The 115,343-nt window shown below is 68.7% G+C and carries 103 protein-coding genes and 1 pseudogene (1 of these 104 running past the window's edge); 53 read left to right on the forward strand and 51 right to left on the reverse strand.

The annotated features are described in order from the left end of the window. Positions 1-471 precede the first annotated feature (471 nt). From NM1_RS09890 to NM1_RS09900, 3 genes are all read left to right on the forward strand, one after another. Positions 472-651 (forward strand): hypothetical protein, encoded by a 180-nt coding sequence (locus NM1_RS09890; protein WP_068017050.1) that lies wholly within the window; start codon positions 472-474, stop codon positions 649-651. Positions 652-1,086: 435 nt separating this feature from the next. Next, positions 1,087-2,304 (forward strand): PucR family transcriptional regulator, encoded by a 1,218-nt coding sequence (locus tag NM1_RS09895; RefSeq protein ID WP_114699353.1) that lies wholly within the window; start codon positions 1,087-1,089, stop codon positions 2,302-2,304. 934 nt (positions 2,305-3,238) lie between these two features. Further along, positions 3,239-4,534 (forward strand): PucR family transcriptional regulator, encoded by a 1,296-nt coding sequence (locus NM1_RS09900; RefSeq protein WP_084519334.1) that lies wholly within the window; start codon positions 3,239-3,241, stop codon positions 4,532-4,534. 43 nt (positions 4,535-4,577) lie between these two features. Here NM1_RS09900 and NM1_RS42125 read toward each other — a convergent pair whose 3' ends face one another. After that, positions 4,578-4,838, reverse strand: a complete 261-nt coding sequence (locus tag NM1_RS42125) for a hypothetical protein (RefSeq protein ID WP_147288788.1) — start codon at positions 4,836-4,838, stop codon at positions 4,578-4,580. Positions 4,839-4,970: 132 nt separating this feature from the next. Here NM1_RS42125 and NM1_RS42975 point away from each other — a divergent pair, with 132 nt between their 5' ends. After that, a complete protein-coding gene (locus NM1_RS42975) occupies positions 4,971-5,135 on the forward strand; it encodes a hypothetical protein (RefSeq protein WP_169814227.1) in 165 nt (54 codons plus the stop codon). A gap of 46 nt (positions 5,136-5,181) precedes the next feature. Here NM1_RS42975 and NM1_RS09905 read toward each other — a convergent pair whose 3' ends face one another. The 5 genes from NM1_RS09905 to NM1_RS09930 all read right to left on the reverse strand — a co-directional run bounded on the left by NM1_RS09905 (position 5,182) and on the right by NM1_RS09930 (position 10,501). Then, entirely contained in the window at positions 5,182-5,397 is a 216-nt protein-coding gene (locus tag NM1_RS09905; protein WP_068017059.1) for an alpha/beta fold hydrolase, read from the reverse strand. A gap of 124 nt (positions 5,398-5,521) precedes the next feature. Then, positions 5,522-6,892, reverse strand: a complete 1,371-nt coding sequence (locus NM1_RS09910; RefSeq protein ID WP_084519335.1) for a nuclear transport factor 2 family protein — start codon at positions 6,890-6,892, stop codon at positions 5,522-5,524. 74 nt (positions 6,893-6,966) lie between these two features. After that, on the reverse strand, positions 6,967-8,115 hold the full coding sequence (locus NM1_RS42130; protein ID WP_147288789.1) for a hypothetical protein: 1,149 nt from the start codon (positions 8,113-8,115) through the stop codon (positions 6,967-6,969). Between the two features lie 159 nt (positions 8,116-8,274). Continuing rightward, positions 8,275-9,474: an FAD-dependent oxidoreductase gene (locus tag NM1_RS43870; RefSeq protein ID WP_068017071.1), complete on the reverse strand. Its 1,200-nt coding sequence runs from the start codon at positions 9,472-9,474 to the stop codon at positions 8,275-8,277. A gap of 442 nt (positions 9,475-9,916) precedes the next feature. After that, entirely contained in the window at positions 9,917-10,501 is a 585-nt protein-coding gene (locus NM1_RS09930) for a TetR/AcrR family transcriptional regulator (protein ID WP_246010630.1), read from the reverse strand. Between the two features lie 125 nt (positions 10,502-10,626). Here NM1_RS09930 and NM1_RS09935 point away from each other — a divergent pair, with 125 nt between their 5' ends. The 5 genes from NM1_RS09935 to NM1_RS09955 all read left to right on the forward strand — a co-directional run bounded on the left by NM1_RS09935 (position 10,627) and on the right by NM1_RS09955 (position 14,182). Then, positions 10,627-11,469, forward strand: a complete 843-nt coding sequence (locus tag NM1_RS09935; RefSeq protein WP_068017074.1) for an alpha/beta fold hydrolase — start codon at positions 10,627-10,629, stop codon at positions 11,467-11,469. A 135-nt stretch (positions 11,470-11,604) separates the two neighbouring features. After that, on the forward strand, positions 11,605-11,979 hold the full coding sequence (locus NM1_RS09940; RefSeq protein WP_068017077.1) for an ArsR/SmtB family transcription factor: 375 nt from the start codon (positions 11,605-11,607) through the stop codon (positions 11,977-11,979). Beyond that, entirely contained in the window at positions 11,976-13,049 is a 1,074-nt protein-coding gene (gene arsB / locus NM1_RS09945) for an ACR3 family arsenite efflux transporter (protein WP_068017080.1), read from the forward strand. The genes NM1_RS09940 and arsB overlap by 4 nt, the downstream gene beginning before the upstream one ends. A 16-nt stretch (positions 13,050-13,065) precedes the next feature. Further along, positions 13,066-13,737 carry an arsenate reductase ArsC gene (locus NM1_RS09950; RefSeq protein ID WP_068017083.1) on the forward strand — a complete coding sequence of 224 codons (672 nt, stop codon included), beginning with the start codon at positions 13,066-13,068 and terminating at the stop codon, positions 13,735-13,737. Between the two features lie 16 nt (positions 13,738-13,753). Then, positions 13,754-14,182: an arsenate reductase ArsC gene (locus NM1_RS09955; protein WP_068017085.1), complete on the forward strand. Its 429-nt coding sequence runs from the start codon at positions 13,754-13,756 to the stop codon at positions 14,180-14,182. A gap of 211 nt (positions 14,183-14,393) precedes the next feature. Here NM1_RS09955 and NM1_RS42135 read toward each other — a convergent pair whose 3' ends face one another. The 3 genes from NM1_RS42135 to NM1_RS09965 form a co-directional block, all read right to left on the reverse strand. After that, positions 14,394-14,540, reverse strand: a complete 147-nt coding sequence (locus NM1_RS42135; RefSeq protein ID WP_157123882.1) for a hypothetical protein — start codon at positions 14,538-14,540, stop codon at positions 14,394-14,396. A gap of 128 nt (positions 14,541-14,668) precedes the next feature. Continuing rightward, positions 14,669-15,754, reverse strand: a complete 1,086-nt coding sequence (locus NM1_RS09960) for a flavin-containing monooxygenase (RefSeq protein WP_068017088.1) — start codon at positions 15,752-15,754, stop codon at positions 14,669-14,671. 55 nt (positions 15,755-15,809) lie between these two features. Next, positions 15,810-17,186, reverse strand: a complete 1,377-nt coding sequence (locus NM1_RS09965) for an NAD(P)-binding domain-containing protein (RefSeq protein ID WP_068017455.1) — start codon at positions 17,184-17,186, stop codon at positions 15,810-15,812. 102 nt (positions 17,187-17,288) lie between these two features. On the opposite strand from NM1_RS09965, the gene NM1_RS09970 reads away from it, so the two are divergent. Next, a complete protein-coding gene (locus NM1_RS09970) occupies positions 17,289-18,146 on the forward strand; it encodes a helix-turn-helix domain-containing GNAT family N-acetyltransferase (RefSeq protein WP_068017091.1) in 858 nt (285 codons plus the stop codon). Positions 18,147-18,231: 85 nt separating this feature from the next. Here the strand turns inward: NM1_RS09970 and ppsA are convergent, their stop codons facing one another. Next, positions 18,232-20,604 carry a phosphoenolpyruvate synthase gene (ppsA, locus tag NM1_RS09975; RefSeq protein WP_068017094.1) on the reverse strand — a complete coding sequence of 791 codons (2,373 nt, stop codon included), beginning with the start codon at positions 20,602-20,604 and terminating at the stop codon, positions 18,232-18,234. 235 nt (positions 20,605-20,839) lie between these two features. Here ppsA and NM1_RS09980 point away from each other — a divergent pair, with 235 nt between their 5' ends. Further along, a complete protein-coding gene (locus NM1_RS09980; protein ID WP_068017097.1) occupies positions 20,840-21,769 on the forward strand; it encodes a universal stress protein in 930 nt (309 codons plus the stop codon). A 45-nt stretch (positions 21,770-21,814) separates the two neighbouring features. On the opposite strand, the gene narI is transcribed toward NM1_RS09980, so the two are convergent. The 5 genes from narI to NM1_RS10005 form a co-directional block, all read right to left on the reverse strand. After that, positions 21,815-22,597, reverse strand: a complete 783-nt coding sequence (gene narI / locus NM1_RS09985) for a respiratory nitrate reductase subunit gamma (RefSeq protein ID WP_068017100.1) — start codon at positions 22,595-22,597, stop codon at positions 21,815-21,817. Continuing rightward, the gene (gene narJ, locus NM1_RS09990; protein WP_084519338.1) at positions 22,594-23,301 is read right to left on the reverse strand and encodes a nitrate reductase molybdenum cofactor assembly chaperone; all 708 of its coding nucleotides are present in this window, start codon (positions 23,299-23,301) and stop codon (positions 22,594-22,596) included. The genes narI and narJ overlap by 4 nt, the downstream gene beginning before the upstream one ends. Then, positions 23,298-25,004, reverse strand: a complete 1,707-nt coding sequence (gene narH / locus NM1_RS09995; protein ID WP_068017103.1) for a nitrate reductase subunit beta — start codon at positions 25,002-25,004, stop codon at positions 23,298-23,300. Before narH ends, narJ begins: the two co-directional genes overlap by 4 nt. Before the next feature lie 28 nt (positions 25,005-25,032). After that, the gene (locus NM1_RS10000; protein ID WP_246010776.1) at positions 25,033-28,719 is read right to left on the reverse strand and encodes a nitrate reductase subunit alpha; all 3,687 of its coding nucleotides are present in this window, start codon (positions 28,717-28,719) and stop codon (positions 25,033-25,035) included. Between the two features lie 132 nt (positions 28,720-28,851). Next, a complete protein-coding gene (locus NM1_RS10005) occupies positions 28,852-30,120 on the reverse strand; it encodes an MFS transporter (RefSeq protein ID WP_246010632.1) in 1,269 nt (422 codons plus the stop codon). A gap of 325 nt (positions 30,121-30,445) precedes the next feature. Between NM1_RS10005 and NM1_RS10010 the strand changes: the two genes are divergently transcribed. Then, a complete protein-coding gene (locus tag NM1_RS10010) occupies positions 30,446-30,640 on the forward strand; it encodes a hypothetical protein (RefSeq protein ID WP_068017106.1) in 195 nt (64 codons plus the stop codon). A gap of 279 nt (positions 30,641-30,919) precedes the next feature. Here NM1_RS10010 and NM1_RS42140 read toward each other — a convergent pair whose 3' ends face one another. Further along, a complete protein-coding gene (locus NM1_RS42140) occupies positions 30,920-31,108 on the reverse strand; it encodes a hypothetical protein (RefSeq protein WP_147288790.1) in 189 nt (62 codons plus the stop codon). A 29-nt stretch (positions 31,109-31,137) separates the two neighbouring features. Then, positions 31,138-31,302: a hypothetical protein gene (locus NM1_RS42145; protein ID WP_157123884.1), complete on the reverse strand. Its 165-nt coding sequence runs from the start codon at positions 31,300-31,302 to the stop codon at positions 31,138-31,140. A gap of 388 nt (positions 31,303-31,690) precedes the next feature. Here NM1_RS42145 and NM1_RS10015 point away from each other — a divergent pair, with 388 nt between their 5' ends. The 4 genes from NM1_RS10015 (at position 31,691) to NM1_RS10030 (ending at position 34,226) form a co-directional block, all read left to right on the forward strand. Continuing rightward, complete coding sequence (locus tag NM1_RS10015) at positions 31,691-32,752, forward strand: glycosyltransferase family 4 protein (protein WP_068017110.1); 1,062 nt, start codon at positions 31,691-31,693, stop codon at positions 32,750-32,752. Positions 32,753-32,872: 120 nt separating this feature from the next. Continuing rightward, entirely contained in the window at positions 32,873-33,127 is a 255-nt protein-coding gene (locus NM1_RS10020) for a DUF1918 domain-containing protein (RefSeq protein WP_068017113.1), read from the forward strand. 136 nt (positions 33,128-33,263) lie between these two features. Beyond that, entirely contained in the window at positions 33,264-33,620 is a 357-nt protein-coding gene (locus NM1_RS10025; RefSeq protein ID WP_068017117.1) for a VOC family protein, read from the forward strand. Positions 33,621-33,641: 21 nt separating this feature from the next. Further along, entirely contained in the window at positions 33,642-34,226 is a 585-nt protein-coding gene (locus tag NM1_RS10030) for a hypothetical protein (protein ID WP_084519340.1), read from the forward strand. A gap of 115 nt (positions 34,227-34,341) precedes the next feature. Here NM1_RS10030 and NM1_RS10035 read toward each other — a convergent pair whose 3' ends face one another. Next, on the reverse strand, positions 34,342-34,779 hold the full coding sequence (locus NM1_RS10035; RefSeq protein WP_068017121.1) for an SRPBCC family protein: 438 nt from the start codon (positions 34,777-34,779) through the stop codon (positions 34,342-34,344). Positions 34,780-34,981: 202 nt separating this feature from the next. Between NM1_RS10035 and NM1_RS10040 the strand changes: the two are divergent. Further along, positions 34,982-35,638: pseudogene (locus NM1_RS10040) on the forward strand (DUF4389 domain-containing protein); the annotation flags it as partial. Here the strand turns inward: NM1_RS10040 and NM1_RS10045 are convergent. Then, positions 35,590-36,804, reverse strand: coding sequence for a 3-ketosteroid-9-alpha-monooxygenase, oxygenase component (locus NM1_RS10045; RefSeq protein WP_281278056.1), 1,215 nt, complete (start codon positions 36,802-36,804; stop codon positions 35,590-35,592). The pseudogene NM1_RS10040 and the gene NM1_RS10045 overlap by 49 nt on opposite strands. A 494-nt stretch (positions 36,805-37,298) precedes the next feature. Between NM1_RS10045 and NM1_RS10050 the strand changes: the two genes are divergently transcribed. Beyond that, the gene (locus tag NM1_RS10050) at positions 37,299-37,838 is read left to right on the forward strand and encodes a hypothetical protein (RefSeq protein ID WP_068017128.1); all 540 of its coding nucleotides are present in this window, start codon (positions 37,299-37,301) and stop codon (positions 37,836-37,838) included. Positions 37,839-38,128: 290 nt separating this feature from the next. Here NM1_RS10050 and NM1_RS10055 read toward each other — a convergent pair whose 3' ends face one another. Continuing rightward, positions 38,129-39,517, reverse strand: coding sequence for a wax ester/triacylglycerol synthase domain-containing protein (locus tag NM1_RS10055; protein ID WP_084519373.1), 1,389 nt, complete (start codon positions 39,515-39,517; stop codon positions 38,129-38,131). Between the two features lie 374 nt (positions 39,518-39,891). Between NM1_RS10055 and NM1_RS10060 the strand changes: the two genes are divergently transcribed. From NM1_RS10060 to NM1_RS10090, 7 genes are all read left to right on the forward strand, one after another. Continuing rightward, complete coding sequence (locus NM1_RS10060; protein WP_068017135.1) at positions 39,892-40,326, forward strand: hypothetical protein; 435 nt, start codon at positions 39,892-39,894, stop codon at positions 40,324-40,326. 107 nt (positions 40,327-40,433) lie between these two features. Continuing rightward, positions 40,434-40,709 (forward strand): hypothetical protein, encoded by a 276-nt coding sequence (locus tag NM1_RS10065; RefSeq protein ID WP_068017137.1) that lies wholly within the window; start codon positions 40,434-40,436, stop codon positions 40,707-40,709. A gap of 189 nt (positions 40,710-40,898) precedes the next feature. After that, the gene (locus NM1_RS10070; RefSeq protein ID WP_169814228.1) at positions 40,899-43,283 is read left to right on the forward strand and encodes an ATP-binding protein; all 2,385 of its coding nucleotides are present in this window, start codon (positions 40,899-40,901) and stop codon (positions 43,281-43,283) included. 152 nt (positions 43,284-43,435) lie between these two features. Next, positions 43,436-45,772 carry a heavy metal translocating P-type ATPase gene (locus NM1_RS10075; protein WP_068017143.1) on the forward strand — a complete coding sequence of 779 codons (2,337 nt, stop codon included), beginning with the start codon at positions 43,436-43,438 and terminating at the stop codon, positions 45,770-45,772. A 112-nt stretch (positions 45,773-45,884) separates the two neighbouring features. Beyond that, a complete protein-coding gene (locus tag NM1_RS10080) occupies positions 45,885-46,634 on the forward strand; it encodes an SDR family NAD(P)-dependent oxidoreductase (protein ID WP_068017147.1) in 750 nt (249 codons plus the stop codon). A 13-nt stretch (positions 46,635-46,647) separates the two neighbouring features. Further along, positions 46,648-47,265, forward strand: coding sequence for an Rv1733c family protein (locus NM1_RS10085; RefSeq protein ID WP_068017150.1), 618 nt, complete (start codon positions 46,648-46,650; stop codon positions 47,263-47,265). A 549-nt stretch (positions 47,266-47,814) separates the two neighbouring features. Beyond that, the gene (locus NM1_RS10090; protein ID WP_068017152.1) at positions 47,815-50,382 is read left to right on the forward strand and encodes a cation-translocating P-type ATPase; all 2,568 of its coding nucleotides are present in this window, start codon (positions 47,815-47,817) and stop codon (positions 50,380-50,382) included. A gap of 270 nt (positions 50,383-50,652) precedes the next feature. Here NM1_RS10090 and NM1_RS10095 read toward each other — a convergent pair whose 3' ends face one another. Both NM1_RS10095 and NM1_RS10100 read right to left on the reverse strand, forming a co-directional pair. Then, positions 50,653-53,046, reverse strand: coding sequence for a lysylphosphatidylglycerol synthase domain-containing protein (locus NM1_RS10095; RefSeq protein WP_068017155.1), 2,394 nt, complete (start codon positions 53,044-53,046; stop codon positions 50,653-50,655). Continuing rightward, positions 53,043-53,801, reverse strand: a complete 759-nt coding sequence (locus NM1_RS10100; protein ID WP_068017158.1) for a phosphatase PAP2 family protein — start codon at positions 53,799-53,801, stop codon at positions 53,043-53,045. Before NM1_RS10100 ends, NM1_RS10095 begins: the two co-directional genes overlap by 4 nt. Before the next feature lie 318 nt (positions 53,802-54,119). Between NM1_RS10100 and NM1_RS10105 the strand changes: the two genes are divergently transcribed. The 3 genes from NM1_RS10105 (at position 54,120) to NM1_RS10115 (ending at position 57,469) form a co-directional block, all read left to right on the forward strand. Then, the gene (locus NM1_RS10105) at positions 54,120-54,560 is read left to right on the forward strand and encodes a spore germination protein GerW family protein (protein ID WP_068017470.1); all 441 of its coding nucleotides are present in this window, start codon (positions 54,120-54,122) and stop codon (positions 54,558-54,560) included. A 105-nt stretch (positions 54,561-54,665) separates the two neighbouring features. Continuing rightward, complete coding sequence (locus NM1_RS10110; protein WP_169814229.1) at positions 54,666-56,786, forward strand: glycosyl hydrolase family 65 domain-containing protein; 2,121 nt, start codon at positions 54,666-54,668, stop codon at positions 56,784-56,786. Then, on the forward strand, positions 56,783-57,469 hold the full coding sequence (locus NM1_RS10115; RefSeq protein WP_147288791.1) for a universal stress protein: 687 nt from the start codon (positions 56,783-56,785) through the stop codon (positions 57,467-57,469). Before NM1_RS10110 ends, NM1_RS10115 begins: the two co-directional genes overlap by 4 nt. 11 nt (positions 57,470-57,480) lie before the next feature. Here NM1_RS10115 and NM1_RS10120 read toward each other — a convergent pair whose 3' ends face one another. Beyond that, a complete protein-coding gene (locus NM1_RS10120; RefSeq protein WP_068017167.1) occupies positions 57,481-58,437 on the reverse strand; it encodes an acyl-ACP desaturase in 957 nt (318 codons plus the stop codon). 353 nt (positions 58,438-58,790) lie between these two features. Here NM1_RS10120 and NM1_RS10125 point away from each other — a divergent pair, with 353 nt between their 5' ends. The 4 genes from NM1_RS10125 to NM1_RS10140 all read left to right on the forward strand — a co-directional run bounded on the left by NM1_RS10125 (position 58,791) and on the right by NM1_RS10140 (position 64,252). Further along, positions 58,791-59,120, forward strand: a complete 330-nt coding sequence (locus NM1_RS10125; RefSeq protein WP_068017170.1) for an ArsR/SmtB family transcription factor — start codon at positions 58,791-58,793, stop codon at positions 59,118-59,120. A gap of 92 nt (positions 59,121-59,212) precedes the next feature. Next, complete coding sequence (locus NM1_RS10130) at positions 59,213-61,042, forward strand: phosphoenolpyruvate carboxykinase (GTP) (RefSeq protein ID WP_068017173.1); 1,830 nt, start codon at positions 59,213-59,215, stop codon at positions 61,040-61,042. Between the two features lie 26 nt (positions 61,043-61,068). Beyond that, positions 61,069-62,712: a SulP family inorganic anion transporter gene (locus NM1_RS10135; RefSeq protein ID WP_084519343.1), complete on the forward strand. Its 1,644-nt coding sequence runs from the start codon at positions 61,069-61,071 to the stop codon at positions 62,710-62,712. Between the two features lie 301 nt (positions 62,713-63,013). Further along, on the forward strand, positions 63,014-64,252 hold the full coding sequence (locus NM1_RS10140) for a globin domain-containing protein (protein WP_068017473.1): 1,239 nt from the start codon (positions 63,014-63,016) through the stop codon (positions 64,250-64,252). A gap of 79 nt (positions 64,253-64,331) precedes the next feature. On the opposite strand, the gene NM1_RS10145 is transcribed toward NM1_RS10140, so the two are convergent. The 4 genes from NM1_RS10145 to NM1_RS44510 form a co-directional block, all read right to left on the reverse strand. After that, positions 64,332-66,056 (reverse strand): sensor histidine kinase, encoded by a 1,725-nt coding sequence (locus NM1_RS10145; protein ID WP_068017179.1) that lies wholly within the window; start codon positions 66,054-66,056, stop codon positions 64,332-64,334. Between the two features lie 93 nt (positions 66,057-66,149). Next, positions 66,150-66,734 carry a flavodoxin domain-containing protein gene (locus NM1_RS10150; protein WP_068017182.1) on the reverse strand — a complete coding sequence of 195 codons (585 nt, stop codon included), beginning with the start codon at positions 66,732-66,734 and terminating at the stop codon, positions 66,150-66,152. Positions 66,735-66,903: 169 nt separating this feature from the next. After that, positions 66,904-67,908, reverse strand: a complete 1,005-nt coding sequence (locus NM1_RS10155) for an Acg family FMN-binding oxidoreductase (RefSeq protein WP_068017188.1) — start codon at positions 67,906-67,908, stop codon at positions 66,904-66,906. A gap of 68 nt (positions 67,909-67,976) precedes the next feature. Next, positions 67,977-68,861 (reverse strand): DUF302 domain-containing protein, encoded by an 885-nt coding sequence (locus NM1_RS44510; RefSeq protein ID WP_169814230.1) that lies wholly within the window; start codon positions 68,859-68,861, stop codon positions 67,977-67,979. Between the two features lie 225 nt (positions 68,862-69,086). Between NM1_RS44510 and NM1_RS10165 the strand changes: the two genes are divergently transcribed. The 7 genes from NM1_RS10165 (at position 69,087) to NM1_RS10195 (ending at position 75,879) form a co-directional block, all read left to right on the forward strand. Next, a complete protein-coding gene (locus NM1_RS10165; RefSeq protein ID WP_147288792.1) occupies positions 69,087-69,794 on the forward strand; it encodes a hypothetical protein in 708 nt (235 codons plus the stop codon). A gap of 66 nt (positions 69,795-69,860) precedes the next feature. Then, entirely contained in the window at positions 69,861-70,121 is a 261-nt protein-coding gene (locus NM1_RS10170) for an SHOCT domain-containing protein (protein WP_114699356.1), read from the forward strand. Positions 70,122-70,318: 197 nt separating this feature from the next. Continuing rightward, on the forward strand, positions 70,319-71,245 hold the full coding sequence (locus NM1_RS10175; protein WP_068017194.1) for a universal stress protein: 927 nt from the start codon (positions 70,319-70,321) through the stop codon (positions 71,243-71,245). 131 nt (positions 71,246-71,376) lie between these two features. Then, entirely contained in the window at positions 71,377-72,198 is an 822-nt protein-coding gene (locus NM1_RS10180; protein WP_068017196.1) for a sigma 54 modulation/S30EA ribosomal C-terminal domain-containing protein, read from the forward strand. Beyond that, entirely contained in the window at positions 72,195-73,118 is a 924-nt protein-coding gene (locus NM1_RS10185) for an ABC transporter ATP-binding protein (protein WP_068017200.1), read from the forward strand. Before NM1_RS10180 ends, NM1_RS10185 begins: the two co-directional genes overlap by 4 nt. Beyond that, positions 73,115-74,737 (forward strand): ABC transporter permease, encoded by a 1,623-nt coding sequence (locus NM1_RS10190; RefSeq protein ID WP_307719306.1) that lies wholly within the window; start codon positions 73,115-73,117, stop codon positions 74,735-74,737. The genes NM1_RS10185 and NM1_RS10190 overlap by 4 nt, the downstream gene beginning before the upstream one ends. Positions 74,738-74,907: 170 nt before the next feature. Next, entirely contained in the window at positions 74,908-75,879 is a 972-nt protein-coding gene (locus NM1_RS10195) for an Acg family FMN-binding oxidoreductase (RefSeq protein ID WP_068017202.1), read from the forward strand. Between the two features lie 47 nt (positions 75,880-75,926). Here the strand turns inward: NM1_RS10195 and NM1_RS10200 are convergent, their stop codons facing one another. From NM1_RS10200 to NM1_RS10215, 4 genes are read right to left on the reverse strand one after another with little or no spacing between them, the layout of a single operon-like run. Further along, positions 75,927-77,942 (reverse strand): erythromycin esterase family protein, encoded by a 2,016-nt coding sequence (locus NM1_RS10200; RefSeq protein ID WP_114699357.1) that lies wholly within the window; start codon positions 77,940-77,942, stop codon positions 75,927-75,929. Beyond that, a complete protein-coding gene (locus tag NM1_RS10205; protein WP_068017205.1) occupies positions 77,939-79,120 on the reverse strand; it encodes a site-2 protease family protein in 1,182 nt (393 codons plus the stop codon). The genes NM1_RS10200 and NM1_RS10205 overlap by 4 nt, the downstream gene beginning before the upstream one ends. Positions 79,121-79,138: 18 nt before the next feature. Then, complete coding sequence (locus NM1_RS10210; RefSeq protein ID WP_068017208.1) at positions 79,139-79,780, reverse strand: DUF2267 domain-containing protein; 642 nt, start codon at positions 79,778-79,780, stop codon at positions 79,139-79,141. 14 nt (positions 79,781-79,794) lie between these two features. Next, positions 79,795-80,349 (reverse strand): flavodoxin domain-containing protein, encoded by a 555-nt coding sequence (locus tag NM1_RS10215; RefSeq protein WP_068017211.1) that lies wholly within the window; start codon positions 80,347-80,349, stop codon positions 79,795-79,797. Positions 80,350-80,559: 210 nt separating this feature from the next. Here NM1_RS10215 and NM1_RS10220 point away from each other — a divergent pair, with 210 nt between their 5' ends. The 6 genes from NM1_RS10220 to NM1_RS10245 are packed head-to-tail and all read left to right on the forward strand — an operon-like array spanning position 80,560 to position 86,568. Further along, positions 80,560-81,102, forward strand: coding sequence for a hypothetical protein (locus NM1_RS10220; protein WP_068017215.1), 543 nt, complete (start codon positions 80,560-80,562; stop codon positions 81,100-81,102). Positions 81,103-81,115: 13 nt separating this feature from the next. Next, a complete protein-coding gene (acsA, locus tag NM1_RS10225) occupies positions 81,116-82,918 on the forward strand; it encodes an acetate--CoA ligase (RefSeq protein WP_068017219.1) in 1,803 nt (600 codons plus the stop codon). Continuing rightward, complete coding sequence (gene pdhA / locus NM1_RS10230) at positions 82,915-83,880, forward strand: pyruvate dehydrogenase (acetyl-transferring) E1 component subunit alpha (RefSeq protein WP_174556860.1); 966 nt, start codon at positions 82,915-82,917, stop codon at positions 83,878-83,880. The genes acsA and pdhA overlap by 4 nt, the downstream gene beginning before the upstream one ends. Then, complete coding sequence (locus NM1_RS10235) at positions 83,877-84,845, forward strand: alpha-ketoacid dehydrogenase subunit beta (protein ID WP_068017222.1); 969 nt, start codon at positions 83,877-83,879, stop codon at positions 84,843-84,845. Before pdhA ends, NM1_RS10235 begins: the two co-directional genes overlap by 4 nt. A 1-nt stretch (position 84,846) precedes the next feature. Further along, complete coding sequence (locus NM1_RS10240; protein WP_068017227.1) at positions 84,847-86,307, forward strand: dihydrolipoamide acetyltransferase family protein; 1,461 nt, start codon at positions 84,847-84,849, stop codon at positions 86,305-86,307. 3 nt (positions 86,308-86,310) lie between these two features. Then, positions 86,311-86,568 (forward strand): phosphopantetheine-binding protein, encoded by a 258-nt coding sequence (locus NM1_RS10245; protein WP_068017229.1) that lies wholly within the window; start codon positions 86,311-86,313, stop codon positions 86,566-86,568. Between the two features lie 21 nt (positions 86,569-86,589). Here NM1_RS10245 and NM1_RS10250 read toward each other — a convergent pair whose 3' ends face one another. Next, positions 86,590-87,033 carry a hypothetical protein gene (locus NM1_RS10250; protein ID WP_068017232.1) on the reverse strand — a complete coding sequence of 148 codons (444 nt, stop codon included), beginning with the start codon at positions 87,031-87,033 and terminating at the stop codon, positions 86,590-86,592. A 177-nt stretch (positions 87,034-87,210) separates the two neighbouring features. Here NM1_RS10250 and NM1_RS10255 point away from each other — a divergent pair, with 177 nt between their 5' ends. The 3 genes from NM1_RS10255 (at position 87,211) to NM1_RS10265 (ending at position 91,120) form a co-directional block, all read left to right on the forward strand. Next, positions 87,211-88,113, forward strand: a complete 903-nt coding sequence (locus tag NM1_RS10255) for a universal stress protein (RefSeq protein ID WP_068017235.1) — start codon at positions 87,211-87,213, stop codon at positions 88,111-88,113. 47 nt (positions 88,114-88,160) lie between these two features. Further along, positions 88,161-89,579 carry a serine hydrolase domain-containing protein gene (locus tag NM1_RS10260; protein ID WP_246010634.1) on the forward strand — a complete coding sequence of 473 codons (1,419 nt, stop codon included), beginning with the start codon at positions 88,161-88,163 and terminating at the stop codon, positions 89,577-89,579. Positions 89,580-89,722: 143 nt separating this feature from the next. Then, entirely contained in the window at positions 89,723-91,120 is a 1,398-nt protein-coding gene (locus NM1_RS10265) for a wax ester/triacylglycerol synthase family O-acyltransferase (RefSeq protein ID WP_068017493.1), read from the forward strand. 77 nt (positions 91,121-91,197) lie between these two features. Here NM1_RS10265 and NM1_RS10270 read toward each other — a convergent pair whose 3' ends face one another. From NM1_RS10270 to NM1_RS10300, 7 genes are all read right to left on the reverse strand, one after another. Continuing rightward, positions 91,198-92,955: a sensor histidine kinase gene (locus NM1_RS10270; RefSeq protein ID WP_068017240.1), complete on the reverse strand. Its 1,758-nt coding sequence runs from the start codon at positions 92,953-92,955 to the stop codon at positions 91,198-91,200. Positions 92,956-93,097: 142 nt separating this feature from the next. Then, entirely contained in the window at positions 93,098-93,586 is a 489-nt protein-coding gene (locus NM1_RS10275) for a hydrogenase maturation protease (RefSeq protein ID WP_068017241.1), read from the reverse strand. Beyond that, positions 93,583-94,875, reverse strand: coding sequence for a Ni/Fe hydrogenase subunit alpha (locus tag NM1_RS10280; protein ID WP_068017243.1), 1,293 nt, complete (start codon positions 94,873-94,875; stop codon positions 93,583-93,585). Before NM1_RS10280 ends, NM1_RS10275 begins: the two co-directional genes overlap by 4 nt. Further along, positions 94,859-95,632 (reverse strand): NADH-quinone oxidoreductase subunit B family protein, encoded by a 774-nt coding sequence (locus tag NM1_RS10285; RefSeq protein ID WP_068017245.1) that lies wholly within the window; start codon positions 95,630-95,632, stop codon positions 94,859-94,861. Before NM1_RS10285 ends, NM1_RS10280 begins: the two co-directional genes overlap by 17 nt. Beyond that, on the reverse strand, positions 95,632-96,486 hold the full coding sequence (locus NM1_RS10290) for an FAD/NAD(P)-binding protein (protein WP_084519346.1): 855 nt from the start codon (positions 96,484-96,486) through the stop codon (positions 95,632-95,634). Before NM1_RS10290 ends, NM1_RS10285 begins: the two co-directional genes overlap by 1 nt. Further along, positions 96,483-96,980, reverse strand: coding sequence for a Crp/Fnr family transcriptional regulator (locus NM1_RS10295; protein WP_068017247.1), 498 nt, complete (start codon positions 96,978-96,980; stop codon positions 96,483-96,485). Before NM1_RS10295 ends, NM1_RS10290 begins: the two co-directional genes overlap by 4 nt. After that, on the reverse strand, positions 96,967-98,097 hold the full coding sequence (locus tag NM1_RS10300; protein WP_068017248.1) for a 4Fe-4S dicluster domain-containing protein: 1,131 nt from the start codon (positions 98,095-98,097) through the stop codon (positions 96,967-96,969). Before NM1_RS10300 ends, NM1_RS10295 begins: the two co-directional genes overlap by 14 nt. Before the next feature lie 194 nt (positions 98,098-98,291). On the opposite strand from NM1_RS10300, the gene NM1_RS10305 reads away from it, so the two are divergent. After that, entirely contained in the window at positions 98,292-99,158 is an 867-nt protein-coding gene (locus NM1_RS10305) for a glycosyltransferase family 2 protein (protein WP_068017252.1), read from the forward strand. A gap of 3 nt (positions 99,159-99,161) precedes the next feature. On the opposite strand, the gene NM1_RS10310 is transcribed toward NM1_RS10305, so the two are convergent. From NM1_RS10310 to NM1_RS42985, 5 genes are read right to left on the reverse strand one after another with little or no spacing between them, the layout of a single operon-like run. Further along, positions 99,162-99,947, reverse strand: a complete 786-nt coding sequence (locus NM1_RS10310; protein ID WP_169814231.1) for a class I SAM-dependent methyltransferase — start codon at positions 99,945-99,947, stop codon at positions 99,162-99,164. Next, a complete protein-coding gene (locus NM1_RS10315) occupies positions 99,944-100,888 on the reverse strand; it encodes a dTDP-glucose 4,6-dehydratase (RefSeq protein ID WP_068017257.1) in 945 nt (314 codons plus the stop codon). Before NM1_RS10315 ends, NM1_RS10310 begins: the two co-directional genes overlap by 4 nt. After that, on the reverse strand, positions 100,885-102,066 hold the full coding sequence (locus NM1_RS10320) for a radical SAM protein (protein WP_169814233.1): 1,182 nt from the start codon (positions 102,064-102,066) through the stop codon (positions 100,885-100,887). The genes NM1_RS10315 and NM1_RS10320 overlap by 4 nt, the downstream gene beginning before the upstream one ends. After that, positions 101,970-102,986, reverse strand: coding sequence for a sugar phosphate nucleotidyltransferase (locus tag NM1_RS40970; protein WP_084519348.1), 1,017 nt, complete (start codon positions 102,984-102,986; stop codon positions 101,970-101,972). The genes NM1_RS10320 and NM1_RS40970 overlap by 97 nt, the downstream gene beginning before the upstream one ends. Then, entirely contained in the window at positions 102,874-103,362 is a 489-nt protein-coding gene (locus NM1_RS42985; protein ID WP_169814235.1) for a DUF4254 domain-containing protein, read from the reverse strand. The genes NM1_RS40970 and NM1_RS42985 overlap by 113 nt, the downstream gene beginning before the upstream one ends. Before the next feature lie 201 nt (positions 103,363-103,563). On the opposite strand from NM1_RS42985, the gene NM1_RS10335 reads away from it, so the two are divergent. Beyond that, positions 103,564-104,820, forward strand: a complete 1,257-nt coding sequence (locus tag NM1_RS10335) for a helix-turn-helix transcriptional regulator (RefSeq protein WP_147288793.1) — start codon at positions 103,564-103,566, stop codon at positions 104,818-104,820. Positions 104,821-104,894: 74 nt separating this feature from the next. Here NM1_RS10335 and hypE read toward each other — a convergent pair whose 3' ends face one another. From hypE to NM1_RS10360, 5 genes are all read right to left on the reverse strand, one after another. Next, positions 104,895-105,947 carry a hydrogenase expression/formation protein HypE gene (gene hypE, locus NM1_RS10340; RefSeq protein WP_068017269.1) on the reverse strand — a complete coding sequence of 351 codons (1,053 nt, stop codon included), beginning with the start codon at positions 105,945-105,947 and terminating at the stop codon, positions 104,895-104,897. After that, positions 105,944-107,053, reverse strand: a complete 1,110-nt coding sequence (gene hypD, locus NM1_RS10345) for a hydrogenase formation protein HypD (RefSeq protein ID WP_068017272.1) — start codon at positions 107,051-107,053, stop codon at positions 105,944-105,946. Before hypD ends, hypE begins: the two co-directional genes overlap by 4 nt. Further along, positions 107,050-107,364 (reverse strand): HypC/HybG/HupF family hydrogenase formation chaperone, encoded by a 315-nt coding sequence (locus NM1_RS10350; RefSeq protein WP_068017276.1) that lies wholly within the window; start codon positions 107,362-107,364, stop codon positions 107,050-107,052. Before NM1_RS10350 ends, hypD begins: the two co-directional genes overlap by 4 nt. Positions 107,365-107,367: 3 nt before the next feature. Beyond that, complete coding sequence (gene hypF / locus NM1_RS10355) at positions 107,368-109,689, reverse strand: carbamoyltransferase HypF (RefSeq protein ID WP_307719307.1); 2,322 nt, start codon at positions 109,687-109,689, stop codon at positions 107,368-107,370. Between the two features lie 110 nt (positions 109,690-109,799). Then, positions 109,800-110,312 (reverse strand): flavodoxin domain-containing protein, encoded by a 513-nt coding sequence (locus NM1_RS10360; RefSeq protein WP_068017504.1) that lies wholly within the window; start codon positions 110,310-110,312, stop codon positions 109,800-109,802. Between the two features lie 237 nt (positions 110,313-110,549). Between NM1_RS10360 and NM1_RS10365 the strand changes: the two genes are divergently transcribed. Then, positions 110,550-110,972: an Hsp20/alpha crystallin family protein gene (locus NM1_RS10365; protein ID WP_068017506.1), complete on the forward strand. Its 423-nt coding sequence runs from the start codon at positions 110,550-110,552 to the stop codon at positions 110,970-110,972. A 52-nt stretch (positions 110,973-111,024) separates the two neighbouring features. Continuing rightward, complete coding sequence (locus NM1_RS10370) at positions 111,025-111,951, forward strand: 1-phosphofructokinase family hexose kinase (protein ID WP_068017279.1); 927 nt, start codon at positions 111,025-111,027, stop codon at positions 111,949-111,951. 19 nt (positions 111,952-111,970) lie between these two features. Here the strand turns inward: NM1_RS10370 and NM1_RS10375 are convergent, their stop codons facing one another. Next, positions 111,971-112,918: a universal stress protein gene (locus tag NM1_RS10375; protein ID WP_068017281.1), complete on the reverse strand. Its 948-nt coding sequence runs from the start codon at positions 112,916-112,918 to the stop codon at positions 111,971-111,973. Positions 112,919-113,040: 122 nt separating this feature from the next. Between NM1_RS10375 and NM1_RS40975 the strand changes: the two genes are divergently transcribed. Then, entirely contained in the window at positions 113,041-113,250 is a 210-nt protein-coding gene (locus tag NM1_RS40975) for a universal stress protein (RefSeq protein ID WP_342773672.1), read from the forward strand. Here the strand turns inward: NM1_RS40975 and NM1_RS10380 are convergent. Beyond that, positions 113,204-115,343 carry the 3' portion of an alkaline phosphatase D family protein gene (locus NM1_RS10380; protein ID WP_068017284.1) on the reverse strand. It continues 731 nt past the right edge of the window, so the window shows 2,140 of its 2,871 coding nt (coding positions 732-2,871); its start codon lies beyond the right edge, outside the window — the gene reads right to left on this strand; its stop codon occupies positions 113,204-113,206. The genes NM1_RS40975 and NM1_RS10380 overlap by 47 nt on opposite strands.

Genomic DNA, 115,343 nt, shown 5'->3' on the forward strand with positions numbered 1-115,343 from the left:
CCGGATCGCGATATCCGAGTATCGGGAGTTCGGCAGCTGACAGGCATGAGGAGTTGTGCAAGATCAACGTAACGGGCAATCGGGCAGCGAAAGTAGGACATAGCGGATGTTTGTGACGGCAACTATGCCGAACTCCGGCGTCTTGCTCGGTGTCATGACATGGCATCGCGATCGAATGACATGAGCCTGCGGATAAATATCGGAAGAAGACGTTCCGTCTTTGGTTCGGCGGGCCTCGGCTATTTGATCAGAAATGTGGTCACAATCCATCGGTGAGATTCTCGTGGATTATCATGACATGATCATCATAAGTGCTTCCGGATAATTGTGAATCGTCCCGACGGTGCGGAGGATAATCTTCTTCGGGGATACAAACTCTCGGAAATGTCTGGAGATTTTTCGTTGGGGCATGCTCAGATTGATCCGTCCCAGACCTGGGACATTTCACATGGCACTACCGAGGATGACTGTATGAAATCGAAGACTGTCCGCCCGCTCTCCGTCGTCGCGTTCGCGCTGTCCGCCACCGCTCTCGGCGCCGGTGCAGCCTCGGCGGATGCGCCCACGGCCACTCCGGTCGCAGGCTCTGTGGAAGTGTGTGTCCCCATTCCCGCGCCGACCGGCTCGGGTGAGCTGAGCTTCTGCCTGTAACCGGCTCGGCGAAGGTTGCCCGCGCGGCGGCGAGATCATTGATGGTGTGCAAGAGTCGGGGCTTCATTCCGGACTCGCCGCCGCGCGCAGCCAGGAATCGATAGTCGTTCAGGTCGCGCCAGGAGACAGCGGCTGTTGCTGGCAGAAGTCGCCCTATATGTGCGGTCTTGTACTTCGCTTTCATAGTTGTTGTGCCCGGTTGCGTTGATTTCGCTCTTGCTCAATTCATTGGCCGATTCCCTCGGGGTTGGGCGAAAACATCGTGGGAGCGTGGGGGTCCGTGTCGCCGCGGCCGTGAGTCCGGCGATTGGCAAGTTATCAGCGGGAAAGAAGGATTCGGCGATGTCAGGTGCCCGATCAATGCAATCCGGTTCGAACCCTTCGGATAGACGGTTGACCTCGTCTCTGAGTGATGTCCGTGCCGTTTCCCGGAAAATGGTGGGAGTATTCACCGAAAATATCGCCCCCTGCCGGACCTTGCCGGGGGAGCTGCTGCACGGTGACGTCACGTCGGTCACCCGCATGTGCCTTGAGTTGGCCCTGACCGTAGTCGACGGCGGTGACGTTCCCGCGAAGATCACCTGGCTGGAGGACGCCGCCGCGCAATGGGCACGCGAAGGTATCCCGCTCGACACCATCCATTCCGCGGTGCACGAAGGGTTCCGCCTCGGCACCGACCTCGTCCACGCCAGGGCCACCGCCGCCGACTTCGCGACGGTGAAGGGCCACGTCCGCCAGCTGCTGGATGTGCTCGACGTGATCACCAAGACGATGTCTCGCGCCTACGTGCGGGAACTGCGAGCCGTCGTCGCCGAGCACCACACCGCCGCCCACACCCTCACCTCCGCACTGCTGAGCGGACATACCGCCACCTCCAGCATGATCCGAGAATGCGGTATCGACGTCGTCGACGCCTACCACGTCCTCGCTGTAGCGCTTCCCCCGCATCCCGAGGAACAGCTCCCCGGCGTCGACGCCAAGGTAGTGGCCCGACGCAAGCTCCGCCGCGTGCAATCCGCCCTCGCCACCGGCCACCGCGGGCAGACACTGGCCCTGCTGAGCGTCACCGGCGGCACGGTACTCATCCCGGCCGCACTGCCCGACGGCGACCTCGACGACCTCGTCACCACACTCTCCCGGGCCGGGCAGATCCCGGTCACGGCCGCCACCGTGACCACCGACCGTGCCGACATCCCCGCCGCGGCGCATCACGCGCACGATCTGCTCGATACGGTTCAGCGCCTGCACCGCCGGCCCGGCCTGTATCGGCTCGGTGACCTCGCACTGGAGTATCAGCTCACCCGCCCCGGCCCCGGCCTGGACTCCCTCGTCGGCATGCTGAACCCGCTCGACGGACACCCGGAACTACTCCAGACCCTGGAAACCCACCTCGGCAACGGCCTCGACCGTCAAACCACCGCCCGCCAGCTGCACCTGCACGCCAACACCGTCGACTACCGCCTCAAACGCGTCACGAAACTCACCGGATACGACCCCAGCCGAGTATCCGATCAAGGACTGCTCCGCGCCGCGCTCATCGCCCGCGCCCACAACGGCGACACCGCCGCCGACCCCAGCGAATCCCCGACACGATCCACAGCACACGAAATACCACCACGTCGCCCGACACGGCCCAACCACACAGCGGTATGAACGCTAAGGGGTGACCCTAGGCCGCGCTCGGTGGGACGCGCTGTCCAGCAAGCGGTTCCAATCCGCATTCACGTCGGCTCCGACTGCTAGGTGGTGCGCGGTAGCCGCCTGACGGCTACCGGGCACCAGCTCGGATACGACCGGTGCCGACGGCAGGCGCACCATGAGCCGCTCCTGCTCGTCGGCACCGGGCCGCCGAGGTTGCCGCGCCTACGTCTTCGAGCAGCCGGGACGTCGCACCTGCGGAGGGCCGGGGCGGCGGATGTCCGTGCGCGCCGCCCCGGCCCGTATTCGATACTGTTGCCCGGCACCGCGCCGGGGCATCGGAGGGACCGCGCGGCGGCCGTATCCGACCCCGCGACCGTAGCGGCGGCGCTCTCGGTCGCGAGTCGAATAGTCAAGTGCGGCAGCAGTATTCGAATGGGCGGGAGAGCAGGATCCTTGCCTCCGCCCGTACGTCACGATAGTGCCACTGATGGTGCTTGTCCCAATCGGAACTGCGGTATTGTTGTGGGCCACAACAGATCTCGGAAAATTCTGCCCTGCCGAACATGATCTTGTTATTTGGAACATGGGACCACTCTCGCCCCCGACAACACGATGTCTCACAACCATCCAGGCAAGGCGCGTAAAACGCGCGCAGATGTCGAAACCGCACGCGGACTCACCTGCGCGCCTGGAATCCGCAGTGCTGCCACGAATGTGTGGGCCGAAGTATGGGCGCACCATCGCACCGGCAACGCGCTATGGCCGCCGAACATCACGAGACTGCGCGATTTCATAGTTCGCCGTTCGGCGAATTGGTTCCTGTCACAACGGTCCGCATGGTGTGTACCGACGGGGCCCCAAAGATCTTGTGGTGCGGGATGGAGACGCCGAGCTGCGGCTACGGTCGGCGCGAGTGAGGGATGCAGTCGGCGGGAAGGATGCGACGATGTCGGATACCTCATCGGTACGGCCCTATTCGGGAGCGCCGGGGCGTCGGCTGACCTCGCCCTTGAATGATATTCCGGCCCTGTCGCGAAAGATGGTCGGGCACTTCGTCGAAACGATCGCTCCGTGCCGCACCTTGCCGGGCGAGGCCCTCGACGGGGATGTCACCGTCGTCATCAGCCTGTGCTTGGAATTGGCGGTCACCGTTTTCGAAGGCGGTGACGTGCCCCCGACAATCACGCGGTTGGAGGAGGTGGCGGGGCAGTGGGCGCGGGAGGGAATCCCGTTGGATGCCATTCAGTCGGCGGTTTATGAGGGGATTCGACTCGGCGTCGATCTCGTCCATGCCGCGGCGACCTCCGCCGACGACTTCGAGGCGATGAAGGGTTTCGCTCGACGGCAACTCGATATCGTCGATGTGATCGCGCAGGCTATGTCACGCGCGTATGTGCGAGAACTGCGAGCAGTCGTGAGCGAACACCACACGGCGGTGCACACACTCACCTCGGCGTTGCTGAGCGGGCACACCAGCTACAGCTTGGCTCGCGAATGCGGCATCGAGGTGGCTGACTCATATCATGTTGTGGCCGTGTCGCTTCCACCTCATCCGGAGGAGCAGGCTCCCGGTATCGACGCCAAGGTGGTGGCGCGACGGAAGCTGCGGCGAGTGCAGTCCGCGCTCGCCGGTGCCAGCCGGCCGCCGGCGCTGGCGTTGTTGAGCGTCGACGGCGGCACCGTCCTCATTCCGGCGACACTGCCCGACGATGATCTCGACGCGCTCATCGTCAGGTTGTCGCGGGCGGGGCAGGTCCCGATCACCGCGACCGCAACGACAGCGGTCGTCGGCGAGATCCCCGCTGCCGCCCGGGAGGTGCACGGCCTACTGGCTACGGTCGAGCGTCTGCGGCGCCGCCCGGGGCTGTACCGGGTCGGCGACCTCGCCCTCGAACATCAGCTCACCCGCCCCGGCCCGGGGCTGAAGTGTCTGATCGATACGCTGGCGCCGCTTGACAGGTACCCGAACCTGCTGGAGACCCTGGAGCGATACATCGGCAATGACCTCGACCGCAAGTCCGCGGCCCGAGACCTTCATATACACGCCAACACATTCGATTACCGGCTCAAACGTATCGCGACGCTGACCGGCTACACCCCCAGCGTGCCATCGGATCTGGCGCGCCTGCGCGCAGCGCTGATAGCGCGCGGCCACACCGGGCGGGACACAGTCGATTACGGGCAATCCCTGAGCGGCCAGCACGTTCGGCCGGTCCGCCACGGCGACCGCGGCACCGGATGATCTGATACTTCAGCAAAGCCTGGCGTGTTGCCAATTTCGGCGTTCAGCTACGCAGACGTGCAAGTCCGCGGCCGCGTGCAAGTAATAGGATCGTGTCCGCGATCGTCATAGTGCTGCCATTTCTCGGCAATAATAATTTCCTGCAGACATTATAAGCAGAGGCGCTCGCAGTACAGGTGGCGCCAGCATTGGCAACTGCGTTCTTCGTGTTCGTCTTGTACGCCGTCAGGACAAATTCGCTAAAGCTATCATCAGGCATGATGACGGCCGCGATTTCCACGATGGAGTCTTTGTGACCGGCCACGGAACATTCGATAAGTTACTGTCGGGTAACCACAATATTCCGCGAAGAATGTAGTGCAGTTCGGGAGGACCGTGATTTTATGAGGACGTCCCGATCCTGGGATATCTCAAGTGGAAAATCGAGGTTTATTATATGAACTCCCGAATTGTTCGTCCGCTCGCCGTTGCCGCACTCGTGCTGTCCGCCGGCGCCCTGGGCGCCGGCACCGCTTCCGCGGCCGCCACCCCGGTCTCGGGCTCGGTGGAGGTGTGCGCCCCCATCCCGCTCGGCCCCGTCGAGTTCAGCCTGTGCCTGTGACCGGCCGACTCACGTGATAGACGGCGGTGGCGGGCCTCCCCACCCGTCACCGCCGGGTCGGCTGCCTCGGGCGTGGAGACAGCGTCTTGGTGCGCAGCCACGCCCGCAGGGCCTCGGTGACTTCCTTCGGCCGTTCCTCCATGACGTAATGGTCGGCTCCCCGGATCCGCACGAGGGTTGCCTGCGGAATCTTCCGTGCCAGGTCTTCGGCGATGCCGAGGGGGCACGGTTGGTCGCGATCGCCCCAGACGATGGTGACCACGCTAGGCCGAAGGCCGGATGCACTGCATCGGCGTGCGGTCGGACAGAGTCTTCACCCGTAGCAGGAGGGCTGTTGGTCACGCAGGCCGAGGATGTGGTCGCCGACTGCCGCGGCTATATCTACCTCACCGACAAGAATCAGGGCCTGTGGATCCTGCGCCGCACTCGGCCGGTCGCGCGTGGCCCCAGTACTCGTGCAGTGCGCTGATCCGGTCGCCGCGCACCTCGACGATGATCAACTCCCAATTGCGGTAGGCGGCAGTGGATTCCGAGATGCCGCGGGATTCGTACTCGTAGGACACGTGGTTACCGTCGGCCCGGACGCGCAGCCGCGTCCCCTGCACACGGTTGCCGTTGCGGCCGTGGAATCGTGTCCATTCTTCGATCGCGCGGCGCCCCTCGACGCCTTCGAATCGGCCCCGCGCGGGGTCGTCGGGGAACCAGAAGCTGAACTCGGGTGTCAGCATCTGGAGAAACGGCTGCCAGTCGCCGCTGCGCCAGCCCGTGTCGAACGCGTCCATGGCCCGGTCGGCGACGCGTGATGCGGCCGGTGTGGGCTCGGCGGTGCAGGCGGCCGCGGTGGCGGTGACAGCGCCGATGGTCAACAGCCGCAGCAATTCTCGCCGGGGGATGTGGCGGGATCGGCCGTCGACGGGGGCAGGGGTTGTCGGCGTCGTCTGTGCCCGGAGGCGGCTGTGCGCGGTCATGGCAGGGGGGCGTTCGGTGGAGTCGGTCGGCGTGCTGGTCTGGCCGGTCACGAAGTGGCTCCAGAGCCCGAAGGTGAGGGGTTGGCCTGGGAGAGAGAGGGATTCGAGGAAGCTGTGGGTTCCGGTGTGGTCGGTGTGGGTGGCGCCGAAGGTGACGCGGAAGCGGGTGGTGGCGCTGCGTTCGTGCGGCGGGAGCGGGGAGGGGAGCAGCTCGTCGAGTCCGGTGGCGTAGTCGGTGCGGTAACCGGTGTCGACGGGTTCGAGGGTGTTGGCCAGCACGGCGCCCGTTGCGGGGATGGTGATCAGGACGCCGCGTTCGCCGCTGCCGTAGCGGGTATTGAAGACCGCGACGTCGGCGATCGCGCCCGGATAGATCTCGGCGGTGCCGGAGCCGACCTGTGCGCCGGGAGGACACGCCGCGGGGCCGTTGCGGGTGAGTTCGGTGCGGTCGCAGGTGGGGAACCGGTCGGGGTGGAAACGGATGGACTTGTCGAACAGGAAGACGAACTGAGTTGCGGGTGCGGGCTTTTCGCCCGTTTCAGTGCGGCTCGTGCGATCGAATTCGACGGTGACGCCGGTGAGGTAGCCGTGGTCGGGTCGGACGGTGGCGGTGAGGGTGTCGAGGTTGGTCGGCCCGTCGACGGGATCTTCGGAAGGGGCCTCGGGGCCGCCGGGCGTGGGCGGGCCGACGGGGTGTGCGGCGGCGGGTGTGCCCGCGGCGATCAACGAGGCGAGGCTCGCGGCAACTGCGGTGAGTGCGCGCCGCGAGCGGGTGTGGCGGATTCTCATGCACGGCAACGGTATCGATTGTCGCGGAGCGGATTCAGGTCTGGACCGGACCTGGCGAAAATTCGGGCGGCCTGCTAGACGGGCGCTACGGCATCGGTCGGAGTGGAAGCAGGCGTTCCTGGAGGCCGGGACGAAGGCGCTGGACGAGGTGCCCTTCGCTCCGGCCGGGGAGCAGGGCACGCCGGAGCAGCGGCGGCTGCGGATGCAGAACGAGCAGCTGAAACTGGCTCTAGCGGAGGCGACAGTGCAATTGCGGGTGTGGCAGCACGGCGCCGCGTTGGTGGACCAAGTTCATTCGGTGACCTCGAAGCCCTGAGAGCGGCAGAAGGACGAGTGCGCCGAGGAGTGGCCGGCGTGGGGTATCGCAAGATCGCCGCCTTGATGCGCGCCGACGGCAAGGAGGTGCACCGGTCCCGGATGATTTGCAACACGATCGTCCGCTTGCGGCGGCGGAATCGCGCTGTCGGGCCTATTCGGGTGGGATCTCGGTGCGTGATCGGATATCGGTGATGTTGATGATGCGGAGTTCTGCGCCGTGTTCGGGGAGTAATTTCACGAAGCCGGGCGGGGTTCTCGAGGACGTAGCCCTGGAGTGTGCCGGTGTGGGTGTCGATGCGTTCCAGCGGAACCCAGGGAACCTGGATCGTGGCGGCCAGTGCCAGGGCGGCCAGGATCATGAGGACGCTGGTGTGGTCGAGCAGCCATTCGAAGCGGCGGGCTTTCGGATCTCGGCGCCACACCAGCAGCGGCGTGGCCAGGATAGCGCCGATGAGCACGGCCAGCGCCGGTACCCACCACATCCGGTAGGTGCCGACCAGGGCGATGGTGAAGACGGCGACCACGACCAGCGCGGCCATGGTGCCGAGGCTGTTCCAGTTGGGGCGGCCCAGGCTCGCCTGGTGGAGCACCGTCGCCGGTAGCAGGACGGCCAGTACCACGCCGACGAGGTGGGGGTCGGCCATCAGGGTGGCCACGATGATGCGCGGCACGTCACCGAGACCGATGGTGCCCGCGATCGAGAAGGCCAGCCGCCAGTCGTAGTGCGACACCGCCAGCAACCGCAGTGCCAGAAACAGCAGCGCGGCACCCGTGAGCGACAACCCTGCCCGCCAGCCCCCACCGCTGACCTCCGGATCGGGGTTCGGTGAAATATCCTGCGGCACAGTCAATTCAGCGGTGCCTGTATCCACTCGCGACGGTTTCGAGGGTGCGTTCTCGGTCAAGTGCCATGCCTTTCGATGTGGGGAATCGTCACGATGGGTGTCTGGCCGGTGTCGCGCGACGCGCCCCGCGGGCAGTGACCGACCGGCACAGCAATTATTCAGCACACGGGGGTCGGTGGTGGATGCATGGCCGATGCGGCGAGTCCGGCCCGCCGTAGCTCAGTTCGTCTGCAGCGTGGGCAGCGGATCCTGGCCGAAGTAGTCCTGGCCCCTGCGTGCGGACATGCGCACGGCCTCGAACCCGTAGGCACGCATCCGATCCTCGTAGCGGGCGATCGCGTCGCTGCCACCGGCGGCCAGGTCGGCGGCGAGCGCGGCGCCGTCGCGCAGCGCGGTGTTGGCGCCGGACGCGCCCGCCGAACTCATCGCGTGGATCGCGTCACCGACCAGGGTGATGGCGCTGGGTTCCCAGGCTTCGATGGGGACGCTGGTGCGTAGCGGGACGGCGAAGGTCGCCTCCGGGATCCAGTTCGCGACCATGGCCCGCAGACGCGGATGCCACTGCGCGACCTTGTCCAGCGCCAGCTCACCGATCTCCGCCCCCGACAGCGACCGCACGAGCTGTGCGCCGGGAAACCGCTCGGTGTGGATGAACAGGGCGTTGGTCATGTACGGCTCGCTGTCGCGCAAGCGCACCGTGGGCGCCAGCCGGGCGCACGCCGCGGCGACCGGTTCGGGATAGTCGACCGGTGCGATGCCCAGCACAGTCTTGTCCGGTGCGGCGAACATGCAGAACACCGAGTGCATCGGCGGGTCGAACAGTGCCCTGGTCCGCTCGGTGAGCGCAATCTTGCCGTAGATCTCCCACAGTCCGGTCTCACGAACCCGCATCTGAGGCAGATACTGCTGGCGCACAGCAGAATTCACGCCGTCGGCGCCGACCAGCATCCTGCCGCTGGCCTGCGTGCCGTCAGCGAAGTGCGCGCGCACACCGTTGCTGTCCTGGTCGTAACCGATGAACTGCTTGCCGAAATGCACCTCGATGCCCTCGAGCAGGATCTGACGCAGCGTGAACCTGTTGACGTTGAGATTGACCGGACTCGGTGCGGGCAGATCGACACTGGACACGAGTTGCTCGTCGTAGAGAATCGCCGCCGGCCGAGGATGACTCGAGGTCGTACGGAACAGCGCATGCAGATTCGCTGGCAGCACCGCCCGCAGCGCATCATCTCCCCGGGAATCGATAGCCAGCCGATAGCCCTGGCGACGGAACTCCGGGGACGGATCACGCTCATAGACCACACACGGGATGCCTGCCCGGCGCAGGCCCTGTGCCAGACACAACCCACCCAGTCCGGCACCGATCACGACGACCGGGGCTCCGGCCACATTGCCTCGAGAGAACGACAGATCAGCCATCACGAATGTCCCTTTCGTACCGACAGCGGTTCGACAGGGACGCACGGGCTGGCCCACGAACACCGGGGCGCTGGAGGGAGTTTCCGGCCTAACCCGTACCGGAACAAGGTCTTTCGCACGTCCGAAACCATCGTAACGAACCCGATATACCCAGGTCACCATGCCAATCATCACCAACCGGCACCCTTGACCAGCACCGAGAAAGCTGCACTCATCCCCGGCCCGCCGCCAGCTCTCACCTACCTGTTCCGGCCGCAACCGGCGCCCGCGATCTATCGTTGGCGGAAACGGCAGGCCGGGGTGTCCACCTCCACCAGCACATCTTCACCCGCCCACCGGTGCAGCACGAGATGTGCTGTGGCACAACGTCGATGTCCCCGGTCGTTGTAAAGTCCGACTGGACGAGGCCCTCGCCGATCTTGTACAGGGTAAGCGAACGCCGTCATCGAGGGGTTGCCGATGCGGTGTCCAGGAGCGCTTGTGCTGCGGCTCGGGCCTGGTGGGCGGATTCCGGGGTACCCGCGATTGCCGCGGTGGTTTGCGCGCCCTCGGCGAGGAGAGCGATCTGGGGTGCCAGCTCCGGCGGCGCGCCGATCTCGGTGACCAACCGGGCGACGTACTCGCCGAACGCCTGCTTGTGCGCCCGCACCGCGTCTTTCACCGCCGGCGAGCCCGAACTCAACTCGCCGTAGGCGTTGATGAACGCGCATCCCCGGAAGTCGGGTGACCGGAACCATTCGTCGAGGAAGTCGAAGATCGCCAGCAACCGCTCTCGGGCGGTCATCGTCGGCCGCACGGCCGAGGCCAGACCGTCGTCCCACATGGCGGACCGGTGCCGCAGCACCGCGACGATCAGGTCGTCCTTCGAACCGAACAGCGCGTAGATGCGTTTGAGCGAGACACCGGCCGCGGCCCGCACCGCGTCCATGCCGACCGCCTGAATCCCCCGCTCGTAGAACAGGGCGTCGGCGGCGGCGACGACCTGTTCACGCACGTCCGCGGCAGGTTGCCGCACCTGGTGATCCACCTCACACCTCCGGAGTGCTTGTGCCGAGAACGAGCGTTCTCTACGGTAGCAGATGTCGCGGAGAACGATCGTTCTCCGCGAGGTGGATCGAGGATCCACGCCATCCGAGTCGCGAGGAGTCAGTCATGGGGTTCATCACCGTCGGCACCGAGAACAGCACCGACATCGAGCTGTACTACGAGGATCACGGCACCGGGCAGCCGGTCGTGCTGATCCACGGCTACCCGCTGAGCGGTGACAGCTGGGAGTTGCAGGCGCGCGAGCTGCTGGACGCCGGGTATCGGGTCATCACCTACGACCGCCGCGGGTTCGGGCAGTCGTCGAAGGTCGGCGCGGGTTACGACTACGACACCTTCGCCGCCGACCTGAACGCGGTGCTGACGGCGCTGGACCTGCGCGAGGTCATCCTGGTCGGCTTCTCGATGGGCACGGGCGAACTGGCGCGCTACATCGGCAAGTACGGGCCGGGGCGAGTCGCCAAGCTGGCCTTCCTCGCATCACTGGAACCGTTCCTGGTACGGCGCGACGACAACCCCGAGGGCGTGCCGCAGGAGGTGTTCGACGGCATCGCCGCCGCCGCGCGGGCCGATCGCTATGCCTGGTACGCCCAGTTCTACAAGGACTTCTACAACCTCGAGGAGAACCTCGGCACACGCATCAGCGAGGAGGTCGTGCGGGCGAACTGGAACACCGCCACCGCCAGTGCACCGGTCGCCGCCTACGCGGTCGTCCCGGCGTGGCTCGAGGACTTCCGCGCGGATGTCGACGCGGTGCGCGCGGCGGGGCTGCCGACCCTGATCCTGCACGGGACGAAGGACAACATCCTGCCGATCGATGCGACGGGCCGCCGGTTCGCCGCACTCGTCCCCGACGCCGACTACGTCGAAATCGACGGCGCACCACACGGATTGCTGTGGACCCACGCCGACCAGGTCAACACGGCACTGCTGCGCTTCGTCGAAGCCTGACCGGGAATTCCGAGCGGCCGGATGGTCCACCCATCCGGCCGATCGCGGCCGGGATCTCGCCCGGGCCAGCACTCGGCAGGTGTGTTCATCGGATGTTCGTTTGCGTTCGATATCGATTACCGTCAATATCGACGTATGTCTAAGTCGGAGTTGCCGGTGGGTGTGCCCGGGTCGTCGTGTGAGGGGACGCCGCGGGTGCGTGAGCCGTTGGCCGCGGGGGACGCGGTGGAGATGGCACGGGTGTTCAAGGCGTTGTCGGATCCGGTGCGGTTGCGGCTGTTGTCGGCGATCGCGTCACGGGCGGGACAGGAAGCCTGCGTATGTGACATGTCCGACGGCTTCGACGTGACGCAGCCGACGATCTCCCATCACTTGAAGGTGCTGCGCGAGGCGGGGTTGCTGACCAGTGAGCGCCGCGCGTCGTGGGTGTACTACCGGGTGGTTCCCGAAGCGCTGCAACGGTTGTCGCGGATGCTGGCGGTCGAGGCCGGTCTGGAGGTGCTCGCGTGACCACCACGGCCGAACATCCTGCCGTTGTCGGCAAACTGTCCACCCTGGATCGATTCCTGCCGGTGTGGATCGGCGCCGCGATGGCCGCGGGTCTGCTGCTGGGGCGGCTGATTCCCGGGCTGGGTGATGCGTTGTCGGCGGTGGAACTCGACGGGATTTCGCTGCCGATCGCGGTCGGGCTGTTGGTGATGATGTACCCGGTGCTGGCGAAGGTGCGCTACGACCGCTTGGACTCGGTGACCGGCGACCGCGGCCTGCTGGTGGGGTCGCTGGTGCTGAACTGGGTGATCGGCCCGGCGTTGATGTTCGCGCTGGCGTGGCTGCTGCTGCCGGATCTGCCCGAATATCGGACGGGGCTGATCATCGTCGGCCTGGCCAGATGTATTGCGATGGTGATCATCTGGAACGATCTGGCCTGCGGTGACCGCGAGGCCGCGGCGGTGCTGGTGGCGTTGAATTCGGTGTTCCAGGTCGTGATGTTCGCGGTGCTGGGCTGGTTCTATCTGTCGGTGCTGCCGGGCTGGCTGGGCCTGGAGCAGACCACGATCGACACGTCGCCGTCGCAGATCGCGAAATCGGTGCTCATCTTCCTCGGAATCCCTTTGCTCGCCGGGTATCTCACCCGACGGTTCGGCGAACGCGCGAAGGGCCGCACCTGGTACGAATCCCGGCTGCTGCCTCGGTTGGGGCCGTGGGCGCTGTACGGGTTGCTGTTCACGATCGTGATCCTGTTCGCGCTGCAAGGCCGCCAGATCACCTCGCACCCGGTCGATGTCGTGCGGATCGCGGTACCGCTGCTCATCTACTTCGCGCTGATGTGGGGCGGCGGCTACCTACTCGGCGCGATGCTGCGGCTGGGGTATGAGCGGACGACGACGATGGCGTTCACCGCGGCGGGCAACAACTTCGAACTCGCCATCGCCGTCGCGATCGCCACCTACGGCGCGACCTCCGGACAGGCACTGGCCGGGGTCGTCGGACCGCTGATCGAGGTGCCCGTCCTCGTCGGACTGGTCTATGTGTCGCTGGCTTTCCGTAACCGTTTCTCTACCAATGCTGTTCGATCCTGAATCCGGGAGTCTCGTGATGTCCGACAATCCGCTCGCACACGCCGACCAAGTGCGCGACACCCTCACCATCGACCACCAGCTCGCCCTGAAGACCGCCGCGACCCGCCTGCAGCGCGAGTTCGCCGACGTGTTCGGGGTGGAGACGATCGAGAAGTTCCTGTATTCGTCGTTCAGCCAGTTCGCCTCCCGCGCAACGGTACTGAATTTCCTGCCGCTGCTGGCGGAACGGTTCGCACGCCAGCGACTGCAAGCCCTGGCGAAGGTGGAGGGCAAGGCACTGGTCGGCAAGCCGACGGTGTTGTTCCTGTGCACCCACAACGCCGGGCGCTCCCAGATGGCCCTCGGCTGGTTCACGCACCTGGCCGCCGATCGTGCCGTCGCCTGGTCCGGCGGCTCCGAGCCCGGTACGGAGGTGAACCCGGTCGCGGTCGAGGCGATGCGCGAGGCCGGGATCGATATCGCGCGGGAGTACCCGAAGCCGTGGACCGAGGAGATCCTGCAGGCGGCCGACGTGATCATCACCATGGGCTGCGGCGACGCCTGCCCGATCCATCCCGGCCGCCGATACGAGAACTGGGAACTGCCCGACCCGGACGGGCAGCCCCTCGACGTCGTGCGCGGCATCCGCGACCACATCGAGGGACAGGTACGGATCCTGCTCGCCGAACTCGACCTGCCCACCGCCTGAAAGGCTCCCCGCCGCAATGACTTCCACGACCGCCCCGAAACCGAAGCCGAGTGTGTTGTTCGTGTGCGTCCACAACGCCGGACGCTCGCAGATGGCACAGGGCTTCCTCACACACCTCGCCGGGGACGCGATCGAGGTCCGCTCCGCCGGGTCCGCGCCAGCGGAGTCGATCAACCCGGCCGCCGTCGAGGCCATGGCCGAGGCCGGGATCGACATCACCGCCCAGACCCCGAGAATCCTCGCGCCGGACGCGGTGCAGGCCTCGGATGTGGTGATCACCATGGGCTGCGGCGACGCCTGTCCGTACTTCCCGGGCGTGGACTACCGCGACTGGGTCCTCGACGACCCCGCCGGGAAGGGCGTGGACGCGGTCCGTCCGATCCGCGACCAGATCCGCAAACTCGTCGAAGAACTCGTCACCGAACTGCTTCCTTCCCGTTCCTGACCAGACGTCCGTCCTACCGGCTCGCGGGCGGCGGCCTCATGTCCTCCCCGTAACCCTGTCGGTCCGTGTTGGTCGGCTGCTGACCGAATGCGTGGGCGCGGCGCTTATCGCGGGCCTGGCACTGGCGGCGGCCGCCGCCCGGTTCGTGGTCTCCGCCGATCGTCAGGTGCTGGCTGCAGCGGTGATCGTCGCTGCCGGGTTCGCGACCCTGTCACTGCTGCCGGTTTTCGCTGGCGGCCGGACTGAGCGCGGAGGCCGCCACCGCCGCCACGACCGCGGCGGTGGCCCTCATGCTGCCCGGTACCAGGTACGGCAGACGGACCACCGCCGTGGTCGCGGGCGTCGTCCTCGGGGTCACCTCTGCCCTCACCGGGGCTCGCTACCTCGGCAATCCGGCGCTGGTGGCTGGTCACCTGATGCTCGGCACCGCTCCCGGGCTCACATTCCCGGTCGCGCTGGTCGTCGCCGCCGCGCACGAGCGGATGGTCACGCTCCGACATGACGCTCCCGCCCGGTGCGGGCTTCGGGGGCAAGGATTTTCGGGTGGCGGGCGAGGTGGGCGGCGTCGCGGCCGACGCCGCGTAGCGAGTTCGAGGCCGGGGTCCGCTGCCATTCCAGCCCGAGGTATCCCAGCCCCGCATGGGTGGTGGACACGCCTGCGCGGTGCCGCGGCAGCCCGCCGGGGGTGAGGGCGCCGAGGTCGGCCAGGTACGGCAGGTGTGGCCGGTAACCGGTGGCGGCGATGATCGTGTCGGCGCGGGTGCGGGTGCCGTCGGCCCAGACTGCGTTGTCGCCGTCCAGACGCGTGAACATGTCCCGTCGCGCGGGTTTCCCGGCGGTGAGGGCGGCGCGGTAGCGGCCGGTGTCGAGGACCGGCTGGGTCGGTGCCGTGCGCAGGAGGCGGCCAAGGGGTGCGCGGTCGAAGCCGGTGACGGTGAACCAGAAATGCACGTCCTTACCGAGGGGGCGTTGCGGTACGAACTTCACCGGGGCGCGGCTCGCCAGCGTCACGTCGGTGGTGGCGGCGAGTTCGGCGGCGATCTGTACGGCCGAGTTCCCGGCGCCGACCACGATCACCCGCTGTCCCTCGAACTCGTGCGGGTTCCGGTAATCGCTGGCGTGCACCAGTGTTCCGGTGTAGCCGTCGCGGCCGGGGAACTGCGGCAGGTGCGGGTTGTCGAAGGACCCGGTCGCGGCGACGAGCCGGGGCGCGGTGAACGAAACGTGGCCGGTGTGGGCGGTGAACCGGTGGCCGTCGTGGGTGACGGTGTCGACGCGATGACCGGTGCGGATGTCGGCGGCGAGGCGGGTGGCGTAGTCGCGCAGGTAGTCGGCGACCTCGTCGCGGTGCGGGTACCGGTCCGGGTCGCCGGGAAACGAAATCCCGGGCAGGGCACTGTATTTCGCGGGTGAGAACAGAGTCAGGGAGTCGTAGTAGCGGTGCCAGGACCCGGTCGGGTCCGGTCCGGCCTCCAGTACCAGCACAGACAGCCGATGGTGGGTGAGGTGATGGGCGGCGGCGAGCCCGGCCTGGCCGCCGCCGACGACGATCGCATCGTATTCGGTTGGCATGGTGAGCCTTTCACAGTCGGGCAGTGCTGTAGATGGCGGTGCCGGTCATCGCCGGTTACCGGGCGCCGCCCACCGGATCCAGCGTGATCAGCTGCGGTGCCGATGTCGGCGCCTGTGCGGCCGGTGCCGGGGCGCCGCAGCAGCCTCCGCCCGTGTCGCCCGATGCCGAGTCGGGGTCGTCGAACACCCCGGCACCGCCGCAGACCCCGGTCTCCGGCAGCGTGAGTTCCACCCGCGCCGCGGCGTCGTGATCCCCGGCGAGGGCGGCGGCGATGCTACGGACCTGCTCGTAACCGGTCATCGCCAGGAACGTCGGCGCGCGGCCGTAACTCTTCATCCCCGCCAGGAACAACCCCGGCTCCGGGTGCGCGAGCTCGTACACGCCGTGCGGGTAGACGGTGCCGCAGGAGTGCACGTTCGGGTCGATCAACGGCGCCAGCTGCACCGGCGCCTCCAACACCGGATCCAGGCCGAGGCGCAGCTGCGACAGCCACGACAACTGCGGCCGGAACCCGGTCGAGGCCACCACCCGATCCACCTCCTCGACCCGGGCGCCGGACTCCGACACCAGCACCACGCGGCCGTCGGCGGCGGGTTCGACGGCGGCGGTGCGGAACCCGGTCACCACCTGCAGCAGGCCGTCGTCGACGGCCTGCTTCGCCCGCGCACCGAGCGCGCCGCGCGCGGGCAGCTGATCGGCGTCGCCGCCGCCGAAGGTGTCGCCGACCTCGCCGCGGCGCAACACCCACGTCAATCTCGTGCCCGGCGCCTGTCGCGCCAGCCCGGCCAGCGCCACGATCGCGGTCAACGCCGAATGCCCACTCCCCGCGATCACGGTGTGCCGCCCCGTGTGCCGCGCGCGGACCGAGTCGTCACCGAGGTCCGGGACTCGATACGAGATCGACTGTGCCGCATCGGATTCCCCGAGTGCGGGCAGCCCGTCGGCGCCGAGAGGGTTCGGCAGCGACCAGGTCCCCGACGCGTCGATCACCGCCCGCGCCAGCACCCGCTCCTCCCGCCCCGCCACGGTACGGATGTGCACGGTGAACGGTTCGCCGTCGCGGCCGGTGTCGACCACGCGATCACGACCCCGCCGCCCGATGCCGACAACCTCGGTGCCCATCCGGATGACGTTGTCGCCCAGCGCATCCGCAAGCGGCAGCAGATATTCGCGTACCCAGTCCTGCCCGGTCGGATACGCCTGCGCGTCCGGCGCGACCCAGTCGGTGGTGGCGAGGAGGCGGCGGGCGGCCGGGGCGATCAGCTCACCCCACCGCGAGAACAACCGCACGTGATTCCACTCCGATACCGCCGCGCCCGCCGACGAACCGCGCTCGAACACCACAGGTGTCAGGCCCCGCTCCCGCAATTCGGCCGCCGCGGCCAGGCCGATCGGCCCGGCACCTACCACGACCACAGGCAATTCGTCCACCACACACTTCCTTTCATCGACGACCATCGATCGAATGACTCGAACTGTATCGACAGGCGTCGATGAATGCAACCATTGATGAGTGTCGATATAGTGGTGGGTATGACGTCGCTGGACATGCCGGTCGTACGTGACCCCTCCCGCGCCGAGGCGCTGCCGGTGGCCGACGCCACCACCTACGCGGCCTGGTTCGCCTGCCTCGCCGACCCCACCCGGGTCCGGCTGTTGCACGCCGTCGCCGGCCGCCCCGCCGGAATCGCGGTCGGTGAACTCGCCGACGCCCTCGGCGTCGGCCAACCCACCGTCTCCCACCACGTGCGCAAGCTCGCCGAGGTCGGATTCGTCACCGTGCACAAGGACCGCACCAGCACCATCGTCGCGATCAACCCGGCCTGCTGCACCGGGCTACCGCACGCCGCCGACGCCGTCATGGGCGTCCTCCCACCCCCGCAGTGCTGCCCCCAGGACGTCCCCGACGACGTCACCGTCCGTGCCCTCGACGACCGTGACTGGGACACGGTGCTGCGCATCTACGAACAGGGAATCGCCACCCGCAACGCCACCTTCGAGACCGAGGTGCCCACTCGTGACGACCTCGACGCCAGATGGCTGACCGGGCACCGGTGGGTCGCCGAGATCGATGGCGACGTGGTCGGCTGGGCCGCCGCCGGCCCGGTGTCGGCCCGCGACTGCTACCGCGGCGTCGCCGAAACCTCGGTCTACGTCGCCGAAGGCGTGCGCGGGCGCGGTGTCGGCAAGGCACTGCTCCGCGCCCAGGTCACCGCCGCCGACACCGCCGGACTCTGGACCCTGCAGACCTCGGTGTTCCCCGACAATCGCGCGGGCATCGCCCTGCACCACCAAGCCGGATACCGCACCATCGGACTCCGCGAACGCATCGCCCAACTCGACGGACACTGGCGCGACACCGTCTTCCTCGAGCGCCGCAGCCCGGGCTAGGTCGGCGTCGGGCCGACGGCGAGGTCGGCATCGGGACCGGTCCGCGAGTCGTCGGGTCGTTGCGGCCGTCGAGACGAAGAAGCGGTCAGTCACGATGCGATGGGTCGCTGTCTCCGGTTGACTTCTGCAATGCCCGGTCGAGCAGGATGCGCCGTTCGGCGGCCGCGACGGCCCGGCGGGCGGCGGGCAGGGCGTCGGGGGTCACCGAGACGGACGTGATGCCCATGCGCACGAGGTGTTCGGCGAACTCGGGCCGGGTCGAGGGCGCCTGCCCGCACAGCGACGAGGTGATGCCGAGGCGGCGGGCGGTGGTGACGATCTGCGCGATGGCGTGCAGGACCGCGGGATCGGATTCGTCGAACAGCTCGGCGCACTGCTCCGAGTCGCGGTCCACGCCGAGGATCAGCTGGGTGAGGTCGTTGCTGCCGATGGAGACGCCGTCGATGCCCAGGCCCACGTACTCGGGCAGCCAGTGCAGCACCGAGGGGACCTCGGCCATCACCCACCGGTGCATGCCGCGGTCGCGGCCCAGCGGTGAGGCGTCGACCAGTTCCAGGCACGCCTCGAGCTCCCAGCGGGTGCGGACGAACGGAATCATCAGGTGCAGATTGGGTGTCCGCTCGCGCACCCGGGCGAGCGCGGCGAGCTCCAGCCGGAACATCTCTGGTTCGCGGACGTACCGGTAGCAGCCGCGGTAACCGATCATGGGATTGTGCTCGACCGGCTCGTAGCGGGTGCCTCCGGTGAGCGCGCGGAACTCGTTGCTGCGCAAGTCCGTTGCGCGGTACACGACCGGCCGCGGCGCGAACGCGGAGGTGATGCGGTGGAGCGAGGACGACAGCTTCTCGATGAACGCGTGTTCCTCGCCGCGGGCGATCAGGTCGCGTGGGTGGCGGCCGTCGAGTGCCTGGGTGAGCAGGTTCTCCGCTCGGAGCAGGCCCACACCGTCCGCGTCGGTCGCCGCGACGCGCTCGGCGACCTGCGGGAGCGCCAGGTTGACATACACGCGAGTCGCCGTCGCCTCGGAGGGCGCCGAATTGCCTGCCGCACGGGCGGATTCGCCGATTCCCGCGGTCCGCGCGCCGCCTGACGCGCCTACTGTGGTGGCCGGGCCGCCGGCCGGTGCCGTATCCGCGCGGATCCGGCCGCTCGACCCGTCGACGATGACCCATTCACCGTCGTGCAGGTCGGTCGTGGCGGTGCGGGTGCCGACGACGCACGGCACGCCCAGTTCGCGCGCGACGATGGCGGCATGGCAGGTCATTCCGCCGCTGTCGGTGACCAGCGCCGCCGCGCGCGAGATCGTGGGCAGCCAGTCCGGATTGGTCATCGGCGCCACCAGCACCTCGCCGTCGCGCAGCGCGGAACTCTGTGCGGGCGAATACAGCACACGCGCCGCTCCGGCCGCGTGGCCCGGCGCCGCCGCCAGGCCACGCAGTATCACCTTCGCGGTATCCGGCTGGACCGCAACGGGTTTCGAGTCGGAGTTCTCGGGCAGCATGGTGATCGGCCGAGCCTGCACCAACCACAGCTGCCGGTCGTCGAAGGCCCATTCGATGTCCTGCGGAGTCCCGGAGTAGTGGCGCTGGACGTCGAGCGCCAGCCGCGCGACGGCGAGCACCTGCTCGGTGGTGAGCACCGGTGATTCGGATTCCGTGGCGGGCAGGTCGATGCGGCGGTCACCGTCGGGTCCCTGGACTATGGCGAAGGACTGCCGGCCCGGCCGAGATTCCAGCAGCGTCGGTCCGGCGGCGTCGAGTACATAGGTGTCCGGTTGTGCCGCCCCCGATACCACCACTTCGCCCTGCCCGCGGGCGGCGTCGATGACGACGCGGTCGCGGTTGCCGGTCGCCGGATCGGCGGTGAACGCCACCCCGGCGCACCGTGCGGTGACCATGCGCTGGACCACCACCGCCATCTCCGGACGGCGATGCATGTTCCGGCGGGCCCGATAGGTGAGGACGCGAGGGGTGAACAGTGATGCCCAGCAGGCGATCACGGCGTCCATCAGGGCGTCGTCGCCACGGATGTTGGTGCGGGAGAGATTCATGCCCGCGAAGGAGGCCGTGGCGCTGTCTTCACCGATCGCCGAGGAGCGGACGGCGACCTGGACCTGGTCGCCGAGAGCGCGATACGCCTCGACGACCGCATCGCGGACGGCCCTGTCTGGCTTGATGTCGAGCACGAGTTCCCGCATCCGGCGGCACAGTTCGTCCAGCCGGTTGCCGCTCTGCTCGGGCCCGGTGGCCGCCTGCAGCGCCTGTTCGTGCAGGGCGTCCAGTTCCGCACCGTGCGGTCCCTGCTCGACGACGCCCCGATACGCCGACCGCAACAGCACGAACCCCGGCGGCACCGGCAGCTGCGCGGCCACCATCTCGCCGAGATTCGCGCCCTTGCCACCGGCGCGATCGGCATCCGCCAACCGCAACTCCCGCAGGTCCGCCACATAGTCAGCCATCGCGGCTCCGATCGCTCGTCTGTCGTTCGGAGACAGCGTCGCGCGCGACGGGCGCCGGGTACTACGGCCGAAGGTCCCGGGCCGGGACGTCGATGGGCCCGGCGCGGCCGGTGGGCCGGACCAGTGGTCTTTCGGCGCGGGGCCGGTGACGATCGACCGCATTTCCGGGGAGCACTCGGCTCATACGGTTGAACCGGCTGCCGCTCGGCGACCAGGAGGGATTCGGAGGGCCGACATGACTTCTCAGCGCAGTGACGAGCAGAATCTTCTGGCCTCGGCGGCCGTGGTGGTCGGCGTGGACGGCTCGGAGGGCGCCGACCACGCGCTGCGGTGGGCGGCGCACTACGCGGCGCTGCGCGATCGCGAACTGCGCATAGTGCACGCGACAGATCTCCGTGGGATCCGCCGGGTCATCGGCACCTACAACGTCGTCGTGCCGCCCGTCGTCGAGGCCGTGGAAGCGCATGGGAAGGCGGTTGTCGGGCGGGCGGCCGACGCCGCGCGTTCCGTGTCGGCCGGGCTGCGGCTCACCACGATGGTTTCCGACGACCCGCCCGCCCGCCTGCTGATCGAACAGAGCAGCGGCGCCTTCGCGACTGTCGTGGGAGCGACCGGCTCGGCCGGAACCCTCGCACATCTGGGGTCCACCCTGCTCGCGGTGTCCGCCCACGGGCACGGTTCGATCGTGGTGGTCCGCCCGGATCCCGAGTCCGGCAACATCGTTCGCGACGGCGGCCCGGTTGTGGTCGGTGTGGACGGCAGCCGCGTGAGCGAAGCGGCGATCGCGGCCGCCTTCGCGGAGGCGGCCGAGCGGCGGGCCGATCTCGTGGCGGTGCACGTCTGGAGCGACTGGGATTACGGCCGATTCGCCGGGCAGGACGACCCGCTGCTACCCGGGGCCTGCCTCGAAGAAGCCGAGCGCGCCATCCTCGCGGAGCGGCTCGCCGGCTGGCAGGAGAAGTATCCCGATGTGCAGGTATGGCGCAAGGTCTACCTGTCGGCTCCGGTGCCGCACCTGCTCACCTGGTCGAAATCCGCACAACTGCTGATCGTCGGCAGCCGCGGCCGCGGCGGTCTCCGCGGCGCGCTGCTGGGTTCGACCTCGAATTCTCTTGTCCAGCATGCTGATTGCCCGGTAATGGTGGTTCATCCGGCGCACCGTTGAGCGGCGCACTGTGCGCCGCCCTGGATCGTGCCACGGGAGACTGCGTCACCGTGTGTCCGGCGTGGACCCTGTGGGCTCCCAGCCGCGCCGGGGTGCGTGGGTGCCGAGTCCGGTGTCGCGGCTGCGGTAGACGATGTAGGGGCGGGCGAGGTAGCCGAGCGGGAACGAGAAGACGTGGACCAGGCGGCTGAACGGCCAGAACGCGAACAGTGCCCAGGCCGCGAGAACGTGGAGCTGAAAACCTATGGGAGCCAAGGTCATCAGGGCCGGATCAGGTTGGAACGTGAAGATGGAGCGGAACCACGGGGAGACCGTCTCCCGATAGTCGTGGGGGTGGCCGGTCAGGTTGCCCAGGACCGTGGTGCCCAGCCCGAGGACGATGGTGCCGATCAACAGCACGTACATGATCTTGTCGTTGCGGGTGGTGGCGCTGAAGACCGGGCCGACGGTGCGGCGGCGGTAGACGAGGATCGCGGCGCCGGTCAGGGTCGCGGCGCCCGCGACGGCGCCGAGACCTACCGCGATTGCGTGATAGGCGTTTTCGCTGATTCCGACCGCCTCGGTCCACGTCTTGGGAATGAGCAGCCCGCCGACGTGGCCGAGGACGACCAGCAGGATGCCGTAGTGGAACAGCGGGCTGCCCAGGCGTAACAGGCGGTTCTCGTAGAGCTGGGAGGAGCGGGTGGTCCAACCGAACTTGTCGTAGCGGTAGCGCCAGACGTGACCGACGACGAAGGTGGCGATCGAGAGGTAGGGCACCGCGGCCCACAGCAGAATGTCGAGGGCACTGAGGGTTTCGGTCGCGGGTGCGGCGAGGTGGGTGGTCATCGGCGGAGATCTCCCTGCGATATGACTTCGGGTGGGGCGAACGGGTCGAGGCCGACGGCTTCGTCGGGCGGTCCCGCGGCGGCGAGGTGTGCGATTCGGTCGTGGTCGCGAGATCGCAAGGGCGGCAAGGTGGCCGTCACCGAGTCGACCACGTCGGTCCACGGGGAACCGGAGTCGCACAGGCCCCGGTGCAGCAGTTCCAGACCGGCGCGGTAGCGCGTCAGCAGCTGACGGCCCGGTTCGGGGTGGGCGGCGGCAAATTCCAGAATCACCGCCAGGTGGTCGGGGAGTTCGGCGTCGTCGAGTATCAGGCCGAATCGGCGGTAGGTGTGCTTGATGCCGAGCAGGGCCATGCCGCGGTTGCGAGTGTCGCCGTGGGTGAAGTAGGTGAGGTAGGGACTGAACCGTTTGTGGTGGTCGAAGGTGGCGACGTATTCGGCGGCGAGGGTGACCGGTGGTGTGGCCGAGGCGTAGGCGAGGAATCGGGCAAGCGGGTCACCGAGGGATTCCGGAAGCGCAGCGGATACGCCGCTGATCAGTGGAAGTCGCGGTGCCAGTTGCTCGTCCGGGTAGGAGATGAGCAGTGATTGGAGCTGCCACGCGGTGCGGCACTGAGCGTCGGTGACCGTCGTGCGGTCCTTCCGGCCGAAAGTTCGGGCCTGTGTGGTGCCGCTCGGCCGTCCGCTGCGGCCGTGGACGCTCATGCCGGACGCCCCTTGCCGTTGCCCGCGGAGCCGGGTCTCGGTGTGAACAGGCCGTCGGGTCTGCCCTTACCGTCCCAGTTGAGCAGGTTGACGCGGTTGCCCTTGTCGACGGGTGCCGCGACCGTGTCCGCGGTCTGGCGGGCGTGCAGCATGCGGAGGTTCTCCACCGCGATCGGCGATGCGCCGCCGGAACTTTCGCCGAAGGGACCGGACTCGCCCGTGGTCTCCGGGCCCGCGCCGCCCATGCCGGGACCGCCGTCGTAGTCGAGGCTGCAGCCGGTGGCGAGTTGTTCGAGTCCGTGCGCCTGTTCGGCGTGGGCGGCCGGAATGACGTAGCGCTCTTCGTATTTGGCGAGTGCGAGCAGTCGATACATATCGTAGAGCTGCTCGCCGGTCATGCCGACCCGCGCCGCGATCGACTCCTTCGGTTCGCGGCCGAGATTGATGTCGCGCAGGTAGCTGCGCATGGCGGCGAGCCTGCGCAGCACGGCCGTGACCGGTGCCGGATCACCGGCGGTGAACAGCCGGGCGAGGTAGTCGACAGGAATGCGCAGGGCCTCGATGGCGGCGAACAGGTTGCCGTGGTCCTCGGCGTCGTGACCGGTGTCGCGGACGATGTCGACCACCGGGGACAGCGGCGGGATGTACCAGACCATCGGCATGGTGCGGTATTCCGGATGCAGCGGCAGCGCCACCCGGTAGGTGTTGATCAGCGAGTAGACGGGGGAGCGTTGCGCGGCGTCGATCCAGTCGCGCGGGATGCCCTCCCGCTCGGCCGCCCGCACGACCTCGGGGTCGTTGGGGTCCAACAGGATCGAGCGCTGCGCATCGTAGAGATCGGTGTCGTCGGGCGTGGCCGCGGCCTCGAGGACCCGGTCGGCGTCGTAGAGGACCAGGCCGATGTAGCGCAGCCTGCCGACACAGGTTTCCGCGCAGATGGTGGGCATGCCGGTTTCGATGCGGGGGAAACAGAAGGTGCACTTCTCGGCCTTGCCGGTGCGGTGGTTGAAATACACCTTCTTGTACGGGCAGCCGGATACGCACATCCGCCAGCCGCGGCAGCGGTCCTGGTCGACCAGCACGATGCCGTCCTCGCTGCGTTTGTAGATCGCTCCGGACGGGCAGGAGGCGGCGCAGGAGGGGTTGAGGCAGTGCTCGCAGATGCGCGGCAGATAGAACATGAAGGTCTGCTCGAACTCGAACTTCACCCGGTCCTCGAGGCCCTTGCGCATCGGATCGCGGTGGCCGTGTTCGGGCGCGCCGCCGAGGTCGTCGTCCCAGTTCGCCGACCAGGTGATCTTGGTGGGTTTACCGCTGATCAGGGACCGGGGACGAGCCACGGGTGTGTGTTGCTGCAGTGGCGCGGTGGTGAGGTCGGCGTAGTCGTAGGTCCACGGCTCGTAGTAGTCGTCCAGGCGCGGCAGCTTGGGGTTGCTGAAGATCGTCGCCAGCTTGCGCCACCGGCCGCCGCCGCGCAGCCGGAGACGGCCGCGCCGGTTCAGCGTCCACCCGCCGCGCCACCTGGTCTGGTCTTCGTACCCGCGGGGATAGCCTTCGCCGGGACGGGTTTCGACGTTGTTGAACCACACGTATTCGACGCCGGAGCGGTTGGTCCATGCCTGTTTGCAGGTGACCGAGCAGGTGTGGCAGCCGATGCATTTGTCGAGGTTCATCACCATCGCCATCTGGGCCATCGGTTTCATCGGCGCTCCTTTCGGACTCGGGACGGCATCAGTAGGTCACCTCTTGGCTGCGGCGGCGGATCACGGTGACCTCGTCGCGCTGGTTTCCGGTCGGGCCGAGATAGTTGAAGGCGAACGACAATTGGGCATATCCACCGATGAGGTGGCTGGGCTTGATCAGTAGCCGGGTCAGCGAATTGTGGATGCCGCCGCGCTTGCCGGAGGTCTCCGCGCGGGGCACGTCCACCAGCCGGTCCTGCGCGTGGTGCATGTAGACGGTGCCCTCGGGCATGCGGTGCGAGACGACCGCGCGGGCGACCACGACACCGTTGCGGTTCACCGCCTCGATCCAGTCGTTGTCCGCGACACCGATTTTCGCGGCGTCGAGATCGGACATCCAGACCGTGGGGCCGCCGCGGGACAGGCTGAGCATGAACAGGTTGTCCTGGTACTCCGAGTGAATCGACCACTTGCTGTGCGGGGTGAGGTACCGGACGGTGATCTCGGTGCCGCGACCGTCGGCGGGCTCGCCGAGTTGCCCGATCGCCGGTTCGCTGAACAATGCGGTCATGTTCAGCGGCGGCCGGAACACCGGAAGCTGTTCGCCGAGTTCGGCGATCCAGTCGTGGTCGAGATAGAAGTGCTGGCGACCGGTCAGCGTATGCCAGGGCTTGAGTCGTTCGACGTTGATGGTGAACGGCGAATATCGGCGCCCGCCGGTCTCGCTGCCCGACCACTCGGGTGAGGTGATCACGGGAACCGGTGCGGATTGCGTGTCGGCGAAGGTGATTCGCTTGCCCTCGTGTTCGGCGGCGAGGTCGGCCAGCGGGGTTCCGGTGCGCTGCTCCAGTTTCCGGAAACCCTGCGTCGCCAGGTGGCCGTTGGTCGTTCCCGACAGCGCGAGGATCGCTTCGCAGGCGTCGATATCGCGGCGCAGTGACGGGCGTCCGCCTGCCGGTCCGCCGCGGACGGTGCCGTTCTTGTGGGCGAGATGGTCGATTTCGCGGTCGACGGTGAAGGTGACGCCCTTGGTGGTGGCGCCGAGGGTGTCCAGGAGTGGTCCCAGTGCGCCCATCTTCGCCGCGACGGCGCCGTAATCGCGTTCCACCACGGTCAGTTTCGGCATGGTGACGCCCGGAATCGGTTCGCACTCACCGGTTTTCCAGTCGCGCACGACGCCGTGCGGGGTGGCCAGCTCGTCGGGTGTGTCGTGCAGCAGGGGAGTGGCGACCACGTCGCGGCGGACGCCGAGGTGCTCGGCGGCGAGGCGGCTGAACGCCTCGCCGATCGCCTGGAACGCCTGCCAGTCGGTGCGGGTCTGCCACGGCGGCGGGATCGCGGGGTTGAACGAGTGCACGAACGGGTGCATGTCGGTGGTGTTCAGGTCGTGCTTTTCGTACCAGGTCGCCGCGGGCAGGACGACATCGGAGAAGATCGTGGTGCTGGTCATCCGGAAGTCCAGGGACAGCAGCAGATCCAGCTTCCCGACCGGAGCCTCGTCACGCCACACCACATCGCGCGGCCGCAGTCCGGGCGGTGCCGGTTCGGCGCGCAGCGAGGAATCGGTGCCGAGCAGATGCTTCAGGAAATACTCGTTGCCCTTGGCGGAGGAACCCAGCAGATTGGCCCGCCACACGGTGAGCACCCGCGGAAAGTTCTGGGGCGCATCGGGATCCTCGCACGCGAACCGCAGCCGCCCCGACTTCAGCTCGGACACCACGTGTTCGGCGACCGGTACACCCGACCGTTCCGCCTCGTCGGCGATGTCGAGCGGGTTGCGGTCGAAGGTGGGATACGACGGCATCCATCCCATTCGCGCGGACTGGGCGATGATATCGGCGGTCGACATGCCCGCCCAGCGACCACCGGGACCGGCCGCGGCGAGGGTGTCGACGCCGAACCGGTCGTAGCGGAACTGGTCGGTATGCAGGTACCAGTAGGCGGTCTGGATCATCTGGCGCGGCGGCCGCGACCAGTCCAGGCCGAACGCCAGCTGCGACCACCCGGTGATCGGACGGCATTTCTCCTGCCCGACGTAGTGGGCCCAGCCGCCGCCGTTGACGCCCTGGCACCCGGTGAGCGTGGTCAGCGCCAGAAATGCGCGATAGATGGTGTCGGAGTGGAACCAGTGGTTGGTGCCCGCGCCCATGAGGATCATCGAGCGGCCGCGCGATTGTTCGGCATTGGCGGCGAACTCGCGGGCGATGCGGGCCGCGGCCGCTGCGGGCACGCCGGTGATCGGTTCCTGCCAGGCCGGTGTGTACGGTGCCGTCGCGTCGTCGTAGCCGCTCGGCCAGTCACCGGGCAGGCGGTCGCGCCGGACGCCGTACTGGGCGAGCAGGAGATCGAACACCGTGGTGACCAGGTGCCCGCCGACACGACGAACGGGAACTCCGCGCCGCACGGCCTCGTCGGGCAGGTCGAAGCGCGGCAGCCGAACCTCGGCGACCTCGCCGCTGCCGACCGCCGACAGCAGCGGGTCGACCTCGCCGAGGTCGAGATTCCAGCGGCCCGCGCCGTCCTCGCCGTAGCGGAAGCCGAGGGAACCGTTGGGCGCCACCGGGTTTCCGTCGTCGCCGAGCAGCACGGTCTTGAACGCCGCGTTGGGCTCGGTGGCGAATTCGGCGAGATCGGCGGCGGTGAGGAACTTTCCGGGCCGGTACGCGTCGCGCGGGGTCGTCGTGTCGTTTCCGGCGCGGATCGGGCCGGGGTCTTCGGGCTCGAGCCGGACCAGGAAAGGCAGGTCGGTATAGCGCTTCACGTAGTCGGTGAAGTACGGCACCTGCCGGTCCACGAAGAATTCCCGCAGGATCACGTGGCCCATTGCCAGGGCGAGAGCGCCATCGGTACCGGGTTGCGCGGGCAGCCATTCGTCGGCGAATTTCACGTTGTCGGCGTAGTCGGGCGCGACGGCGATCACCTTCTGGCCGCGGTAGCGGGCCTCCGCCATCCAGTGCGCGTCGGGCGTGCGGGTGACCGGCACGTTCGACCCCCACATGATCAAATATCCGGCGTCCCACCAGTCCCCGGACTCCGGGACGTCGGTCTGGTCGCCGAACATCTGTGGCGAGGCCACGGGAAGGTCGGCGTACCAGTCGTAGAACGAGAGCATGGTGCCGCCCAGCAGCGAGACGAAGCGGGCGCCGGAGGCGTGCGACACCATCGACATCGCCGGGATGGGCGAGAAGCCCGCGATCCGGTCCGGGCCGTAGGTCTTGATCGTGTGCACGTGTGCGGCGGCGATCAGTTCGGTGGCTTCCTCCCAGGTCGCCCGCACCAGACCACCGTGCCCGCGCGCGGCTTTGTACTGCCGCGCGGTCTCGGGACTTTCGACGATGGACGCCCAGGCGTCGACCGGATTCCCGGTGCGCGCCTTCGCTTCTCGATACAGTTCGAGTAACACGCCGCGGATGTAGGGATAGCGCACCCGCGTGGGCGAATAGGTGTACCAGGAGAACGCCGCCCCGCGCGGGCAGCCCCGCGGCTCGTACTCCGGACGGTCCGGGCCCACCGAGGGATAGTCGGTCTGCTGAGTCTCCCAGGTGATGATGCCGTCCTTGACATACACCTTCCACGAACACGATCCGGTGCAGTTCACCCCGTGCGTCGAACGCACCACCTTGTCATGCGACCAGCGATCCCGATAGAACTCGTCCGCGTCCCGGCCGCCGACCTTGTGCACGGTGCGCAGATCATCGGAAACCTCTGCGTGAGTGAAGAATCGGCGGGTTCGCACGAGTGCGTCGGTGAACTCGTTGTCGAGCCCGGGACGATGGTCGGGCGGCTCGATGTCGGTACTCACGTACTCTCCTTCCACCGGACGCGGCCGGTGCATAAATCGCAGTGTGGCAGTCGAATTGGGGGAATCTCAGCGAGTTCGGGCCGATGCGGACGGCATCCGGCGACGCACCGCGGTCGCGGCGAACACGCCGGTTCCCGCGGCCACCACCGCCAATGCCGCCAGGCCCAGTGCATAGCTGTCGTACGCGCCGTACACCGCGCCCATGACCAGCGGCGGCACGAACCCGCCCAGCCCGCCGGCGGCGCCGACCATTCCGGTCACCGAACCCACCCGCGCCGCCGGGGCAAGCAGCGCGACGAGCGCGAACACGGCGCCGCTGGCGGCGCCCAGCGCGGCGGCCATGGACAGGAACGCGATCGTGGCGACCGGCAGCAACACCGGTGTGAACGCCTGCGCCGCCGCGGCGGCTGTCACGACCGCCATCGACACCGCGAGCACCCGCACCGGGTCGAACCGGTCCGACAGCCAGCCGCCGGTCGGACGCATGACCACGGCCAGCAGCACGAACCCGGCCATCCGGGCCGACGCATCCGATTGCGACAGGCCGTAGGCGGTCTTCAGATACGCGGGCAGGTAGACGGAGAAGGCGACGTACCCGCCGAAGGCGACGGCGTACAGCAACGCCGCCTGCCAGGTCACCACCATGCGCGCCGTCAGCGCCAACCGGTGCACCAGCGTCTCGGTGGGCACCGCGCGGCCCGGCGCATCGCGCAGGAAGGCGGCCGCCACCGCGGCGTAGATCGCCAGCGCCGCCGCGGTCACCAGGAACGGGGTGGCCACATCACCCGCGTCCACGAGCTGCACGGTCGTCAGCGCGCTGATGGCGGTGCCGCCCATCCCGGCCCCGAATACGCCGATCGCCAAGCCACGGCGCCGCGGCGGGAACCAGGCGTTGACGAACGGCACGCCGATCGCGAACGCGGTACCACCGATACCGAGGAAGAACCCGCCGATCAGCAGCGCGAGCAGCGAACCGTGGTCGACGAGGCCGATATACAGCACCGGCACGATCGTGGCGGCCGACACCAGCGGGAACATCACCCTGCCGCCGAACCGATCGGTCAACGCTCCCACCGGGATTCGGCCGAGCGACCCGACGACGACCGGCACGGCCACCAGCAGCGCCTGCTGAAAGGCCGTGAGCCCCAGCGAATCCTTGAACAACGGCCCCAGCGGGCTCAGCAATGCCCAGGCCCAGAAATTGATCGCGAACCCCAGCGTCGCCAGCGCCAGCATGATGCCGCGGGATCCCGGGCGGGGCGTCATGGCTCCGCGCCCGGGGTCCGGGAGCGGCTGTCCGGTAGGCATCTCGATGCTGTGGTCGGTCGTGCTCATGGCCACATCTCTCCACTCGTCCGAATGCCGCCTTGTCCGGCGGCACCCCGAGCATCCATCGGGGGAGTTACGAGCCAGTAGGGTCGACCGATTTCACCCGGAATGACCATCGGCCCTACGGCGCTCCTCGTACTTCCCACGCTTTCCGCCCTCAAACCCGCCTCGCCGCCGGGACCGGACACGGCACTGCCTGGTAACGGTCGGGCAAACCCGGCCCCGCGCGGTGCCGTTGGTACCGCGCGCCGGTGGCGATGGGCCCTGCTCCCGGAGGCCCCGACGAGAGCAACCTGAACGTGATGTCCGTTATCGAAAAGGAGGCCCGGCGATGAGAACGGACCCGAACCGCTCCCCACTGCGTGAGCGGGATCTGCTGATGGCCGTCGTCGGAATTGTCACGGTGCTGGTGGTGGGTGCGCTGGTTGCGCTGGGGCTGCTGCACTTCGGATTTCTCGTCGTGACTCTCGGCGCGGTGGCCGGTGTGATCCTGGTGCGGCTGGCGGAGTCCGGCCGCTGGTCGTGAGCGTCGGCCGCGGAGGTGCCGAGATGCTCTGACACGTCCACGCCTACGTGTGGGGCCCTGTCGTCAGCGCGCCCGTATTTCGTCCTCCCAGCTGTGGGCGGCCGCTATGAAGGTATCGGTCTGGTGCCCCAACGGCGGTGTCACGGAGCGTGAGGTAGTCGTCGGGGCCTGATCGGCGGGGTCGGATGTGACGAGCCGCCGCGGTACCTCGGACCGCGTGCCGTTCGCCATCGAATTGTTCGGCGACGAAACGCCGCCGTCGGCCGGCAACCTTCCCGGTCAGCTCCACCGCCCGTGTACGCGGGGCGCGGGGCGGTCGTCGGTGCGCATCGCGAACAGCAGCAGCACGACGCCGGCGGCGCCCATCAGGGCGCACAGCAGCACGGCAGGTAACGCCGCGATGAGCGCGAGTGCGGCGAGCAGGACCGTCAGTGCGATCACACAGAGCGGTGCGTAACGAATCATCATGGCCGAGAATCCCTTCCGCGCTGGTTCCGTCAGCTCCTGCCCGAACCGGGCAGCCCCTCGGGCCGCGGGATGCGATGGGCATGCTGAGCCGCGGATACCCAGCGAGCGGTGTCGCATTCGCCGCCCGGCAGCTCGCGGGTGGAGCCCTGGGCCGACGCGAAGATCACCGCGGTACGAGATGTGTTCGTCTCCATGCCCCGAGCCTCCGCCCGCCCTGCTCGGCTGGTGAGAGGCGACGTACCTGAGGGCGCCGGGACCAACGTCATCCGCAAGGGAGCGCGAGAGGTGCGGGCACGCGGCAGTTCCCGCCCCGCATGACCGCGCCCCCCACGAGCACAGCGGGCTGGGGAGCGGTATCGGGATGCGGTCGAAATCCCCTCGGCCATAGAGGCGTTCGGACATGCCCTCGGGAGTAGCGGATGTTTCGGCGGCGGTGACGAACGGCCCTGCCCAGGATGCCGCGGCCACGGTGTCATTGAGGCGCAACGTATCCCGCCGGTCGGTTTCCACGCGGCCGACGGTTGTGTCCGAGGTTTCGCGGCACGCCCGGAGGGCGCGCGCCGATGGAGTAGAGGAGAGCATATGCGCATCGGTTTGATCGCGCCGCCCTGGGTGCCGGTTCCACCGCCGGCGTACGGCGGCACCGAGGCGGTGGTCGACAACCTGGCCCGCGGGCTGGCCGCGCTCGGGCACGAGGTACGGCTGTTCACCGTGGGCGAGTCGACCTGCCCGGTGCGGCGGGAACACCTGTACGAGCGGCCCTTCACCCCGATCGGCGTGGCGGTGCCGGAGGCCGCGCACGTGCTGGCGGCCTACGACGCACTCGCCGATGTCGACATCATTCACGACCACACCGCGCTCGGCCCGCTGATCGGGCCGCGCGAGGACGGACCGCCGGTGGTGAGCACCTGCCACGGGCCGTTCGACGAGATGAACCACCGCAATATCGCGGCCTTCGCCGACCGAGTATGGGTGGTGGCGATCTCCCACGCGCAGAAGCGATTCGGAGCGCCGATCCCGATCTCGGCGGTGATCCACCACGGCATCGATCTCGACACCTACCGCTACGGCGACGGCGGTGGGGGATACCTGATGTGGATCGGGCGTATGTGCGCCGACAAGGGTCCGCATCGGGCGCTCGAGGTCGCGCGCGCGGCGGGCCGGAAGTTGGTGATGGTGAGCAAGATTCGAGAAGACGCGGAGCGCGCGTTCTACGAGCAGCAGGTCCGGCCGCTGCTGGGTTCCGGGGATCCCGAGCCGCTGGAACTGCCCGCGGCCGAGCGGGTTCGGCTGCTGCGCCGCGCGGATGCACTGCTCAATCCGATCGACTGGCCGGAACCGTTCGGTCTGGTGATGGCCGAGGCATTGGCCTGCGGCACACCGGTTCTCGCGTTCCCGCACGGCGCGGCACCGGAGATCGTCGACCATGGGCGGACCGGTTTCCTGTGCGCGGATCGCGCGGCAATGCGGGAGGCGGTCGAGCGGATCGCGTCGATCGACCGGCGTGCTTGCCGCGCCGCGGTCGAACGGCGATTCTCCCTGGCGCGCATGGCGCGCGATCACGTCGCCCTCTATCAGCGGATCCTGCACAGCACCCGTCGTCCTTCGATACGCGGCGTGGTGGCGGCGACCGGGGTGGCGTAACCGTGGCGGCGAGGGCACCGGTCCGATGCCCTTGCCGCCGTGGACCTATGGCCCTGTCCGGGCAAGCCGAGCGTCGAGATCATCGATTGATCACCGGATGACGATGAGGAGTGCGCGGTTATGCGAGCGAAAGCGGGGGACTGGCTGGTCGTGGAGGGTCGCGCGGTCGGTGGCACCGTGCGGCGCGGCCTGATCGAGGAGGTCCGGGGCGCCGGCGGCGGCCCGCCGTTCCTCGTGCACTGGTCGGATACCGGGCATCGCGCCCTGACCTTTCCGGGACCCGACGCCCACGTCCTGAGCGCCGAGGACCTGCGCGCCCAGGAGCGGGCCGCCGAGGCGCGCTTCCTGCCGGGACTCGGTGGGCAAACACGCTGAGGTGGAAGGGGTTTCGATGGACATCATGTGGATCATCCCGCTCATCGCGGTCGTCAGTTGCGTCATCATCGTGGTGGGATTCGTCATGGGCTTCCCCGACAAGTGATCTCTCGGCGAATCGAAGAAAGGCGAAACCATGAACCATCCCGTTGTGCATTGGGAGATCGGCGGGCCGGATGCGGCGGCTCTGCGCGAGTTCTACGGTAAGGCGTTCGGCTGGACCATGACCACCGCCGATCCCGCCTACACGCTGGTCGACGCGGTCGATCAGGGGTTGGGTGGTGGCATCATGCAGACCACGGAGGGTATACCGCCGTACGTGACGGTCTATATCCGTACCGGGGATCTGGAGGCCAAGCTCGCCGAGCTCGAGGAACTCGGCGGCACCGTGGTCGTGCCGCCGACCGTCATCGCCGACACGATGTCGTTCGCGTTGTTCACCGATCCCGGTGGCGCGGTCGTGGGCCTGTTGCAGGACGACGCGGCCCGCTGAGGGCGCGAACACGCGCGTGCCGTGAATTCGATGCTGCCGTATCTGGCCTTCATCGCGGTGGTATTCGCGGTGAATCTGATGCCGGCGTTCGGTCCTCCCACCGCCCTGGTGGTGGTGTTGCTGAAGCTGAACTGGCAGCTGGAGCCGGTCGCCGTCGTCATCCTCGGCGCGTTCGCCGCGGGCGCCGGTCGTTATCTGCTCGCGCGGGCCACATTCCGTCTTCGCGGCCGCCTCAGCGCGCGTCGCAAGGCGAGTTTGCAGGCCGCCGCCGATTACGTCACCGGACGCCGTTACCGTTCGCTGGCCGGGCTCGTACTGTTCCTGATTTCCCCGCTGCCGTCGGCGCAAATGTTCGAGGGGGCCGGGCTGATGGGCGTGCGCCTGCTTCCGATAACCGCCGCGCACATCGGCGGCAGGCTCGTCAGTTTCTCGTTCTACGTCAGTGTCACCGCCGTCGCCGAGCGAAATCTCGGCGACGCGTTCCTGGACTCGCTCACCTCGCCCGTCGGCGTCGCCGTGCAGGTCACGCTGCTCGCCGCCGTCGTCCTGCTCGCCCGGATCGATTGGACGAAGTACCTGCCGGGCGTGGCGAAGCCGCAGCAGTGACCATCGCGCCGCGGTTTGCGCGGGCGATCCCACATCTGCACGGCGGCGCCCTCGAACTCAGCGCCGATCCGGCCCGGGTGGGGTAGGCCGATCAGCGCACGCGGTGGTAGCCGAGCTACGGCGCTCCCTCGAGCACAGCCTTGATATCGGAAAGTCGTTGCAGGAGGCGGGGACGCATGCGTCGCTCGACGAACCGGCTCAGCCATCGGACGGGCTTTCGTGTCCGCACGGTTTCGCGATGGTGCAGGACGCTGCCCGCGGCGACCGGCTCGATTTCGTAGCTCAGCCTCCCGATAAGCCACCGGCTGTGGAAGGTCATGCCGAGCCGGTGCGGCGGATCGGCGGCGGTGACGACGCTCTCCACGTGGAACCAGCAGCCCGGCGCGACCTTCACCCATTCGTGCCAACGGGTACCGGTTGTCGTCGGGCCGGTGGGCTCCTTGATCATGCGTACCTCGGCGCTGCGAGGTATCGGTTCGAAGTCCTGGATATCGGCGAGCATCGCGTAGACCGCCGCCGGTGGGCGCCCGATGGCCACCGATAGATCGATCATGGGTGCATCGTGGGGCGATCGAGCGGGCGGGGACAGGGTCGAATGTCCGGTCGTATTGCGACTTTCAGTCCCGAAGAAGACTTCCCAGCACCCTTCGCACCCGCCGGGACGCGCGTGATCCTGGATCGACGGGGCTTGCAGCACCCGTTGTACCGCGATCCGCTGAGGAGTGTCGACCATGAATCCCGAAGGCTCACCCGGTTACCCGGTCGCCGTGCGCGGCGAACTGGACGAATCGTTGTCGCGCTGGCTGTGGCTGGTGAAATGGCTGCTGGCCATCCCGCACTTCATCGTGCTGTTCTTCCTGTGGATCGCGTTCGTCGTGCTCACGGTGGTCGCCGGCGTCGCGATCCTGTTCACCGGCCGCTATCCGCGTGCGCTCTTCGATTTCAATGTCGGGGTGATGCGTTGGTCGTGGCGGGTCCAGTTCTATTCGTACGCGGCCCTGGGCACCGACAGATACCCGCCGTTCACCTTGCGCCCCACCGACTATCCCGCCGATCTGCAGGTGGACTACCCGGAGCGGTTGTCGCGTGGCCTGGTACTGGTCAAGTGGTGGCTGCTGGCCATCCCGCACTACCTCGTCGTGGGCGCGATGATCGGGGGCGGGGTGTCGTTCGGCAAGGAGAACGACAACACCACCGTGCCCCTGTTGGGCGTCCTCGTTCTCATCGCGGCGGTGGCGCTGCTGTTCACGGCCCGGTACCCGCGGCGGCTCTTCGATTTCGTCGTCGGCATCAACCGCTGGCTGTACCGGGTGCTGGCCTACGCCGCCCTGATGCGTGACGAGTATCCGCCCTTCCGTCTCGATCAGGGGCCCTCCGAACCGGGCGAAGGGACACGGGCCGCAGCTTCGTGATCCGCTCGGCGCAGGTTCTCCGTCACCTCGGCCTCCCACACCTCGTTGGCCCGGGTGGTGTCGACCTCGAATTCGAACCGCCGGGTCATCATCGGGTCGATCGCGGCGACGTCGACGTAGAACTGCTCATACCAGCGGCGTAGCTGGTAGACCGGGCCGTCCTCGCTGCACAGCAGCGGATTGTCGATCTTGGACTTGTGTTTCCAGATCTCGACGTCCTGCAGAAAACCCTCGCCGATCCCCTCGGTCATCTTCGAGGCCAGCCGATCGGCGGCGCCGTCCGTGAGGCCGGTGGGTTTTTCGAGGGTGATGCCCCATTGCAGGACGAACGAGTCGTGCGTGACCGGGTAGTGGCAATTGACGAGAACGCTGTCGACCTCGAAGCCGCCGTAGCTGTTGCGGAGCGGGTTGATCATGTAGGACGGCCCGAAGTAGCTGGCCTCGGACCGGAGCAGGGTGTCGCCGCCGTACTTGGCGGCCATGCCGATGTCGGGGCGGCCCTTGGTCTTCAGGTATTGGGTGGCGACGTGGCCTTCGAAGACGTTCTTGAAGTAGGTCGGGAAGGCGTAGTGGATATAGAAGAAATGCGCCATATCCACGATGTTGTCGATGATCTCGCGGCAGTTGGAGCCCTCGATGAGAATCGAGTTCCAGGTCCACGGCGTCCACGCGCTGTCGTGGGTATCGGTGAAGTTGCCGACGTCGTCGGTGTAGGGCCCTTCGATGTAGGGGATCGTCACCTCCGGCGCGGGTGGATTTCCTTCGTGGTCGTGCCAGACGAACAGTTGCCCGTTGCGTTCCAAGGTCGGCCAGGTGTTCGTGCGCGCCAGCGGCGATACGCGCCGGGCGTAGGGAATGCCTTTGCAGAGGCCGTCGCCGCCCCACCGCCAATCGTGGAACGGGCAGGCGATGTCGTCGCCCCGAACTGTGCCCGCGGACAGGTCGCCGCCGAGGTGCCGGCAGTACGCGTCGAGCACGTTCAACCGGTTCCGGCTGTCTGCCCAGATGGCGAGCTTGGTGCCGAATGCGTTGACCGCGTGGGGGTTTCGGTCCCGGAAGGACTCGGCGAGCCCCAGGCAGTGCCAGCCCCTGGCGTAGCGGGTGGGCAGGGAGCCCACATCGATCTCACGGGTGTTCCCGCCGCGCGGCATGGGAGGTGTCACCATCAGCAACTCCTCGGAAGAATAGAAGAACAGGTTACAGTTTTGGATATCCTTGATCGGGAGCGGCTCCTGGAGAATGGTCTAAAGCCCCTAATGTTAATGATATTTCGCCTGCACAACGTCTTGCTTCGGGCGGCTTCCACTGAAGGAACGCGTTACATATCTGGTACCGGGGATGCCGTTCTGGGACCGGTGGGGTCTCAGGCGATCGCGCCGGTCAGCACCAGAACCCCCGCGGTAAGTAGCGCGACGGCCTTCACCAGTTCCAGGGCGACGTATGCGTGGTGGCTGCGGGACCGCGGACAACTATCGGCCATCCCAGGGGCGGTGACCCGATGCCGAAGACCTTCGAACGTGGGCCGACGGTCTACTGCGTGGGCGGGCATCGGCGTTTCCGATCCCGGGACCAATGCCACTGTGGCACAAGGGCTGTCGTCCCTCGTCGTGTGGTCGGCAGGCTCAGGCGCGGACCGGCCGATCCGTGCGACCGTTGGCTGGTGTATTTCACAGCGAGCTGGGGCGTCCTGGTAACGGGGGTGGTCGGGGTGGCAGGTGTCGCCGGGGCGATCGCGTCGGCGTGGATCACCCAGTACTTCGCGAACACCAGGTTTCGGCTCGAACGGCTGGATGCCCGTTATCAGGCGCAGCGGGAAGCGATCGCCGAAGTCGTCGCGGTCGCGGCCAGGATCGTGGCCAACAGCCGGGTGGTGACGACGTCCGCCCTGAGTCGAACCGACGAGGACGGAGTCGCCCTCGCGGTCGACGGTCTGCAGCACGACCGCGTGGCGATGTCGTTGGTCGTCGCCCGCGCCAAACTCACCGTCAGCGATGCCGATGTGCTGAACTGCCTGGCCGCCGTGGACGACGGTGCCGGGGACGCGACGCACAGCGCGCTGACGTTCGTCGAGGACCGCCGCCGGGGTTCCGGCATCGACGGCAGGGTGGCGCTGCACACGGCGAACGACCTGCACAAGCACTCCAACGAGCTGGTGATGACCGCGCGGGCGCGCCTGTCGGTTTCGGAGCATGCCGATTGACCTAGGCTCCGCTGACCGGTGCCCCCCCGGCCGTGTCGGGACGGTCGATTCGACGTTGTGGGGCCGAAGGACCCCTGGCGGCCTCGAAGTGGAGGACGGCGCGAGACCATGTGCCCTATCGATGCGCTCGAGCATGCGGCAGATTGAGAGGGGAGAACAGACGACAGCGTTGTCGTCCGGGAGTACCGCCGCAACGGTGCGGTGGCATTCCCGGCCTCGGACAAATGAATCATCTGTGGCTTCGGCGGCCACCGCGGTATCGGCAGGGGCACATCGTCTTTCGCCAGTTGTCAGTCTCGGCGGAGCAGGGGCGTTCGGGCCGGTTGAGCGTTCGAATCCGCGCCGTTGCCGTCGATGACGGTGCGGAATCCGGCGGCGATGCAGTCTGTCAGCACCGGGAGGTCGGGGACGGCGGCGGTGTCGGCGTTGATGCCAACGCAGCAGGTGCCGACGTGGGAGAGCAGGGTGACGTTGAACGCGGTTCCGGTCGTGGGGCCGAAGGGATAGATTCGTTCGATTCCGGCACCGGCGATGTACAGCGGCACCGGAGATCCGGGGACGTCGGAGGCGATGAAGTCGATATGCTTGAACATGGCGGTCAGCAGTCCGGCCGGCAGTCGATTGAAGGTCGCCGCAACGGAATTGGACCAGGGGATGGCGGGTTCGTGTCGCCAGTTGTCGACGGCGGTATCGAGTGCGCGCATGAGATCCGCGGTGGACTCGAGGTCGGCGGGGGCCACGAATCGGACGATCGTGATGCGGTTGCCGCCGAGCGGGTCGCCCTGTGTGCGCAGGCTGATGGGTACGGCGACGCGCAGGTGTTCGGCCTTGGTTCCGTGTTTGTCGTGGTAGATCTGCAGTCCCAGCAGCACGGCGGTGAGGAAGGCGTCGTTGGTGGTGCAGCCGGAACGGTGTGCCGCTCGGCGCAGTCCGGCCAGGGACGTTTCCAATACCGCCAGTTGCCGCCCGAGGCCGCGCCCGGTCATCACCGGTGACAACGTGCGAGTGATGGGCTGGGCGAGCCGGAACAGCGAGGCGGCCGTCGCGAAACCGGTGCGAAGGGTGCGGATCGGGGCGAGTGTCGAGCGTAATGACCTCGGCACCAAGGTGATTCCGGCGCGTGCCAGCTGGGATCCGACGGACCAGTTCCACGCCACGATGTCGGCCCATTCGCTGTTATCGGGTGCGGTGACATCCGGGGCGGGTTCGCGGGCGGTGCCCGATCGGTCGAAATCGAGGATCTCACCGGCGATCTGGATACCCCCGATGCCGTCGGTCAGGCTGTGGTGCACCTTCAGGACCAGCGCCGCCTTGCCGTCCTCCACTCCGTCCAGCAGCGTGAACTGCCAGAGTGGCCGGGCCGGATCGAAGGCGGTCATCGCCTCGGTCCGGGCGAACTCCAGTACCGCGGAAAAGGTTGCGGGAACCGGTACTGCGACGTGCCGGATATGCCACGACAGATCGAAATCCGGATCCGGCACCCATCGGGGTGGCGCCAGTCCGAACGGCGCGGCGACGAGGCGGTGGCGGAATCTCGGCACTACCCGCGTCGCCCGGTCGATCGTGTCGATCAGGCGGTCACGGTCCGGCGGGCCGTCCAGCAACAGCACGGAAACGATCGTCGAGCGGAGTATCGGATCGTGTTCCATGCTCCACGTGAAGAGGTCGGACTGGGTCATATGGGATCCGCTGGTTTCCATGTCGCTCGCCTCTGTCCAGGGCGCGTAGATCGCGGCCGTGAAGTCGGGGGCGCGGCATCGCCTTCGAACTCACCGGGCCGAGTTCACCCATAACCCAGTGTCGCCCGCGCCGAATACCATCAGCGACGGACCGTTGGCAACGGAGGCGAGGACCAAAGACTTCTGCCGGAGAAGGCGGCCGCTACGCAAGGCACTCGTGCACTCCCAAAAAATGTGTGAGCCAGTGCACCTGGGGATTTCGGGTCCCGTCGCGGGGACGTTCTGCCCTAGGTGCCGCCTGCTGGGTGACTCACGCTGATCGAGAGCAGACATCGATCTGACTCGGAACAACCGATCAATGAGAGGGCCGGACCATGAAGCCACTGTCGGAATCGCTGACCGATCTCGCGACTCGCGTCAAGCACATCGAAGAATCGTCCGCGGCGATGCGGGAGCGCAACCATGCCGCACTGCAATCGCGCCGTGCCGAGTTGGAAGAGGCGATCGAGCGCGAAGGCAAAGAGCTCGAACAGACGGCGAAAGAGGTTCGGGAAGCGACACATCGCTGGTGGTCCGACACCAAAGGCTCGGTAGAGCGCCAGATCGAAGCACTGCACGCCGACCTCGCCCACACGGACAAGGAGCGTACGGAACGAGCGGCCCAGATCACCGAGGACGCGGCCATGGCCGCGGTCATCCTGGCCCGCTATTGCATGGATGCCGCGGAGTGGGCGCTCGTTCGCGCCGGTCTGGCTCGTGGCGAAGCCGAGGCGCATGTGGCGGACCAAGAGAGTAAGCAGCAGGACTAGCTGTCGTCCTTGCCTGCCCCGCCGTTACGCCGACTCGTCGAAAGTCCCCGCGCGGGAGAGACCGACGGCTCTGGCTGTCGGCCCGGTCAGCGGCGAGGCTGCATGCCATGAGATCGACTTCCGCTACGGACGAAGAGTTCGCGCCGCTGGCCGTTCCCGCGATCACGGTGGGCGCGGTCATGATGGTCGCCGTCATCGTGACCGCTGACCGGATACCCGGCTGGGGGCGCGACTACGGCGAGTTTCTGGTGTTCCTCGCGTTGGCCGTCTATTTGGGCCTCGCGGCCGCGGTGGCCGGGTGGGGCGTCGGCATGCGGCGCGCCGTTGCCGCCCGCGAATCGGACGGTGTTCGCTCCGGTTCCCGTGGCACGGGCGTGGCCTGATATCGCAGGAGTGCCGCTGGGCCGGGACCACGCGGCGCGCGGGACTTTGTCTCGGCGGTGCCCGCCCGGTGCGTTCCGTCGGGGGTGCCGGGCGCACGTTCGGCCGGCCGGGCGCTGTCTCGGTGACAGGACAGTCGCGGGTGGGCAACAATGCTGGTAGGGCATGGTCGAGTGGAGGAGGGTGTGCGGGTGGGCGAAGAGGTCGATTTCCGGCGGGTGTTCGAGTCGTCGCCGGGGTTGTATCTGGTGCTCGACCCCTCGCTGCGGATCGTGGCAGTCACCGATGCCTACGCGCAGGCGACGATGACCGAGCGCGACCGGATCGTCGGACGCGGCATCTTCGAGGTCTTTCCCGACAACCCCGACGACGCCGATGCCGAGGGCGTGCGGAACCTGCGGGTCTCGCTGGAACGGGTGCTGCGGGACGAGAGCACCGACGCGATGCCGGTGCAGCGCTACGACATCCGCCGTCCGGAAGGCGGTTTCGAGCAACGATTCTGGAGCCCGTCGAACTCCCCGGTCCACGATGCCGACGGCACATTGCGCTATATCGTCCACCGGGTCGAAGACGTCACGGATTTCATGCGCCTGCAGGCCGCCGACGCCGCGCAGCAACGCGAAACCGAGCAGCTGCGTGCCACCTCCGAACGCATGGAACAGGAGGTCTTCACCCGGGCCCACGAGGTGGCCGAGGCCAGCCGTCGGCTCAAGGAGGCCAACGCCGAACTCGCCGAGCTGTACGCGCGCACGAAAGAACTCGACGAGTTGAAGAGCCAGTTCTTCGCCAATGTCAGCCATGAGCTGCGCACGCCGCTGACACTGATCCTCTCACCGGCGCAGAAGCTGCTCGACGCGGCATCCGAGCGGGATCCGGCGCGCACCGAGCTCGAGCTGATCATCCGTAACGCCAGAATGCTGCTGCGGCAGGTGAACAATCTCCTGGATGCCTCCCGGCTGGAAGCCGGTGCCGTCCGGCCGGACTACGCCCGGGTGGATGTCGCCGAGCAGGCGCGCCTCAGTTCCGCGTTCTTCGAATCACTGGCGGTCGACCGCGGTGTCGACCTGACCGTGGGGGTCGAGCCGGTCGTCGCCGAACTGGATCCCGAACACCTGCAACGGATCCTGGTCAATCTGCTGTCGAACGCGTTCAAACACACCGGCGCCGGTGGGGTCGTGCGCTGCACGGTCAGACCGGGTGCCGACCGCGTCGTGGTCGAGGTGGCCGACAGCGGTCCCGGCATCCCCGCCGAACACCGGGAGACGGTGTTCGACCGTTTCCGTCAGGTCGACGGCGGCGCGACGCGCACGGCACCGGGCACCGGCCTCGGCCTGAGCATCGTCCGCGATCTGGTCACGCTGCATCGCGGCACGATCGGCATCGCCGACGCCCCGGAAGGCGGCGCGCTGATCTCGGTCGAACTGCCCACCGCCGCGCCCGCGGGCATTCCCGTCCGCGCGGCAGCCGACCCCCTGGACGCCGCGATCCCGATCGGATCCGCCGATATACTCGCCGAATTCCCCACTGCCGCAACGGTATCGACGACATTCTCGAATGGGCAGGATACAACGAAGCCGGTCGTCGTGGTCATCGAGGACAACCGTGACCTGAACAACCTGCTGCGCCACGCGCTCTCGGCCCGCTACCGTGTCCTGACCGCCTCCGATGGCCGCGCCGGACTGGAGTTGGCCCGCACACATCAGCCCGACCTGCTGGTCTGCGACATCATGATGCCGCACATGAGCGGCGACGAACTTCTCGTCCACGTCCGCGCCGACCCCACCCTGACCAACACCCCGGTGCTGATCCTCAGCGCCCGTGCCGACGACCGATCCCGGCTCGCGCTCCTGCGTGCCGGCGCCAACGACTACCTCGCGAAACCGTTCGATATCACCGAACTGCACGCCCGGGTCGACAACCTGGTCAACCTCCGCCTGGCCGAATCCCGGCTGCGGACCCTGCGCATCGCCGGTGAACGCGAACGCATCGCCCTGGAATTGCATCGGACCGTCGTCCACCGCCTGTTCGGCCTCAGCCTGCAGCTCAGCGGGACCCGGCCCCTGGTCCGCGTTCCCGCCGTCGCCACCCGCCTCGACGAGGCGGTCGCCGAGCTCGACGCCGTCGCCAACGGGATCCGGCTGACCATCAACGAACTCGACGTCTCCTCCGACCGCGGCCCGGACCTCCGCACCCGGTTGTCGGAACTGATCGGCGACACCGCCGAGCACCTCGGCGCCCGCGCGAGCACGTCCTTCAGAGGCCCGCTCGACAGCCTCGACCCCATCCTCACCGAGCCGATCCACGATGCCGTGCACCACCTCATCACCGCCCTCGCTCGCCAGCGTCCCCGCGAGATCACCCTCACCGCGGATCTCGGCGACGACCTCACCCTCGTCATCACCGGGAAGGCTGCCACGGGCGCGAGCCCATGCCCATCGGGTGACGACTCCGGCCTGCTGCCCCCGGCGCTGGCCGAGCGTGGCGCCACGGTCGACATCGCGACATCGCCCACCGGCGATGCCACCACGTGGAGGTGGACGATACCGAACCACAACCGCCGACCGGCCGGTGAATAGTTCCTGGTCGCGGCGGCGTTGCCGAAGGGCAGCACGTCACCAGCGGGGGCGTCGAAGGACCTGAGGGGTGCGTACCAAGTCCACTGGCCGCCCGGGGTATCCGGTGGGCAGGATCGAAACCGCCTCCGAGGCCTCGAGCGAGGAGTGGTGCGATGGCCTGTGAACCCGGGCGCAGCGCGGCTGTGCTGGACGTCAGTGGACCGCGATGGGCCAGTCAGCAGAATGTCGTCTCCGCGGTGCTCGGCCGGCGGCCGGGTGTGGTGTCGGTGGAGGCGAATCCGGTCGCGCAGACCGCGACCGTGGTGTTCGACCCGACCCTGACGTCCGTGGCCGAATTGCGAGATTGGGTGCGCGACTGCGGCTTCCACTGCGCGGGGCAGTCGGTGCCCGCCCACCTGTGCGACCCCATGGCCGAGCCCGGCCGCGCGCCGACCGGGCAGGACCGTGCGGACACGGGACATACCGGGATGTCGACGGCGGAGATGGCGGCCGATATGCGCAACCGCTTCGCGGTGTCGCTGCTGTTCTCGCTGCTGGTCATGTTGTGGTCGCCGATGGCCGCCGACATGTTCGGGCTGCACGCGCCGACGCCGTTCGGTCTGCGCCAGGACCTCTGGGCGCTGATCCTGAGCCTGCCGGTGATCTGCTATTCGGCGACGATCTTCTTCACCGGCGCGGTGCGCGCGCTGCGGGCACGGACGCTGGACATGATGGTCCTCGTCGCGGTCGGGATCGGCGCGGGATGGCTGTACTCGCTGGCGATCACGCTGTCGGGTGGCGGCGAGGTGTTCTACGAGGCGTCCACCATGCTGGCGACATTCGTGCTGCTCGGGCACTGGTTCGAGATGCGCGCCCGCGGCGGTGCCAACGAGGCCGTTCGCACCCTGCTGGATCTGGCACCGCCGAAAGCGGTTGTCGTGCGGGGCGGTACGGAGGTCGAGATCCCGACGGCCGGGGTGCTGGTCGGCGACACGGTGCTGGTGCGGCCGGGTGCGAAGATCGCCGTCGACGGGGTGGTCACCGAGGGTGACAGCGAGGTCGACGAGTCGACGGTCACCGGCGAGAGCCTGCCGGTGCACAAGGAGCCCGGCTCCGAGGTGATCGGCGCGACCATGAACACCAACGGCACCCTGCGGGTGCGGGCCACGAAGGTAGGGTCGGATACTGCGCTGGCGCAGATCGTGAATCTCGTTCAGCAGGCACAGAATTCGAAGGCGCCGGGGCAGCGGCTGGCCGACCGGGCCGCGTTCTGGCTGGTACTGGTGGCGCTCCTCGGCGGCGGCGCGACACTGCTGGTGTGGCTGTCGGCCGGGGCGACATTCGCTAAGGCGATGTTGTTCGCGATCACGGTCGTCGTCATCACCTGCCCCGACGCCCTGGGTTTGGCGACCCCGACGGCGATCATGGTCGGCACGGGGCTGGGCGCGAAACGCGGTGTGCTGTTCAAGAACGCGGTGGCGCTGGAAACCTCGGCGCGGGTGCAGGTGGTGGTGATGGACAAGACCGGCACCCTGACCAAGGGGGAGCCGGAGGTCACCGAGGTCGCCACCGAGGGCCGTATCGCGAACGGTGAGCTGTTGTCGATGCTGGCCGCGGTGGAGTCGGAATCCGAGCATCCGCTCGCCCGGGCGATCGTCCGCTACGCCGCCGCGCACGAGGCGGCGCAGGTTCGCGCCGAGCGGTTCGAGAATATTCCGGGACACGGCGCGGTCGGTGTGGTGGACGGTCACCGGGTGGTGGTCGGCAACCGGCGTCTGCTCGACCGCGAGGACATCGACCTCGGCGAATTGGCCACGGTACGTGAACGGATCGCCGGCGGTGGCCGGACGGCGGTGCTGGTCGCGGTCGACGGGAAGGCGTCCGCGGTGATCGGCGTCGCCGACTCGCCCCGCGAGACCTCCGCGGCCGCCGTCGCCGAGTTGCACGATCTCGGCGTCGAGGTGGTCATGCTGACCGGCGATAACCAGGCCACCGCCGACCGTATCGCCCGGGCACTGGGTATCGACGCCGTCATCGCCGAGGTTCTGCCGGGCGACAAGGCCGCCAGGATCGCCGAACTGCAGTCCGGCGGAATGAAGGTCGCCATGGTCGGCGACGGCGTCAACGATGCCCCGGCGCTCGCGCAGGCCGATCTGGGCATCGCGATCGGCGCCGGGACCGATGTGGCGATCGAGACGGCGGATCTGGTGCTGATGCGCTCGGATCCGCTCGATGTGCCGACCGCGCTGCGGATCGGGCGCGGGACCCTGCGCAAGATGCACCAGAACCTGGCCTGGGCGGTCGGCTACAACGCCCTCGCCCTGCCGATCGCCGCCGGTGTGTTCGAACCCGCCTTCGGTCTCACCCTGCGCCCGGAGATCGCCGCGATGTCGATGTCGGGCTCCAGCATCATCGTCGCGGTGAACGCGTTGACGCTCAAACGGTTACGGCTGCCGGGCCCTGCCCGTGGGTACCAGGGAGTGGCGCCGGGTACGCGCTCCGGGTCCTGAGTCGATCGCTGTCCGACGGCCTGTCGGCTGATGACCTTCGGCCGTCTTGGCACGACGTACGGGGCGCGATGCTGAATGCGACACGGATCAACAGCCGGAGGAGGTCGCGGTCGTGAGCGAATTCAGTGGTAGAAGTGCGATAGTCACCGGTGGCGCCCGCGGGATCGGGGCAGCGGTGGCGGCCGAACTCGCGAAGGAGCAGTTCGGTGTGGTGATCGCGGACCTGCTCGAGCACGAGGGCACTCGGCTGGCCGAGTCGCTGGGCTCGAACGTGATATTCCGCAGGCTGGACGTCACCGACGAAAAGTCCTGGCGTGCGGTCGTTTCCGATGCCGAAGCGGTCTTCGGGCCGATGGCGGTGCTGGTCAACAACGCGGGCATCCTGGACTTCGGCGGCGTGGAATCCGAGACGCCGGCGATGTTCCGGCACGTGCTGGATGTGAACCTGTACGGTGCCTGGCTGGGCATGCATACGGCCGGGCCGCGGCTGCGCGCGGCCGGAGACGGGGTGATCGTCAACGTTTCCTCCGCCGCGGGGTTGATGGGCTACTCCGGGATCGGCGCGTATGTGGCGAGCAAGTGGGGGCTGCGGGGTCTCACGAAGGCCGCCGCGATCGAGTTCGGCCCGGCGAATGTGCGGGTGTGCTCGGTGCATCCGGGCCCCATCCACACCCCGATGACCGCCGCCATGGACGAATCCGTCGCCGCCGCACAGCCTTTGGCGCGGTTCGGAGAGCCGGAAGAGGTGGCGGCGATGGTGCGGTTCGTCGTCACCGAGGCGACCTTCTCCACCGGGTCGGAGTTCGTCTGCGACGGCGGCGCCACCGCCGGTCAAGCCCTGGCCGTCGCCGGGGATTCCTGAACGGGGGCCGGTGATGTCGAACGCGCATCCCGATCACGACACCGGCGGGCACCTGCTGCGGGCCTGGCGAGCCCAGCCGTGGAGCGGCAGCCGGTTGATGCGCCCGACGGATCGGCTGCATGGCCTGATCCGGATCCTGGCGATCGTGGTGGTGCTGGCCGCCGTCCCGTTGTGCGGGGCGGCGGGCACGGCGCGCTACACCGCCGCCCAGGAGGAGATCCGGACCGAGAACGCGGCGAAAGTCGAAGTGACAGGGACGATTACGAGCGATCCGGAGCGCATCACGACATCGACCGTCGACGGGGTGTACAGCGACCGTCACGAGGCCACCGTGCAGTGGAATCGGGAGGGTGCGGACGGCACCGCGACCGTCGAGGTCTCCGCCACCGCAGCGCCCGGCGACGAGATGGCGGTGTGGCTCGGGCCGGACGGGAGTTCGACTACGCCGCCGCTGCCCGCGCGGGCAGCGGCATGGCGTGGAATCGGCCTGGGCCTGGTCATCCTGATCGAGGTCTGGGCCGTCACCGGCTCGCTGCTCTGGTCGACCACATGGCTGCTGAGGCGCCGCCACGAGGCGGGCTGGGAGCGGGAATGGCGGCAGATGGACCGCCCGATAGGACAGGACCACTGATCAATCGGCCCGGGGAGGAGAGCAGGCGGATTCGCGGAATGCTGCTCGGTTCCACCAGCGCGGCCCTGGTCCAGTCGGTGGAATGCCCATCGTGCGGGAGTCCGCGAAGGACGCCTCGGGCAACGAGTAATCATCCAGTAGGGCCGAGTAATCATCCAGTAGGGCAAGGAATTTCACGGCGACCGAGACGGCTTGTGGGCCGTCTCGGTCGCGCGGTCGTCATTTACTGCTGCGGGACCCGATGTAGGTGGCCACGATCACCATGAACGTGATGAGCAGTGCGATGAGCACCGCTGCGGTAGGCCAGTCCATGTTCTTCCCCAATCGTCGGCGACGGTCTTCGACAACCGTCCATTGCGATTTCCAGCATGGGCTCGAACATGCCGCGCCGACAGGGTCGATCGGCCACAGTCCGATGCCGGATCCGGGGCCGCAGGGCCCGGCCGCGGAACGACTTCGGTCTCTGTGCGCGGGGCGCCGGGCGCGGGAGCCTCGGAGGGTGACGTCGGGAACGAGGGAGGGCACCATGACCGATATCGCGGGTGGCTGATGACATCCGGGAGTCGAACCGCGCCAACCGGATTCACCGGGCTGTCGGACGAGGACGTGGCCTTGCGCCTGGCACGTGACGGCGCGAACGTCCTCCCGCAACGGCGGCCCGTGCGCCTGTGGCGGCGCGTGGTGGCGCAACTGCGCGATCCTTTGATCGTGGTGCTGCTGGTGGCTGCGGCGCTCACCATGGCCACCGCCGACTGGACCGACATGACCGTGATCCTGCTGGTCGTCACGGTGAACACCGCCGTGGGAGTCGGGCAGGAGCTGCGGGCCGAGCGCGCGATATCGGCCCTGTCCCGATTGACCGCCCCGACCGCGCGGGTGATCCGGGCCGGAACGCAGCGGGAGGTGCCCGCCGCCGGTGTGGTGGTCGGTGATCTGCTCGTGGTCGCCGAGGGCGATATCGTCGCGGCCGACGCGACCCTCCGCGAGGCGGCGGCACTGACGGTGGACGAGTCGGCGTTGACGGGTGAGTCCGTGCCCGTGGACAAGTCGCTGACCGACGACCGCGCGCTGTCGGCGGGCACCGTCGTGGTGCGGGGCCGTGGCCGCGCGGTGGTGACCGCCACCGGCGCGGCGAGCGCCACGGGACGCATCGCGCAGCTGCTGGATCGCCACGCCGCGCGGACACCGCTGCAACGCCGATTGTCGGACGTCGGCAGACTGCTGGCCGGAGTCACGGTGGCGTTGTGCGCGGTCGTCCTGGCACTGGGCCTGGTTCGCGGCGAGCCGGTCGAACTGATGGTGGTGACCGCGATCAGCCTGGCGGTGGCGGCGGTGCCGGAGTCACTGCCCGCCGTGGTGACGCTGGGCCTGGCCCTGGGCGCGCGGCGAATGGCCGAGCGGCACGCCCTGATCCGGGAACTTCCGGCGGTGGAGGCGCTCGGCTCGGTGACTGTGCTGGCCACGGACAAGACCGGCACGCTCACCGAGGGGCGCATGGTGGTCCGCGAAATCTGGACTCCCGCAGGCGAAGCCGTCGTCACCGGCTCCGGCTACGGGCCCGGCGGTGAGGTCCGGGTGAACGGGTCGGGGCCCGCGGCCCTGCCCGCGGTGACCGAGCTGCTGTCGGCTGCCGCATTGTGCAACGACGCGCATGTGTCGTCCCCCGTCGCCGACGAGGACAGCTGGGCGGCGCTCGGCGACCCCACCGAAGCCGCGTTGCTCTCCGCCGCCGCCAAAGTCGGGGTCGATCGCGAGGAGCTGCACGCCCGTCTGCCCCGCATCGGCGAGCGCCCGTTCGACAGCGACCGCAAACGCATGACCACGATGCACCGGTTGCCCGGCGGCGGCCACCGGGTGATCTGCAAGGGCGCCCCGGAAGTTGTGCTGAATCCTGCTGTCCTTAGCGATGATCCGGGCCTCCTGCGGCAGGCGGCGGAACGCGCCGACAGGTTCGCGCACAACGGTTTCCGGGTGCTGGCAGTCGCGTCGGCCGACCGGGTGACCGGATCGGCGCCCGGCGACGATCCCGAGCACGATCTGCGGCTGCTGGGCCTGATCGCGATCCTCGACCCGCCGCGCGCCGCGGCCGCGGATACCGTCGCCGCGTGCCGGCGCGCGGGAATCCGTCCGGTCCTCATCACCGGTGACCACCCGGGCACCGCTCGCGCGATCGCGACCGACCTGGGCATCATCGAACCCGGCGATCCTGTGATCGACTGCCGCGGAACGGCGGACGGGCAATTCGCCACCGCGGCGGTGTTCGCCCGTGCCACCCCGGCGCAGAAGCTCGAGATCATCGAGGCGCTGCACGCCGACGGCCAGATCGTCGCGATGACGGGGGACGGAGTCAACGACGGACCGGCGCTGCGCCGCGCCGACATCGGGGTGGCCATGGGGCGGCGCGGCACCGAAGTCGCCCGCCAGGCGGCCGGTCTCGTACTGGCGGACGACAATCTGGACACCGTCGTCGCCGCGGTGGAAGAGGGGCGTCGCGTCTACTCGAACATTCGCCGGTTCCTGGTCTATGGGTTGTCGGGCGGTGCCGCCGAGATCGCGGTCATGTTGCTGGGACCGTTCCTCGGGTTGGCGCTGCCGCTGCTGCCGGCGCAGATACTCTGGATCAACCTGCTCACCCACGGCGTTCCCGGCGTCGCGCTCGGCGGCGAGCCCGCCGAACCCGAGTCGATGCGGCGAGCACCGCGGCCACCGGCACAGAGCATCCTGGGGGCCGGACTGTGGCAACGGGTTCCGCGCATCGCGATAGTGTTGACAGCGGTCACGCTCGGGGTCGCCGTGTGGGCGCACCACACCGACCGTCCCTGGCAGAGCATGGCCTTCTTCGCCTTGGGCGCAACACAACTCGGTGTCGCACTGGGTTCCCGCACTCGCCTGCGATCGCGGGACAACCCGATGCTGATCGTCGCGGTCGGCGTCGCCTTCGCCCTGCAACTGGCGGCGCTGTACCTGCCGCCGCTGCAACAGCTACTCGGTACCGAGGCCGTCGGATTCGCGGACCTGCTCATCGTGATCGTCCTGTCGCTGCTCGGCTTCGCCGCCGTGCGCCTGGACCGGATCGTGCACCCGAGCCCGACTGCCCGCGCCGCACCACAGCCGTGATCCCACGACTTCGGGCAGCACCGGTACCGGACAGGACGAGTGGAACAGCAGCTCGTGTCCGAGGTCGCTGAGCCCGGTGGTCGGGTGCTCGGTGCCGTCGTGGCCGACCACGACCAATTGCGCAGCCGCAGTGAGCTGTTCGACGGTCTCGACCGGGTAGTGACTCACGGTGACTGCCAGCGTGCTCGGTAATGTACTCCGTCGACAGGGTCGACGGCAGCCGATGAATGGACCGATGTCCCTGCGGCACTGAGGACTATGCTCCCGCTGTCACAGAATCCGGTGGCGCTGCAGGTATCTGAACGAGAAGAAGCCGACGGCGGCGGGGAGCCAGAACGTCGCGAGGCGGTAGGCGAGGACACCGGCGATGGCCGAGGGGCCGGGGACTCCGCCGACGGTGAGACCGGCGACGAGGGATGCCTCGACGACGCCGAGACCGGCCGGGGTGGGACTGGCGGCGCCGAGTGCCGCGCCGCCGAGGTAGACCGCGGCCAGCAGTGCGGGCGCCGGTGATCCACCGAAGGCGTGTACCGAAAAGCCCAGAGCCGCAACGTAGCAGAGGTTGGTGCCGAGCTGTCCGCCGAACAGCAGGGCGGCCTGCCGTGGCGAGCGGGTGATGGCCGCGATCGAGCGGGCCGTGCCGCGCAGCTGTTTGAGCCAGTCCGGCCGCTTGAACAACATCCAGACGGCCGCGCCGAGAACCGTCATGACGGCGACGAACCCGATCAACAGCCCCCAGCCGCTGGGCAGCGCCGAGGTGAGCAGCAACCGGGTCTGGCCGAGCCACAGTCCGGCGCCGATCAATTCGACGAAATGGAGAATGAATCCGGAGCTGACGATGAGCGCGATGGCGGCGACGGCGGTCGTGCGCGACAGCCCGGACCGCTCCAGGTACCGCTCGTTGACGGCGGTGGAGCCGATGCCGAAGGGGGCGAGCCGGTTGGCGAACGAGGACGCCAGCTGCACGTTGACGGTGCGGCCGAAGGCGAGTGGGCGCGGGGAGGCGCCCATCAGGGCGAGCGCGGCGGTGAGGTAGGTGGCGACCGCCATGACGAACGTGCCTGCGAGCCAGGCCCATTGGGCGTCATCGAGCACGGTGACGGTGGCGCCGAGCTGGTCGATCTGGGGGAGCAGGATGTAGGTGGCGAACAGGGTGGCGGCTATCCAGCCGAGGGTCTGCCACCGCACCCGGACCATCACCTCCGGCGGCGGGAGTTCGGCGCCCGTCGCGTCGGCGAGCACGGTGCGCAGTTCGCCGAGCAGCCCGTGCTGTCTGCGGGCGGCGCTGCGGGTGGCGGCCGCGAGCGCGAGGGGCTGCAGCTGCGGCGCGGCGCCGAGGAGGGCGTCGCGGCCGAGTACCCGCAGTGCGGTGGCGACGGCACGTCGCGTGCCGACGGCGAGGCTCATGGAGACCAGCAGTTCGGCCACATCGGCGTCGAGGCGGTGCCGGGTGGCGCTGGATTCGCCGAAGCCGAAGTCGACTATCCAGGCGTGTCCGTCCGCGTCGACGAGGACGTTGGCCAGGCGCAGGTCGCGGTGCGCGATGCGGGCATCGCGCAGCAGGGCGAGCTGGCCCCAGACGTCGCACAGTGTGTCGTCGGATATCGCCTCGGTCGTGCGCGCGAGATTCTGTGCGGATACACAGGCTTCGGCGAACCAGGCATCGCCTCGGTCGGTGACGCCGACGCCGACGATCTCCGGGGTGCGCACACCGGCCCGGCGCGCCAAGAGAGCGACGAACGCCTCGTGCTCGGCTTGCTGTTTCGGTGTGGCGAACGGGGATTCGTCCTCGACCTCGCGGAACACCGCGTGCCGGAACATCTTGAACAGCAGGTCGGCGTTGCGTTCGTGGTAGCCGATGATCTTCACGAACAGATCGGGTCCCGCCTCGGTGGTCACGATGAAGGGGCGGGAGCCGCGGGCGTCCTCCTGCACGGGGACGACACCGGCGGGCCGGAAACCGACCACGGCGAGTGCTCGCCACAGGTCGGGTGCCTCGGCGCGGTGCACCGGTGCACCCCACAACAGGTGCAGCGCCGCGGCGACGGTCCAGCCGAGGGCGGCGCCGCCGAAAACGTCCAGTACGAGGTGCGCGCCCATGAACACGCGTGCGAGACCGACGATCGCGGCCGCGGCCCACACGGTGCGCCGCCACGGCCGCGGTAGCCACGGACCGGCCGCGGCGGCCAGCGCCGCCGCCACCGCCGCATGGCCCGACACGAATCCCAGCCCGCCCTGCTCGCTGCGCAACACCAGATCGGGGAGCAGCACGTCCGGGCGCGCCCGCCCGACAACGTCTTTCACCACCAACGCCAGCAGGTAGGCCAGCGTCCCGGCGACGGCGACGTCTCGGGCGAGACCGAACCGCCGGAAAACGAGTGCCGCCAGCGCCGCCACCCCGACCGCGCCGATGGTGCCCAGCTGCATGATCGGCCACAGCGCCGGTTCCACCCACGTCGGCAGGTCGTTGATGAGGTGGAACAGGTCGGCTTCGAGCCGCGGCAGCCGGGTGTAATGCGCGACGATCGCGGAAATCGCGACGGCGGTGGTGCCGAGCAGCACCCGAATCGCGTCGCCGAGGTGCCGTTCGACCGGTCGTCGCGGCCGAGTTGCGGCCGCGGCGGCCGTCTGCGCCGGTGGCTTGGTCGTCGTTTCGGTCGTCATGCCGGGCCCTTTCTCGATCCATCGGCACGATGCCACCGGACCCGGCCGGCGGGCAGAGTCTTTCGCCTCGTCTCCGGATGACCGATGGGCGATTCCGCTTCGGTTCCCGTATCGGGCACGCCGACAACGAGATTCAGGACGGATCCCACGGTGATACCGGCGGCGGCTCCGCCGAGTACATCGAGCGGGGTGTGCGCGCCGAGGTAGACCCGCACCAGCACGGCGGCCGTGGCAGTGCCGAAAACGACTCTGCGCCAACGGTTCCCGAGATACGGGTGCAGCAGGGTCGCCATCCCGAAGAGGATGATCGCGTGCCCGGACGGGAATGCCGGGCCCGCCAGCGGAACATCGCGGAGAACCGCCCCGGGTATCGCGGCGCCCGGACGGGGATGCCACACCAGTTCTTTGAGGATGTCGTACTCCACCAGGAGTTTCACCGGAGGGAGCAGCAGCATCACCGCCGCCAGTCGGTGGCGGCCCACACTCGCCGCGCCGACCGCGACCACCAGCGGCGCGCCGAGCACGCCGATCAGCTGCGCTGCCCACAGCGGTCGATACAGTGCGTCCGGGGCGGAATTGATCCAGTGGAAGAAACGTCGATCGGCGTCATCGAGAACGCCGGTCCGGGTCACCCAGACGGCAGCTCCGGTCACGACGCCGCCGCCGAGCGCCAGCCACCCGTACCGCGACGGACGGAAGTACCGCACAGTGCCGGAATTCTTGGCGCCCAGGTGAGTTCGCACGATGATCGTCACCTCCGCGCTCTCTGCTCCGGGACGTCCGCTGTCCCCGGCTTACCCAGTCTGGCAGGGTGTGTGATTCGTCCCCGGAGGCGAAGTTCCCCGGTTGCGGGCCCGAAGGTCATTGCGCTGCCCGCGTGCCACTCGAGGCGCAATGCCCCCGGGCGAGTCGACTTTGGGCCCTGGCCGTCGCAGGTCCGAGCCGAGGAGGCTCGAAGGTGACGGATGCCGACGCCGGTTCGCCCGCGGTATCGCGCGGGGAGACGTCGGAGTTCTTCAGCCGCCGTGCGTATTCCGCGCCGCGGTAGTACTCGACCGAGGTGGGATGTGTACATGACGACTACGGATATTTCCGCCGCCGGCGACGTAGCTGTGCCCGCGGGTGCGGCCGAGGCCGCGGCCACGCTGTTGGAGCGGCTGGCGGCACGTCTCGGTGGAACGGCTTCGGTGACGAAGGTTTTCGGTGACCCGATAACCGTCGGCGGTGTGACCGTCGTGCCCGTGGCACGCGCCGGGTTCGGATTCGGCGGTGGCGCCGGGCGCGACTCGGCCGACGGGAAGGGCGGCGCGGGCGGCGGCGGTGGCGGCGGGGTCGACGTGCGGCCGGTCGGATTCATCGAGATCCGGGACGGCGGCGCGGTATATCGGCCGATCCGCGATCCCTGGGTTGATGTCGCTCTACCGCTGGCCGCGACCGTCGCGGGGTTGGCGATACCGCGCCTGTGGCGCGGGCGAATTCGACCACTGTATGCCCGCGGCAAGCGGGCCGCGTGAGTGCGGCGCCCAGGCGCGACGTAAGGCTGCCCGAGGGAATCGAGAACCGAGGAGATGAACGATGATGCACTCCGATCCGATGCAGATGATGCACAGGATGATGATGTGCCTGCAGATGTGCGGAATCCTGCCGCCGATGCCGATGCGCATGTAACCCTCCGGGCTCAACGGGGCGAATCCCTCGCGGACGGCGTGCGCGGCGATCCACGCTGGACGATTCGGGAAGGCGCGGGCCGCCACCCGGTCGCCGACGCGTCGGTGTTCGCCGTCGGCTCCGGCGGATTCGCGACCCGGGGTGTCCCGGAGGAATCCGGCGCCCAGGGCATCTTCGCGGCCGGGGTGTACACCGGTGCCGGTGCGGAGCAGCATCTGCTGGAGGGTCCGGCGTGGACACCCGTGGAGCTGGATCCGCCACCGGCCGTCGCCGAACTGCGCCTCGATCTCCGCGAGGGAGTGCTACACCGCGAGGAAGCGGCCGGTGGCACCTTTCGCAGTCTCCGATTCGCCTGCGCCGACAAACCCGGGGTGTTCGCCATGCGAGTGGACACGGACGCAGCCCAGCTACGCCCGGGGCCGCCTCTGCGTGCACCGGCCCCGGAGCCCGGCGTCCGGAGCGCGGACGTGCTTCCGCACGGATCGGACGATGAAACAAGCTGTCTGCGAATCGAATCCGAGACCGGGGCGCTGGTCGCGGCCGCCGCCCAGCGGGTCACGGATGCCCGGCTGGACCGGATCGTGGCCTGTGGCGCGGACACCCCGGATCGGACCGGTAGCGGTCGCGTTCTGCACGGCCTCCGGCACGCCTGGCAGGCGGGGGTCGACGGGCTGCTCGCCGCCCATCGCGAGACCTGGGCGCGGCGCTGGCAGGACGTGGGCATCGAGCTGCCCGATGACCCGGAAACCGAACTCGCCGTGCGTTTCGCGCTGTTTCAACTGTGGTGCAACACAGGCAGCGTCCACGGGGAGTCGGCGGTGGGCGCCCGCGGGATCTCCGGCCCCGGTTACCGCGGACATGTCTTCTGGGACTCCGACGTCTTCGTTCTGCCCGCACTGGTGAGTATCGACCCGGACGCCGCGGCCGCGATGGTCGCCTACCGTGTGAACCGTCTGGACGCGGCCCGGAAGCGGGCCCGGTCGGACGGTCGGCGGGGCGCCCGCTTCCCCTGGGAGTCGGCGGCCGACGGCACCGATGTGACCCCGCGCCGCGGATTCCTCGGCGGGGTTCCGGTGCCGATCCGGACCGGCGCCGAAGAGGAACACATCACTGCCGATATCGCTTGGGCGGCAAATCATTACGCGGAGTGGACCGGTACGACTCCGATTCGGGAACTGCTGACGGAGACGGCTCGGTACTGGGCATCGCGGGCGCGGACGGATGGCGACGGCCGCGTGCACATCGACGGCGTGATCGGCCCGGACGAGTATCACGAGTGCGTCGACGACAATGCCTACACCAACGTGATGGCGCGCTGGAATCTGCGCCGCGCCGCCCGGCTGGCACCCGGAAGCCCCTGGGATGCGGCGGAGTTCGAGCAGTGGACCGAACTGGCGGAGGGGATCGTGGATCAACTGCACTCCGACGGCCGCTACGAGCAGTTCACCGGGTATTTCGACCTGGAGCCGCTGACCGCCGCGGCGGTCGCGGGCCGCCCGGTCGCCGCGGACGTGCTGCTCGGCCAGGCGCGCGTCACCGGTTCCCAGCTGATCAAACAGCCGGACGTGCTGATGCTGCACCATCTCGTGCCCGCGGAGGTGGCTCCCGGCTCGCTGGTACCGAATCTGGAATTCTACGGACCGCGCACCACGCACGGGTCCTCGCTGTCGCCGGCGATCATGGCGGCCCTGCTGGCGCGCGCCGGTCGGGCCGACGACGCCCTCGAAATGCTGCGTCCCGCACTCCGGCTGGATCTGGACGACCGCACGGCCACCACCGCCGCCGGGCTGCACATGGCCACCCTCGGCGGCGTCTGGCAGGCGCTGCTCGCGGGGTTCGCCGGGGTCCGGGTGAGCGGGGGAGTGCTGTCGATCCGCCCGGTGCTGCCCGAGCGGTGGCGGCGTTTCGGCATCAGGTTCCGCTGCCTGGGGCGGCGGATATGCCTCGACATCAGCGCCGATGGCCTGATGCTTCGCACCGATGGTCCCATAGCGGCGGCGGTCGGAGCCCGGATCCCCGTGCGGGTCTCCGGTGAAATGTGGTGGCCCGCACGGGAAAAGGGGAGCGGATGACGACCATTGCGGTCCGCCCGTCGGAGCGCGCGCTCGAGGTGGCGCGGGCGCTGACCGATATCGCCGGGGCCGCCGTGCGGACCGAGCCCGGCGACGCCTCCGACGACGAATACCTGCGCGCGCTGTCCGCGCCGGACGTCGCGCTGGGCGTCATCGCCGTCGACGGCTCCGGCTGGGACATCGTGCGCCGCTCGGGCAAACCGGTCGTGCTGGTGTCCGAACGCGTATGCCCGGGCCGTGCGATCAAGCGCGTGCTGGTGCCGCTGGACGGTACCGACGAATCGGCGCACGCGGTGGCCGAGTCCGTGCGGCTGTTCCGGGCCGTCGGCGCCGAGATCATCGTGCTGCACGTGTTCGACGCCGGGACCGTTCCCGGGTACTGGGACCAGGCGGCCCACGCCCGCGAGGCGTGGGAGCACGAGTTCCTCGCCCGCTACTGCACGCCCCACTTTCCCGGCCCGGCCCCGGCACTGACGCTGCGGACGGGGCAGCCCGGCGAGAACGTGGTGGACGTGGCGGCCGAACATGCCGACATGATCATCCTCGGCTGGTCGCAGAACCTGGAGTCCGGCCGCGCGCGGACGGTCCGGAAAACCGTGGCCGAGGCCGCGGTCCCGGTGATGCTGGTGCCGCAGGCGCGGGGACTTCGGCCATCCCCGCCACTCGATGCCTCCTCGGCGTAGATCGACGAGGCTCAGCGGCGGGCGGCTTCGCGGGCCAGCGCGCGGTCGCGCTGTTCCTCGAAGCGCGGGACCTGAACCTTCTCCAGGTTGTCCAGGTAGGCGGCGAGGCGCTCTCGTGCCTGCTCGCCGCGTGGGCCGAAATCGTTGCGGCCGAAGAGGTCCCATTGCCGGATCACCGGCTGCAGCACCTCCTCCAGATGCTGGCGCAGGTCGTAGACGCCGTGTTTGGCCATGAGCACGCCGTTGCGCCGGAAGTTGGGCATGCCCGCGCCGGGCATGCGGAAGTTCTCCACGATGGTGTCGATGGCCGTGATCGCCTGGTCGGGAACCAGGTCCAGGGCGGCGCCGCACAGGGTGCGGTAGAAGATCATGTGCAGGTTCTCGTCGAGGGCGACGCGCTGCAGCATGCGGTCGGCGATCGGATCGCCGCAGACCTTCGCGGTATTGCGGTGGCTGACGCGGGTGGCGAGTTCCTGGAAGCTCACGTATGCCACCGAATACAGGAACCCCGCCTCACCGTCGGGGAGCCGGCTGGTCGGCGGAGTGAAGCCGTGGGTCATGTGGATCATCCGGGCGTCCTCGAGAGCGACCGGATCCACGCCCCGGGTGACGACCAGATAGTCGCGGAGGACGACGCTGTGGCGGTTCTCCTCGGCGGTCCAGCGGCCGACCCAGGTGCCCCAGGCGCCGTCCTGGGAGAAGTTCTCGGCGATCTCGCGATGATACGAGGGCAGGTTGTCCTCGGTGAGCAGATTCGTCACCAGCGCGGCCTTGGCGACCTCGCTGAGCGTGGATTGTTCGGGCTCCCAGTCGTTTCCGCCGAGCGCGGCGAAATTGCGACCCTCGTCCCAAGGCACGTAGTCGTGCGGATGCCACTCCTTGACCATGGACAGATGCCGGTCGAGGGCGGTCTCGGCGGTCGGTTCGAGTTCGACGAGGATTTCTCGCTGGGTCAGGTCACGCGTCAATGGGATGCCCCTTTCTCGGTCCGGACCTTCGGCACGGACCACATTTGCGCGACGGCCCGGCCCGGTTGAAGGGCCGAAGGTCCTTAGCGCAGGAAACTTTGGGATTCGACCTTCCGGAACGGGTCCGGGCCGCTGCCGCCGGTCTCCGAGACGTGGAAGTCCCTGTACGGCTGTGGCTTTGGCCGTCAACCGTCTCGGCGTCGCCGCTGTGCCGCGTCGCCGCGCCGACTACCGGCCCGGCTGTGGATTCACGGGGGCGGCCGGAGCGGGAGCTGAGCTGTTTGCTAAACTCCGCAAACAGCTGGCCGGCCATCCGCGCCGATACCCGCCACGAGCGGAAGGGAGGTTCGGGCATGCCTGGATTGCAGCGGCCGCTCTATCAGATGAAGGCCGACCTGTTCAAGACGCTCGGTCACCCCGTGCGTATCCGTGTGCTGGAGCTGCTCAGCGAGCGCGAGCATGCGGTCTCCGAGATGCTGCCCGAGGTCGGTGTGGAGCCGGCGAATCTCTCGCAGCAGCTGTCGATTCTGCGTCGCGCCGGGTTGGTGGCGGCACGGCGGGAGGGGTTGTCGGTGACGTATTCGCTGACCTCGCCGCAGGTCGCGGAGCTGCTCGCGGCCGCGCGAGCCCTTCTGACCGGGGTCGTCGCCGGTCAGGTCGAAGCGCTCGGGGAGACCGCCTGACGATCGCCGCCTGATCGGGCGGGGGTGCGCGTCGTTGCTGATTGCATATTTTCTAAACTAGATACCTTGTAGTTTCATGAAGGAGACTGGCTGTGACCGTTCATCCCGACACCTCCGTGACCGTGCAGGCGCCGACCGACCACGAGGGCATCCTGACCTGGGTTTCCGAGGTCATGGAGCTCGCCGCACCCGATCGGGTCGTGTTCTGCGACGGCTCTCGCGACGAGTGGGATCGGCTGACCGGGCTGCTGGTCGAGAAGGGCACCTTCGTGCCGCTCGACGCGAAGCCGAATTCGTTCTGGTGCGTCTCCGACCCGGACGACGTGGCGCGAGTCGAGGACCGCACCTACATCTGCTCGGAGAACCCGGCGGACGCGGGGCCGACGAACAACTGGGTGGATCCGGTGGACATGCGGACGCTGATGACCGAGCACTACCGCGGCGCGATGTCCGGACGGACGATGTACGTGATCGCGTTCTGCATGGGTCCCCTCGATGCGGAAGACCCGAAGTTCGGCGTGCAGGTGACAGATTCGGAGTATGTCGCGGTGTCGATGCAGATCATGACCCGCTCGGGCACGGCAGTGTGGGAGAAGCTCACCGGAGCGGCGGAGTTCGTGAAGTGCCTGCACTCGGTCGGCGCACCGCTGAGCGAGGGAGAGCGGGATGTCGCGTGGCCGTGCGACCACGCCAAGTACATCTCGCATTTCCCGGAGCGCCGCGAGATCTGGAGCTACGGCTCCGGGTACGGCGGGAACGCGCTGCTGGGCAAGAAGTGCTTCGCGCTACGGATCGCGTCGGTGCTGGGCCGCGACGAGGGCTGGCTGGCCGAGCACATGCTGATCCTGAAACTGACCTCCCCGCAAGGGAGAACCCACTATGTGGCGGCGGCGTTCCCGTCTTCGTGCGGCAAGACCAACCTGGCCATGCTCGAGCCCGCGCTGCCGGGATGGTCGGCGGAGACCATCGGCGACGATATCGCGTGGCTGCGGTTCGGCGCCGACGGCCGGCTGTACGCGGTGAACCCGGAGGCCGGATTCTTCGGCGTCGCACCGGGGACCGGGATGACGACGAATCCGAACGCGATGGCGACCATCGCGCGCGGCAATTCGATCTTCACCAATACCGCCCGTACCGACAGCGGTGATGTGTGGTGGGAGGGCATGACCGACATCCCGCCCGCGCACCTGGTCGACTGGCGCGGTGCGGCATGGACACCGGAATCGGAAACACCTGCCGCGCATCCGAATTCACGGTACTGCACGCCGATCGCTCAGTGTCCGTCGGTGGCGCCGGAGTGGGACGACCCGACCGGGGTGCCGATCTCGGCGATCTTCTTCGGCGGCCGCCGCGCCACCACCGTTCCCCTCATCGCGGAGTCGTTCGACTGGGCGCACGGCGTATTCGCCGCATCGGTGCTGTCGTCGGAGACCACCGCGGCCGCGGCCGGACAGGTCGGTGTGGTGCGGCGCGACCCGATGGCGATGCTGCCGTTCCTCGGCTATCACGTCGGCGACTACTTCGCGCACTGGCTGTCGATGGCCGATCGCGACGGTGCGCGGTTGCCGAAGATCTTCCAGGTCAACTGGTTCCGCCGTGGCGCCGACCGGAAGTTCCTGTGGCCCGGATTCGGCGACAACGTGCGGGTGCTGCAGTGGGCCCTGGACCGCCTCGACGGTACCGCCGACGCCGTCCGAACCCCGATCGGCTACGTGCCCACCATCGACGCCCTGGACCTGTCCGGCCTCGACGAGGCAGACCGGACGCTCGCAGAGCAGGCCCTCATCGTCGATACCGACGAATGGGTTGCCGAAACCGTCTCGATCGACGAGTGGTACGCCACCATCGGCGGCGACCGGCTCCCGGATGAGTTGCGTGCGCAACTCGCGGGGCTGAAGACCCGGCTGGCCGAAGCGCGGTGAGCGCGGGTTCTGGTGGCACTGGGCGGATGAGTGGGGCGGGCCTGCTGCCGCGCTGGTCGGAGTGGAAAGCCGCGGTCCGCGCCCCCGGCGCGGATCTGGTGTCGGGGGTGATCGTCGCGCTGGTGGCCCTACCGCTGGCGCTGGGGTTCGGCATCAGCTCCGGCCTCGGTGCCGCGGCCGGGCTGGCGACCGCGGTCGTCGCGGGCGCGGTCGCCGCGGTGTTCGGCGGATCGCGGTTCCAGGTGTCGGGGCCGACCGGTGCGATGACGGTGGTGCTGGTACCGATCTTCCACCAGCACGGTGGGAGCGGGGTGCTGGCCGTGGGGTTGATGGCGGGTCTCGTGCTGGTGGCGCTCGCGGTCGCGGGGGTCGGCCGGGCCGTGCGCTACATGCCCGCCCCGGTGATCGAGGGATTCACCGCCGGAATCGCGGTTGTCATTGCGCTGCAGCAGTTTCCGGCTGCCCTCGGGATCGGGTCCGCGGAGGGAGCGAAGGTGTGGCAGTCGGCCTTCGATGCTGTGCGGAAGTACGCCGTGCACCCGCACCATGTCACCCTGGCGACCGCGCTGGTGGTTGCCGCGGTGGTCCTGATCGGCAGCCGGTACCTGCCGAAGCTGCCGTTCGCGCTACTGGCCGTGGCCGGGGCGACGGTGGTCGCGCAGCTGTTCGATCTCGGGCTGACACCGATCGGGCAGATTCCGTCCGGACTGCGGGCCCCCACACTGGGATTCGTCCACTTCGGCGAACTCGGTGCACTGATCGTCCCCGCGCTGGCGGTCGCCGCGTTGGCCGCGCTGGAGTCGCTGCTGTCGGCGACGGCGGCCGATTCCATGGCCGTGGGCACGCGCCACGATCCCGACCGCGAACTGTTCGGGCAGGGCCTCGCCAATATCGCGGCACCGCTGTTCGGCGGTGTGCCCGCCACCGGTGCTATCGCCCGCACCGCGGTCAATGTCCGTTCCGGCGCCCGGACCCGGCTCTCCGCGCTCGTCCACGCGGCGGTGCTGGCGGCGATCATCTACCTCGCCGCGCCGTTGGTCGCCGATATCCCCCTCGCGGCTCTGGCCGGGGTGCTGCTGGCGACCACGGTGCGGATGGTCGAGACCGCCTCGCTGGCCGCGATCGCCCGCGCGTCCAAGGGGGACGCCGCCATCATGGCCGCCACGTTCGCCGTGACCGTCGCCCTGGATCTCGTCACCGCGGTCGCGGTCGGCGTCGGGACCGCGATCGTGCTGGCACTGCGGCAGGTCGCGAAAGAGGCCCGGCTGCACCGGATTCCGCTCGAACCCCCGGTCGACGACATCGACCACGTGGGCGAGGAGCGTGACCTGCTGCACGACCACATCGTGGCCTATCGCCTCGACGGCCCGCTGTTCTTCGCCGCCGCCCACCGGTTCCTGCTGGAGCTGGCGGAGATATCGGATGTGCACGTAGTGATCCTGCGCATGTCGCACGTCACCGCCCTCGACACCACCGGCGCGCTGGTGCTAAAGGACGCGATCGGCAAGCTCGAGCATCGGCACATCACGGTGCTGGTCTCGGGGCTGCGGGCCGACCACTACCGCCGTCTCGCCGCCATCGGCGCGCTACCCGCCGGCGGAACGGCCCACATCTTCGAGCACACCCCGGATGCCATCGCACATGCCCGGGGCGCCGTCGCGACCCGGTGAATGGCCCCATGGGCGCCCCTGAATTTCGCACCGCGAGGACGCGTCGCAGGCGAATTCCCGGCCGCGCCATGGGTCGCCGATAAAAAGGACTTTCGGCCCTGGCGGAGAATTTCTCGACCGGAATCCGAAAACGAAACTCCAGGTAGGCGTCGTTGCCGGGAATCGGTTCTGCTCGCAGATATTGCTCACGGAGACAGCGTGATTGAGCACACGCGCTTCGAATGTGCCACGGGGACAACGGAATAGTTAACGTGATCTTGTGCGGCGGTCAGCCGGAATTTCAGTGCGTGAGGAGATCACCATGACGATCGCGTCGACAACGGCTCCGGAGAATGCCGGGGAATTGGAACCACACCATGCGGCGGTGGTCCGCGACACGTTGCCTGTGATCGCGGCACGAATCGATGAGATCACCACGGCGTTCTATCGGAGAATGTTCGCCGCGCACCCGGAACTGCTCCGCGATCGGTTCAATCGCGGCAACCAGGCGCAGGGCGCGCAGCAGCGGGCACTCGCCGCGTCGATCGCCACTTTTGCCACGCATCTGGTGGATCCGGACCTGCCGCATCCGCGGGAACTGCTCTCGCGGATCGGTCACAAGCACGCCTCGCTCGGCGTGGTCGCCGAGGAATACCCGATCGTGCACGAGCACCTGTTCGCGGCGATCGTGGAGGTGCTCGGCGCGGGCGTGGTGACCGGCGAGGTCGCTGCGGCGTGGGATCGCGTCTACTGGCTGATGGCGGACGCGCTCATCGCCCTGGAACGCGAGTTGTACGCGGAGGCCGGTGTCGAACCGGGAGACGTGTTCCGCGAGACGACGGTGGTCGAACGCATCGAGGATTCCTCCGGTGTCGTCGGTTTCGTGATCGAGTCGGCCGACCCGACCCGGCCGCTTCCGGAATTCGTTCCCGGCCAGTACATTTCGGTCGGCGCAACACTGCCCGATGGTGCTCGGCAGCTGCGCCAGTACAGCCTGATCAACGAGCCGGGCGACGGACGACTGGCCTTCGCCGTGCGGCGCGTGCGCGGCGACGGCGCGCATCCCGACGGCGAGGTCTCGACCTGGCTGCACGAGAACATCCGGGCCGGAGACCGACTGCAGGTCACGATCCCGTTCGGGGATCTCACCATCGACACCGCGACCACCACGCCCCTGGTGCTGATCTCGGCGGGAATCGGAGTGACGCCCATGATCGGGATTCTCGACCATCTCGCCTCCCACTCGTCGCGCCGCCGGGTGCTGGTGCTGCACGCCGACCGCTCCGAACACACCCATCCACTGCGCCAGGTGCAGCAGGGGCTGGTCGAACAGCTGCCGCACGCCGAGATGGAGGTGTGGTACGAGCAACCATCGCCGTCGGCACATCCGGGCACGCTGGGCATCTCTCGACTCGACCTGCCCCCGGACGCGGATTTCTACCTGTGCGGCGGCACCGGTTTCCTCCAGTCGGTACGGGCACAACTGCGCGCGGCCGGGATCGCCGACGGGCGTGTGCATTTCGAGCTCTTCGCTCCCAACGATTGGTTGCTCGATCAGTGATCGTGCGGGGCAGGAAACTCGATCGAGCGCCTGGGCGACACCGCGGCCCACTCGGTGGTTCGGGAGGACGGCGAGCGGGTCAGCGCAGTGGTGCCGACCAGCGGAGACTGGCGCCCGGGGCGTCGCCGGACGCGGTTGCCGGGCCGGTCGTGAATTCGCCGCCGGCGGTTCGGGCGCGCTCCGCCAGGTTGGACAGGCCGCTGGGGGTGATGTTGTCGGGGATGCCGCGGCCGTCGTCGGTCACCGTGACCACGAGATTGTCGGCGACATCGATCTCGACGTCGATGGTGGTGGCGTCGGCGTAGCGTACGGCGTTGCTCACTCCCTCGCGCACAACGGCTTCCGCGTGATCGGCGAGGTCTGGTTCGACGACCGACAGCGGACCGGTCACGCGCAGCGACGTCCGGATCTCGGTGTCGGCGGACTGCTGGCGGATGGCCTGTTCGATGCGCTGCCGCAGCCGGGTGCTCTGGGTGTTGTCGCTGTGCAGGTCGAAGATGGCGGTGCGGATCTCCTGCACCACGTCCTGCAGGTCGTTGATGGTGTCGGTGAGCCGGACGCGGACGTCGGGAATCTTGGTGCGCGGCACGGTGCTCTGCAGCGCCAGGCCGATGGCGAACAGCCGCTGGATGACGTGGTCGTGCAGGTCGCGGGCGATGCGGTCGCGGTCGGTGAGGATGTCGAGGTCGCGCATGCGCCGCTGGGTTTCCGCCAGTTGCATGGCCAGCGCGGCCTGATCGGTGAAAGCGGCTGCGAGCTCCAGCATCTCGTCGTCGTAGGGCGCGGCCTCGGTGGGACGCACGGCAACCAGCACACCCAGCGGCGTATCCGGCGTGTGCAACGGCAGCACCAGTGCGGGGCCCGATTCGGGCAGCAGGTCGGCCAGGTCGGTCCGGCGCGAATCCTCGACCCGGAGCGGACTGCGTTCGGCGAAAGCCTTTCCGACGGTGGCGCCGTCGACCGACAACCTCCGCACGCGATCGTCACCGGCGCCGGAACGGTGGGTGATCGTCAGATCGGTGATCTCGTCGAGCGGAGTCCCCGGCTCGTCGACGGTGGCCAGCAGAACTCGGTCGGACCGGGTCAGTCGGCGGGCGTGGTCGACCAGGTGCGCGAGCACTTCCTCCGGGTCGGTACCGGCCAGGAACTCGGTGGTGAGATCGCGGGTCGCCTCGATCCACGCCTGCCGGGCCCGCGCCGATTCGTATAGCCGCGCGTTCTCGATGGCGATACCCGCTGCCGCCGCCAGCGCCTGCACGATCAGCTCGTCGTCCTCGGTGAACGGCTGCCCACCGGATTTCTCGGTCAGGTACAGGTTGCCGAAAATGGCGTCGCGGATGCGGACCGGTACGCCGAGAAAGGTGCGCATCGGCGGGTGGTTCGGGGGGAAGCCGATCGATGCGGGATGGTCGGCGAGGTTGTCGAGCCGGATGGGTTTGGGCTGGCTGAACAGCAGTCCGAGGACGCCGTGCCCGGTGGGTAGATCGCCGATCAGTGTGCGGGTGTCCTCGTCGATGCCCTCGTAGATGAACTGGGACAGCTGTTCCTCGTGGCCGCGCACGCCGAGAGCGCCGTACTCGGCGTCGACGAGGCTGGTGGCGGTGTGCACGATGGTGCGCAGTGTCTCGTCGAGATCGAGGCCCGAGGTGACGGCGAGCATGGCGTCGACCAGGCCGTCCATGCGATCACGCGAGTCGATGATCTGCTCGACACGATCCTTGACCTCGGTGAGCAGCTCCCGCAGCCGCAGCTGGGAGAGCGTGCCTCGCACCGAGTAGGGACCAGTTGGCGAATCCTCGGTCATCTCGGTGATCCTGTACTCCGCTGCTAGAAATTCGACTCGATCGATTTTATGCGGAGCGCACGAACGATGCCGGAATCGGGCCCGGATCGGTGCTCAGGAGCTGCGCTCGGATTCCTGCCGCGCCGGGAACAGGGTGCTCGGCAGGCGGGTATCGATCCACACGGTGATCGTGTCGGCCCACACGGCGATCGCCTGCCAGTCGCGAAGGTCGCCGAATCGGCAGCCGAGCAGGCGGACGATGATCCGGGTCCTGGCGTCATCGGGTCGCCGGAGCACCCCGGCGAACGGTTGGTAGCCCAAGGCGCACATCTTCCTTCCTACCGCGGCCACGGCGGGTGGCGTGTAGTGCCGCAGGGGGAAGCCCAGTGGGCCGCGCAGGGCCGGTCCCATGCCGACGCTGAACAGCCACGCCGGGCGCAGGCGCAGCGCGAGGCGGTGGCGTTCGGTGTACTCGGTGAATTCCGGCAGGAAGGCCCCGTTGTGGATGGCGCTGCCCAGGACCACCGCCTCGAAGAGCATGGGATCGAGATCCTCGGACACCGAGGCGACGCGCACGTGGGAGCCGTTGTCGCGCAGGCGTTTACCGATGGATTCCGCGATCTCGGCGGTGGAGCCGCGGGCAGTCGCGTAGGTGACGAGCACCGTGTGTTCGGTGCGGTCGGAGCTATCGGTGGTCATAGCCTTACGATCCGCCGGTCACCGCCCGCTGGGCAGGGACTTCGGTTGCGCTCCGCACCGACCTTCGTCGTCTGTCGCGGCTCGCCGCGGCACCGGCCGGCGCGGCCGTCGAGATCCGCACCGGGCAGCGCCGAGCCGATCGGTGACGGTTCGCAGCCATTCCGGTCTGTCAGTGATGGTGGACCGTGAGAATGTCGGTCAGCGGTCGGCGCGGAGTCGGCGGCGGCTCAGGGTCGCCCCCGGGCGCGGTGCCGATGCGGATCAGAACCTGGGGCACGGTCGGGTGGGGGAGCAGGCCGGCGATCGCGCGACGGCCCGCGGGGAGTTCGGTGACGTGGGTGATCGCGCAGGTCGCGAGCCCGGCGGCGGTGCATTCGAGCAGGACCGCGGACAGCGCCTCACCGGTGTGCAGCCACTGCGGTACCGATTCGCCGTACGAGCTGAGCGCCACCAGCCGAGCGTGGTCGGTGAGCTCGGCGCGGCGCATGGAGTGCGGCGCGGACGGGAACGCGCGGCCGACGTCGACGCGGGCCGATTCGGCATCCGAGATCAGTGCGCTGCGCGGCACTCCTTCCGGATCGCCGGAATGCCCGGCCCACCAGTGCAGCTCCATCTGATACATGTCGTCGTCTCGGCGTGCGGCGGCGGCCTGTTCCGATACTGCCGCCAGCCGGGCGCGGGCGCTGTCGTCGAGCACATCGAGTTCGACCTCGTGCGGTGAGGCAAGCTTCCGCAGAGCATGCACGATGTCGTTCCAGCCCGACGGCTCGAGCAACGGCAGCCGATCGGTGTGCCGCCGCTCCATCGCGGCCGCTCGCGCCGCGATGCCCGCCGGTGGATCCGGCCACGGCCGGAACTCCACGGCCGCGAGGTAGTCGCGGCGGTCGGGGTCGGGCATGCGGACGGTGTCGGTGTGCCAGCCGTGGGCGGCGAAGGCGGTGCGCACGTGATGCAGCATGGCGCCGCAGCTGATCACCTGCTGGCGGCCGTGCGGATCGGCAGCGAGGAGCTGCCGATCGTTATCGGTGTGCAGGTGTAGGCGGGTACCGTCGAACGCCCAGCGCCAGGGCTGGGTGTTGTGGATCGAGGGTGCACGCCGAGCCGACCGCATCACGGCGAGGATCGTCTCTGCGTCCGGTGTGATCCGCGTATCGGACGGGTTCGGTGAGGTCATGGTTCCAGCCTCCGGATGGAGTCGGTGACCCGATAGGGGTCCTTGCATCCTGGGTGGCGGGTCGATGGTCACGTTCCATGCTGGCTGTGTGCGGTCGGGGCGCGCAACGCCTCGATCGCGGCGACCAGCAGTCGGCGGGCTTCGTCGGCGACCGGGTACAGGCCGTGGTGGCCGGTCGCCCGCACCAGGACGTCCGGATCGGCGGCCTCCACCATCGTGCCGGAGTCGACGGTGCGCACCACGACGTTGCCGGGCAGCAGCAGCCCGGCCTGCCGATCCTCGGCGAGCGCCCGAGAGGCAAGCCGGGGGTTGCACACGCCGAGAATCAGGTATTCCTCGACCTGTTCGCCCAGTTCCTTCCGCAGCGTTGCCCGCATGTCTACCTCGGCGATTACGTCGAATCCCTGCTGCCGCAACGCTTCTCGTGTCAGGCTCACGGTCTCGGCGAACGGCGTGTCGAGCAGGACCGCGATCGCCGGCGACGGTTCCACCGGCACCCGGATCTCCGTGATCAGCCTGCGCGCCTCGCTCACCTCGTCGGGGCCGACGAGATAGACCTCGCTCGGTGGGCCGCTCACGCGGTATCCCGCCTCGGAGATCCAAGCCTCCAGGGCCCGATAGGCGGCGTCGAGCCCGGCGTAGCCGCCCCGATGACAGGTTCGCGCCACGAGCGTGCCGGGCGCGATCACCACCTCCGCGCCGGAACGCAGGCTCAGCGTGGGCGCCGGTTCGACGGGCACCCCGAAGTCCGCGATGACCACGCCCTCGGCCGAGTGGTCGGGAAACGTGATGGACGGCGCCCCCGTGGCGGTGAGACCGGCACGCTGCACGGTCGCCGTGAGTTCCCGCATTCCGGCGGCGATGTCTTCGCCGAGCCGGTCCGCACGGAGCTCGCGCGGTAGCCGCAGCAGCGCCTGCGGGGTGACCTCGCAGACATCGACCCGGTAGTCCATCGCATCCTCCTTCTCTCCTCCTGACCGAGCGTGCTCCCGGTACAGCGGGGCGTCGAGAGACGAAAGGCCCGCTTTGACGGGCGCAACGGGCCGGATCGCCCGAGCATCGCGGACATGGTCCGAAAGGCAGCGGCGCGCGGTGACTTTCGCTTCTGTGGGCGGCGTGCGGGGCGTCCGATCATCGGGTAGTTACTCGAATCGTTCGATGCCATCGCGGAGGTTGTGGTGACCACGAAATACCAGGCGCCGGGGCTCGGCTCGCTGCCGACAGCCCTGCATCTCCCGATCGGGCGGCGCACGAGGCGTCCCGAGGCACGCCTGTCACGCCGATGGTTCGCCGCCGTCACGCTCGGGGAGTTCCTCGGCTTCCTCGCTCCCGCGGCGGCGGGGGCCCTCACCGTCGACGCGGCACCGGCGGTGACGGCATCGGCATTGCTCGCCGCGGGTGCGATCGAGGGCTGCGTGCTGGGCCTGTTCCAGGGCAGGGTGCTGCGCTCGGTGCTGAAGGGTTTCTCGCCGCGCGAATGGGTCATGGTGACCGTGGTCGGCGCAGTGGCCGCATGGATCGTGGGGGCCCTGATCACGGTGTTCGGTGAGCAGCTGTCCGGTTGGCCGCCTGCCGCACAGGTCCCGGTCGTGGTCGCGGGCGCGCTGGTGATGGTCTTCTCGATCGGAGTCGCGCAATGGTTCGTGCTGCAGTACTGGACCAATCGCGCCGCGCTGTGGGTCTGGGCCAACGCCGCCGGATGGGTCGTCGGGCTGGGAGTGTTCGGCCTGGTCACAACGCCGCTGTGGCAGCCCGGCCAGTCGACGGCCGTGGTGGCCGCGGTCGGCGCGCTCGGCGGCCTGGCGATGGCGGCGACCATGGCGGCGATCACCGGTGGCTTCCTCGTCCGGATTCTGGCGCCCCGGCACCTGGTCTCGCCGGACTGATAGACCGGCTGGTGATGCGCGGTTGAGTCCGCGGCACCGCAGTTCGAATGAAGGAGATGAGACGTGATGGTCTGGTACGGCCACGAAATGTCCGGGTGGGGGTATGCCTGGATGGGACTCGGCATGGTCCTGTTCTGGGGCCTGCTGATCGCGGGTTTCGTCGTGCTGGTGCGATACGTGGCCGCGGCCGACCGCGGACCGCGGTATCGCTCCGAGAATCCTGGGCCCGAAGTCCTGCTCGCGGAGCGCTTCGCGAGGGGCGAGATCGACGAGCAGGAATACGCGAGTCGGCTTGCGGCCCTGCGCGATACCGGGATGCGGGGCTGAGATATCCGACGGCCGGAAGCTCGAGGCAGCGCGCCCCGCGCCCGGACTTCGGCTCGCTGCTCGACGATCCTGGGAAGCCCGGCCGGTCGCACCGTCGTGGGAGGTCCGGCGGTAGCGACCGTCCGCGCCGGAGGCCTATCCTGGGGTAGTCCTCAGGTACCGGTGTGTCGGATTCTCCCGGGTCGGAAGGATGCAGAATGTCGGAATATCAGCACACGGATGCGCACCACCTGGCGTCTGCGCCGGTCGTGGTCGGTGTGGACGGCTCCGAACCTGCGAATATCGCCTTGACCTGGGGGGCTCGGCTGGCAGTGCAGCGAGGCCGTGGGCTTCGCATCGTGCACGGGACCGGTGCGGGCGGTCTGCGTGCGTCCGTCGGCGGGCTGTGGACGGGGATGGCGCCGGCACTCGACAAGGTGCGTACGCACGGCACCGAACTGGTGGGACGGGCGGAGCAGGAGGTCCGGAGGGCCGAGCCGGCGGTTCGGATATCGACCGAGGTCTCGGAGTCGGCGCCGGCACCGCTGCTGATCCAGCACAGCAGCACCGCCTACGTCGTCGTCATCGGCGCCTCGGGGACCAATGCCGCGGCCGGGCACGTCGGGTCGGTGCTGCTGGCGGTGACGGCACATGCGCACGGCACGGTGGTGGTCGTGCGCACCGATCCCGAGACCGAGGACGTGACTCACGCCGACGGCCCGGTCGTGGTGGGTGTCGACGGCAGCCCGGCCAGCGAGGCCGCTATCGGGGCGGCGTTCGAGGAGGCGGCGGAGCGTGCCGCCCCGCTGGTGGCGGTGCACGTCTGGAGTGACCTCAGGCTCACGCGCTATGCCGGACTCGGCGACTTCTTCTCGCCGCTCGACAACGTGGAAGATGCCGAGACCGCGCTCCTGGCGGAACGCCTGGCGGGCTGGCAGGCGAAGTACCCGCAGGTCACCGTCGATCGCCAGGTGCATCTGGCCGACCCGGCGACGGCGCTGCAGCGCTGGTCCGCGACGGCGCAACTGCTGGTGGTCGGTACTCGAGGCCGCGGCAGGTTCGCCGGTGCGGTGCTGGGTTCGACATCGAATTCCCTTGTGCAGCACGCTCGTTGCCCGGTGATGGTCGTCCATCCATCCGAGTAGATGTCTCCCCGTGCGATGAAACGGGCTGCTCGCCGTTCGATGCGGGGGGGACCGATGTCGCGGTCGAACGGGTCGCGGTGAGGTGACCTAATCCCCTCTCGGCGTAGTCGCGGCGGTGGGACAGTCGGTTCATGCGGAAGAGTGCTTCGCCGACGGAGTCGATATTGCGGGTCTCCGCCGGTCACAATGTTTCGGCGGACGCCGTCGAGTATGCGCGCGAGAAGATCGGGCGCGCAGTGGATTACGCTTCGGAACCGGTCCTCTCGGCACGCGTGCGCCTCACCGGCGACGAGGGCTGGTCCACCGATTCCGTTGTCGCCCAGGCGAATGTGAACATCGCCGGGCGCGCGGTGCGGGTTCAGGTGACCGCCGCGAGCACACGAGAAGCCGTGGATCTGCTCCAGGCACGACTGCGAGCCCGGCTGGCGCGGCTCTCGCGCAACTGGGAAGCGCTACGCGGCAACAGGTCCGGTACGGCCGCGCACGAGTGGCGGCACGACGGGATTCCGCGTGCCCGGCTGCCGTACTTCCCCCGGCCCGCCGACGAGCGACAGGTGGTGCGGCACAAGTCGTACGCGCTGGCAGAGGAGACGGCCGACGAAGCGGCGTTCGATATGGAACTGATGGACTACGACTTCCACCTGTTCACCGAGTCCGGCAGCCACGTCGACAGTGTGCTCTACCGCGCCGGTCCCTCGGGGTATCGGATGGCGCAGGTCTATCCGAGCCCGGACGAGGTGACGCGCGGATCGGTGCCGATGTCGACGAGCCCGTGGTCGGCGCCCGCGCTGAGCGTCGAGGGCGCCATCGTGCGACTGGAGCTGACCGGGTGGCCGTTCGTCTTCTTCCGGCACCGTGCCCTCGATCGGGGATGCGTGCTCTACCACCGCTACGACGGCCACTACGGGCTCATCACGCCCTCGACCACCGGGAAGGACGGTGCGGGATCATGACAGCCGCGGCAGATTCTGCGATTTCGATTGCGGCCCTGACGAAAACGTTCGGGCGGACGAAGGCTCTGGACAACCTGGACCTGACCGTGCGGGCCGGGGAGGTACACGGTTTCCTCGGCCCGAACGGCTCGGGCAAGACGACTACGATCCGGATTCTGCTCGGCCTGCTCCGGGCCGATTCCGGCGCGATGCGCGTGCTGGGCCGCGATCCGTGGCTCGACGCCGTCGAACTGCACGCCCACCTGGCGTACGTGCCGGGGGAGGTCACGCTCTGGCCCGGTATCACAGGCGGCGAGATCATCGATCTGATGGGGCGGCTGCGTGGCGGTGTGGATCGCCGCCGCCGCGCCGAACTGCTGGAACGATTCGACCTCGATCCACATCAGAAGGCCCGCGCGTATTCGAAGGGCAACCGGCAGAAGGTGGCCCTGGTCGCGGCGCTGGCCTCGGACGCCGAGCTGTTGTTGCTGGACGAGCCCACGGTCGGCCTGGACCCGCTGAAGGAGGCCGAATTCCAGCGCTGCGTAAAGGAATTGACCTACGACGGCCGGACGGTGCTGCTGTCCAGCCATATCCTCGGCGAGGTCGAGGCGCTGTGCGACCGAGTGAGCATCATCCGGCACGGGCGCACCGTGGAAACCGGCACCCTCACCGAGCTGCGTCATCTCACTCGCACCACTATTACGGTGGAAACCGTCCGTCCCGCAACGAATCTGGGGGATATGGCGGGTGTGCACGACCTCGTCCAGGACGGCTTGCACGCCCGGTTCGACGCGGATACCGCCGCCCTGGACACGGTGTTGCGCACGATAGCCGCGCTCGGTGTGCGCAACCTCACCAGCACTCCGCCGACGCTGGAGGACATCTTCCTGCGTCACTACGGCCCCGAGGCGGTCGCGGCGGTGGGGGAGACATCGTGAGCGTCGGAGTCGCCGGTGCGCGAAAGGCGCTGGGCGACAACATGACGGGCGGGGGCGCGCTGCTGCGGTTCGCATTGCGGCGCGAACGGCTCACCCTGCCCTGGTGGTTGCTCGGAACGGCCCTGCTGCTGGGTTTTCAATCCGTCAGCAGTCAGGGCTTGTACGACACCCCGGCCAAGCTGGCGCGGCTGCGCGAGACCATGACCGGGAACGCGGCCGCCGTGGCGATGGGCGGACCGACTCGACTGCTGGAGACGATCGGTGGCGAGGTCCTGTTCGAGATCTTCGCCTACCTCGCGATCGTGGTGGCGCTGATGAACATGTTCGTCATCGGCAGGCACACCCGCACCGACGAGGAGACGGGGCGGGCGGAATTGATCCGCTCGGCGCGGGTCGGTCGCCGGGCCGCGGCGGTGGCCGCACTCGGCCTCGCCGGAATCGCCGACGTCGCCGTGGCCCTGGTGGTGTTCGCCACGGCCGTGGCAACCGGGCTGCCGGTGGGCGGGTCGGCGTTGCTCGGGGCGGCGGTCGCCGGTATCGGTATCACCTTCGCATCGCTCACGACGGTCGCGGCTCAGATATTCGAGAATCCGCGCAGCGTGTACGGTTCCGTAGCGCTCGCCCTCGCCGCCGCGTATGTGGTGCGTGCCGTGGGCGACGTCGGCAGCGGCGCGGTCTCGTGGCTGTCGCCGATGGGCTGGGGGCAGCGGACCTATCCGTATGTGGCCGACCGATGGTGGCCGCTCCTGCTGTTCGCCGGCGCCAGCGTGATACTCGTGGCGATCGCCTTCGCGCTGCTGGAACGCCGGGACTTCGGGGCGGGCCTGCTGGGATACCGTTCGGGGCGCGCCGACGCGTCGTGGGCGCTCGCTTCCCCGGCGGGCCTGGCGTGGCGGTTGCAGCGGGGCGCGCTGCTCGGCTGGGGGACAGGCGTTTTCGCGCTCGGAATCGCGTACGGTTCCTTCGCCGACAGCATCCAGGAGTATCTGGCCGACAATCCGGAGATCGCCCAGTACCTGCCGGGCGGTGCGGCACGCGCGGTCGATTCGTATCTGGCGCTGACGATTACGATCGCGGCACTGCTGGCGGCCGCCTGCGGGATCACCTGTGTGCTGCGGGCGCGCGCCGAGGAGACCGCGGGCCGCGCGGAATCCGTGCTGGCCGGTCCGGTCGGCCGTTCCGCCTGGCTCGCAAGCCATCTGGGCACGGCGCTGCTCGGCAGTGCGGCCGTCCTGGCGGTGGGCGGATTCGGTGAGGGGCTGTCGCACGGCCTGACGGTCGGCGATCCGGGGCAACTGCTGCGGGTGACGGGTGCGGCGCTGGTTTACCTTCCCGCGGTATGGGTCGTGGTCGCCGTTGCCGCCCTGGTGTTCGGCTGGCTCCCGGCGGCGGCAGCGCCGGTGGCATGGTCGGCGTTCGCCTACTGCGTCGTCGCGGTGCTGTTCGCCGACTCCTTCGATCTCCCCGCCTGGTTCGACGACGGCTCCCCGTTCGAGCACACCCCGCAGGCGCCGCTCGAAACCGTCACGGCCGCACCACTGCTCGTCCTGGTCGCGCTGGCGGCCGCGGGCCTGCTTGCGGGCGCGCTCGGGCTGCGCCGTCGCGACATCGGCTACTGACATCCGACGGCCTGCCGGGTGGTGACTTTCGGCCGTCTCGGGCGTGGCGGCGGCGCGCGATGCTGGATGTCATACGAACCGGAAAACGGAGGCGGTGGGAACCGAGGGCGACTGCGGGACCGCCGACGGACCCTGACCACGGCCGGGGGAATCGTGAAGGAGGACCGACGATGTCGAGCACGCATCCCGACCGCGGTACCGTGCACGCCGCGCTGGCTTCGGCGGTACGGGCGCCCTCGGTGCACAACACCCAGCCTTGGCTGTGGAGAGTGGGCGACACCACCGTGCACTTGTACGCCGACACCAGTCGGGGCTTGCCCTACACCGACCCCGACCAGCGGGATCTGGTGTTGAGCTGCGGAGCGGCACTGCATCACTTCCGGGCGGCGGCGCGGGTGTTCGGCTGGGAGACATCGGTGCATCGGCTGCCGAATCCGGCGGACCAGGACCACCTGGCGGCCATCGAATTTCGTGCGAGCGGACCGACGCCCGAGGCGGTTCGCCTGGCGCGGGCGATTACCCAGCGCCGGACGGATCGGCGCCGCTATACCTCGTGGGAAGTGGCCGACGCACACGTCGCGGCGATGGCCGCCGCCGGCGCCGCGAACGGCGCCCTGGTGCGGAGAGTGGCGGACGGCCGCGAGCGAGCACAATTGTTGCGCGCGTTCGAGCAGGCGGCCTGGGAACATGCCCGGGACTTTTCATACGGCGCCGAGTTGGCGCAATGGAGCGGGCGGCACGCGACGCCGGAGGGTGTACCCGCCCGCAGCACGGTCGCCGCCGAGGACGCGACGGTGCGGCCGTTCTCGAATCCCGGTCTGCCGCAGGCAGTCATCCATGACATCGACGCGGTCGACTGCCTGCTGATGGTGAGCACCACCGGCGACGATCGGATATCGCGGCTACGTGCGGGCGAGGCGGCGGGCGCGGTGCTGGTGACCGCGACCACCCTGGGCTTGGCGACCTGCCCGCTGACCGAACCGCTCGAGCTGCCCGCCACCCGGGACCGGATCCGCACCGGCGTCCTGGACGACAGCGCGTTCCCGCAGATGATCATCCGGGTCGGCTGGGCCGCAAGCAGTTCCGGACCTGTTCCGGAGACGCCGCGGCGCGCCCTCGCCGAGGTTGTCCGCCCACTGTGACCGCGGACCGGTGGCGCCGATCGGTCGTGCGGCCGCGACGCCCGGGTTCACAAGCCGGTGGGGTAGGTTTCCGGGGTCGTTCCCGCGCTCCAGTGGCTGGACGGCGCCAGCGGCTCCAGGGCCGTGGTGCGGTCGATGTGGATCACGGCGTCATAGCGCTCGGCCAGGCGGGAGTGGAAGTAGTGGCTCTGGCGTTCTGTGCCGGGCTGGTATATGACACCGATGGCCCGCTCCAACCGTGGCTGCCGCAGGATATCGCCGACGGCGCCCGCTGCGCCGGTCCGGATCAGGAACGAGTCGTGTCCCGTATCGTGCAGCAGTTCCTCGGAGCTGCTGGGCAGCGGTGCGCGGATGTGCTTGCGTTCGCTGTCACCGCCCCAGCTGCTCGCGGCGGTGACGGTGCCGTGGCCGGTACTGAATCCGATGATGCGGCAGTCGTCTCCGTGGCGTTCACGCACCAGCTGACCCAGCGAGAGCTGCCCCTCGGCGGCCATTTCGGTGGCGCGGGCGTCGCCCACGTGCGAGTTGTGCGCCCACACCACGATCCGTCCCGGTCGACCGTCGCGGGCGAGGTGTGAGGCGATGGCGTCGAGCGTGTCGGCCATATGCTCGTCGCGCAGATTCCAGGAGGTGACGCGGTCTCCGAACATGGCACGGTAATAGGCCTCGGCGTCACGAACGGTCCAGGCATTGCGCAGCGCGTCGAACTGCGCCTCGCCGTCGTAGGTCAGGATGTGCTGGGCGGCATTGCGCTGCAGATCGACCAGCTGGCGCACGACCTCCGCCTGACAGGATTCACCGGCACCGAACGCGGCGGCGAATCCGTATGCCTGCCCGTCGTTCTCGCTGGTGCGGTCGAAGCAGGCGTAGCGACGACGCGCGCGCTCGGCTGCGGCCGGATCGACCTCGTCGAGATACTCCACGACCCGCCGCATGGACTCGTGCATGCTGTACAGATCGAGTCCGTAGAATCCGGCGGTCTTCTCCCCGGAGCGGCGCTGCGCATCGTTGTGCAGGCGCAGCCAGGCGGCGAATTCGCGGACCACGGTGTTGCGCCACATCCAGGCGGGGAACCGTTCGAATCCCTGTAGGGCCCGTCCGGGTGAGCTGTCGTGGTCGTAGCCCCGCACGAAGCGATCGACTCGATAGGCGTCCGGCCAGTCCGCCTCGGCGGCAACGGCATCGAAGCCCTTCTCGGCGATCAGCCAGCGGGTGATGGCGGCTCGCGCGGCGTAGAACTCGTGAGTGCCGTGCGAACTCTCCCCGATGAGCACGAAGCGGGCGTCACCGATCAGGTCGTCGAGGGCCTGCTCCGGTGGGACACCGGAGGGGGCGTCGACGGCGGCCGCGCGGAGTACCGCGACGGGATCGAGTACCGCGGTGCGGGTCCCGGCTGTGGGCATCGCGAGTAGCCGCCGCACCTCATCGTCGGTGACCTGGGCGAAATTCCAGAATGCGGCGCCGACCGCGAGGAACGGCGACGGCATGGTCGCGCATACCATGTCGTCTACGAGGGCAGCGAATTCCCGGCAGGTCGACTCGGGCGCCGCCGGGACTGCGATCACGATGCGTTTCGGCTCGCCGGCGCGAATCGCCTCGACGGCGGCGAACATTGTTGCCCCCGTGGCTAGTCCGTCGTCGACGATGATCACCGTCCGCCCGGACACGTCGACCGGCGCCCGGCCGTCGCGGTAGGCCGTCTCGCGCCGGGACAGCTCCCGGGCCTCGTCGCGTGCGACCGTGCGCACCTGTTCCGCGGTGAGGTGCAGGCCGCGGATCATGTCGTCGTTCACCACGATCCGGCCGTCGGGTGCGAGGGCCCCGATAGCGAATTCGGGGTTTCCGGGCGCGCCCAGCTTGCGCACGACAAGAGTGTCGAGTGGGGCGCCGAGCGCGGCGGCTATCTCCCATGCCACGGGGACGCCGCCGCGCGCGAGCCCCAGTACCCGCACATCGGGGTCGCCGCGGTAGTGCTGCAGCAGTCCCGCGAGCACACGGCCGGCCTCGTTCCGATCGCGGAAGATCGGCTGGGGGGTGTCGCGAAGCACGGGTGTGGCCGTCATGATGTTCCTCGGTCGGCAGACGGGTGAATTGCGTTGGACGGATGCGCTTTCGGAACCGGAAGGCCCAGTGCCGATCGATCGCACGCCGTGGTGAGGTCGGTGGCGGTCACGATTCCGATGAGGCGGCGTGACGCATCGACGACGGTGAGAGCGTCGAGCTTGGGGCGCAGCACGACCCGCGTGGCGGCGTCGGCGAGCAGTTCGTCGGGGCCGACGATGGTGCCGGACGGCAGCCCCCGGGCCACCGCGCGTATCGGGGTGGTGGGGCGGGCGGATTTCGGTACCGCCGCGAGGTCCGACCACGCGAGGACCGCGACCGGGTGGCCGTGCGTGTCGATGACCGGGAAGACCCGGTGGCCGGTATCGAGCGCGTCGGAATCCAGCAGCTGCGCGACGAGCCAGTGGGCGGGTACGGCCATCGGGTGCGAAGTCATCACGTCGCGGACCCTGGTGCCGCCCAATCGATGTCGCATCCCGGCCACGGTGAGTTCGGCGTGCGCGGCGGTCTGCAGGAACCACCCGAGCAGCATCAGCCAGGCCCCGCCGAGGTGACCGAGGGCGATGATCTCGGCGATACCGAGAATGATCAGTGCCGTGCCGAGGACCTGCCCGCTCCGGGCGGCGACAGTCGCAGCCCGCAGCCGATCGCCGGTACGCCACCAGATCACCGCGCGCAACACCCGGCCGCCGTCCAGCGGTGCACCGGGAAGCAGATTGAACACGGCGAGAGCGATATTCGTGACCGCGAGCCACGTGAACGCACCGGCGATCGCCCCGCCCGGGGCGGCGGATTCGGCGATCAGGGCCGGACCGAAGGCGAGGACGCCGATGGCCAGGCTGGTCGAAGGCCCGGCGATCGCGATACGGAAATCGCTGCGCGCGTCGCGCGGTTCGTCGGACAGTTCGGAGACTCCGCCCAGCAGCCACAGCACAATACGTTCGACGCGAACCCCATGGCGGGTGGCGACGATCGAATGCGCGAGCTCGTGCGCCGCGAGCGACGCGAACAGGGCGAGCGCTCCGCCGATGGCCACGGTCCAGACGACGGCGGTGCTGTCGGTGCCGCGCAGATTCGTACCGAGGACCCAGGTGAACAGCGCTATGGTGGCCAGCACCGACCAGTGTGCGCCGATCCGGATCCCGGAAATGCAGCCCAGGGGGACCGTTTCGTGCAACATCGTTCGACGGCCTTCCACTCAGCTCCGGCCGGAGCCGGTCAGTCCTTCGGACAGCAGGATGTGATGGGCCTGCTGAGCGGCGAATACCCGGCGTGTGGTGTCGTATTCGCCGCCGGGCAGTTCCTCGAGCCCGCGGGCGAGTACGGCCACCGCCTCCGACAGCGCCCGTATCCGCGATTCGAGCGCGCGGTCCGGATCGTCCGCCGCCGTGGTGCCGTCATCGTGGTACTCGACGGGTTCCACGCCCAGCAGGACACCGCGCAACCGGCTCGGCAGCACCGTGAGGACGTGATCGAGCTGGCCGGGCGAGAACAGATCGGCCAGAGCGTCCGTCACCACGCCGATCACACCGACGGCTTCGTCGCGGGAAACTCCTGCCTCCCTGGCGAACTGGTCGATGAACGAGGCGACATCGTGGGGAACGGGCACGTGGCCCGGAACCCAGCCCTCGTAGAACGTTCCGCGTAGCAGTTCCGGCAGCTGCGCGCTGAGGTGGGCGGCCGATGCGACGCCGAGCCGGTCGCGCACGGCATGCAGCCAGGCGCGCAGTACCCGATGGGCGTAATGGCGATCGTAGGTGTCGAGCGCCTCGGTCACCGCACGCACCCACTCGTGCGCGGTGTGGACGGCCGGTGCGAGCGGATCATTGTGGTACGACATGGATTTCGTCTCCCTCACGGGTGGATCACGGACGTCCGCGGCTGCGGCAGCCGCAGGGCGCGGGCGATTGTCTCGGTCCAGGCGGTGATCGCGGCCCAGTCCCGCAGATCGCCGTACCGGCCGCCGCCCAGCAGCCGGTGCCGCAGCCGGGCGCCGAACGAGACACCGGCGCGTTCGTAATGCCCGGCGAACGCGTGGAAATCCTTGGCGCCGACCGAATCCCGCAGAGTGGCGATCTTCTGCGGCACCCGTCGCGCCATCCGGCGGCCGATCGGCCCGCGCAGGGCCGCGGACACTCCGACGCTGAACATCCAGACATCGCGGGCGGCGAGCGCATCCCGGTGGTCGCGGACGAATTGCCCGGCGGCGGGGAGATAGTCCATGCCGTGGACGGCGCTGCCCAGGACGACGGCGTCGAACCGCGACAGTTCGGGAGCGTGCTCCGCGTCGGCGACCTCGACGTCGGCGCCGCGGTTGGCGAGGTCCTCGGCGATGTATTCGGCGATTTCGCGCGTCGACCCCTGCGCTGTCGCGTAGATCACGGCGATTCGAGGCTTGTTCGTCTCCATGCCTTCGAGCCTGCGCGCGAGGAGCCGGACCGGTGAGAGGCGAGGTGCCTGATGGCGACGGGACCAACGTCATCTGCGGCCGCCGCGCCCCCGAGCGGGTGCACGGCCGTCCCCCGTTGGTCCCTGAGCTTTGGTGGCCATGTGCTCTGCCGTTCCCGGCCGCTGCTCCGCACAGTGGGGAGCGAACTCGCACCGAAGACGGAGAAATTCATGGACAGGCTGGAACGGCGGTTGCTCTCGCTACTGGACGCGTTGCGGCAGCAACCGACGACAGGCAACGCGCGCACGGTGCGCGACGCCGTGGCGGCACTGCGGCCGACGGCGGATGCGCTGGACGCCGGGAGTTCCCGGCAGCGGCCGGTACGCAAGCTCTACGCCTACATCGACGCCGCCAGCCGGGACGCGCTGGTGGATCCGGATGCCCGTTCGCACGCGGAGTGCTGCGACATCGAGAACGGCCTGCGCGCGGCACTGGTGGCGAGCAGACGGGACTCGTCGGTGTTCGACCTGTCCTGTGTCAGGGACGACCTCGACAGACTGTCGGATCGCATCGATGAGCTGCAGCCCGGCGAACGGGAACCGTTGCACTGCTTGCTGTCCTATGTCGACGCCCGCAACCGCGAGGCGCTGGAGCTGGCGATGCGACGCGACTGGAGCCCGCCGAATGTGGTGCGGCGCTTCGAGATGGACCGCACCCGCGTCCGGTCCGGAGCCCGGCCGGGCTCCGTGGCGGAACCAGCACCCCCTCGATAGCCGGAGACGAGACATGAGCACTGTCAGCCACGACCTGCGAACCGGACCCGCCCGGTGGGAGCCGATCGACAAATCCCCGGCGGAGCGGGCCGCCGCGAATCTGACCGACTACGAGCTGGCGCGGCGCGAATTCCGCTGGGACGCGGCGCGACTGGATCTGGCGGGGTTGCCGGGCGGGGGCGTCAACATCGCCTACGAAGCGGTGGACCGGCACTTGTACGAGAGCGGTGCGCAGGCACCGTCGCTGCGCTGGCTGGCCGCCGCCGGTGGCCGCACGACGTTGAGTTGTGCGGATCTGGTCATGCTGAGCAATCGCTTCGCGAACGTCCTGCGTCATCTCGGAGTGCGGCGCGGGGACCGGGTGTGCACGCTGCTCGGTCGCACCCCGGAGTTGTACGTCGCCGCGCTCGGCGCGTGGAAGGCGGGATGTGTCGTCTCGCCGTTGTTCTCGGCATTCGGTCCGGAGCCGGTCCGGCAGCGGCTGAGCCTTGCGAGCGCGACGACCCTGGTGACGACCGCGGCGTTCTACGAGCGGAAGGTCGCGCCGGTGCGGGACGAACTCCCCGCACTACGGCATGTGATCGTGACCGACGCGGAGACGAACCTGCCGGGAGTGATCGAACTTCCGTTCGCGATGGCGGCGGCCGAGACCGAATTCCCGATCGTGCGTACGAGTTTCGAGGATCCGGCGCTGCTGCACTTCACCAGCGGCACCACCGGGAAGCCGAAGGGCGCCGTGCACGCGCACGGCGCGATCGTCGCGCACCGGGCCACCGCTCGCTACGCGCTGGATCTGCGTGCGGGAGACGTGTTCTGGTGTACGGCCGATCCCGGCTGGGTGACCGGCATGTCCTACGGCGTGATCGCGCCGCTGAGCCTGGGCGCCACGGTGGTCAGCGACGAGGCGGAGTTCGATCCGCGCCGCTGGTACGACATACTCACGGCCGAGCGAGTGTCGGTGTGGTACACGGCACCGACCGCGCTGCGCATGCTCATGCGCCACGGCGACCGGTTGCCCGCGGGGACGGACCTGTCGTGCCTGCGATTCATCGCGAGCGTCGGCGAGCCGCTGAATCCGGAGGTGGTCGACTGGGGCTACCAGGTCCTCGGCCGCCCCGTGCACGACAACTGGTGGCAGACCGAGACGGGGGCGATCATGATCGCCAATCTCGCTGCCGCACAGGTGCGTCCGGGTTCGATGGGACGCCCGCTCCCGGGCATCGAGGCGACGGTGCTGCGGCGCGGGCCCGACGGCCGGGCGATGATCACCGACGGTGCGGTGACGCGGGCCGGTGTCGGAGAGGTGGGAGAGCTGGCGCTGCGGGCGGGGTGGCCCTCGATGTTCCGCGGCTATCTGAACGACCCGGTCCGGTACGCCAGGGCCTTCGCCGACGGGTGGTATCTCAGCGGCGATCTGGCCCGCTTCGATCGGGACGGCTACTACTGGTTCGTCGGCCGCGCCGACGATGTGATCAAATCCGCGGGCCACCTGGTCGGGCCGTTCGAGGTGGAGAGTGCGCTCATGGCACATCCGGCAGTTCTCGAGTCCGGGGTGATCGGCATACCGGACCGGGTGGCGGGCGAACTGGTGAAGGCGTTCGTGGTGCTGCGGCCCGGCTACACCCCGAGCGAGTCGCTGCGTGCCGAGATCAGCGCCTTCGGCCGCCGTGCGCTCGGGGCCGTGGCGCCCAAGCGGATCGACTTCGCCGACAGTCTCCCGCATACGCGCAGCGGCAAGGTGATGCGACGGCTGCTGAAGGCCCGTGAACTCGGCTTGCCCGAGGGCGATCTCTCCACTCTGGAGGGAGCCTCATGAGTGCCGCGGATACCCGCATCGAGCTGCTCCGGCAGATGATTCGGATCCGGCGGTTCGAGGAACGCTGCGTGCGGCTCTACAGCGCCGAGAAGATCCGCGGCTTCCTCCATCTCTACATCGGAGAGGAGGCGGTGGCGGCCGGACTGCTCGGGCAGATCGGGCCCGGTGACGCGGTGGTGTCGACCTATCGGGAGCACGGCCACGCCCTCGCCCGCGGCATGCCGATGGCCGCGCTGATGGCCGAAATGTACGGGCGCGCAACAGGGTGCAGCCGCGGTCGTGGCGGGTCGATGCACCTTTTCGATGCGGAACGCCGCTTCTACGGCGGGAACGCGATCGTCGCCGGGGGACTGCCGATCGCCGTCGGGCTCGCGCTGGCGGACGCTCAGGCCGGTCGCGACGCGGTCACCGTCTGCCTGTTCGGCGACGGCGCCGCCGCCGAGGGGGAGTTCCACGAATGCCTGAATCTTGCTGCGCTGTGGCGTCTTCCGGTGCTGTTCGCGTGCGAGAACAATCGCTATGCGATGGGCACCGCCCTGGCCCGCGAACACGCCGCCACCGATCTGGCCTTGCGTGCGGCCTCCTACGGTCTGGTGGCCTGGCCGGTCGACGGCATGGACGCCGTCGCGGTGGGCGAGGCGACCCGCCGTGCGGTCGAGTCGATCCGAGCGGGGAGCGGTCCGTGCTTCCTCGAGCTTCGCACCTACCGGTTCCGGGCGCATTCGCTGTACGACGCCGACCGCTACCGCGACAAGGCGGAGATCGCGGAATGGAAGGGCCGAGACCCGATTCCACGCCTGTCGGGCGCGCTGAAGGACGCCGGCGAGCTGAACGAGGAGGACCTGAAGGCGCTCGAGGCGGCGATCGAGTCGGAGATCGACGACGCCGTCGCCGCCGCCGAGAGCGCACCGGAGGAACCGGTCGCCGACCTGACCCGGCACGTCTACGCGGAGCGGCCATGATCACCTATCGGGACGCTGTGCGGGAGGCCCTGCGCGAGGCGATGATTCGAGACGAGCGGGTATTCCTGATGGGCGAGGACGTCGGCGCGTACGGCGGGTGCTTCGGCGTCAGCCGCGGCATGCTCGAGGAATTCGGACCCGAGCGGATTCGCGACACCCCGCTGAGCGAATCGGCGTTCGTCGGCGCGGGAATCGGTGCCGCACTGGGTGGTTCGCGCCCGATCGTCGAGATCATGACGGTCAACTTCAGCCTGCTGGCGCTGGACCAGATCCTCAACAATGCCGCGACGCTGCGGCACATGTCCGGCGGGCAGTTCGGGGTGCCGCTGGTGATCCGCATGGCCACCGGGGCCGGACGGCAACTGGCGGCACAGCATTCGCACAGCCTGGAGGCCTTTTACGCGCACATCCCCGGGCTCCGGGTGCTGGCCCCGGCCACCGTCGCCGACGCACGGGGGATGTTGTGGACCGCGCTGCAGGACCCCGACCCGGTGCTGATCTTCGAGCCGATCGCGCTCTACAACACCGAGGACGAGTTGCCCGACGATGCGGGTGCCGTCGATATCGACCGCGCCGCCGTGCGGCGTCCCGGTACCGACGTCACCCTCGTATCCTACGGCGGCGCGCTGCGCGTCGCGGAAGCGGCCGCGGAAAGCCTGGCGGCCCAGGGCATCTCGGCCGAGGTGATCGATCTGCGGACGCTGCGTCCGCTGGACGAGCGGACCGTACTGGAGTCGGTGGCGCGCACCCACCGGCTGGTGATCGTCGACGAAGGGTGGCGCAGCGTCGGCATCGCCGCCGAGATCGCCGCCCGTGCGAGCGAACACGCCTATTACGAGCTGGATGCTCCGATCGGCCGGGTGTGTACCGCCGAGGTCCCGATTCCGTACGCCCGGCAACTGGAAGCCGCCGCGCTGCCGCAGCCCGGCGCCGTCGTCGCCGCGGTCCGCGAGGTGGTGAGCTGACATGGTCGAATTCCGGATGCCGTCGCTCGGTGCCGACATGACGGAGGGCACGCTGCTGCAGTGGCTCGTACACCCGGGTGACGTCGTGCGCGCGGGTGACGTGGTGGCGGAGGTGGACACCACCAAGGCCGCCATCGAGGTGGAGTGCTTCGACGACGGCGTGATCGGCGAGCTCCTGGTGCGGGAGGGGGAGACGGTTCCGGTCGGAGCCCCGCTCGCCACGATCGAGCCGGTGGGGGAGGCCGGTGCGGCGACGAGTGGGAGCGCCGTATCCGATGTGCAACAGGAAATCGCGAGTACCGGCAGCGCCGAGGAGGAGGCGTCGCACTCGATGGCCGAGCCGCACGAGGTCCGGGCGACCCCTCTGGTCCGCCGGCTCGCCGAGAAGGCAGGACTCGACCTGGCGACGGTGCACGGGAGCGGGCCCAACGGGCGCGTGGTGCGGAGCGATGTCGAGAAGGCGACGGCCGTGGGGAGCGGGGAGCGCCGCGCCGACGCGGGCGACGACGATCGCGCTGCTTCCGATCGGACCAGGGAGAACGGCGGTGGCCACGGACCGACGGCGGCACACGGGCCGGAGCTACACGCCCGCGCTTCCGGCTACGCCCGGAAGCTGGCCGCCGATCTCGGCCTCGATATCACCGCGGTGACCGGGACCGGCCGCGACGGATCGGTGCGTGCGGACGATGTGCGTACCGCCGCATCATTCGCCCACCCGCGAGCCGATCTCGCTGCCGCCGAGATCGCGCCTCCGCCGCCGCCCGTACCGGCAGGCCGTCCGGCCGGGCCCGCACACGACCTCGCGGCCGTGCGCGCGCAGATCGCGGCCGCGATGACCAAGTCGAAACAGACTGTGCCGCACTACTATCTGTCGGCCACCGTCGACGTCGCCGCGGCAACCGACTGGGTGCGGAAGAGAAACCTCACCCTGCCGGTCGCGGACCGTATCCTGTTACCGGCGCTGCTGCTGCGCGCCGTATCGCTGGCCGCCCGGAACGCTCCGGACCTGAACGGGCATTGGGTCGACGACCGTTACCTGCCCGCGACCGCCGTGCATCTCGGCGTGGTCGTCTCGCTGCGCGGGGGCGGCATCATGCTGCCCACCATCCCCGACGCCGACACCCTCGACCCGGCCGCCATGATGGCGGCGCTGCGCGGCGTCGTATCCCGTGCGCGGAGCGGGCGTTTGCGTTCGTCGGATACCACCCCCGCCACCATCACGGTGACGAATCTGGGTGACCTGGGCGTGGATTCGGTCTTCGGCGTGATCGCCGTCCCGCAGGTCGCGATCGTCGGGCTGGGGGCGGCGGCCGACCGGCCCTACGTGGCCGGCGGGTTGCTCGGCGTGCGGCGCCAGCTCACGGCCACTCTGTCCGCGGATCACCGCGCGAGCGACGGCGCCACCGGCGCCCGCTTCCTGAACGCCGTCGACAACCTGCTACAACGTCCCGAGGAGTTGTGACCTATGTCCCATACCCTGTCTCGTGAGCTGGCCGCAGCCACCGTGCGCGGCGCGCTGCAGGGGTTCGCCACCGACGCCGACCTGGCCGCGCTCGACGATGCCGCACCTCTGCGCAGCACGCTGGAACTGGATTCGATCGACTTTCTGACCTTCGTCGAGCGCCTGTCGGTCGCGGCGGGCCGCCGCATCGAGGAGCAGGACTATCCACACCTGGAGACGATTCGCTCCTGCGTCGACTTCCTCACCGCGCCTACCGACTGACGTCGTTCGCGGGCGCGGCCGTCATCGTGCGGTGAACCGGCCCGCCGGCGGCGGGGTGCTCGGGAACCGGGACGGCAGCGTCATGGACAGCGAGATCACGACGAGTCCCGCCATGACGCAGACCGGCTGCAGCCAGCTGAACACCTCGATCGTGTAGATCTGCACGATAATCCAGCCGACGAGCAGTGCTCCGGCGATCATCGCCACCGCCGGTGCCCGCGGGTCGGTGCGGGCCACGAGCACGGTCGTGAACGTCATCGGTATCCCCACCATGAGCGCGAGGGCGACAGCGGCGAAGACCGGGCTGTCGAACGGAATTCGTTCCTCGACCGTCGCGCCGAGATCTATCGCGCCGCTGATCAGACCGGCGGCTCCGGCGAGCGCCCAGATCGCGACGAAACCGGAGAGCAGCGCCAGGGTGATCTGCCTGATGTCGATGCGGTGCGGGTTTCGGGTGGCCATCATGGCATCACGATCGCCCGGACGCCGCGGTGCCGGTAGAAGCGTTGGGCCCGCGAGCACGGTGACCTTCGGCTGCCGGCGGCCGCCGGAGCCGAAAGGACCGGTCAGGGGACGACCTAGTTCCCTGGGCGAGTTCGCCGATGCGCGGAATGCTCGAAACGACACCGACAAGGAGGCATCATGGTGGACTCCGAGACACCTCGCATCGACCCGGTCGACGCACCGATTCTGGTGGCCGTGGACGGCTCGGCCATCTCGTATCAGGCGGTCGCCTGGGCGGCGGTGGACGCCGAACTGCGGCGTTGCCCGCTGCACCTCATCACCTCGTCCGCGTTTCCGACCGGCTACGGTTTCGGGGCGGCACTGGGCGAGTCCGAGGTGGAGTGGCTGCGCGAGGACGCACGGCGGATACTCACCGAGGCGAGCCGGATCGCGCACGATGCGGTTCCCGGTGACACGATCTCGGTCACCACCGAGCTGACCTTCGACCTGATCATTCCGACCATGATCGATCGCTCCCGGACGGCGCGCATGATCGTGGTCGGAAATCGTGGCCGCGGCGCGATCGGCCGCGCCGTGCTCGGCTCGGTGAGCACGGCATTGAGTCGGCACGCGCGGTGCCCGGTCGCGGTCGTGCACGGCAGTTCGCAGGCGGACGCGGTATCGGCGCGGAAACCGATCGTCGTGGGCGTCGACGGCAGCAGCAACAGCATGCCGGCGGTCGAACTGGCTTTCGAGGAGGCGTCCCGCCGCAAGGTGGCGCTGATCGCTGTGCACGCCTGGAGCGACACCACGGGATACGACCTCCCCGTGCACGGCTGGGAGGAGATCCGGACATCCGAGGAGATCCAGCTGGCGGAAAGCCTGGCCGGATTCGGCGAACGGTACCCTGATGTGCCGGTCGAGCGGATCGTGGTGTGCGACAGGCCGGTTCGGTCGATCCTCGACTACGCCGACGGCGCTCAGCTGGTCGTGCTCGGCAGCCATGGGCGCGGCGGGTTCGCCGGTATGATGCTCGGCTCCACGAGTACGGCGGTGTTGCATGCGGCCGAGTGCCCTGTGATCGTGGTGCGTGAGCGATGAGCGCGAGCACCGGAACGGACCCGACGACGGGGTCCGAGCGAAATGCTGTGGCGGACAGTACCGATACGACCTTGGCGGGTCGGGTCGGGTCGCTGTTCAACCGCCGTCCGGTGGTGGGGGCCGTGGTCGCGGTCGTGCGCGACGGCGGCGTCGAGTTCGTGCGGCACGGGTGGGCCGATCTCGCCGACCGGCGCCCGGTCACCGAGGACACGGTGTTCCGGATCGCATCGATCACCAAGACCTTCACCGCGATTGCGGTGCTGCAGCTGTGGGAGCGCGGACTCGTCGACCTGGACGCACCCGCCGACAGCTACCTGCGCGGCTTCCGGTTGGTCGCGGCCGACCCGCGGTACGGCCCGGTGACGATCCGGCACCTGCTCACACACACCTCGGGTGTCGGTGAGACGGCCTACCCCTGGCAGGCACTGCAACCGGACTTCGGTGAGAGCGTCGCGGGGGGTACGCCGGTGCCGTCGCTGGGCGAGTACTACCGGCGCGGGCTGCGAGTTGGCGCCGAACCCGGCACCCGGTGGGCCTATACCGACCACGGCTTCGCAACGCTGGGTCAGATCGTCGCCGACGTCACGGGCGTACCGCTCGCGGAATACCTTCGCGCGCATGTGTTCCGGACACTGGGCATGTTCGACACCACTCTCGTCTCCGCCGAGGTTCCCCGGGCGGACCGGGCCACCGGGTACACCCTGGGCGCACACGGCCCGAAACCGGTCGTGCATCGCGAAATGATCACCGCGGCAGCGTCATCGGCCTGCTCGTCCGCTCGCGACATGGCGCGGTACCTGGCCGCGCTACTGGGCGGAGGGCGCAACGATCACGGCCGGGTGCTCGAATCGGACACGCTGGCAATGATGTTCGCGCCGCAGTACCAGCCCGACCCGCGCGTTCCGGGGATGGGCCTGGGCTTGTTCCGGGGCCTCGTGGGTGACCACAGAGTCGTCGAACACCAAGGCATCCTGCCGGGGTTCAACTCGCAGATGTGGGTCGCGCCGGACGACCGGACAGGTGCGCTCGTATTCGTCACCGGAGGTCACCGCGCCCTGCTGTGGCTGCCCGCCGAGACCTCGGCGCTGGTGCACGAACTGCTCGGTGCGCCGCAACCCGCGATCCGGACCGACATCCCGCACCATCCGGAGGTGTGGTCCGAGATCTGCGGCTACTATCGCCTGTCCGGCTCGCTCGCCGATGTTCGCGCGCGGGCGATGGTGGGCGCCGGTGCCGAGGTGCGCATCAGCGCCGGGCGGCCGGTGCTGCGGGTGCTGACCGCCGTGCCGTCGCTGCTGCGCGGGCTGCCCCTGCACCCGGATGATCCGGACGACCCGCGAGCGTTCCGTATCGACCTCACCAGGTTCGGCATCGGCACGGGGCGAATTCTCTTCGGCCGGGAGTCCGGAACCGGGACGCCCGCGATGTTCTTCGACCTGCACCCCCTGACCCTGCTGCGGCGATAACGGCGGCGGGGCGAACGTCACTTCCGTTGGTTACCTAGGCATCTCACGCCTGTGTACGGGTGGCGTGCAGACTGGAAGCAGAGCAGCGGCAGCTCTCCAGCCGCGGGCAGGGGCCGCGGCGGCTGCCCGGACAGGTGTTCACGATGACCGAATTGAGCCCGCTGGATACGGGATTCATGGAAATGGAGGACACCGACCGGCACGTCAGCCTGGGCATCGGTGCCGTGGCGATCGTCGACGGTCCGCCGCCGACCCGGGAGGAGTTCCGTGCGGGCCTCGACCGCGGCCTGCGCAGCCATCCGCGGCTGCGGCAGCGGGTACGCCGGTCGCTGTTCGACCTCGCCGCGCCGGAGTGGGAGGACGACCCGAATTTCGATCTGGCACACCATATCCGATGGGCCGGGCTGCCCGGGACCGGTGACGAGGCGGCGTTGCGCGAGCTGGTCGCCACCGAACTGACCGAACGGCTCGACCGCGATCACCCGCTGTGGGAGGTGATCGTCGTCGAACACCTGGCGGCCGGCCGCTGGGCGATGATCGTGAAGGCGCACCACGCCATGGTCGACGGGATCTCCGGCATCACTCTGTTCGAAAGCTTCTGCGATCCCGCCGCGACGGAACAGGGCGCCTCCCGGGAACCGGCCGCCGACCGTTCCGGCCCGAGCATGCTCGAGATGGCAACCAAGGCAATGCAATTGCCCTACACGGTGCCGCGCTTCGCCGTGCACGCCGTGCGCACGCTGATGCCGGTCGTACTGAGCGCGGTCGCGCCCGCGGCGGAAACGACGCTGAACGGTCCCATCGGACGACAGCGGCGCTACGCCGTCGCGCGGACCGCCCTGCCGGAGGTGCGTGAGATCGGTGCGGCATTCGGCGTGACCGTGAACGACGTCGCGGTCGCGGCCCTGGCGGCGGCGTACCGCCGGTTGCTGGTGAGCAGAGACGAAGACCCGGGACCCGGTCTGCTACGCATCGTCGTGCCGGTGTCGATGCGTGCGGCGGACGTGAAATATGTTCTGGACAATCGTGTTTCGGCGATGATCACACACCTGCCGATCGAGATCGGCGATCCGGTCGAGCGCCTCGAAGCCGTGCACCGCCGGATCGCCAGGCACCGCTCCCGCGGCGAGGCCGAGGCGGAGAAATCAATGCTGTCGCTCGCCGGGCGTCTGCCGTTCGGTCTGGTCGCCTTGGTTTTCCGGGCGGTATCGCGATTTCCGCAGCGCGGCGTCGGCGCGCTGGCAACCAATGTGCCGGGTCCCAGGCGCCCGTTGACGCTGCACGGCCGCGATGTCGTGGAGATCTGGCCGTGTGTCCCGATCGCTCTGCGGGTACGCACCACGGTCGCCATCCTCAGCTACGCGGACCGGCTGGTATTCGGCATCACCGGCGACTACGACACCACACCCGATATCGACGTGATCGCCGCGGGTGTCGAGGCCGAGATCGGCGTGCTGCTGGCTCGTGCTCGCGATCGGGAGATGCCCCGCAGGTCTCGCCCGAGGCGCCGCAGCGCGGCCCTTCGGCCCGTCGAAACGTAACTGTACCAATGATTTACATGATCGAACTCCGGTCATAGCGCCTGCCGGGATGTCCGCGCGGCGGGTGCGGCCGTGTGCTATGGCAGGGGCGCGGTCCATCGCAATCGGGTGCCACGGCCGCTGCTGGAGTCTGCGGGCCCGGTGTCGAAGTCGCCGCCGACTTGTTCGGCGCGGCGGGCGAGGTTGGTCAGTCCGCTGGGGGTGATGTCGGCGGGGATGCCGCGGCCGTCGTCCTCGATGAGCAGGGCGAGATCGTCCGCGACGGTGACCGTGACGGTGACGGTGGTGGCGCCGGAGTGCCGGACCGTGTTGGAGACCGCTTCGCGGACAACGGCTTCCGCATGATCGGCCAGGGCGGGATCGATGACCGACAGCGGCCCGGACACCCGCAGGTCGGCGGCGATCCCGGTGGCCGCCGTGGGCTGGTGGACGGCGTCGTGGAGGCGTTGACGGAGCCGGGTGATCTGGCTGTCGCCGCCGTGCAGGTCGAAGACGGAGGTGCGGACGTCGTGGATGACCTGCTGCAGGTCGTCGACGAGGGTCGACAGCCGTTGCCGGATGTCGGGGTTGCGGGCGCGGGCGAGGGTGCCCTGGGCGTGCAGGCCCAGGGTGAACAGCCGTTGGATGACGTGGTCGTGCAGGTCGCGGGCGATGCGGTCGCGGTCGGACAGCACGTCGAGTTCCCGCATGCGCTGCTGGGCGTCGGCCATCTGCATGGCGAGCGCGGCCTGGTCGGCGAACGCCGCGGCCAGTTCGGCCGTCTCCTCGCCGAAAGATCCGGTTTCGGCGGTGCCCGCGACGATCAAGACGCCGAGTATCGCGTCCGTGGTCCGCAGCGGCAGGATCATGGCGGGCCCGGCGCCGGGCAGGGTGGCGCCCAGAGGCGTTCCGTGACGGTCGTCGACCCGGACCGGACGGCCGTGGAGCAGGGCGCCCCCGACCTCGGTACCGGTCAACGACAGGGTCGGCGCCACCGATCGAGAGTCCGAGCCCGCGGTCTGCGTGACGGTGAGTTCGGTCAGGTCCTCGGCGGCGGTGTCGGGATCGGCCGGGATCGCCAGCAGCGCGAAGTCGGAGCGGGTCAGCGTGCGGGCGTGTTCGACGACGTCGCCGAGCACCTCATCGGGGTCGGTGCCGGAAAGGAATTCGGTCGCGATGTCGCGGGTGGCGGTGATCCACTGCTGCTGGGTGCGGGACGCCTGGTACAGGCGGGCGTTGTCGATCGCGACGCCCGCCGCGGCGGCCAGCGCCCGCACGACGATCTCGTCGTCCTCGGTGAACGGTTGCCCACCGGCCTTCTCGGTCAGATACAGGTTGCCGAAGATCTCGTCGCGGACCAGTACCGGGACGCCGAGGAAGGTGCGCATGGGCGGATGGTGCGCAGGGAAGCCGATCGAGGACGGGTGCGTGGCGAGATTGTCGAGCCGGATCGGCTTGGGCTGGCTGAACAACAATCCGAGCACGCCGAGTCCGTGCGGCAGATGGCCGATGCGGGCCCGGGTCGCGTCGTCGATGCCTTCGTGGACGAACTGCTCGAGCTTTTCGTCGCTGCCGCGAACGCCGAGCGCGCCGTAGCGGGCGTCGACCAGCTCGATGGCTGTGTGCACGATCGTCTGCAGGGTCCGCTCCAGGTCGAGGCCCGCGGTGATCGACAGCATCGCCTCGACCAGGCCGTCCATCCGCTCGCGGGTATCGATGACCTGCTCGATCCGGTCCCGGACCTCCGACAGCAGCTCTCGCACGCCCAGTTGCGACAGCGTCTCCCGCACCGAATGCGCACCCGGATACGTGGCGCGCGACGGCTTTGCGGCAGATCCCCCTGGATGATCTTGCAAAGGCACGCTGCACCTCCTGGGCCGGTGACGTGTCACCTTGGGCCGCGCTTCTGGACCCGGAAGGGTGTATTTCAGAATACGAAGACCAAGTTTATCGCACGGGAGTTTCGGGTACTTTTCGCCGACTTCCGGGGGGATACCCTCACTCGGCGGAGATCGAACCGGACGGGGTTTCCGGTCGGTCGACTTCGGCGCGGACCGCCTCCACTACTCGGGGCAGCGCCGCGGCGACCGGATCGGACAGCCCGGCGCCCAGGTCGAGGCAGGCCGCTTCCACGGCGATCACGACCAGCTCGCGGGGGACCCGGCCGAGGGCGCGGCCCAGCGGAACCGCGTCCGGTATGCCGAGGGCGTGGGAGCTGGTGGCGGTGGTGACACCGCGCAGTGCGTCGACGGTGGTGCGCCAGACGCGGCCGGGGGTGGAGGGGTCGCAGAGTACCGCGTCGACGACGACGGCGAGGTCGGCGTCCGCCCAGGCATCGAGCAGACCGGTCGGCTCGCCGTCGCAGACGGTGGCGAGAACGCCTGGCAGACCGAGCCTTTCGATTTGCGATGCCACCAGCGGGCCGATGCCGTCGTCGTGGCGGTATTCGTTGCCGACGCCGATGACGACCATGCGCGACCTCGTCATCGGCGCTCCAGATCCAGCTCGAGGAAGTGCGCGGAGCAGGAGATGCACGGGTCGTAGTTGCGAATCGTGCGTTCGCACAGCGTGGTGAGGGCGGCATCGTCGAGGTCGAGATGGGCGGCGACGACGCGCCGCAGATCAGCCTCGATGGCGGCCTGGTTCTGCGAGGTGGGTGGAATGATGGTGGCGGAGTGGATGATTCCGTCGTCTCCCGTTTCGTAGCTGTGATACAGCAGGCCCCGCGGCGCCTCGCTGACGCCGTGCCCGACGCCCGCACGGGGGACCACGGGCATCGACGGACGGGGCGGCCGTTCGTAGTCTCCGATCAGACGCACGGCTTCCTCGATGGCGTAGACGACCTCGACCGCGCGAACCAATATGCTGCGGAACGGGTTTCGGCATTCGGCTCCGAGTCCGATCTCGGCGGCAACCTGTCGAGCCAGGGGCGACAGGCGGGCGGAGTTGAGTGTGTACCGAGCGAGTGGGCCGGTGAGGTAGGGGCCGCCGTCGAGGGTGGCGTGCAGCGCGGTGGAGTGCGGGACCTGCCGTTCGGACACGTGATCGGTGAATTCGGACGCGGGGAAGGCCAGTCCGGTGCTGGTGTGGATTCGACCGGTTTCTATCGCATACCGGGCCGGATCGTCGGCCGCGAGCAGGTGGTGATCGAGTTCCAGGTCGGGGAAGTCCAGGGTCGAGGCGCGGCGGGCGGTGGAGATGGCGGAATCCAGCGCACCGCGCAGCTGTTCGGCGAGGGGAGCCAGATCGGCGGGTGACGGGACGGAGTAGAAGCCTCCTACGCGCACATTGATCGGATGAATCGGCCTCCCCCCGATGAGTTCGAGCAGGCCGTTCCCGGCCTTCTTGACCGCCAGACCACGCTCGACGAGGTCGCGATGGTCGGTGGCGAGGGTGACGGCATCGGGATAACCCAGGAAGTCCGGCAGGTGCAGCAGATGGATATGCAAGGCGTGGCTGGATATCCACTCGCCGCAGTACAGCAATCGGCGTAGCGCGGCGAGCGGTGGGTCCAGATCGACTCCGCACAGCTGCTCGAGCGCGTTGCACGCGCTGGTTTGGTAGGCGACGGGGCAGATGCCACAGATCCGGGCGGTGATATCGGGTGGTTCGGTAAAGGCGCGTCCGCGCAGGAGAGCCTCGAAGAACCGTGGCGGTTCGTAGATGTTCAGTTCGGCGCGTTCGACCGCTCCGTCGGCGACGACGACGCGCAGCGCACCCTCGCCCTCCACGCGAGCGAGCGAGCTGACACGCAATTGCCTACTGCGGTGGCTCATTCCGGCTCCTCTCCGCGAATTCCGGTGCGGCCGCGGCGAAGGTGGTGAACACCCGATCGATGTCGGCGGTGGACATCCCGTTGACACTCAGAATGGGAAGCAGCGCACGGATATTGGGTTCGGCCATCGGACCGAAACAACCGAAGCAGCCGCGCTGGTAGGCCGGGCACAGTGCGCCGCAACCGGCCTGGGTGACCGGGCCCAGGCACGGAATACCGTGCGCCACGGTCACACAGGTGGTGCCCCGGCGCTTGCATTCGGTGCATACGCTCGTGTTCGGGATGTCCGGCGCGCGCCCGGCCAGGAGCGCCTCGAGGGTGTCGAGCAGCTGGTGACGGTCGATCGGGCAGCCGCGAAGCTCGAAATCCACAGGCACGTGGGCCGATATCGGTGTGGATTCGGCCAGTGTGGCGATGTGCTGCGGGCTCGCGTAGACCACCGAGGCGAACTCATCGATATCGGCGAAGTTGCGCAGCGCCTGAATGCCGCCGTGGGTCGCGCAGGCCCCGATCGCCACCAGGACACGGGACTGCTCCCGGATCTCGGTGATACGCCCGACCTCGTCCGGTGTGGTGACCGACCCCTCCACCAGGGAGACGTCGTAAGGTCCTGGCCGCACGGTGCTGGAGGCTTCGAGGAAGTGCACGATACGAACCCGACCGGCGAGCGTGAGCAGTTCGTCCTCGCAGTCGAGGAGCGTGAGCTGGCAGCCGTCGCACGAGGTGAACTTCCAGACCGCGAGTGTCGGTGTGTCCATCAGAGCTCCCGGACGGCGAGCAGCGGCTCGGCGGTGGCGTAGTCGACGACGGGCCCGTCCCGGCACACGAGCAGCGGGCCCAGCTGGCAGTGTCCGCAGCGGGCCACGCCGCACTGCATATTGCGCTCCAGGGACACCCGGATATCGGTGGCGGCGACTCCCTTGCGCCGCAGGGTTTGTGCGCAGAACCGCAGCATCGGTTCGGGCCCGCACAGGAACGCGGTGGTGCGCGCGGCGTCCAAGCACATCCGTGCCAGAGGCTCGGTGACGAACCCCACGGTGCCCGTCCAGCCGGAGCCGCCGTGGTCGACGGTCTGCTGCAATTCGACGGAACCCGTTGCGGCCCAGCTATCCTGGTCGTGCCGGAACAGAATGTCGGAGGGAGTTCGCGCGCCGGCGATGAGGATCACCCGCCGATAGCGTGCGCGATCGGCGAGCGCTTCGAGGACTACCGGACGCAGCGGCGCCAAACCCACTCCACCACCGACGATTACGAGATCGCGCCCGGTCGCCGTTTCCGTTCTCCAGCCTCGACCGAACGGCCCGCGCACGCCGACGACGCCACCCAGCGGGGTGTGGACCAGGGCCGCGCTCACGGCGCCGACCGCGCGGACGGTGTGCTCGAGGACGTCGCGACCGGCAGCCGGGTCACCGCTGATCGATATCGCGATCTCACCGACCCCGAAGCTGTGGAGCATCATGAACTGTCCCGCCCGGAACCGCTGTGCCGCAGTGTGAATCGGCTCCAGAAGCAGGGTCGCGGTATCGGGTGTCTGGCGGCAGCGGGCGATGACGCGATACGGCAGCATGCCGTCGCCGACCGATTCCGCGCGGGTTTGCGTCGCGACGCTCATCGCCGGTGTCCCGGAGAGGGTACGCAGCGGCAGGATTCCGCCGGATTGCGGTACAGATCCAGCAGCCGTGCCCGGGTGGCCTGTAGCCGATCCAGGAGTGCCTCGAAGAGCATGGTGGTCAGCGTCCGTCCGAACACCGGATCGGCGTCGGCCAATGCGGCCAGAGTGGCGGAATCGAATTCGATCGCGGCGACCGGGTCGGTGACCCGCGCACCGAATCGCCAGCGGTACGGCGGTACCAGCCAGGACCAGCCCAGCAGGTCGCCGCCACCGAGCGTCTGCACTGTGACATCGCCCTGACCGGGCACGTGCGCATCGAGGAGAACGCATCCGGTGCGGATCAGCCAGCACCGGTCCGCCGCCTCTCCCTCCGTGATCAACCGGTGCCCGGCCGGGTACGACACATCGCGCCCGGCCTGGGCCAGCAAGCGCAGCTCCGACGCGCCGAGGGGCGCCAGGTGCGCGAACTCGGAGAGCTCCTCAACGGTCGTCATCGGCGGTTCCCCCGGCGAGTTCGGCGAGCCTGCCCACCTCGGCGGTCAGGTCGATGCCCGCGGGGCACCAGGCGATGCAGCGGCCGCAGCCCACGCACCCGGAGCTGCCGAACTGGTCGTACCAGGTGCTCAGCTTGTGGCTGAGCCACTGCCGGTACCGGCCCGCACCCGACTGCCGCACACTGCCGCCGTGCAGATAGGAGAAGTCCAGCTCGAAGCACGAGGCCCAGCGCTCCCAGCGCTGCGCGTGGTCGCCGGTGAGGTCGGTGACGTCCTCGGTCGTGGTGCAGAAGCAGGTGGGACAGACCATGGTGCAGTTGGCGCAGGTCAGGCAGCGGCTCGCGACGTCCTGCCAATGCGGCGACTCCCGGGAATCGCGGAGCAGCGTTCGAAGATCGACCTCGGGCATCGCGCGGCCCATCCGCTGCGCGGCGGCGTTCACGGCCTCTCCCGCCCGTGCGATCTCGGCGGTCTCCGCCTCTCGTGAACCGACTTCGGCGAGGACGTGCGCACCGGCCTCGGTGCCGACCTCGACCAGGAAACGATGGTCCGATCCCTCGATGCGTTCGGTGAGGGCCAGGTCGAATCCGGCGGAGACCCCCGGCCCGGTGCCCATCGAGGCGCAGAAGCAGACGCCGCCGGGCTCGGTGCAGTTCACCGCCACGACGAACAGGTCGTGCCGGCGTCGGCCGAACGAAGGGTCGGGGTATTCGCCGCCGCCCAGCACCCGCCCGAGTATCGCGATCGAGGCGAGGTCGCAGCCGCGGACACCGAGAAACGCCGATTTGACGGGTACCTCGTCTACGGGCACGGACTCCAGATCCGGTCCGATCTCCGCGATCTTCCGGTGTGGCGGATGCAGGAACTGCTTCCACGACCCGGGCCCGGCCGAATGCGCGAACACGGCCTCGTCGTCGCGTCGGTGCAGCCGATACCGGCCGGGGGAGGTCTGTACCCCCCACCCGCTCGGCAACGCGGCTCCGGATTCGAGTTCGTCCAGCACGATCGCACCATCGCGCACCTGCGGGCCGATCACTCGATAACCGCGCGCCCGCAGCACCTCCACCAGGCGGTCCAGGCCCGCTCGGTCGATCACCGCCGTATCACCAGGCGTCATCGAGGACCTCGATTCCGGTCGAGGAACAGTTGGGCTCGCGACCGAGTCTGCTCGGCGGCGCACACCCGCCGCGAGGGGCGAAAGTCCCCGCAACCGCGGCCCACTGCACCCGATGAGATTCGACCTGCTGATTATCTGCCGCTGATCAGCTGGCTCAGGCACGCCGACCGGACACGGCTGATAGATTCGCCCGCATGCCCAGCCTCGACGACAAGACCGTCGACCTGATTCTCGTCACCTACAACAGCGCGGAAGATCTGACTCGATTCCTACCGACGTTGCAGGCAGCGGTCGAACCGCTCACCCTCAACGTGCTCGGTGTCGACAACGCGTCAGCCGACGACAGCGCCGATGTCGTCGAGCAGCATGGCGGAACCGTCATCCGCAATAGTGAGAATCTCGGTTTGACCCGCGCGATCAACCAAGGCGTGGCGCTGGGCTCCGGCGAGTGGATCCTCGTGGCCAATCCCGACACGGTGCTGTCTCCCGGAGCAATCGCGCGGCTGGTGGACACGGCCACGTCCGATGATCGGATCGGGCTGATCGGGCCACGAATCGCCCAACTGGACGGAACGCCGTACCCGACCGGCCGGAAGTTTCCCGGCGTCGCCGTCGGCATCGTCCACGCGCTACTCGGAGCGGTGTGGAAGTCCAACCCCGCAACCGTGGCCTACTTCGGCCGACCGGTCGATGCGGTCAGCGACGTCGACTGGATCTCCGGCTGCTGCATGCTGTTCCGGCGATCCGCGTTCGATGCGGTCGGCGGGTACGACGAGCGATACTTCATGTACTTCGAAGAGGTCAAGATCGCGCTGGACATGCACCGGGCCGGGTATCGGGTGGTGCTCGATCCCGACGTCGAGATCCGCCACCGAGAAGGCGGCAGTACCCGGCACGCTCCGTTCCGGAAGGTATTCAATCACCACCGGTCAGCGCTGCGGTTCTATATGGACTACAACCGGCACCGCCCCTGGATTCTGCTGACTCCACTCGTCGCGGCCGGGTTGGCGCTGCGCGGTGCGCTGTCGGTACTTCGGACCGCAATCGCGCAGCGCCGCTGAGGATTACGGCTCGCTACAGATCGCGAGGGCGATCTTCTTGGGTTCGGTGAGGTACCCGGACTCCTGGTCATCGACCGACCATCCGGCGACCCACTGCAGGATGTCCCCGTACTGGGCATCGGTGGGGATGACGTCCCAGGTAGGGATGTTGGCGGCGAAATATGGCGTGAACTTCTGAACCGGGATACGCAGTTCGCCGGCCAACGTCTCCACTGTCGCCACGTGCCAGAACGAGGCGAGGACCTGTCCGAGGTTTTCCGCGTTCACGGTGGTGGTGGTGAAAGTTGGCTCGCCCCAACCGAAAATCCGATGGACCCGGCGCCGGTATCGGTCGACGTGTGGGTAGCTGGTCAACGAATTGGCCGAAGCAATAAACATTCCGCCCGGCCGCAACACACGCCGTGCTTCCCGCATTGCGGCGGCGAGGTCGTCGATATGGCTGAGGGTGTGCACACAGGTGATCACATCGAATGAGTTATCCGGAAACGGGACAGCCTCGGCGTCACCGACGACGTACTGTTTGGCCGCAGTATCGGCGATCGGCGGACGAACGAGATCGAGACCGACCAGACGGCCCCAATGCCCATGACCAGACAGGTACTCGATCAGATGCCCTGTACCGCAGCCGATATCGAGAATCTCGAGGTCCGACGGCGCTCCACATCGAGTAGCGATTGCCCGGGGAATGTCGGTCGGTTTTCTGCTGTAGCGGGCATGGACATCGAGTTTCGTGCCCAGGACGGTGGGGTCGCCATAGACATGCCGGAATTCGTCTTTACTCTTGGTCATGGCACCCACCACCCATCGTTCGCGGTCAGCCATTCCACGGTCGATGCCAGGCCCGATTCGAACCGGATCGACGGCTTCCACGGCAACTCGGCCTGGGCCTTGCTCGTGTCGATCGCGTACCGCTGGTCGCACCCGGGGCGGTCGGCGACAAACTGGATCGGCCGATCGACGCTCATGAGTTCCTGTATGCGGCCGACAACTTCGAGCGTGGTCCATTCCGTGTCGCCGCCGACCAGGTACGACTCGCCAGGTCGGCCATGCTCCATCGCTGCGGTCAAACCCACAGCGGCGTCGACGACGTGCAGGAAGGTGCGCGACTGCAGACCGCTGCCGAAAATCTGCGCCGGTTCGTTCCGGAGCAAACGGGCAACGGTGACCGGTATCAGTTTCTCCGGGTACTGCCATGGCCCGTAGAGGTTGCAGAAATGGACGATCGTCGCGTCCAAGTCATAGGTGTTGACGTAGGCGCGCACCAGGTGATCGGCGGCGGCCTTGGTCGCCGAGTAAGGGTTGCGCGGCGCGTACGGTGACGCCTCGGTGAACGGACCGTCGAGAGATTCGCCGAATACTTCGTCGGTGGAGGCGTGGACGAACCGCCGCTCGCCTCCGATGTGCCGCAATACGCGCAGCAGCGCGGCGGTCCCTTCGATGTTGGTGGCGATGAACTTTCGGTCGTCGGCGATCGATGCATCGACGAATGTCTCTGCGGCCAAATGGATTACCGCGTCGCAGTTGTCGACTAGGTCGGCGAGCAGAACGCTGTTGAGGATATTGCCGTCGATGACCTCAACACGGTATGGCGATGCCGGAATCGCTTGCGGTGCGGCGGTGTGGGTGTGGCAGTCCAGGACCGTGATCGACGCGACGTACGGCAGTCGCAGCAGCTGCTCGACCATGTGCACTCCAACGAACCCAGCACCGCCGGTGACGAGGATTTTCATGCCGGCACCGCCCGCAGCTCAGCGTCAAGGGTCGCGGCCTCGTGCGCCTCGAGCAGGACGAGGTCGTGACTGACGGTGTCGAACACCATCGTGAATCCGTCTTCCCGCCGCAACCGATACCTGTCTGGCGTACTGCGCAGTGCGCGTGTGAGATCGTCGAGTGTGGTCCCGAGCGGTTGCGGAGCCGGAATCGCCCTGCCTGTTATGGCAGGGTGCAGTGGCCGGTCGCGCTTTTCCACGGCGCAGATGTCATCGAGGTCTGCCAGGATCATCGGGGCGTCGGCGCCGAGATGGAACTTGCGTGCGACCTCCTCCGGGCGGGTGAACGGCGCCGCGGTCCGTGCACGCGAGGTCAATATCTCGGACAGCTGCAGGTCTGACAGATTCCCCGTGGTCTCGTCGGCGCGCCAGCTGCGGCCCCATGCTCGCATCACGGTGCGCACGTCACCGTCGGGCCGCACGATGCGCATCCAGCCCTTCCAGATCTCGGTGAACTGGTGGATCGCCATCGTTCGCGCGGCAGGCGGATACACCAGCGTGTCGTTGAATCGAACAGTGATGCCCGGCAACTGGTTTGGCTTATGCAGGACTGCGCTATGCACTTCAGCGAACTGGTCTGCCGACAGTCCGTGGTAGTCGCCCATCGCATGACCGGCGAAACACACCGGCGTCAGATGGTGTTGTGCCACACCGAGTTCGGCGAGTTGTTCGGTGAGTTCGAGCCACCGCATGTGATTGGTGCCGTCGATAACCGAGATCACAGTTACGTTGTCGTTGACCCTTCGCAGTTCGCGTATGCCACGCATGGTCTGCTCGAACATCCCGGCGCCACGATTGCGGTCGTGTACATCGGCGACCCCGTCGAGGCTGACGCAGATCCGGGAAAGGTTCGCCGACTCGATCGCGGCGAGGACATTCGGAGGGGTGGACAATCCGTTCGTGATCAAGTGCAAGGCCGCGAACTGCAGGCGCCGCGAGTGTTCGAGCAGCGGGAGCAGTCCGGGCCACATCGTCGGTTCACCGCCGGTGACTCCGATGTCGAAGACCCGCAATCGGTCTGCGGTGTCGAAGATTTCAGGGATCAGGCCGGGGTCGAGGGTCGGGCCGCGGTAATCGGGGCCGGACGAAGAATGGCAGTACCAGCATTCCAGCTGACAACGCCGGGTGGTGTCGAGCACGATGCGGGCCGGGCTTGTGGCGTGGTCGAGGTCCATGACGATATCTCCTCATCTGTGAACGGTGGGTTGTTGAAGCCTCGATTGAGGGCGAATCTGCGTGCCTCGTAGTAGGTTTCGGGTGATACGGCGGCGTCGAGCCAGTAGCCGCGGACGGGTTCTGCGACGACCTCATCAGTGGCAGCGAACGTGCGCACGCAATCCATCACGTCGCGCTCACCGCGGTCGTTTGTTGTGACGGTGCCGGCGGCGTGGAACAAGGTTGCGGCGTGGAACAGAATGAGTCCGGTGCACACCGTCGCCGTTGTCGGATGCTCGGGTTTGTCGACAACAGCTCGGACTCGCCCGCGTTCATCGATGTCGACGGTGCTGAAATGTTGGGGGTCAGACGATTCCGATACCTGCAACTGGCACACGGCGGGGTGCTCGAGGAAACGGCGAACCGCCCCGACAGGGGCGTACTCGAAAAGGTTGTCTCCCCAGAGGGTTGCGATGTAGTCCTGCTCGACGACGTCGGCGCATCGCTCCAACCCGTCGGCAGTTCCGGCTGGATCAGGCTGCACGACGATGTCGGTGACGCGAGCCCCTTCGGCTCTGTCGAACACACACCGGAACTCGTCGGCATCCTCCGGACGCACAACCGCTGTCGCCGTGGAGATCCCGCACCGATACAGCAGTTCCAGTCCGTAGACGGCCATCGGTCGACCACCCACTGGCAGCAGGTGTTTACAAACATCACTGATCGGGCGTAATCGGCTGCCACGCCCACCGAGCATCAGAATTCCGTGCAGCTGAGGATGATTCGGCATCTCAATCACTCTTTTCGATGGGTTGACCAGGTAGACGCCGACGACCGTCGGCCACCTCGGCAGCGAGGTCGCTGTATGCCAGTTCCAATTCGCCGAGTCGCGTCCATGCCTCATGCATGCGGCCGCTGCTCGGGCCGGACACCAGTAGCTCTCGCATGGCGCGTTCGGCGGCCGCCGCCATGCGGTCGATGAGGGAACCGATCGACCGGGACGACTCGGAGGCCGACGGCCTGGGCCGATCGGCGGTGCCGATAACCCATCGGTCGATCGAAGCAACGATCTCGGATCGTCGGCAGTCGAAATCAGCTGCACAGCTTGGGTTCTGGCGGCGTAGGCGGTGCAGCCCGACGAGTTCGTGCGCCTGGCGGCACAGCGGACCGTCCAAGTAGTTCCCGCATAACGCCAGCAGCAACTGATCCCGAGTCGGCAGCACGGCTACACACGCCGCTGCGCCCGCACTCGCAGCCCACATGTCCCGAATCTCCAGCATTGATGGCATGGCCAGTCCCCTCGGCGGCGATCGGTGCACCCGATGCCGACCACGAACCGGACAGCCACTCTGTCCGATGTGCACCGTTTGAGCTGGGAGAGGCGAAACGGCACCGGGTGCCCGACCAGAGTCCCGCGCTGGTAGTGCGACATTGTCCCGGTGCGGGACACATGTGCCGCGGTCTACGATCGGGGGTGCGGGGTGCCGTCCAGGAAGGGCACACACATGAGCGAAGACCAAGTCGACATCGAGGGCCGTTACGTCGGCCAGCGAGTGCGCGAGATCCGCGCCCGGCGCGGAATCTCCCAGCAGGTTCTCGCCGACCGGATCGGGAAGAGCCGGGGCGCTGTCGCCAAGTACGAGGCCGGGGAGAGACCGGTCGACAGCCGAGCGCTATTGCACGCACTGGCACAGGCGCTCGGGGTGAACGTCGGTGACTTGACCGGTCAGGAGCAGGACCGTCTCGATCCGGTGGCCGCCGGGTTCCATGCGGCAGTGCCGGATATCGAGATCGCGCTATGGACGACCGGCGACGGAAGCCCCGCTGTCCGCCCGCGCAGTCTCGATCAACTCGCCACCGCGGCACAGCGCGCGGCCCAGTTGCGCATCGCCTGCGACTACGCGGCGCTGGGACCGATGCTCGCTCCCATGCTGACCGACTGTTACCGGTACACCCGCGACGCCACCGGCGTCGGCCGTGATCGAGCCTGGGACATCCTCGCCACCATCGCGCACACAACGTCCGCAGCGCTCAAGGCCCGCGGCTATCCCTCGCTGGCCTGGATCGCGGCACAAGAGGCGGAACGAGCAGGCGAGAACATCGGAGGCACCGCCGCATTCGCGTCGGCAGCCTTCGCCCGCAGTCAGGTTCTGCTGTCACGGCCGGGCTCGTTGACGACTGCACTGAATTACGCCGAGGACGCTGCAGCACGACTCGAAGCAGACACGAGGACGCTCGGCGAGATCGAAACCCTGGGAATGCTGCACTTGCAGTCGTCGCTCGTTACCGCCGCCCTGGGCGGCGATCCCGGGCCGCACCTGGACGAAGCCGCCGGACAGGCGGCCAGGCTCGCCCAAGCCAGCCCCGGTGAGTCCATCCTGCGCAACCCGACCTTCGGACCGGCGAATGTCCAACTATGGCGGATGTCCGCTGCCATGGAACAGCATGAGGCCGGCCAAGTTCTGGCGCTCGCGCCCGCACTCGATCCGAACGCTCTTCCCGCCGAGGGACGGCGGGCCCAGTACTTCGTCGAGATCGGCCGGGCTCACGCGCTTCAGCGCGACTATCGAGCGTCGCTACATGCGCTCCTTCGGGCCGAGCACATCGCACCCCAGCACGTCCGCAACATGAACCACGTCCGCGAACTCGTCGGCTACATGATGCGTAAGGCCCGCCGCGATCTCACCACCGGCGACCTTGGCCGCTTGGCGCAGCGGGTCGGTGCCGTACCTGCCTGACGGCAGTAGCTACCGGGACGATGCCGCCCTGGACCGGCTGGTTCGGTAACTGAAGCTGTGCGCGACGGTCCGGTTCAACAGATTCGGGGGAGCTGTTCACCGACCAGCATGTCCAGGATGCGGGTGGCGCCGATCGGTGTGCGGGTGGTGACTCGGCCGGACGGGCCTTCGGTGACGTGGCCGATGCGGCGGGCCGCGGCGCCGGCGGGCACCGACCGCATCGCGGTCAGCGCGGCGTCGGCGGCGTCGGCCGCGACGAGGGCGACCAGGCAGCCTTCGTTGGCGACGTGGAGGGGGTCGAGGCCGAGCAGTTCGCAGGCGGAGGCGACCAGGGTGGGCACCGGGACGGCGGACTCCTCGATCTCGATACCGATGCGCGAAGCGGTGGCGAGTTCGTTGAGGGCGCTGGCCAGTCCGCCACGCGTGGGATCACGCAAGGCATGCAGGCCGGGGCCGCAGACATCGACCAGGACGGTGACAAGGTCGTGCAGAGGCTGTGTGTCGGAACGGATCTCGGCTTCGAAACCGAGATCGCCCCGCGCGCAGAGGACCGCCGTACCATGCGCGCCGATCGGGCCGGATACGAGTACGACGTCCCCGGGCGTGCCTCGTATCGCGGAGGGAGTCGCGCCGGGCAGTCGCACGCCGATACCCGTTGTGGTGATGTACATTCCGTCGGCCGCCCCGCGATCGACCACCTTCGTGTCCCCGGTGACCACGCGCACCCCGCACGCCGCGGCCGCGGCGGCCACGGAGGCGGTGACGGCCCGGAGTTCGGTCAGCGGCAGCCCTTCCTCGAGGACATAGGCCAGCGACAGAGCGAGCGGGCGGGCTCCGCGCATCGCGAGATCGTTGACGGTGCCGTGTACCGCGAGCGCTCCGATATCGCCGCCGGGGAAGAACCGCGGTGTGACGACGAAGCTGTCGGTGCTGAAGACCAGGTCGGTCCCGTTGACATCGACGACCGCCGCATCCTCCAAGGGGCCGGCACAGCCGAGTTCGGAGACGATCACCCCGTCGATCAACTCGGCCATCAGCTGACCGCCCGAACCGTGCCCGAGCAACACCCGCTCGGTCTCCGTGCGGGGCAGCGGGCAACCGGCCTGCCCGGGATCCGCAACCGTCATCGGACAACCTCCAGCGGCAGTGGGCGGCGGCCCGCGGTGTAGTAGGCCGCACACGTACCTTCCGACGAAACCATCGGGGCACCGAGGGGTGTGCGGGGCGTGCAGCGGGTTCCATACGCCGGGCAGTCGGTGGGGACGGCGGTGCCGCGCAGGATGTCACCGGCAATACAGTCGGTGTCCTCGGCGGACCGGACGTCGGAGACGGCGAACCGCTGCTGGGCGTCGTGCGTGGCGAATTCGGGTGCCAGGCGCAGCCCGCTGGCAGGAATGGTGCCGATGCCGCGCCAGTCTCGTTCACCGACCCGGAAGACCCGTCGAATCGCTTCTCGCGCAGCGGTATTGCCGGATCGGCGCACCGCTCGCGAATATTGGTTCTGCAGGTCGGCGCGACCGGATTCGAGCTGCCGCACCACCATCAGGATGCCCTCGAGCAGGTCGAGTGGTTCGAATCCGGTGACGACGATCGGCACCCGGTATTTCGCGACGATGGGTTCGTACTCGGTCCAGCCCATCACGGCGCAGACATGTCCGGCGGCGAGGAATCCCTGGACGTGGTTGTCGGGGGCGTCGAGGATCGCGGTGATCGCGGGCGGGACCAGCACATGGCTGACCAGCACGCTGAAGTTGCCGACACCCGTCGCGGCGGCGTGCAGCACCGCCATCGCATTGGCGGGCGCGGTGGTCTCGAATCCGACGGCGAAGAAGACCACCTCGCGGTCCGGGTTGTCGCGGGCGACGGCCACCGCGTCCAGCGGCGAATAGACGACCCGGACGTCCCCGCCGCGCGCCTTCACCCCGAGCAGATCGCCGCTGCTCCCCGGAACCCGCAGCATGTCACCGTAACTGGTGAAGATCACCTCCGGTCGTGCGGCGATGTGCACGGCCTGGTCGATCATCTCCAGCGGCGTGACGCAGACCGGGCATCCCGGCCCGTGGATCATCCGGATACCGGCGGGCAGCAGCTCGTCGATGCCCTGCCGCACCAGCGTATGTGTTTGCCCGCCACAGACTTCCATGATCGCCCACGACCGGGTCGCGGTTGCGCGCAGCTCGTCGAGCAGCTGCCGCGCCAGGACGGGATCGCGGTATTCATCGAGGTATTTCATCCTGCCTCCAGCGGTTTCGCGGACACCGGTGGTCGATCCGCTCGGTGGGCGGGAGCCTCCGTATCCGGCCCGAGTTCGGCGGACAGGGCGTCGGGAATCGCCCGGATGACCGCCAGTGTCTCTGCCGCCTCCGCCTCGTCGACCTGGCTGATCGCGAAGCCGACGTGCACTATGACGTAGTCGCCGATCTCGGCGTCCGGCACGTAGGCCAGGCAGACGGCCCGCCGGATGCCGTCGAAGTCGACTGTTCCCATCCGCAGCGGCCCGCTGTCGGTCGCCGCGACTATCCGGCCGGGCACTCCGAGACACATCGTTCACGTCCTCCTCGTGGCCGCCGCGATCGCTGCCTGGCCGTAGCTGATTCCCCCGTCGTTCATCGGAACCCGCTCTCCTACAAGGCAGTCGAGACCGGCACGAGTCAGCCCGGCGACAACCATGTCGGTGAGCCGCGCGTTCTGGAAAACCCCGCCTCCCAGGCAGACGGTCTCGGTGTCCGCCGTCGTCGCGGCTTCGGCGGCCATGGTGACCACGACCGTCGCCACCGTCCGGTGAAAGCGCGCGGAGACTTCCCCGACGGGTTCGGCGGCGGCGAGTTCGGCCGCATGGCGCAGGGTGGGGGACGGGTCGTAGACCAGCAGCCCGTCGCGGCGGTACAGCGCCCACCGCAGCGGCCGGGTGCCGGGATGCCGCGCCGCAGCGGCCTCCAGGCGAACCGCGGCCTCGCCCTCGTAGGTATTGTCGTCGCAGACGCCCAGCAGCGCGGCGACGGCGTCGAACAGGCGGCCCGCACTGGATGCGCGCGGGCAGTTGAGGTCTCGTTCGATCATCCGGCGGACCACCTCGACCTCCCGTGCGTCGAGGCGGTCCAGCAGGGCGCGGGCCGCCCGCGTCGGGACGTGGTCGCCGAAAGACTCCGCGCCCAGCAGATATCCCAACGCCATGCGGGCAGGTCGGCGCACGGCGGCCGCGCCGCCGGGCAGCGGAGCGGTCCCGAAACGGCCGAATCGGCGGCTCCGCGTCAAGTCCGCGATCAGCACTTCACCGCCCCACAGGGTCCCGTCGTCGCCCATGCCCAATCCGTCGAGCGCCACCCCGACGAACGTGCCGGTGACACCGTGTTCGGCGGCGGTCGCGGCCACGTGCGCGTGATGGTGCTGTACCGGTATCCGCTGTTCGGCGGGCCAGCCCCGCATCGCGAACCGTGTCGACAAGTAGCCCGGATGCCGGTCGTGCGCAACGACTTCCGGCCGGGTCTCGGTCAGCAGCGACAGTGTCCGCACGGTACGTTCGAACGTGGCATGGGTCTCGGCGTTCTCCAGGTCGCCGGTGTGCGGGCCGAGGACGGCGAGCGCGTCGACGGCGAGCGTGCAGGTGTGCTTCAGCTGTGCTCCCACCGCCAATATCGGTGATGTCGCCGCGACCGGTAGCGCCACGGCGGCCGGGGAGTATCCGCGTGCCCGCCGCACCGTGGTCGCGCGGCCCGCGACCATCCGGATCACCGAATCGTCGTAGCATGCGTGAATGGGCCGATCGTGAGCCAGGATCCCGTCCGCGATCGGCAGCAACACCTCGCGGGCGGTGGCGTCGTCGATGAGTGTCGGTGTGTCACTTCTGTTTCCACTGGTGACGACCAGTGGTCTCCGCAGTTCCGAGAGCATCAGGTGATGCAGCGGACTGTAGGGCAGAAAAACGCCGATATCCGGCGAACCGGGCGCGATCGCGGCGGCAGCCGGAGCATCGTGCCGACGCGGGAGCAATACGATCGGCGCGGCCGGTGAGCGCAGGAGTTCGCTCGCGGCCTCGTCGATGACGCCCAATTCCTCCGCCGCCGCGAGATCGGCGGCCATGACCGCGAGCGGTTTGACGGGCCGCGGCTTGGCCTTTCGCAACCGGGCGACGGTCTCGTCGGCCGCGGCGTCGCACACCAGCTGATATCCCCCGATCCCTTTGACCGCGACGATCCCACCCGACGCGATTACCGCACAGGCCGCCTGCAACGCGTGCTCACCCGTGGCGGATGGCTTCTCGCCGGTGTGCCACACGAGTCGGGGGCCACACGCCGGACAGCAGGTCGGTTCGGCGTGAAAACGCCGGTCCGCCGGATCCCGGTACTCACGCGCGCACGCCGGGCACATCGGGAAGACACGCATGGCGGTGCGCTGCCGGTCGTAGGGAAGGGCATCGATGACGGTCGCCCGCGGCCCGCAGTCCGTGCAGTTCAGGAACGGGTAGCGGTAACGCCGGTCCGCGGGATCGAACAGCTCTCGCAGGCAGGCCGTGCAGGTGGCGAGATCGACCGGGATCTGCGGCGGCACCGGACTGCCGCGGACACTCCCCACCACGGTGAACCGGGACCCGGCCACGGATCGGGCGGACAGCGGCATCGTCTCGACCCGGTCGATCCGCGCGGATGCCGGTGCCGAACCCTCCAGGCGGGCAAGGAAATCCGCCACGACGGGCTCCGGGCCGCGCACGCGAATGTCGACCGATCCACCTCGGTTGCGTACATCGCCGGTCAGACCCAGGCCGGTGGCGAGCCGGTACACGAAGGGCCGGAAGCCGACCCCCTGTACCACGCCGTGAACCTGGATCCGCAGACCCCGCAGCGCGGGGGACGATCTCACATTCGCGTGCACCCACCCACGATGTCTGTCGGCTACGCGGATGCCACAGAGCCGAAGGTCCCCTGTTCAGGGGCGATGCGGCAACGGCAACCGCTCCGAACGGACATCCGCACTCGCCCGGGTCAGCGCAGCTGATAGGTGAGCTCTGCGGCGATACCGCTCGCCCACGCGATGATGCGTTCCCTGTTCCGGAAATCACCGGCGTGCGTCTTGGCCATCGCGGACGCTGGGAAGCCGCGCGCATCGGGCGTGAGGCGGCCACCGAAAAGGGTGTAGCCGCGGGCGTCGAGGCGGTCGGCGGCCTTGCGGACCGCGTTGGCGCCCGGAATCTTGCCCGGATCCGATCGGTCGGCGGAGTCGTCCAGCGGGCCGCTGGCGAACAGCCATACCGGCCTGGTCCGCAATTGAGCCGCGAATCGGCGGGAGAAGCGCCGAGCGTCCCGATGCCAGCGGCCCGCATACAGTGCGCCCCCGAGAATCACGGCGCAGTAGTTGTCGAGCGACTGGACATGATCTGCCGATCTCGCCTCGGCGGCAATGTGTTCCGAGCGTAGCGCCTCGGCTATCCACCCGGCGATTTCGGCGGTGCCGCCGCGCTTGGAACCGTAGGCAACCAGAACTGGATCTTGTGACATCATCTTCCTCCTTACCCGCTAGTCGACTCCGCTCGGCGCCGGTCGGCCAGTGTCGAAAGTCCCGGTGTCCTCGGCATCCGGAGATGCGGAAGGTCCCGGCGCGGCCCGTGTGATGCGGCGGGGTCGGCGTCGGGACCTCGGTCACCGGACTGAACTACCCGATGCCCTACATGCCGAGCGGTTCCCGACGTGAAATCGACGGTGTCGGAAATATATTCGTCTCTCCGAGGAGTGATCATGAGTCTGCTTCCCGCTCACCGGCCGGGTTCGCTGCTGGCGGAATTCACCGATCTGTGGAATGCCTTCCCGCCCGGTCTGGTACCGGTCTTCGGCACCCATCCGATGCGCGTCGAAGACACCGTGGAGGACGGCCGCTATGTGGTGCGCGCCGAGATCCCCGGTATCGATCCGGCGAAGGATGTCGAGGTGACGGTGCACAACGGGCAGCTCACTATCCGGGCCGAGCGCAGTGAAAAGCACGAGGGGAAGGGCCGTTCGGAGTTCAGCTACGGCTCGTTCGCGCGCACGGTGACGCTGCCGTCGGGTGCCCAGGACGAGGGTATCGACGCCAGCTACGCCAAGGGCATCCTCACCGTTTCGGTGCCGCTGAAGGAGCCGAAGGAACAGGTGAAGAAGGTCGAGGTCAAGCCCGGCGAATAGCCGGTAGGCGGCGGATCCCCCGGGATTCGGCGGATTTCGGGAAGGGACGGCGATGTCGATCGTTACGCTCACGATGAACCCTGCGGTCGATATCGCCACCCGCACCGGTGCCGTGGTTACCACGGACAAAATGCGCTGTGCCACACCGCGGTTCGATCCGGGCGGCGGTGGCGTCAATGTCGCCCGAACCGCCGGGGTGCTCGGGGAGCCCGTGATCGCGGTGTTCCCGGCGGGCGGGCATACGGGGCGTCTGCTCGCCGATCTGGTCCGGGCCGCGGATGTGCCGTGCCGGGCGGTGCCGGTGGCGGAGCCGACCCGCGAGAGTTTCTCGGTCACCGACACCGGTGCCGGTAGCCAGTACCGTTTCGTGTTCCCCGGCGCGCGGCTGACCCCGGCCGAACAGCATCGTTGCCTGGCGACGGTCGAGAAGGTGGCCCAGGGCGCACGTTTTCTGGTTGTCAGCGGCAGCCTACCGCCCGGTGTCCCGGCGGATTTCTATCAGCAGGTGTCCGATCTCGCAGGGGTACTGGAGGTTCCGCTGATAGTCGACACCTCCGGGCCGTCGCTGCGGGAATTGCGCGGCGGCGTCCTGCTGCTCAAGCCGAGCCTGCGGGAGCTCGCCGAGTATGCCGGCCGCCCGCTGGCGGGCCGTGGCGAGCAAGTGACGGCGGCGCGCGAGCTGATCGCCGCGGGTGTGTCGCGGATCGTGGTGGTGTCGCTGGGTGCCGCGGGAGCGTTGGCCGTGACCGCGGGGGAACACCAGTGGTTCGCACCGGTGGCGGTGCCTGTGCGCAGCGGCATCGGTGCGGGCGACGCGATGGTCGCGGGTATCACCGTCGGCCTCGCGCGCGGTGCCGACCTCGGTGACGCGGTGCGCCTGGGTATCGCCGCGGCCACGGCCGCCCTCACCACACCGGGCACCGGTGTGGGGACGCGGTCCCGGATCGAGCAGATGTATCGGCAGTCCGGTTTCCGGTGAGGCCGTCGCCGGCGGCTGGTCAGGCGTTGCTGTCCGGTTGGGGCGGGCGTTCGGCCGGGTGCACGACGACGACCGGGCAATGCGCGTGCTGCACAAGGTAATTGGCAGTGGATCCGAGCAGCAGGCCGGTGAGTCCGCCGTGCCCGCGGCTGCCCACGACGACCAATTGCGCGGTGTGCGACCACTGTTGCAGCTGTGCCGCGGGATCGGACAGGTAGATGTAGCGAGTCACGCTGACATCGGGGTACTTCTCCTGCCATCCGGCCAGTCGTTCGGCGAGGATCGCCTCCTCGGTCTGTTCGAAATCGGCGCCGGGCGGCAACAGATCGTCGCGGGCTCCGTGGCGTCCGAAGTTCCAGTCGCTCCAGGTGTGTACGGCGATCAGGTCCGTGCGCCGCGCGGCGGCCTCGGAGAAGGCGGTGGCGATCGCTGCCTCGCTGGTCGGCGTGCCGTCGACCCCGACCACGACCGGTCCGCCGGTGTGGACGGCATCGCCGGCGTCCGGGTCGGTGCGGACCACGATGACCGTGCCCGCGGCGTGGGCGGTGACGGTCAGGAGTGTGGAGCCCAGATGGGTGAGCGTGCCCGACGAACCGGTCGCTCCGAGTACGACGGCATACGCCTCGGCGCTGTGGTCGATGAGCAACGCGGCTCCGCGGTCGTTCGTGAGCGCCGTGGTCACCGGCAGTTCGGGGGCGATCTCACGCACCAGTTGCTCGGCCCGCTCGACGATGTCGTATCCCCGGGTGCGGGCGGCCTCGACCGCCGGTGCCGCGGTGACCGCGTAGGCACCGAACCGGGCGCCGATACGGGCCAGGTTCATGCCGTGCGCGATCTGGAGCGGGCGGCCGCGCCGGACGGCGAACTGCGCCGCCCACCGCAGCGCGGTCTCGGCTCCGGGTGAGCCGTCGACGCCGACGAGCACCGGGGCGGTCGCCGGTCGGTGGGGATCATCGTGGTGAGTCATGAGTTCTCCTCGGAGACAGGAGTTTCGCGGTCGCCGTTCCCGGCGCCAACCTCACAGTACGATCCACCGCGCCCGGTCGGACGCTGCCGACTGTCACCGCACCCCGGGGACGAAAGCCCCGGATCCGGCGGGAGGCGCGGATCCGGCGAGAGGCGCGGATGCTCGTGCTCGGCAGCCGCGGGTTCGGATCGCTGCGGCGGAGACTGCTGGGATCGGTATGTTCCGCGCTGCTGCAGTCGGTGCAATGCCCGATCGTCGTCGTCCGCGAGGGCACTGGTCTCGGCGTCACGGGCCGCCCTGGACGCGTGGAACCGAGTATTCGTATCGGGTGAGAACTGTCCCGTCCCAACGCTTCCCGGTCAGCGTCACTGTGACGGTGGCGCCGTTGTCCGTGACGTCGAGCACTCCGTACCGGCCTCCGCCCGGGAAGGTGCCTTCGCTGTAAGGGCCGCCCTTCACGCTGCCGGGGCGGTCCAGCGAGGCTGCCTGCAGGATCGGGAACCCGGCGCCGCCCTGAGACGAGTAGTCGCTGTTGGTCCCGTCGTCGATCGCGACCATATGTGCGTCACCGCCGACCGATACCAGGTTGCGGACATTCGCGGCGGCCAGGGCGTCGGCGATCCGCTGCCGCTCGTCGGCATGCCCGGCCCACCCGTCGGCGCCGGGCCGGGCCGCGCCGATCCACGGCACCGAGTTGCCCCACACCACCAGTGCGTGGGTGCGGCTGGACTGCACCAATTCGTCTGTCAACCAACGTAATTGCTCCGTGCCGAGCATGGATGTCTCGGTCTCGGCGGACCGGTCGTCGGTGAGGACGAAACGCACCCGGCCGATGGTGAACGCCTGGTTGACGGTGCCGCTGGCGGAGGTGAAGGGATAGTGCGGCACCGTGGTGCCGAAGGCGGTCCGGGACGCCTCGCGGCCGGGCGCGGCGGCTCCGGCATCGTTGGGGCCGTAGTCGTGGTCGTCCCAGACGTAGGCGATGGGATTGCTGCGATAGAGCGCGGCCTGTCCGGGCCGGGTGAGCAGCCGGTCGTAAGCGGCGAAGAACGGTGCGGGAGTGGTGCTTTCGATATTCGCGTAGTGCAGGTCGCCGAGGGCGAGATAGAACAGCGCCTGCTCGGCGGCGAGGGCGTCGAAGACGGCGCCGTTGGAGCCGACCCGGGCGCACGCCCCGACGGTCACCCGAAACGACATGGGCCCGTCCACCGGCGTGGTGAAGCGGCCGATTCCCCGCGTGCTGTCCGGTGTGCCGTCGACAACGACGGTATAGGCGTACCGGGTACCGGGACGCAGCCCCTCGGCGCGCATGCGGGCGATCCGGTGCTCGCCCGCCGCGACCGGCGCCGTGTCGACGGCAGTGCCGTCGTCCGCGACGATTCGCAGCGCGGCGTCCCGGTGCCCGGCGGCCAGGCGGGCGGTGACGGTGAGGCCGTCCGGGCGCAGCTCGCCCGACCACACCCAGTCGACACGGTCCACCGCCAGCGCGGGCGCCGTGCTCTCCGGATGCGTCGGCCCGAAGTAGATCGCGTAGACGCGGCTGGCGCCCACCCAGGTGGCGCCGAGCAGCAGCAGGGTGACGATCGCCAGGACGAGGAGTTCGAGTGCGGTGCGCCGGTGTTGCCAGCTCAGCCATAGCAGGACCGACGGGACCATCGCGCCTCCCGCTAGGGCCATCGCATAGATCGGCTGGTATTCGACCGCGGCGAAGATACCCAGCATCGTCGCGGCCAGAGCGATCAGTACCGCGCCCAGCGCCTCCCACCGCCACGACAGCAGCGCACCGATCGAGACGACACCCGCGAGCGCCAGCTGCACGGGAGTCTCGACAGCGCTGCCGAAGACGAAACCCTCTCCGCTGGAGGGCACTCCGACGGTGACGGTGAGCACGGCCAGCGTCACCGCCACCGCGCCCGCGGACAGATGGGCGAAAAGCCGGACGATCTGGGCGCCGGAAACGGACAGTGGTATCGCGCCGCGCGGAGCGGGCGAACGAAGGTGCGAATGTGGTGACCACAGGCAGCCGCGACAGGCGACGTGCGCGCGAGGGCGTTCGACCACCCAGCGCGCGCCCAGCACGAGTGCCAGTCCGATGCCCGCGCCGCCGAGGACATCGGTCGGCCAGTGCAGGCCCTCGGCGACCCGATCCGCCGCCGCCGCCACCGCGGCCGCACCCAGCACGATGGTGAGCGGCGCGACGAGGCGACGCCGGTGCGTCAGTGTGGCCAGCGCGAGCGGAACCAATCCCGCGATCACGACCGCCTGGATGATATGGCCGCTCGGATAGGAATCCACCGCGCCCGCCATCGGTCCGCCGGGCGGGCGGCCGCGCTCGATCAACGTCCGCAGTCCGGCGCTGGCCAGCAGCCCGAAACCGGTCGCCGTGGCATAGGCGACGGCCAGCGCGCGACAGCGCAGCGTGGCC

The organism is Nocardia mexicana NBRC 108244, from assembly GCF_001613165.1.
Lineage (GTDB): Bacteria > Actinomycetota > Actinomycetes > Mycobacteriales > Mycobacteriaceae > Nocardia > Nocardia mexicana.

Excerpts from the sequence above, each read along its gene's own strand:
- NM1_RS10125 (WP_068017170.1), top strand. The coding sequence starts at position 58,791 with ATGCCTGGATTGCAGCGGCCGCTCTATCAGATGAAGGCCGACCTGTTC.
- NM1_RS42985 (WP_169814235.1), bottom strand. The coding sequence starts at position 103,362 with ATGCTGGAGATTCGGGACATGTGGGCTGCGAGTGCGGGCGCAGCGGCG.
- NM1_RS10135 (WP_084519343.1), top strand. The coding sequence starts at position 61,069 with ATGAGTGGGGCGGGCCTGCTGCCGCGCTGGTCGGAGTGGAAAGCCGCG.
- NM1_RS10210 (WP_068017208.1), bottom strand. The coding sequence starts at position 79,780 with ATGTCGTACCACAATGATCCGCTCGCACCGGCCGTCCACACCGCGCAC.
- NM1_RS10280 (WP_068017243.1), bottom strand. The coding sequence starts at position 94,875 with ATGAGCCACCGCAGTAGGCAATTGCGTGTCAGCTCGCTCGCTCGCGTG.
- NM1_RS10015 (WP_068017110.1), top strand. The coding sequence starts at position 31,691 with ATGCGCATCGGTTTGATCGCGCCGCCCTGGGTGCCGGTTCCACCGCCG.
- NM1_RS10105 (WP_068017470.1), top strand. The coding sequence starts at position 54,120 with ATGACGACTACGGATATTTCCGCCGCCGGCGACGTAGCTGTGCCCGCG.
- hypD (WP_068017272.1), bottom strand. The coding sequence starts at position 107,053 with ATGAAATACCTCGATGAATACCGCGATCCCGTCCTGGCGCGGCAGCTG.
- NM1_RS40970 (WP_084519348.1), bottom strand. The coding sequence starts at position 102,986 with ATGAGGCATGGACGCGACTCGGCGAATTGGAACTGGCATACAGCGACC.
- NM1_RS10065 (WP_068017137.1), top strand. The coding sequence starts at position 40,434 with ATGAGATCGACTTCCGCTACGGACGAAGAGTTCGCGCCGCTGGCCGTT.
- NM1_RS10370 (WP_068017279.1), top strand. The coding sequence starts at position 111,025 with ATGTCGATCGTTACGCTCACGATGAACCCTGCGGTCGATATCGCCACC.
- NM1_RS10375 (WP_068017281.1), bottom strand. The coding sequence starts at position 112,918 with ATGACTCACCACGATGATCCCCACCGACCGGCGACCGCCCCGGTGCTC.
- NM1_RS10250 (WP_068017232.1), bottom strand. The coding sequence starts at position 87,033 with ATGATGGCCACCCGAAACCCGCACCGCATCGACATCAGGCAGATCACC.
- NM1_RS10300 (WP_068017248.1), bottom strand. The coding sequence starts at position 98,097 with ATGACGCCTGGTGATACGGCGGTGATCGACCGAGCGGGCCTGGACCGC.
- ppsA (WP_068017094.1), bottom strand. The coding sequence starts at position 20,604 with ATGGCTGACTATGTGGCGGACCTGCGGGAGTTGCGGTTGGCGGATGCC.
- NM1_RS10245 (WP_068017229.1), top strand. The coding sequence starts at position 86,311 with ATGTCCCATACCCTGTCTCGTGAGCTGGCCGCAGCCACCGTGCGCGGC.
- NM1_RS09960 (WP_068017088.1), bottom strand. The coding sequence starts at position 15,754 with ATGCCAACCGAATACGATGCGATCGTCGTCGGCGGCGGCCAGGCCGGG.
- NM1_RS10170 (WP_114699356.1), top strand. The coding sequence starts at position 69,861 with ATGGTCTGGTACGGCCACGAAATGTCCGGGTGGGGGTATGCCTGGATG.
- NM1_RS10350 (WP_068017276.1), bottom strand. The coding sequence starts at position 107,364 with ATGTGTCTCGGAGTGCCCGGCCGGATAGTCGCGGCGACCGACAGCGGG.
- NM1_RS10240 (WP_068017227.1), top strand. The coding sequence starts at position 84,847 with ATGGTCGAATTCCGGATGCCGTCGCTCGGTGCCGACATGACGGAGGGC.
- narH (WP_068017103.1), bottom strand. The coding sequence starts at position 25,004 with ATGAAACCGATGGCCCAGATGGCGATGGTGATGAACCTCGACAAATGC.
- NM1_RS10205 (WP_068017205.1), bottom strand. The coding sequence starts at position 79,120 with ATGTTGCACGAAACGGTCCCCCTGGGCTGCATTTCCGGGATCCGGATC.
- acsA (WP_068017219.1), top strand. The coding sequence starts at position 81,116 with ATGAGCACTGTCAGCCACGACCTGCGAACCGGACCCGCCCGGTGGGAG.
- NM1_RS10060 (WP_068017135.1), top strand. The coding sequence starts at position 39,892 with ATGAAGCCACTGTCGGAATCGCTGACCGATCTCGCGACTCGCGTCAAG.
- NM1_RS10365 (WP_068017506.1), top strand. The coding sequence starts at position 110,550 with ATGAGTCTGCTTCCCGCTCACCGGCCGGGTTCGCTGCTGGCGGAATTC.
- NM1_RS10290 (WP_084519346.1), bottom strand. The coding sequence starts at position 96,486 with ATGAGCGTCGCGACGCAAACCCGCGCGGAATCGGTCGGCGACGGCATG.
- NM1_RS10095 (WP_068017155.1), bottom strand. The coding sequence starts at position 53,046 with ATGACGACCGAAACGACGACCAAGCCACCGGCGCAGACGGCCGCCGCG.
- NM1_RS10140 (WP_068017473.1), top strand. The coding sequence starts at position 63,014 with ATGACGATCGCGTCGACAACGGCTCCGGAGAATGCCGGGGAATTGGAA.
- NM1_RS10215 (WP_068017211.1), bottom strand. The coding sequence starts at position 80,349 with ATGGAGACGAACAAGCCTCGAATCGCCGTGATCTACGCGACAGCGCAG.
- NM1_RS10315 (WP_068017257.1), bottom strand. The coding sequence starts at position 100,888 with ATGAAAATCCTCGTCACCGGCGGTGCTGGGTTCGTTGGAGTGCACATG.
- NM1_RS42140 (WP_147288790.1), bottom strand. The coding sequence starts at position 31,108 with ATGATGATTCGTTACGCACCGCTCTGTGTGATCGCACTGACGGTCCTG.
- NM1_RS10175 (WP_068017194.1), top strand. The coding sequence starts at position 70,319 with ATGTCGGAATATCAGCACACGGATGCGCACCACCTGGCGTCTGCGCCG.
- NM1_RS09940 (WP_068017077.1), top strand. The coding sequence starts at position 11,605 with ATGTCTAAGTCGGAGTTGCCGGTGGGTGTGCCCGGGTCGTCGTGTGAG.
- NM1_RS10180 (WP_068017196.1), top strand. The coding sequence starts at position 71,377 with ATGCGGAAGAGTGCTTCGCCGACGGAGTCGATATTGCGGGTCTCCGCC.
- NM1_RS10200 (WP_114699357.1), bottom strand. The coding sequence starts at position 77,942 with ATGACGGCCACACCCGTGCTTCGCGACACCCCCCAGCCGATCTTCCGC.
- NM1_RS10035 (WP_068017121.1), bottom strand. The coding sequence starts at position 34,779 with ATGATCGATCTATCGGTGGCCATCGGGCGCCCACCGGCGGCGGTCTAC.
- NM1_RS09900 (WP_084519334.1), top strand. The coding sequence starts at position 3,239 with ATGTCGGATACCTCATCGGTACGGCCCTATTCGGGAGCGCCGGGGCGT.
- NM1_RS42975 (WP_169814227.1), top strand. The coding sequence starts at position 4,971 with ATGAACTCCCGAATTGTTCGTCCGCTCGCCGTTGCCGCACTCGTGCTG.
- NM1_RS42145 (WP_157123884.1), bottom strand. The coding sequence starts at position 31,302 with ATGGAGACGAACACATCTCGTACCGCGGTGATCTTCGCGTCGGCCCAG.
- NM1_RS10115 (WP_147288791.1), top strand. The coding sequence starts at position 56,783 with ATGACGACCATTGCGGTCCGCCCGTCGGAGCGCGCGCTCGAGGTGGCG.
- NM1_RS10085 (WP_068017150.1), top strand. The coding sequence starts at position 46,648 with ATGTCGAACGCGCATCCCGATCACGACACCGGCGGGCACCTGCTGCGG.
- NM1_RS43870 (WP_068017071.1), bottom strand. The coding sequence starts at position 9,474 with ATGGCTGATCTGTCGTTCTCTCGAGGCAATGTGGCCGGAGCCCCGGTC.
- NM1_RS10220 (WP_068017215.1), top strand. The coding sequence starts at position 80,560 with ATGGACAGGCTGGAACGGCGGTTGCTCTCGCTACTGGACGCGTTGCGG.
- narI (WP_068017100.1), bottom strand. The coding sequence starts at position 22,597 with ATGACCACCCACCTCGCCGCACCCGCGACCGAAACCCTCAGTGCCCTC.
- NM1_RS10275 (WP_068017241.1), bottom strand. The coding sequence starts at position 93,586 with ATGACGAGGTCGCGCATGGTCGTCATCGGCGTCGGCAACGAATACCGC.
- NM1_RS09955 (WP_068017085.1), top strand. The coding sequence starts at position 13,754 with ATGACTTCCACGACCGCCCCGAAACCGAAGCCGAGTGTGTTGTTCGTG.
- NM1_RS10145 (WP_068017179.1), bottom strand. The coding sequence starts at position 66,056 with ATGACCGAGGATTCGCCAACTGGTCCCTACTCGGTGCGAGGCACGCTC.
- NM1_RS10360 (WP_068017504.1), bottom strand. The coding sequence starts at position 110,312 with ATGTCACAAGATCCAGTTCTGGTTGCCTACGGTTCCAAGCGCGGCGGC.
- NM1_RS10235 (WP_068017222.1), top strand. The coding sequence starts at position 83,877 with ATGATCACCTATCGGGACGCTGTGCGGGAGGCCCTGCGCGAGGCGATG.
- NM1_RS10255 (WP_068017235.1), top strand. The coding sequence starts at position 87,211 with ATGGTGGACTCCGAGACACCTCGCATCGACCCGGTCGACGCACCGATT.
- NM1_RS10155 (WP_068017188.1), bottom strand. The coding sequence starts at position 67,908 with ATGACCTCACCGAACCCGTCCGATACGCGGATCACACCGGACGCAGAG.
- NM1_RS10010 (WP_068017106.1), top strand. The coding sequence starts at position 30,446 with ATGAGAACGGACCCGAACCGCTCCCCACTGCGTGAGCGGGATCTGCTG.
- NM1_RS09895 (WP_114699353.1), top strand. The coding sequence starts at position 1,087 with ATGGTGGGAGTATTCACCGAAAATATCGCCCCCTGCCGGACCTTGCCG.
- NM1_RS10005 (WP_246010632.1), bottom strand. The coding sequence starts at position 30,120 with ATGAGCACGACCGACCACAGCATCGAGATGCCTACCGGACAGCCGCTC.
- NM1_RS10090 (WP_068017152.1), top strand. The coding sequence starts at position 47,815 with ATGACATCCGGGAGTCGAACCGCGCCAACCGGATTCACCGGGCTGTCG.
- NM1_RS09970 (WP_068017091.1), top strand. The coding sequence starts at position 17,289 with ATGACGTCGCTGGACATGCCGGTCGTACGTGACCCCTCCCGCGCCGAG.
- NM1_RS09950 (WP_068017083.1), top strand. The coding sequence starts at position 13,066 with ATGTCCGACAATCCGCTCGCACACGCCGACCAAGTGCGCGACACCCTC.
- NM1_RS09890 (WP_068017050.1), top strand. The coding sequence starts at position 472 with ATGAAATCGAAGACTGTCCGCCCGCTCTCCGTCGTCGCGTTCGCGCTG.
- NM1_RS10285 (WP_068017245.1), bottom strand. The coding sequence starts at position 95,632 with ATGGACACACCGACACTCGCGGTCTGGAAGTTCACCTCGTGCGACGGC.
- NM1_RS10075 (WP_068017143.1), top strand. The coding sequence starts at position 43,436 with ATGGCCTGTGAACCCGGGCGCAGCGCGGCTGTGCTGGACGTCAGTGGA.
- NM1_RS10045 (WP_281278056.1), bottom strand. The coding sequence starts at position 36,804 with ATGGTGACACCTCCCATGCCGCGCGGCGGGAACACCCGTGAGATCGAT.
- NM1_RS09935 (WP_068017074.1), top strand. The coding sequence starts at position 10,627 with ATGGGGTTCATCACCGTCGGCACCGAGAACAGCACCGACATCGAGCTG.
- NM1_RS10310 (WP_169814231.1), bottom strand. The coding sequence starts at position 99,947 with ATGACCAAGAGTAAAGACGAATTCCGGCATGTCTATGGCGACCCCACC.
- NM1_RS10265 (WP_068017493.1), top strand. The coding sequence starts at position 89,723 with ATGACCGAATTGAGCCCGCTGGATACGGGATTCATGGAAATGGAGGAC.
- NM1_RS09980 (WP_068017097.1), top strand. The coding sequence starts at position 20,840 with ATGACTTCTCAGCGCAGTGACGAGCAGAATCTTCTGGCCTCGGCGGCC.
- NM1_RS10020 (WP_068017113.1), top strand. The coding sequence starts at position 32,873 with ATGCGAGCGAAAGCGGGGGACTGGCTGGTCGTGGAGGGTCGCGCGGTC.
- NM1_RS10055 (WP_084519373.1), bottom strand. The coding sequence starts at position 39,517 with ATGACCCAGTCCGACCTCTTCACGTGGAGCATGGAACACGATCCGATA.
- hypE (WP_068017269.1), bottom strand. The coding sequence starts at position 105,947 with ATGACGGTTGCGGATCCCGGGCAGGCCGGTTGCCCGCTGCCCCGCACG.
- NM1_RS09910 (WP_084519335.1), bottom strand. The coding sequence starts at position 6,892 with ATGAGAATCCGCCACACCCGCTCGCGGCGCGCACTCACCGCAGTTGCC.
- pdhA (WP_174556860.1), top strand. The coding sequence starts at position 82,915 with ATGAGTGCCGCGGATACCCGCATCGAGCTGCTCCGGCAGATGATTCGG.
- NM1_RS10150 (WP_068017182.1), bottom strand. The coding sequence starts at position 66,734 with ATGACCACCGATAGCTCCGACCGCACCGAACACACGGTGCTCGTCACC.
- narJ (WP_084519338.1), bottom strand. The coding sequence starts at position 23,301 with ATGAGCGTCCACGGCCGCAGCGGACGGCCGAGCGGCACCACACAGGCC.
- NM1_RS10305 (WP_068017252.1), top strand. The coding sequence starts at position 98,292 with ATGCCCAGCCTCGACGACAAGACCGTCGACCTGATTCTCGTCACCTAC.
- NM1_RS10185 (WP_068017200.1), top strand. The coding sequence starts at position 72,195 with ATGACAGCCGCGGCAGATTCTGCGATTTCGATTGCGGCCCTGACGAAA.
- NM1_RS44510 (WP_169814230.1), bottom strand. The coding sequence starts at position 68,861 with ATGGACTACCGGGTCGATGTCTGCGAGGTCACCCCGCAGGCGCTGCTG.
- NM1_RS10295 (WP_068017247.1), bottom strand. The coding sequence starts at position 96,980 with ATGACGACCGTTGAGGAGCTCTCCGAGTTCGCGCACCTGGCGCCCCTC.
- NM1_RS10195 (WP_068017202.1), top strand. The coding sequence starts at position 74,908 with ATGTCGAGCACGCATCCCGACCGCGGTACCGTGCACGCCGCGCTGGCT.
- NM1_RS10025 (WP_068017117.1), top strand. The coding sequence starts at position 33,264 with ATGAACCATCCCGTTGTGCATTGGGAGATCGGCGGGCCGGATGCGGCG.